117 protein-coding genes and 1 riboswitch (1 of these 118 only partly in view) are annotated in these 111,231 nt (G+C 63.6%); of the genes, 58 read left to right on the top strand and 59 right to left on the bottom strand.

The window, feature by feature from the left end; translation table 11 throughout:
- A protein-coding gene (locus SO139_RS04615) for a branched-chain amino acid ABC transporter substrate-binding protein (RefSeq protein WP_449377200.1) crosses the window boundary here: on the top strand, positions 1-5 show its 3' end. It extends 1,114 nt beyond the left edge of the window; 5 of the gene's 1,119 nt are visible here — the last part of the coding sequence; the start codon falls outside the window, past its left edge; the stop codon is at positions 3-5.
- Between the two features lie 78 nt (positions 6-83).
- Here SO139_RS04615 and SO139_RS04610 read toward each other — a convergent pair whose 3' ends face one another.
- Positions 84-461 (bottom strand): response regulator, encoded by a 378-nt coding sequence (locus SO139_RS04610; RefSeq protein ID WP_449377199.1) that lies wholly within the window; start codon positions 459-461, stop codon positions 84-86.
- 288 nt (positions 462-749) lie between these two features.
- Here SO139_RS04610 and SO139_RS04605 point away from each other — a divergent pair, with 288 nt between their 5' ends.
- Both SO139_RS04605 and SO139_RS04600 read left to right on the top strand, forming a co-directional pair.
- The gene (locus SO139_RS04605) at positions 750-3,530 is read left to right on the top strand and encodes a PAS domain S-box protein (protein WP_498539724.1); all 2,781 of its coding nucleotides are present in this window, start codon (positions 750-752) and stop codon (positions 3,528-3,530) included.
- Positions 3,531-3,592: 62 nt separating this feature from the next.
- Complete coding sequence (locus SO139_RS04600; protein ID WP_498539723.1) at positions 3,593-4,588, top strand: P1 family peptidase; 996 nt, start codon at positions 3,593-3,595, stop codon at positions 4,586-4,588.
- A 146-nt stretch (positions 4,589-4,734) separates the two neighbouring features.
- Here SO139_RS04600 and SO139_RS04595 read toward each other — a convergent pair whose 3' ends face one another.
- Entirely contained in the window at positions 4,735-5,577 is an 843-nt protein-coding gene (locus tag SO139_RS04595; protein WP_449377196.1) for an EF-hand domain-containing protein, read from the bottom strand.
- A 256-nt stretch (positions 5,578-5,833) separates the two neighbouring features.
- Here SO139_RS04595 and rpe point away from each other — a divergent pair, with 256 nt between their 5' ends.
- The 3 genes from rpe to SO139_RS04580 all read left to right on the top strand — a co-directional run bounded on the left by rpe (position 5,834) and on the right by SO139_RS04580 (position 7,225).
- Positions 5,834-6,535: a ribulose-phosphate 3-epimerase gene (rpe, locus tag SO139_RS04590; RefSeq protein WP_449377195.1), complete on the top strand. Its 702-nt coding sequence runs from the start codon at positions 5,834-5,836 to the stop codon at positions 6,533-6,535.
- 148 nt (positions 6,536-6,683) lie between these two features.
- A complete protein-coding gene (locus SO139_RS04585) occupies positions 6,684-6,830 on the top strand; it encodes a hypothetical protein (RefSeq protein ID WP_449377194.1) in 147 nt (48 codons plus the stop codon).
- Between the two features lie 203 nt (positions 6,831-7,033).
- A complete protein-coding gene (locus SO139_RS04580) occupies positions 7,034-7,225 on the top strand; it encodes a hypothetical protein (RefSeq protein ID WP_449377193.1) in 192 nt (63 codons plus the stop codon).
- Between the two features lie 100 nt (positions 7,226-7,325).
- Here the strand turns inward: SO139_RS04580 and SO139_RS04575 are convergent, their stop codons facing one another.
- From SO139_RS04575 to SO139_RS04555, 5 genes are all read right to left on the bottom strand, one after another.
- Entirely contained in the window at positions 7,326-8,765 is a 1,440-nt protein-coding gene (locus tag SO139_RS04575; RefSeq protein ID WP_449377192.1) for a serine/threonine protein kinase, read from the bottom strand.
- Between the two features lie 3 nt (positions 8,766-8,768).
- Entirely contained in the window at positions 8,769-9,509 is a 741-nt protein-coding gene (locus SO139_RS04570) for a metallophosphoesterase family protein (protein WP_449377191.1), read from the bottom strand.
- A gap of 115 nt (positions 9,510-9,624) precedes the next feature.
- Positions 9,625-10,233, bottom strand: coding sequence for a hypothetical protein (locus SO139_RS04565; protein ID WP_498539722.1), 609 nt, complete (start codon positions 10,231-10,233; stop codon positions 9,625-9,627).
- Positions 10,226-10,897, bottom strand: a complete 672-nt coding sequence (locus SO139_RS04560) for a DUF2135 domain-containing protein (RefSeq protein WP_449377189.1) — start codon at positions 10,895-10,897, stop codon at positions 10,226-10,228. The genes SO139_RS04565 and SO139_RS04560 overlap by 8 nt, the downstream gene beginning before the upstream one ends.
- Complete coding sequence (locus tag SO139_RS04555; protein ID WP_498539721.1) at positions 10,894-11,664, bottom strand: MotA/TolQ/ExbB proton channel family protein; 771 nt, start codon at positions 11,662-11,664, stop codon at positions 10,894-10,896. The genes SO139_RS04560 and SO139_RS04555 overlap by 4 nt, the downstream gene beginning before the upstream one ends.
- Before the next feature lie 188 nt (positions 11,665-11,852).
- On the opposite strand from SO139_RS04555, the gene SO139_RS04550 reads away from it, so the two are divergent.
- The 3 genes from SO139_RS04550 to SO139_RS04540 all read left to right on the top strand — a co-directional run bounded on the left by SO139_RS04550 (position 11,853) and on the right by SO139_RS04540 (position 14,289).
- The gene (locus SO139_RS04550; RefSeq protein WP_449377187.1) at positions 11,853-13,229 is read left to right on the top strand and encodes a sensor histidine kinase; all 1,377 of its coding nucleotides are present in this window, start codon (positions 11,853-11,855) and stop codon (positions 13,227-13,229) included.
- A gap of 7 nt (positions 13,230-13,236) precedes the next feature.
- Complete coding sequence (locus SO139_RS04545; RefSeq protein WP_498539720.1) at positions 13,237-13,890, top strand: response regulator; 654 nt, start codon at positions 13,237-13,239, stop codon at positions 13,888-13,890.
- Between the two features lie 93 nt (positions 13,891-13,983).
- A complete protein-coding gene (locus SO139_RS04540) occupies positions 13,984-14,289 on the top strand; it encodes a hypothetical protein (protein WP_498539719.1) in 306 nt (101 codons plus the stop codon).
- 47 nt (positions 14,290-14,336) lie between these two features.
- On the opposite strand, the gene SO139_RS04535 is transcribed toward SO139_RS04540, so the two are convergent.
- Positions 14,337-14,921 (bottom strand): TetR/AcrR family transcriptional regulator, encoded by a 585-nt coding sequence (locus SO139_RS04535; RefSeq protein ID WP_449377184.1) that lies wholly within the window; start codon positions 14,919-14,921, stop codon positions 14,337-14,339.
- A gap of 520 nt (positions 14,922-15,441) precedes the next feature.
- Between SO139_RS04535 and purB the strand changes: the two genes are divergently transcribed.
- Together purB and SO139_RS04525 are read left to right on the top strand one after the other, a co-directional pair.
- Positions 15,442-16,749, top strand: coding sequence for an adenylosuccinate lyase (gene purB / locus SO139_RS04530; RefSeq protein WP_498539718.1), 1,308 nt, complete (start codon positions 15,442-15,444; stop codon positions 16,747-16,749).
- 171 nt (positions 16,750-16,920) lie between these two features.
- Positions 16,921-18,093, top strand: coding sequence for a M20 aminoacylase family protein (locus tag SO139_RS04525; RefSeq protein WP_498539717.1), 1,173 nt, complete (start codon positions 16,921-16,923; stop codon positions 18,091-18,093).
- Positions 18,094-18,107: 14 nt separating this feature from the next.
- Here SO139_RS04525 and SO139_RS04520 read toward each other — a convergent pair whose 3' ends face one another.
- On the bottom strand, positions 18,108-18,605 hold the full coding sequence (locus tag SO139_RS04520) for a YcxB family protein (protein WP_449377181.1): 498 nt from the start codon (positions 18,603-18,605) through the stop codon (positions 18,108-18,110).
- A gap of 175 nt (positions 18,606-18,780) precedes the next feature.
- The gene (locus tag SO139_RS04515; protein WP_498539716.1) at positions 18,781-20,688 is read right to left on the bottom strand and encodes an acyl-CoA synthetase; all 1,908 of its coding nucleotides are present in this window, start codon (positions 20,686-20,688) and stop codon (positions 18,781-18,783) included.
- A 349-nt stretch (positions 20,689-21,037) separates the two neighbouring features.
- Between SO139_RS04515 and SO139_RS04510 the strand changes: the two genes are divergently transcribed.
- Positions 21,038-21,196: a SecDF P1 head subdomain-containing protein gene (locus SO139_RS04510; RefSeq protein WP_449377179.1), complete on the top strand. Its 159-nt coding sequence runs from the start codon at positions 21,038-21,040 to the stop codon at positions 21,194-21,196.
- A 16-nt stretch (positions 21,197-21,212) separates the two neighbouring features.
- Here the strand turns inward: SO139_RS04510 and SO139_RS04505 are convergent, their stop codons facing one another.
- The 6 genes from SO139_RS04505 to SO139_RS04480 all read right to left on the bottom strand — a co-directional run bounded on the left by SO139_RS04505 (position 21,213) and on the right by SO139_RS04480 (position 24,189).
- Positions 21,213-21,512: a hypothetical protein gene (locus SO139_RS04505; protein ID WP_498539715.1), complete on the bottom strand. Its 300-nt coding sequence runs from the start codon at positions 21,510-21,512 to the stop codon at positions 21,213-21,215.
- Positions 21,513-21,529: 17 nt separating this feature from the next.
- On the bottom strand, positions 21,530-21,889 hold the full coding sequence (locus tag SO139_RS04500; protein ID WP_498539714.1) for a curlin: 360 nt from the start codon (positions 21,887-21,889) through the stop codon (positions 21,530-21,532).
- Positions 21,890-22,021: 132 nt separating this feature from the next.
- The gene (locus tag SO139_RS04495) at positions 22,022-22,432 is read right to left on the bottom strand and encodes a curlin (protein WP_498539713.1); all 411 of its coding nucleotides are present in this window, start codon (positions 22,430-22,432) and stop codon (positions 22,022-22,024) included.
- A 45-nt stretch (positions 22,433-22,477) separates the two neighbouring features.
- Positions 22,478-22,870 carry a curlin gene (locus SO139_RS04490; RefSeq protein ID WP_449377175.1) on the bottom strand — a complete coding sequence of 131 codons (393 nt, stop codon included), beginning with the start codon at positions 22,868-22,870 and terminating at the stop codon, positions 22,478-22,480.
- Between the two features lie 123 nt (positions 22,871-22,993).
- Entirely contained in the window at positions 22,994-23,377 is a 384-nt protein-coding gene (locus SO139_RS04485) for a curlin subunit CsgB (RefSeq protein ID WP_449377174.1), read from the bottom strand.
- Positions 23,378-23,487: 110 nt separating this feature from the next.
- Positions 23,488-24,189 (bottom strand): response regulator transcription factor, encoded by a 702-nt coding sequence (locus tag SO139_RS04480; protein WP_498539712.1) that lies wholly within the window; start codon positions 24,187-24,189, stop codon positions 23,488-23,490.
- Between the two features lie 659 nt (positions 24,190-24,848).
- Between SO139_RS04480 and SO139_RS04475 the strand changes: the two genes are divergently transcribed.
- The 4 genes from SO139_RS04475 to SO139_RS04460 are packed head-to-tail and all read left to right on the top strand — an operon-like array spanning position 24,849 to position 28,575.
- Positions 24,849-26,279 carry an efflux RND transporter periplasmic adaptor subunit gene (locus SO139_RS04475; protein ID WP_498539711.1) on the top strand — a complete coding sequence of 477 codons (1,431 nt, stop codon included), beginning with the start codon at positions 24,849-24,851 and terminating at the stop codon, positions 26,277-26,279.
- Positions 26,276-26,998, top strand: a complete 723-nt coding sequence (locus tag SO139_RS04470) for an ABC transporter ATP-binding protein (RefSeq protein WP_498539710.1) — start codon at positions 26,276-26,278, stop codon at positions 26,996-26,998. Before SO139_RS04475 ends, SO139_RS04470 begins: the two co-directional genes overlap by 4 nt.
- The gene (locus SO139_RS04465) at positions 26,995-28,218 is read left to right on the top strand and encodes an ABC transporter permease (protein WP_449377170.1); all 1,224 of its coding nucleotides are present in this window, start codon (positions 26,995-26,997) and stop codon (positions 28,216-28,218) included. The genes SO139_RS04470 and SO139_RS04465 overlap by 4 nt, the downstream gene beginning before the upstream one ends.
- A 51-nt stretch (positions 28,219-28,269) precedes the next feature.
- A complete protein-coding gene (locus SO139_RS04460; protein ID WP_449377169.1) occupies positions 28,270-28,575 on the top strand; it encodes a response regulator transcription factor in 306 nt (101 codons plus the stop codon).
- Between the two features lie 65 nt (positions 28,576-28,640).
- On the opposite strand, the gene atzD is transcribed toward SO139_RS04460, so the two are convergent.
- The 3 genes from atzD to SO139_RS04445 all read right to left on the bottom strand — a co-directional run bounded on the left by atzD (position 28,641) and on the right by SO139_RS04445 (position 30,331).
- Positions 28,641-29,762, bottom strand: coding sequence for a cyanuric acid amidohydrolase (gene atzD, locus SO139_RS04455; protein WP_498539709.1), 1,122 nt, complete (start codon positions 29,760-29,762; stop codon positions 28,641-28,643).
- 203 nt (positions 29,763-29,965) lie between these two features.
- A complete protein-coding gene (locus tag SO139_RS04450) occupies positions 29,966-30,079 on the bottom strand; it encodes a DUF2934 domain-containing protein (protein ID WP_449377248.1) in 114 nt (37 codons plus the stop codon).
- A 36-nt stretch (positions 30,080-30,115) separates the two neighbouring features.
- A complete protein-coding gene (locus tag SO139_RS04445) occupies positions 30,116-30,331 on the bottom strand; it encodes a hypothetical protein (protein ID WP_474798546.1) in 216 nt (71 codons plus the stop codon).
- A gap of 225 nt (positions 30,332-30,556) precedes the next feature.
- Between SO139_RS04445 and SO139_RS04440 the strand changes: the two genes are divergently transcribed.
- From SO139_RS04440 to SO139_RS04430, 3 genes are all read left to right on the top strand, one after another.
- Complete coding sequence (locus tag SO139_RS04440) at positions 30,557-31,363, top strand: Crp/Fnr family transcriptional regulator (protein WP_449377166.1); 807 nt, start codon at positions 30,557-30,559, stop codon at positions 31,361-31,363.
- A gap of 326 nt (positions 31,364-31,689) precedes the next feature.
- The gene (locus SO139_RS04435) at positions 31,690-33,477 is read left to right on the top strand and encodes an adenylate/guanylate cyclase domain-containing protein (protein WP_474798548.1); all 1,788 of its coding nucleotides are present in this window, start codon (positions 31,690-31,692) and stop codon (positions 33,475-33,477) included.
- Positions 33,478-33,500: 23 nt separating this feature from the next.
- Positions 33,501-34,487 carry a phosphatase PAP2 family protein gene (locus tag SO139_RS04430; RefSeq protein WP_498539708.1) on the top strand — a complete coding sequence of 329 codons (987 nt, stop codon included), beginning with the start codon at positions 33,501-33,503 and terminating at the stop codon, positions 34,485-34,487.
- A 40-nt stretch (positions 34,488-34,527) separates the two neighbouring features.
- Here the strand turns inward: SO139_RS04430 and SO139_RS04425 are convergent, their stop codons facing one another.
- Positions 34,528-36,960 (bottom strand): hypothetical protein, encoded by a 2,433-nt coding sequence (locus SO139_RS04425; RefSeq protein WP_498539707.1) that lies wholly within the window; start codon positions 36,958-36,960, stop codon positions 34,528-34,530.
- Positions 36,961-37,282: 322 nt separating this feature from the next.
- Positions 37,283-37,840 carry a cytochrome b gene (locus tag SO139_RS04420; protein WP_449377162.1) on the bottom strand — a complete coding sequence of 186 codons (558 nt, stop codon included), beginning with the start codon at positions 37,838-37,840 and terminating at the stop codon, positions 37,283-37,285.
- A gap of 177 nt (positions 37,841-38,017) precedes the next feature.
- Here SO139_RS04420 and murI point away from each other — a divergent pair, with 177 nt between their 5' ends.
- The 5 genes from murI (at position 38,018) to SO139_RS04395 (ending at position 42,618) form a co-directional block, all read left to right on the top strand.
- Positions 38,018-38,815 carry a glutamate racemase gene (gene murI / locus SO139_RS04415; RefSeq protein WP_449377161.1) on the top strand — a complete coding sequence of 266 codons (798 nt, stop codon included), beginning with the start codon at positions 38,018-38,020 and terminating at the stop codon, positions 38,813-38,815.
- A 58-nt stretch (positions 38,816-38,873) separates the two neighbouring features.
- On the top strand, positions 38,874-39,647 hold the full coding sequence (locus SO139_RS04410; protein ID WP_449377160.1) for an HpcH/HpaI aldolase family protein: 774 nt from the start codon (positions 38,874-38,876) through the stop codon (positions 39,645-39,647).
- 228 nt (positions 39,648-39,875) lie between these two features.
- Positions 39,876-40,655 (top strand): acyltransferase, encoded by a 780-nt coding sequence (locus tag SO139_RS04405; protein WP_449377159.1) that lies wholly within the window; start codon positions 39,876-39,878, stop codon positions 40,653-40,655.
- 191 nt (positions 40,656-40,846) lie between these two features.
- Positions 40,847-41,464: a 30S ribosomal protein S4 gene (rpsD, locus tag SO139_RS04400; protein ID WP_018647416.1), complete on the top strand. Its 618-nt coding sequence runs from the start codon at positions 40,847-40,849 to the stop codon at positions 41,462-41,464.
- Positions 41,465-41,550: 86 nt separating this feature from the next.
- On the top strand, positions 41,551-42,618 hold the full coding sequence (locus tag SO139_RS04395) for a threonine aldolase family protein (RefSeq protein WP_449377158.1): 1,068 nt from the start codon (positions 41,551-41,553) through the stop codon (positions 42,616-42,618).
- On the opposite strand, the gene SO139_RS04390 is transcribed toward SO139_RS04395, so the two are convergent.
- Genes SO139_RS04390 through grxD form a run of 3 tightly spaced genes read right to left on the bottom strand, consistent with a single transcriptional unit; the run spans position 42,619 to position 44,783 of the window.
- Positions 42,619-43,896, bottom strand: a complete 1,278-nt coding sequence (locus SO139_RS04390) for a serine hydrolase domain-containing protein (protein WP_498539706.1) — start codon at positions 43,894-43,896, stop codon at positions 42,619-42,621.
- A gap of 2 nt (positions 43,897-43,898) precedes the next feature.
- The gene (locus SO139_RS04385) at positions 43,899-44,447 is read right to left on the bottom strand and encodes an O-acetyl-ADP-ribose deacetylase (RefSeq protein ID WP_498539705.1); all 549 of its coding nucleotides are present in this window, start codon (positions 44,445-44,447) and stop codon (positions 43,899-43,901) included.
- Between the two features lie 3 nt (positions 44,448-44,450).
- A complete protein-coding gene (gene grxD / locus SO139_RS04380) occupies positions 44,451-44,783 on the bottom strand; it encodes a Grx4 family monothiol glutaredoxin (RefSeq protein ID WP_254105106.1) in 333 nt (110 codons plus the stop codon).
- Positions 44,784-45,078: 295 nt separating this feature from the next.
- On the opposite strand from grxD, the gene egtB reads away from it, so the two are divergent.
- Positions 45,079-46,326 (top strand): ergothioneine biosynthesis protein EgtB, encoded by a 1,248-nt coding sequence (egtB, locus tag SO139_RS04375; protein WP_449377155.1) that lies wholly within the window; start codon positions 45,079-45,081, stop codon positions 46,324-46,326.
- A gap of 135 nt (positions 46,327-46,461) precedes the next feature.
- On the top strand, positions 46,462-47,433 hold the full coding sequence (egtD, locus tag SO139_RS04370; RefSeq protein WP_498539704.1) for an L-histidine N(alpha)-methyltransferase: 972 nt from the start codon (positions 46,462-46,464) through the stop codon (positions 47,431-47,433).
- Positions 47,434-47,609: 176 nt separating this feature from the next.
- Here the strand turns inward: egtD and SO139_RS04365 are convergent, their stop codons facing one another.
- Complete coding sequence (locus SO139_RS04365; RefSeq protein ID WP_449377153.1) at positions 47,610-48,797, bottom strand: low temperature requirement protein A; 1,188 nt, start codon at positions 48,795-48,797, stop codon at positions 47,610-47,612.
- A gap of 33 nt (positions 48,798-48,830) precedes the next feature.
- Positions 48,831-49,067 carry a BolA family protein gene (locus SO139_RS04360; protein WP_027525381.1) on the bottom strand — a complete coding sequence of 79 codons (237 nt, stop codon included), beginning with the start codon at positions 49,065-49,067 and terminating at the stop codon, positions 48,831-48,833.
- Positions 49,068-49,262: 195 nt separating this feature from the next.
- Here SO139_RS04360 and SO139_RS04355 point away from each other — a divergent pair, with 195 nt between their 5' ends.
- A complete protein-coding gene (locus SO139_RS04355; protein ID WP_449377152.1) occupies positions 49,263-49,622 on the top strand; it encodes a DUF427 domain-containing protein in 360 nt (119 codons plus the stop codon).
- Positions 49,623-49,743: 121 nt separating this feature from the next.
- Here SO139_RS04355 and SO139_RS04350 read toward each other — a convergent pair whose 3' ends face one another.
- Positions 49,744-49,917: a DUF1328 domain-containing protein gene (locus SO139_RS04350; RefSeq protein ID WP_449377151.1), complete on the bottom strand. Its 174-nt coding sequence runs from the start codon at positions 49,915-49,917 to the stop codon at positions 49,744-49,746.
- Positions 49,918-50,116: 199 nt separating this feature from the next.
- Between SO139_RS04350 and SO139_RS04345 the strand changes: the two genes are divergently transcribed.
- Positions 50,117-51,304, top strand: coding sequence for an acyltransferase family protein (locus tag SO139_RS04345; protein ID WP_498539703.1), 1,188 nt, complete (start codon positions 50,117-50,119; stop codon positions 51,302-51,304).
- A gap of 119 nt (positions 51,305-51,423) precedes the next feature.
- Here SO139_RS04345 and purL read toward each other — a convergent pair whose 3' ends face one another.
- Positions 51,424-53,637: a phosphoribosylformylglycinamidine synthase subunit PurL gene (purL, locus tag SO139_RS04340; protein WP_498539702.1), complete on the bottom strand. Its 2,214-nt coding sequence runs from the start codon at positions 53,635-53,637 to the stop codon at positions 51,424-51,426.
- Positions 53,638-53,820: 183 nt separating this feature from the next.
- Between purL and SO139_RS04335 the strand changes: the two genes are divergently transcribed.
- Positions 53,821-54,300 carry a PaaI family thioesterase gene (locus SO139_RS04335; RefSeq protein ID WP_449377148.1) on the top strand — a complete coding sequence of 160 codons (480 nt, stop codon included), beginning with the start codon at positions 53,821-53,823 and terminating at the stop codon, positions 54,298-54,300.
- 62 nt (positions 54,301-54,362) lie between these two features.
- Here SO139_RS04335 and purQ read toward each other — a convergent pair whose 3' ends face one another.
- Positions 54,363-55,064: a phosphoribosylformylglycinamidine synthase subunit PurQ gene (gene purQ, locus SO139_RS04330; RefSeq protein WP_449377147.1), complete on the bottom strand. Its 702-nt coding sequence runs from the start codon at positions 55,062-55,064 to the stop codon at positions 54,363-54,365.
- Positions 55,065-55,230: 166 nt separating this feature from the next.
- Between purQ and corA the strand changes: the two genes are divergently transcribed.
- Positions 55,231-56,247: a magnesium/cobalt transporter CorA gene (gene corA, locus SO139_RS04325; RefSeq protein WP_449377146.1), complete on the top strand. Its 1,017-nt coding sequence runs from the start codon at positions 55,231-55,233 to the stop codon at positions 56,245-56,247.
- Between the two features lie 3 nt (positions 56,248-56,250).
- Here the strand turns inward: corA and purS are convergent, their stop codons facing one another.
- Positions 56,251-56,490: a phosphoribosylformylglycinamidine synthase subunit PurS gene (purS, locus tag SO139_RS04320; RefSeq protein ID WP_449377145.1), complete on the bottom strand. Its 240-nt coding sequence runs from the start codon at positions 56,488-56,490 to the stop codon at positions 56,251-56,253.
- Between the two features lie 15 nt (positions 56,491-56,505).
- Positions 56,506-57,273 (bottom strand): phosphoribosylaminoimidazolesuccinocarboxamide synthase, encoded by a 768-nt coding sequence (gene purC / locus SO139_RS04315; RefSeq protein ID WP_008974302.1) that lies wholly within the window; start codon positions 57,271-57,273, stop codon positions 56,506-56,508.
- A 315-nt stretch (positions 57,274-57,588) separates the two neighbouring features.
- On the opposite strand from purC, the gene SO139_RS04310 reads away from it, so the two are divergent.
- Entirely contained in the window at positions 57,589-57,912 is a 324-nt protein-coding gene (locus tag SO139_RS04310) for a DUF1476 domain-containing protein (RefSeq protein WP_449377144.1), read from the top strand.
- A gap of 17 nt (positions 57,913-57,929) precedes the next feature.
- Here SO139_RS04310 and SO139_RS04305 read toward each other — a convergent pair whose 3' ends face one another.
- From SO139_RS04305 to SO139_RS04295, 3 genes are all read right to left on the bottom strand, one after another.
- Positions 57,930-58,316 carry a hypothetical protein gene (locus SO139_RS04305; protein WP_498539701.1) on the bottom strand — a complete coding sequence of 129 codons (387 nt, stop codon included), beginning with the start codon at positions 58,314-58,316 and terminating at the stop codon, positions 57,930-57,932.
- A gap of 115 nt (positions 58,317-58,431) precedes the next feature.
- Positions 58,432-58,920 carry a cyanase gene (gene cynS / locus SO139_RS04300; protein WP_449377142.1) on the bottom strand — a complete coding sequence of 163 codons (489 nt, stop codon included), beginning with the start codon at positions 58,918-58,920 and terminating at the stop codon, positions 58,432-58,434.
- A 186-nt stretch (positions 58,921-59,106) separates the two neighbouring features.
- Complete coding sequence (locus SO139_RS04295; protein ID WP_449377141.1) at positions 59,107-60,312, bottom strand: TrmJ/YjtD family RNA methyltransferase; 1,206 nt, start codon at positions 60,310-60,312, stop codon at positions 59,107-59,109.
- Positions 60,313-60,647: 335 nt separating this feature from the next.
- On the opposite strand from SO139_RS04295, the gene SO139_RS04290 reads away from it, so the two are divergent.
- Both SO139_RS04290 and SO139_RS04285 read left to right on the top strand, forming a co-directional pair.
- On the top strand, positions 60,648-61,862 hold the full coding sequence (locus tag SO139_RS04290) for an NADP-dependent isocitrate dehydrogenase (protein WP_498539700.1): 1,215 nt from the start codon (positions 60,648-60,650) through the stop codon (positions 61,860-61,862).
- Between the two features lie 131 nt (positions 61,863-61,993).
- The gene (locus SO139_RS04285; RefSeq protein ID WP_449377139.1) at positions 61,994-62,494 is read left to right on the top strand and encodes a DUF3455 domain-containing protein; all 501 of its coding nucleotides are present in this window, start codon (positions 61,994-61,996) and stop codon (positions 62,492-62,494) included.
- 4 nt (positions 62,495-62,498) lie between these two features.
- Here SO139_RS04285 and SO139_RS04280 read toward each other — a convergent pair whose 3' ends face one another.
- Entirely contained in the window at positions 62,499-63,725 is a 1,227-nt protein-coding gene (locus SO139_RS04280) for a cyclic nucleotide-gated ion channel (protein ID WP_449377138.1), read from the bottom strand.
- A gap of 5 nt (positions 63,726-63,730) precedes the next feature.
- A complete protein-coding gene (alaS, locus tag SO139_RS04275) occupies positions 63,731-66,409 on the bottom strand; it encodes an alanine--tRNA ligase (RefSeq protein WP_498539699.1) in 2,679 nt (892 codons plus the stop codon).
- 208 nt (positions 66,410-66,617) lie between these two features.
- Positions 66,618-66,706, top strand: a riboswitch (glycine riboswitch).
- A gap of 144 nt (positions 66,707-66,850) precedes the next feature.
- Between alaS and gcvT the strand changes: the two genes are divergently transcribed.
- The 3 genes from gcvT to gcvP all read left to right on the top strand — a co-directional run bounded on the left by gcvT (position 66,851) and on the right by gcvP (position 71,417).
- A complete protein-coding gene (gene gcvT / locus SO139_RS04270) occupies positions 66,851-67,999 on the top strand; it encodes a glycine cleavage system aminomethyltransferase GcvT (protein WP_474798563.1) in 1,149 nt (382 codons plus the stop codon).
- A gap of 9 nt (positions 68,000-68,008) precedes the next feature.
- Positions 68,009-68,377, top strand: a complete 369-nt coding sequence (gene gcvH / locus SO139_RS04265; RefSeq protein WP_449377135.1) for a glycine cleavage system protein GcvH — start codon at positions 68,009-68,011, stop codon at positions 68,375-68,377.
- A gap of 172 nt (positions 68,378-68,549) precedes the next feature.
- Positions 68,550-71,417 (top strand): aminomethyl-transferring glycine dehydrogenase, encoded by a 2,868-nt coding sequence (gcvP, locus tag SO139_RS04260; protein ID WP_498539749.1) that lies wholly within the window; start codon positions 68,550-68,552, stop codon positions 71,415-71,417.
- A 33-nt stretch (positions 71,418-71,450) separates the two neighbouring features.
- On the opposite strand, the gene SO139_RS04255 is transcribed toward gcvP, so the two are convergent.
- The 3 genes from SO139_RS04255 to SO139_RS04245 form a co-directional block, all read right to left on the bottom strand.
- Positions 71,451-71,879: a hypothetical protein gene (locus SO139_RS04255; RefSeq protein WP_449377134.1), complete on the bottom strand. Its 429-nt coding sequence runs from the start codon at positions 71,877-71,879 to the stop codon at positions 71,451-71,453.
- A gap of 49 nt (positions 71,880-71,928) precedes the next feature.
- Positions 71,929-73,017 carry a recombinase RecA gene (gene recA, locus SO139_RS04250; RefSeq protein ID WP_027527840.1) on the bottom strand — a complete coding sequence of 363 codons (1,089 nt, stop codon included), beginning with the start codon at positions 73,015-73,017 and terminating at the stop codon, positions 71,929-71,931.
- A 1,734-nt stretch (positions 73,018-74,751) separates the two neighbouring features.
- A complete protein-coding gene (locus SO139_RS04245; protein ID WP_449377133.1) occupies positions 74,752-74,922 on the bottom strand; it encodes a hypothetical protein in 171 nt (56 codons plus the stop codon).
- A 276-nt stretch (positions 74,923-75,198) separates the two neighbouring features.
- On the opposite strand from SO139_RS04245, the gene SO139_RS04240 reads away from it, so the two are divergent.
- Both SO139_RS04240 and SO139_RS04235 read left to right on the top strand, forming a co-directional pair.
- A complete protein-coding gene (locus SO139_RS04240; protein WP_498539698.1) occupies positions 75,199-75,387 on the top strand; it encodes a hypothetical protein in 189 nt (62 codons plus the stop codon).
- Positions 75,388-75,573: 186 nt separating this feature from the next.
- Positions 75,574-75,807, top strand: a complete 234-nt coding sequence (locus SO139_RS04235) for a DUF6894 family protein (RefSeq protein WP_449377131.1) — start codon at positions 75,574-75,576, stop codon at positions 75,805-75,807.
- A gap of 100 nt (positions 75,808-75,907) precedes the next feature.
- Here the strand turns inward: SO139_RS04235 and SO139_RS04230 are convergent, their stop codons facing one another.
- The 3 genes from SO139_RS04230 to SO139_RS04220 all read right to left on the bottom strand — a co-directional run bounded on the left by SO139_RS04230 (position 75,908) and on the right by SO139_RS04220 (position 76,956).
- On the bottom strand, positions 75,908-76,261 hold the full coding sequence (locus SO139_RS04230) for a hypothetical protein (RefSeq protein ID WP_449377130.1): 354 nt from the start codon (positions 76,259-76,261) through the stop codon (positions 75,908-75,910).
- Between the two features lie 94 nt (positions 76,262-76,355).
- Positions 76,356-76,586, bottom strand: coding sequence for a hypothetical protein (locus SO139_RS04225; protein WP_027526271.1), 231 nt, complete (start codon positions 76,584-76,586; stop codon positions 76,356-76,358).
- A gap of 79 nt (positions 76,587-76,665) precedes the next feature.
- Positions 76,666-76,956 (bottom strand): lysozyme inhibitor LprI family protein, encoded by a 291-nt coding sequence (locus SO139_RS04220; protein WP_449377129.1) that lies wholly within the window; start codon positions 76,954-76,956, stop codon positions 76,666-76,668.
- Between the two features lie 349 nt (positions 76,957-77,305).
- Between SO139_RS04220 and SO139_RS04215 the strand changes: the two genes are divergently transcribed.
- Positions 77,306-77,770, top strand: a complete 465-nt coding sequence (locus SO139_RS04215; protein WP_449377128.1) for a PaaI family thioesterase — start codon at positions 77,306-77,308, stop codon at positions 77,768-77,770.
- A 149-nt stretch (positions 77,771-77,919) separates the two neighbouring features.
- Here SO139_RS04215 and SO139_RS04210 read toward each other — a convergent pair whose 3' ends face one another.
- Positions 77,920-78,213, bottom strand: coding sequence for an HdeA/HdeB family chaperone (locus SO139_RS04210; protein ID WP_449377127.1), 294 nt, complete (start codon positions 78,211-78,213; stop codon positions 77,920-77,922).
- 199 nt (positions 78,214-78,412) lie between these two features.
- Here SO139_RS04210 and SO139_RS04205 point away from each other — a divergent pair, with 199 nt between their 5' ends.
- On the top strand, positions 78,413-78,655 hold the full coding sequence (locus SO139_RS04205) for a PilZ domain-containing protein (RefSeq protein ID WP_449377126.1): 243 nt from the start codon (positions 78,413-78,415) through the stop codon (positions 78,653-78,655).
- A 51-nt stretch (positions 78,656-78,706) separates the two neighbouring features.
- Here the strand turns inward: SO139_RS04205 and SO139_RS04200 are convergent, their stop codons facing one another.
- Both SO139_RS04200 and SO139_RS04195 read right to left on the bottom strand, forming a co-directional pair.
- Positions 78,707-80,692: a pyrroloquinoline quinone-dependent dehydrogenase gene (locus SO139_RS04200; RefSeq protein ID WP_498539748.1), complete on the bottom strand. Its 1,986-nt coding sequence runs from the start codon at positions 80,690-80,692 to the stop codon at positions 78,707-78,709.
- 57 nt (positions 80,693-80,749) lie between these two features.
- Positions 80,750-80,980, bottom strand: a complete 231-nt coding sequence (locus SO139_RS04195) for a hypothetical protein (RefSeq protein WP_449377125.1) — start codon at positions 80,978-80,980, stop codon at positions 80,750-80,752.
- 156 nt (positions 80,981-81,136) lie between these two features.
- On the opposite strand from SO139_RS04195, the gene SO139_RS04190 reads away from it, so the two are divergent.
- From SO139_RS04190 to SO139_RS04175, 4 genes are all read left to right on the top strand, one after another.
- The gene (locus SO139_RS04190) at positions 81,137-81,541 is read left to right on the top strand and encodes a hypothetical protein (protein ID WP_449377124.1); all 405 of its coding nucleotides are present in this window, start codon (positions 81,137-81,139) and stop codon (positions 81,539-81,541) included.
- A gap of 139 nt (positions 81,542-81,680) precedes the next feature.
- The gene (locus SO139_RS04185; protein WP_449377123.1) at positions 81,681-82,007 is read left to right on the top strand and encodes a hypothetical protein; all 327 of its coding nucleotides are present in this window, start codon (positions 81,681-81,683) and stop codon (positions 82,005-82,007) included.
- A gap of 287 nt (positions 82,008-82,294) precedes the next feature.
- Positions 82,295-83,734, top strand: coding sequence for a cytochrome c oxidase accessory protein CcoG (ccoG, locus tag SO139_RS04180; protein WP_449377122.1), 1,440 nt, complete (start codon positions 82,295-82,297; stop codon positions 83,732-83,734).
- A gap of 157 nt (positions 83,735-83,891) precedes the next feature.
- Positions 83,892-85,082: a GNAT family N-acetyltransferase gene (locus tag SO139_RS04175; protein WP_449377121.1), complete on the top strand. Its 1,191-nt coding sequence runs from the start codon at positions 83,892-83,894 to the stop codon at positions 85,080-85,082.
- Positions 85,083-85,087: 5 nt separating this feature from the next.
- Here the strand turns inward: SO139_RS04175 and SO139_RS04170 are convergent, their stop codons facing one another.
- The 3 genes from SO139_RS04170 to SO139_RS04160 form a co-directional block, all read right to left on the bottom strand.
- On the bottom strand, positions 85,088-85,768 hold the full coding sequence (locus tag SO139_RS04170) for a DsbA family oxidoreductase (protein ID WP_449377120.1): 681 nt from the start codon (positions 85,766-85,768) through the stop codon (positions 85,088-85,090).
- A gap of 69 nt (positions 85,769-85,837) precedes the next feature.
- Complete coding sequence (locus SO139_RS04165; protein ID WP_449377119.1) at positions 85,838-86,659, bottom strand: helix-turn-helix domain-containing protein; 822 nt, start codon at positions 86,657-86,659, stop codon at positions 85,838-85,840.
- A gap of 192 nt (positions 86,660-86,851) precedes the next feature.
- Positions 86,852-88,336: a porin gene (locus SO139_RS04160; RefSeq protein WP_449377118.1), complete on the bottom strand. Its 1,485-nt coding sequence runs from the start codon at positions 88,334-88,336 to the stop codon at positions 86,852-86,854.
- A 555-nt stretch (positions 88,337-88,891) separates the two neighbouring features.
- On the opposite strand from SO139_RS04160, the gene SO139_RS04155 reads away from it, so the two are divergent.
- A complete protein-coding gene (locus tag SO139_RS04155; protein WP_449377117.1) occupies positions 88,892-89,371 on the top strand; it encodes a MarR family winged helix-turn-helix transcriptional regulator in 480 nt (159 codons plus the stop codon).
- Positions 89,372-89,462: 91 nt separating this feature from the next.
- Here the strand turns inward: SO139_RS04155 and SO139_RS04150 are convergent, their stop codons facing one another.
- Complete coding sequence (locus tag SO139_RS04150; RefSeq protein ID WP_449377116.1) at positions 89,463-90,512, bottom strand: alpha/beta hydrolase family protein; 1,050 nt, start codon at positions 90,510-90,512, stop codon at positions 89,463-89,465.
- 553 nt (positions 90,513-91,065) lie between these two features.
- Here SO139_RS04150 and SO139_RS04145 point away from each other — a divergent pair.
- The 3 genes from SO139_RS04145 to SO139_RS04135 all read left to right on the top strand — a co-directional run bounded on the left by SO139_RS04145 (position 91,066) and on the right by SO139_RS04135 (position 92,469).
- Positions 91,066-91,296 (top strand): hypothetical protein, encoded by a 231-nt coding sequence (locus tag SO139_RS04145; RefSeq protein WP_449377115.1) that lies wholly within the window; start codon positions 91,066-91,068, stop codon positions 91,294-91,296.
- 34 nt (positions 91,297-91,330) lie between these two features.
- Positions 91,331-91,729: a hypothetical protein gene (locus SO139_RS04140; protein WP_449377114.1), complete on the top strand. Its 399-nt coding sequence runs from the start codon at positions 91,331-91,333 to the stop codon at positions 91,727-91,729.
- Positions 91,730-91,851: 122 nt separating this feature from the next.
- Positions 91,852-92,469 (top strand): class I SAM-dependent methyltransferase, encoded by a 618-nt coding sequence (locus SO139_RS04135; RefSeq protein ID WP_498539697.1) that lies wholly within the window; start codon positions 91,852-91,854, stop codon positions 92,467-92,469.
- Here the strand turns inward: SO139_RS04135 and SO139_RS04130 are convergent.
- On the bottom strand, positions 92,466-93,020 hold the full coding sequence (locus tag SO139_RS04130) for an SET domain-containing protein (RefSeq protein ID WP_449377112.1): 555 nt from the start codon (positions 93,018-93,020) through the stop codon (positions 92,466-92,468). The genes SO139_RS04135 and SO139_RS04130 overlap by 4 nt on opposite strands.
- Before the next feature lie 149 nt (positions 93,021-93,169).
- Here SO139_RS04130 and SO139_RS04125 point away from each other — a divergent pair, with 149 nt between their 5' ends.
- Positions 93,170-93,772: a hypothetical protein gene (locus SO139_RS04125; RefSeq protein ID WP_474802693.1), complete on the top strand. Its 603-nt coding sequence runs from the start codon at positions 93,170-93,172 to the stop codon at positions 93,770-93,772.
- Here the strand turns inward: SO139_RS04125 and SO139_RS04120 are convergent.
- Together SO139_RS04120 and SO139_RS04115 are read right to left on the bottom strand one after the other, a co-directional pair.
- Positions 93,769-94,353 (bottom strand): DUF6321 domain-containing protein, encoded by a 585-nt coding sequence (locus tag SO139_RS04120; RefSeq protein ID WP_449377110.1) that lies wholly within the window; start codon positions 94,351-94,353, stop codon positions 93,769-93,771. The two genes, SO139_RS04125 and SO139_RS04120, sit on opposite strands and share 4 nt — an antisense overlap.
- Before the next feature lie 45 nt (positions 94,354-94,398).
- Complete coding sequence (locus SO139_RS04115) at positions 94,399-95,115, bottom strand: TetR/AcrR family transcriptional regulator (RefSeq protein ID WP_449377109.1); 717 nt, start codon at positions 95,113-95,115, stop codon at positions 94,399-94,401.
- A gap of 106 nt (positions 95,116-95,221) precedes the next feature.
- On the opposite strand from SO139_RS04115, the gene SO139_RS04110 reads away from it, so the two are divergent.
- The 5 genes from SO139_RS04110 (at position 95,222) to SO139_RS04090 (ending at position 98,898) form a co-directional block, all read left to right on the top strand.
- Complete coding sequence (locus tag SO139_RS04110) at positions 95,222-96,619, top strand: carotenoid oxygenase family protein (protein ID WP_449377108.1); 1,398 nt, start codon at positions 95,222-95,224, stop codon at positions 96,617-96,619.
- A gap of 172 nt (positions 96,620-96,791) precedes the next feature.
- On the top strand, positions 96,792-97,274 hold the full coding sequence (locus SO139_RS04105; RefSeq protein WP_449377107.1) for an MAPEG family protein: 483 nt from the start codon (positions 96,792-96,794) through the stop codon (positions 97,272-97,274).
- Between the two features lie 77 nt (positions 97,275-97,351).
- A complete protein-coding gene (locus tag SO139_RS04100; protein WP_449377106.1) occupies positions 97,352-97,924 on the top strand; it encodes a hypothetical protein in 573 nt (190 codons plus the stop codon).
- A gap of 15 nt (positions 97,925-97,939) precedes the next feature.
- Positions 97,940-98,494, top strand: coding sequence for an inner membrane-spanning protein YciB (locus SO139_RS04095; protein ID WP_449377105.1), 555 nt, complete (start codon positions 97,940-97,942; stop codon positions 98,492-98,494).
- Between the two features lie 107 nt (positions 98,495-98,601).
- The gene (locus tag SO139_RS04090) at positions 98,602-98,898 is read left to right on the top strand and encodes a hypothetical protein (protein ID WP_449377104.1); all 297 of its coding nucleotides are present in this window, start codon (positions 98,602-98,604) and stop codon (positions 98,896-98,898) included.
- A gap of 141 nt (positions 98,899-99,039) precedes the next feature.
- Here SO139_RS04090 and SO139_RS04085 read toward each other — a convergent pair whose 3' ends face one another.
- A complete protein-coding gene (locus tag SO139_RS04085) occupies positions 99,040-100,983 on the bottom strand; it encodes a DEAD/DEAH box helicase (protein ID WP_498539696.1) in 1,944 nt (647 codons plus the stop codon).
- Positions 100,984-101,118: 135 nt separating this feature from the next.
- Positions 101,119-102,774 (bottom strand): fumarate hydratase, encoded by a 1,656-nt coding sequence (locus tag SO139_RS04080; RefSeq protein ID WP_498539695.1) that lies wholly within the window; start codon positions 102,772-102,774, stop codon positions 101,119-101,121.
- Positions 102,775-102,892: 118 nt separating this feature from the next.
- Here SO139_RS04080 and SO139_RS04075 point away from each other — a divergent pair, with 118 nt between their 5' ends.
- The 4 genes from SO139_RS04075 (at position 102,893) to SO139_RS04060 (ending at position 105,270) form a co-directional block, all read left to right on the top strand.
- Entirely contained in the window at positions 102,893-103,426 is a 534-nt protein-coding gene (locus SO139_RS04075) for a hypothetical protein (RefSeq protein WP_449377101.1), read from the top strand.
- Positions 103,427-103,518: 92 nt separating this feature from the next.
- Entirely contained in the window at positions 103,519-103,998 is a 480-nt protein-coding gene (locus SO139_RS04070; protein ID WP_449377100.1) for a hypothetical protein, read from the top strand.
- A gap of 343 nt (positions 103,999-104,341) precedes the next feature.
- A complete protein-coding gene (locus tag SO139_RS04065; protein ID WP_449377099.1) occupies positions 104,342-104,515 on the top strand; it encodes a hypothetical protein in 174 nt (57 codons plus the stop codon).
- A gap of 80 nt (positions 104,516-104,595) precedes the next feature.
- Entirely contained in the window at positions 104,596-105,270 is a 675-nt protein-coding gene (locus SO139_RS04060) for a methyltransferase family protein (protein ID WP_449377098.1), read from the top strand.
- A gap of 1 nt (position 105,271) precedes the next feature.
- On the opposite strand, the gene SO139_RS04055 is transcribed toward SO139_RS04060, so the two are convergent.
- The 5 genes from SO139_RS04055 to SO139_RS04035 form a co-directional block, all read right to left on the bottom strand.
- Entirely contained in the window at positions 105,272-105,979 is a 708-nt protein-coding gene (locus SO139_RS04055) for a glutathione S-transferase (protein ID WP_449377097.1), read from the bottom strand.
- A gap of 160 nt (positions 105,980-106,139) precedes the next feature.
- Entirely contained in the window at positions 106,140-106,829 is a 690-nt protein-coding gene (locus SO139_RS04050) for a lectin (protein WP_449377096.1), read from the bottom strand.
- 147 nt (positions 106,830-106,976) lie between these two features.
- On the bottom strand, positions 106,977-107,948 hold the full coding sequence (locus SO139_RS04045; protein ID WP_449377095.1) for a Tim44 domain-containing protein: 972 nt from the start codon (positions 107,946-107,948) through the stop codon (positions 106,977-106,979).
- A gap of 335 nt (positions 107,949-108,283) precedes the next feature.
- Positions 108,284-110,869 carry a cell cycle histidine kinase CckA gene (gene cckA / locus SO139_RS04040; protein ID WP_498539694.1) on the bottom strand — a complete coding sequence of 862 codons (2,586 nt, stop codon included), beginning with the start codon at positions 110,867-110,869 and terminating at the stop codon, positions 108,284-108,286.
- Between the two features lie 155 nt (positions 110,870-111,024).
- Positions 111,025-111,231: EscU/YscU/HrcU family type III secretion system export apparatus switch protein (locus SO139_RS04035; protein WP_498539693.1), on the bottom strand; the 207-nt coding region annotated here is incomplete at its 5' end.

The following is a 111,231-nucleotide window of genomic DNA, read 5'->3' as shown; positions in this document are numbered from 1 at the left end:
CGTAACGAGAGTTCGCAACGCCTCGGCGTTGAGGCCATCCTTCCAAACGCCCCGGCTCGCCGGGGCGTTTTCGCATCCGGCAGTCAGACCGCGGCCTGGAGCTTGCCCGACTGCGCCGTCTTGAGCGCCTGGAGGAGATCATTGGGCCGGAACGGCTTCTGCAGGCAGACGACGTTGGCAAGGCCCGGTGCCTCCTCCATGAAGTCGAGGGCCGTCATGCCGGAGACGGCGACGATCGGGAAGTTTGGGGAGCTCTCGCGGATCGCCGTCATGACCTCGAGGCCGCTGGCGTCGGCCAGGAAAATGTCCACGATCGCCGCATCGAACGCCACTTCGCCAAATGCCTTGAGGCCGGCCGCGCCGCTCTCCGCCTCCACGACCTCGAAACGATTGACCCGGAGCACGATGGATACCATCGCCCGGACCTCCTTCTGGTCGTCGATCACGAGGATCCGGGGCATGGAACAACTCCCGTCGTCACGAAATGGTGTCGGTCAAGAAATCTGCCTCCCGGAACGGGATCCCGCCACAGCGGTAGAGGTATTATTTCCCCAGTCGGTAAAGACCAGCTTACCCGGTCTCGGCTGCTCGTTCTGGGAAAAATTAAGTAAGCTCTAACCTTCGGTTGAGTCGCGTATCTTCCCATCAGAGCGCGTGCCCAGACCCCGCTACCGCGCAGAGCGGTAGCGGGCTAGGATATGCTCCAAGGAGTGTCTGGAAGCGTCAATGGCGGTCCGTAAGAGGTGAACGTGCTGGCACCGAACGACCGAAGCACCTTTCTATCGACCTTGCCGGCCGCTCGGAGCGATCGCACTGCAGCATTGGCGATCGTTGGCGTCTCGTCGATTCTGTTCGCTTTGGCTGTTCCGTTCGCCCGAGTGCCGCTTGCGCGCGTTCCGGCCTTCGTCGCGAGTTACCAGTCCGCGCTTGCGATCATCGACATCGTCACTGCGGTGCTCCTGTTGTCGCAATTTGCGGTCCTGCGGACCCGCGCGCTGTTGATGCTCTCGACCGGCTACCTTTTCACCGCGGCGGCAGCAATTGCCCACGCCCTGACCTTCCCCGAGTTGTTCGCGCCAACAGGACTTTTGGGCGCGGGTCCACAGACCACCGCCTGGCTCTATATGATCTGGCACGGCGGCTTTCCGCTGTTCGTGCTCGCCTATGCCTGGCTGAAGGACGCCGGCGGTGGCGTCAAAATAAGGGGGGCGGTGCGCACTGCGATCCTCTGCAGCATACTGGGACCGGCCGCGGCGGTCATCGCCTTTGTCTGGATCGTCACGGCCAAGCACGACCTGCTGCCGGACCTTTTGCGCGACGGCCACTTTACGCCAACGCAGATCGGTGTGATCTCGTTCGTATGGTCCTTGAGCTCCGCCGCCCTGGTCACGCTGTGGTTTCGGCGGCCGCATTCGGTGATCGACGTCTGGCTCATGGTTGTCATGTGCGCCTGGCTATTCGATATCGCCCTGTCGGGAATCCTCAATGGCGCTCGCTTCGATCTCGGTTTTTACGCGGGGCGGATCTATGGTCTACTAGCCGCGAGCTTCGTGCTCGCGGTGCTGTTGATCGAGAATGTCCGCCTGCAGGCGCAGACCATCGATTTGCTCGGCATGCTGCGACGGCAATCGGCCTCGGAGCGCGACCATCACGGCGAGCGCGAGCGGCTGTTCAGCTCGGTTGTGGAATCCTCCAACGATGCCATCATCACCAAGACGCTCGATGGCACCATCACCGCTTGGAATCGCGCCGCCGAGCGCTTGTTCGGCTTCTCCGCGACGGAAGCCGTCGGCAAACCGATCGACATCATCATGCCGGAGGGCCGCCGGGAGGAGTTGGAGGACATCCTCGCCCGCACCCGAAATGGCGAGGTCATCGAGCAGCACGAAACCGTGCGCGTGCACAAGAGCGGGCAGCCGCTCGACGTCGTGCTCAGCCAGTTCCCGCTGTGGTCGTCGGACGGCAAGATCATCGGCGCCTCCAAGATCGCCCGCGACATCACCGAGCGGAAGCGAACGCAGGCCGCGCTCAATCGCGAGGTCGAGGAGCGCCAGCGCATCTTCGAGACGTCGCAGGACCTGATCCTGGTCACCGACGGTTACGGCAATTTCGTTCAGGTCAGCCCGAGCGTGAAGGATATCCTCGGTTTCAGCCCGGAGGACATGATCGGACACAACGCGACGGAGTTCATCCATCCCGATGATCTCGAGGGAACGCGCGAGGAAATGCGCGCCGCGCGGCGCGGCCTGACCAAGCGCAGCTTCGAGGCGCGCTACCCCCACAGGGACGGGCATGACGTCACGTTGAACTGGATGGGCACCTGGTCCGACCCGGTGAAGCGCCATTTCTTCATCGGACGCGACCTCACCGAAAAGAAAGCGGCCGAGGCCCAGTTCAGGCAGGCGCAGAAGATGGACGCCATCGGCCAGCTCACCGGCGGCGTCGCCCATGATTTCAACAATGTGCTCACGGTCATCACGGGCACGATCGGGATCCTGTCAGACGCCGTCGGCGACCGGCCCGATCTGGCGGCGATCACCAGGCTGATCGATGATGCGGCTGAACGCGGCGCGCAATTGACCAGGCACCTCCTCGCCTTTGCCCGCAAGCAGCCGCTGCAGCCGCGCGAGGTCGATCCCAACGCGCTGGTCGTGGAAGCCGCCAAGCTGCTGCATCCGACGCTCGGCGAGCAGGTCACCATCTCGCCGCAACTGACCGAGGACGCCTGGCCGGCACTGGTCGATCCGAGCCAGCTCACCACCGCGATCCTGAACCTCGCCTTGAACGCGCGCGACGCCATGCCCGACGGCGGCACGCTGGTCCTGGAGACCCGCAACGTCTTCCTCGACGAGGGCTATGCGAGCATGAACGTCGACATCATCGCCGGCAACTACGTGATGATCGCGGTGAGCGACACCGGCACCGGCATTCCGGCTGAGCTGATCGAGCGGGTGTTCGACCCCTTCTTCACGACGAAAGAGGTCGGCAAGGGCACCGGACTTGGGCTGAGCATGGTGTTCGGCTTCGTCAAGCAGTCCGGCGGGCACGTCAAGATCTACAGCGAGGAAGGTCACGGCACGAGCGTGAAGATCTATTTGCCGCGCTCGACCGGCGTGCAGGAGACCCCGCTCGAGGCGATGCGGAACGTTCCGATCGAGGGCGGCGACGAAAAGATCCTGATCGTCGAGGACGACGCGCTGGTACGCCAATATGTCGTGACCCAGATCAGGAGCCTCGGCTACAACGCGCTGGAAGCGGCGAATGCGGCGGAAGCGCTGACGCTCATCGACGGCAATGCCGACATCGACCTGCTCTTCACCGACGTGATCATGCCCGGCGCCATGAACGGCCGCCAGCTCGCCGACGAAGCGGCGAGGCGTCGCCCGGCGCTGAAGACACTGTTCACGTCAGGCTATACCGAAAACGCCATCGTCCATCACGGCCGGCTCGATACCGGCGTGCTGCTGCTCGCAAAACCCTACCGCAAGTCCGAGCTCGCCAGAATGCTCCGCATCGCGCTCGCCAGTTGAGCGCAGCCTCCGCCTACGCTATCGCTGAAGGCACTGCCGCTTGCAGCGCCGGGAGTGCCGCCTTGAAAAACCTCCTCACCGACATCGCCGGTGTCCGCGTCGGGCACGCCCATGACGAAAAGCTCGCCTCGGGCGCGACCGCAATCGTCTTCGACCAGCCGGCGGTGGCGGCGATCGACGTGCGCGGCGGCGGGCCCGGCACGCGCGAGGACGCTCTGCTCGATCTTGCCAACACGGTCGAGCGCGTCGATGCGATCGCGCTGTCGGGCGGCTCCGCCTTCGGGCTCGAGACTGGCGGCGGCGTACAGGCCTGGCTCGCCGAGCAGGGCCGCGGATTCCGGGTCCGCGAGGCGCTGATCCCGATCGTACCGGGCGCGATCCTGTTCGATCTTCTCAATGGCGGCGACAAGGCCTGGGGACGCTTCCCGCCCTACCGCGACCTCGGCTACGCCGCGGCAGCCTCGGCCGGCGTGGACTTCGCGCTCGGCAACGTCGGCGCGGGCCTCGGCGCCACCACGGCGAATTTCAAGGGCGGGCTCGGCTCGGCGTCCGCCGTGACCAGCAACGGCATCAAGGTCGCGGCAATCGCCGCCGTCAACGCAGTCGGCAGCGTCACCGTGGGCGACGGCCCCTGGTTCTGGGCCGCGCCGTTCGAGGTGGGCGGCGAGTTCGGCGGACGCGGCCTGCCGGATAGCTTCACGGATGACATGCTCAAGATGCGCATCAAGGGCGGGCCGGCCGCCAGTGCGCGCGAGAACACGACGATCGGTCTCGTGGTCACCGACGCAACGCTGACCAAGGCGCAAGCCAAGCGCCTCGCCATGATCGGGCAGACCGGCTTTGCCCGTGCGATCTATCCGGTGCATGCACCCACCGACGGCGACGTGCTGTTTGCCGCTGCGACCTGCGAGAAGGCGATCGATCCGATCGTCGACCTCACCGAGGTCGGCATGGTCGCAGCCAACGTCGTGGCGCGCGCGATTGCGCGTGGCGTGTACAGCGCCACGGTGTTGCCGTTCGCCGCTGCGCTACCTTCGTGGAGGGATCGGTTCGGTTAGTCCAACACTCGTCACCGCCCGGGCTCGACCGGGCGGTCCAGTATTCCAGAGACAATGACGCACACGGAGAGGCCGCGGCGTACTGGGTGCCCCGGTCAAGCCGGGGCACGACACCCGAAATTCGGCCGGAGCAGTCCGCTCTCTCGTCAGACGCTCACCGACAGCGACGAGGCCGCGGTGGCCGACAATTGCTGCGCCTCGCGCTGGATCATCTGCTCGATCCAGTTGTAGGACGAGGTCGCCGCGTTCGAGCCGCTGGAGTTGGAGCCGGAGCTCGATGAGCTCGATGCAGCCGGCGTCGTCATCGAGACCTTCGAGCCGTCGGCATAGGTGACGGTGGTCGTGGTCGAGCCGTCGCTATTGGTCACGGACGTCGAGGTCGCCCCGGTCAACGGATCGGAGCCGCCGTCCGAGCCGCTGGAGCTGGCGTCTCCGGAGCCGCTGGAGCTGCCGGCGCTTTCGGCATGGTGGTGACCGTGATGCCCACCCTGCAGCGCCTTCGACATCTCGTCGAGGCTGACGCTGCCGTCGCCATTGGTGTCGAGCTTGGAGAAGACGTCGTCGGCCTGCGCCACATTGGTGCCGCCCGCGCCCAGCGCGTTTTCGAATTCCGATTTGGTGATACTGCCGTCGCCATCAGCATCGATCTGCGAGAACAGATCCTTCAGCGCGTCCTGCGGACTCATCGACGTCGACGATGAGCTCGTTGAGGAGCTCGACGAGGTCGAGCTGGAGGAGCTGCTCGTGCTCACCGACGACTGGCTTTGCGCCGCAATCAGCGCGCTCATCGTCTCAGGCGAGATCTGCGGACAGTTGCCGGAGTTGACCGACGAGCTCGCGCCACTCGTCGTGCTGCTGCCGCTGTCGATCGAGAACGGGTTGGTCGCCCCTTGCGTGGAGCCTGTCTGCTGCGTCGAGGACGTCTTCGAGGACGTCAACGACTGCAACGCGTCGAGCGCACCCGACACGGCACCAAGGGCGAACAACATTCGACAACTCCGGACGATGCGGCAAGCCGCGGCCAATGCTCCAGTCCAGTCAGCAAGCGTCGTGCCAGCGCAAAAACCTCAATCAAATCCGGCTTTGCCGCGCCTTGGGCCGCCAGGGAACACCGGCAATTCGTGCCGGTTACGGCAGAATTTTCCGCCCACAGGAAGCGCTTCCCCCTGCATTGCCCCCCCGCATCGCCCATGTTAGGCGAGGCCCATCGTCACACGGCCCAACACTTTTCGGGAAACTGTGCCCATGACCCAAGCCCTCGCACTCCGCCCCCTGGTGATCGCGCCGTCGATCCTGGCGTCGGATTTTTCCAGGCTCGGCGAAGAGGTGCGCGCGGTCGATGCCGCCGGCGCCGACTGGATGCATCTCGACGTCATGGACGGGCATTTTGTTCCGAACATCTCGTATGGCCCCGACGTCATCATGGCGATGCGTCCGCACACCAAGAAGATCTTCGATGCGCATCTGATGATCGCGCCCTGCGATCCCTACCTGGAGGCCTTCGCCAAGGCCGGCTGCGACCACATCACCGTGCATGCGGAGGCAGGTCCTCACCTGCACCGCTCGCTCCAGGCGATCCGCGCGCTCGGCAAGAAGGCCGGGGTCTCACTCAACCCGGGCACGCCGATCAGCGCGATTGAATACGTCGTCGACCTGATCGATCTCGTGCTGGTGATGTCGGTCAATCCCGGCTTCGGCGGCCAGGCCTTCATTCCCTCCGCGCTCGGCAAGATCCGCGACATCCGCGCGATGACCGCAGGCAGGCCGATCGACATCGAGGTCGATGGCGGCGTCGGGCCCGACGTCGCGGGTGCCCTTGCTGCGGCCGGTGCGAACGCATTCGTCGCCGGCACTGCGGTGTTCCGCGGCGGCACGCAAGAGGCCTATAAGACCAACATCGCCGCGATCCGCGATGCGGCCGCAAACGCGCGCGGTGAAGCGATCTGAACCCGCGCGGACGAAATACCTCGCGGGTTTCTACGGGTGTTGCACCGCGACAAACTTAAGATTGCCTTAAACCCCGTAGTCATCCCAGCTTCCCTGATTCGTACAAATCAATGCACAAGAGCGCTCCCCTTTTCGACGGGAGTACCTCATGACGGCGACCCTGGTCTGGATTGGCGTGGCGTTGTGGCTCGGCTTGAATGCCGTGACTGCGGCGCGCCGCGTCCATGTAGCGCCCCCGGTGAAGGTCGCATCTCGTTCCGCCCGCATCATCCACCTCAATCGCCACCGGGGCTGAACGCCCGTGAAGGTCGCGATCGCGAAACGTCAACCGAAGCGCAGGTGCCGCATCCCGCGGCGCCCGCATCCGGACCTCGATTATTTCTTCGGTCGCTACGAGCGTACAGCGTGCGAAGCCAACGATGACACCGGGTCCGAGATCGTGGACCTGGACCAGTTCGGGTCACCGCGTCAGCACTGATTTTTTTTTGGAATTGCCTGATGAAACCGCTTTGCCCCAACTGCCTGAACGAGATGTCGAAGGCAGCCTCCTCCGGCAATCTGTTCAATTGTGAACCCTGCCGCGAGATCATCCAGTTCTTCGGCGTCGGTCCCGACCGCAGCAACGCCGGCCCGGACTTCTGGCTGCCCGTCCGCCGCAAGCGCGATGGTCACGCTGCCCACGCCCTCTGAACTGCGCACTACCTTTTTGTCTGCGCATGATCTCCGCGTAAACGCATTCCGCGTTTGTCGCGCCGGAAAACCGCTACACACTTTTCCGGATCATGCGCAGCTAGCCCGCGGCTTCGTCCGCCCTCACCTCTTCTGAATCCGCGGCCATCCTCGGCGGCCGCACCACGGTGACGGTGCAGGTTGCTTCGGAGGCGACCTTTGATGAAACGCTGCCGAGCAGCGTGCGCCTGAACGAGCTCTGCCGCGCGCCGATGATGACGTGGTCGACCTGGTTGATCTCGGCGAATTCCAGGATCGCGGCGGCCGGATCGATCGCCTCCAGCACATGAACCGTGAGCCGGCTCTCGTCGAGCTTGAGCGGCGTTGCCCAATGCCTGAGCGCGACCATCCGGTCGATATGCTTGTTGGATCCGTCTTCGTCGAGCGTCCGGTCGATCACGAGACGGTTCAGCTTCAGCACGTTGACGCAGGCGAGCCGCGCCGAGGGTAGCGTAGCCAGGATCCGCTCGGTCGTGACGAGCAGCGCCTCGTTCAATTCGGGCGCGCCCTCGGCGGTGTCGAGCGCGATTGCAAGGATCGGGCTCGAGGCAATCTGCGCCGCCACATCCGATTTCGGCCGCGGCTGCGTCACCTCCTGATTGAAGCGCCGCCGCCAGGCGACCGAGAGCGGATCGCGCTTCAGTCGCTCCGAGCGCGCGGTAAGCCTGACCTTGTCGGGATGGGTGAGATCGAAGGCGAGCTGCGAGGCGGTCGGATAGCGCCGGACCGGCTCGATCTCCAGGCATCGAAGCACGATTTCCTGAAGCCAGGGCGGATAATCGGGACGCAAGTTGCGCGGCGGATGCGGATCGCGCCACAGCCGGCGTCGCATTGCGCGCAGTGTCTCGCCCTCGCCGAAGGGACGCTCGCCCGTAGTGAAGAAATAGAGCAGCACGCCCAGCGAAAACAGATCGCTGCGCGGATCGTCGCGCAGGCCCAACAGCCGCTCCGGTGCCATATACGGCGCGGTGCCGTAGGGTAGCCGGAACTCCTCCTGCAACAAGTCCGGCAGATGGTCGTGATGCGACAGCCCAAAGTCGATCAGCACCGCCTCGCCGCTTGCCCGGAACATGATGCTGCTCGGCTTGATGTCGTGGTGGATCACGTTCTGCCGGTGCAGATCGGCCAGCGCGGTCGCGATCTTTGCGACCAGCACGCGCGCCTCCTCATACGGCAACGGCAGGTCGGGCAGCCGCGGATAGAGCGTGGTGCCGGGAAGCTGCTCGATCACGACATAGGCCTGGCGCGCGAAATCGCCGGTGCCGAAGCAGTGTGGCACGTGCGGGCCGGAGAGCCGCGGCAGGATCATCTGCTCCATCTCGAAGGAGACGATGGCGGCCGGGTCCTCGCCCTCGGACACCCGCGGAACCTTCATCAGAAGCGGCGCGTCGATGCCGGGATGGGTGACCGCCCACAACGTCGCCATGCCGCCGGCATGCACGCATTCACCGACGGTGAAGCCGTCGATCTCAGCTCCGACCTTGACCAGGGATTTTGGCATCGCTCAGCGTCCCTGCGACAACCGGTCGGCCAGCCAATGCGGCAGGCCGTTCTCCCGGATCCGGCTCGCCGCCACCTCGATGTCATAGGGTGCCCGGCAATAGGTGATCTGACAGCTCTCGGTGTCGAACAGCGTAAAGCAGGCAGAGGGATCGGCGTCGCGCGGCTGGCCGACCGAGCCCATCACCGCGAGCCATTGCCGGCCGCGCAGGAGCTGCACGGGAACGTCGGTCTTGGGTACGAAGCTCGTCATCTTCGCGGTCACTGACATCGAATAAAGCGCCGGGCGATGGACGTGGCCGCAGAAAGTGACGTGGCACGGCGTCGCGATCAGGCTTTTTGCGGCGTCCGTCGTCGAGCGGACATAGTGCCATCGCGTCGGGTGCGAGGCTTCCGAATGCACATAGAGGCGGTCGTCATCCTCGACGAACATCGGCAGCTCCGCGAGGAAGCGCCGCTGCGCGGCATCGAGCCGGCCGCGAGTCCATTCGATCGCGATCTGCGCCTCGGCGTTCATGGTCTCGGCCGACGATTGGACCGCCTGGTCGTGATTGCCGCGGACAGCGACGGCGCCGTGAGCCACCAGTTCCATCGCGGTATCGACAACCCATTCCGGATCGGCGCCATAGCCGACGAAATCGCCAAGCAGGATGAAGCGCTCCGCACCGCGCTCGCGCGCCGCCTTCAGGCACACGTCAAAAGCCTGCCGGTTGCCATGGATATCCGAAAAGACGGCCAGTCGCACGCGTCCTCCACCCTCAAACCCTGTTCGTATGCCGATAAAGCCAATTTGAGGGACGTCAACAAGATGCGCCAGCGCACGGCTGTTGACCAGCCGTTGCCGCCCAGGCGGGTGGAGCCTATTGCTCGTCCTTGGGGGGCATTCTGGGCGGCGGCAGCGGAGTGAACACTGCGCCCTGCTCGCTACCTGCCGGCGGAGCCCTGAATTCTCCAGTCGATGAATCGCCACCGGCCGTCTCGATCACGGCCTTGGGCGTCACATATTCCCGGACCATGTCGATGATGGTGCCGTCACCTCCGCCGAAATCCGCGGCGCGCCCGCCCTGCGGGCGTCCTGCCGCGATCTCGTTCTCCGCTCCATGGGTCTTCTCGGCCAGCGTATCATTGTAGGGAACGCGGAATGCCCTCGGGATGCCGCTCGGCCGGTGGTCATCGTCGAGCTCCTCGACCCACAGATAGATCGAGCCGGGGTCACCCTCCAGCGAATGCGGCTCGACGATGCGCGCCGCCAACAGCTTGAATGATACAGGCAGCCGGTCCGTGCTGGCCCAGCCGAGCAGCCCGCGCATGGCGCCGAAGCTGACGAGGTAGAAGACGCTGGTCACAATGACGGCCATGGCCTTCAGCGACCAGTGCAGGCGTCCATAGACCAGGACGACCAGGAGCAGTGCGCCGATCACGGCGTAAGCGACCGAAATCGTGAGTATGACGAGTTGCAGGCTAGTCACGACGCATCCTCACGCCAGTCTTGGGATCGATGTCCGCGCCGTTGCGCCAACTGCTGCGGAAGGTTTCCAGCAGCGATTTCGGCCGCTGGTCGACATTGACCACCTTGCCTTCGGAATCGAGCCGGAACCGCACCGCGGTCTTTTCGTCACCGGTATGGTTGACCGTCAGCTTGTTGTCGAAGATCACCTGGGCGGTCGGGTTGAGCTTCTGCACCTTCACGTTCGCCGAGACCGGCTCGCCGGTGGTCGCCTGGAAATGCGAGACGTTAACAGTGTATTCGCCGGCGACGATGCCGCGCACGGTGACGATCTCCTCGCGGATGGGGGATGCGATCTTCTTGCCGTTGACCACGATGAAGTCGTTGGCCCCGCCGCGGTCGTCGCGGTCGAGGGTGAGAAAGCCGGCCTCGCGATGCCGGTACCAGGCGATGTTGCCGGCGGGATCCTGCACGAACAGGTCGAGATCATCAGGATGATTGTCCGGCCAGTCCAGCGTGATCATGAACTCGGCCTTGGAGTCGATCTTGCCGTCTTTAGCGTCCGGCGAGACGGCGAGAAGCGCGAGGAAGAACAGGAATGCGATCACCTGGAGCGCCTTGAACAGCATCACGCCGAGCGGATCGAACGGCTCCTCGCGCGGATAGAGCCCGAAATCATCCATCATGGCGGCGTTCCCGGACGCTTGCGTTCCAGAGCCGGCGTGACGTAGGTCTCGGTCAACACGACGGCGTCGGAGAACACCCGCTGGGTCGCGGCGTCGAGCATGTAGTATTGGATACGGACCAGGATCGAGCCGACGAGGCCCGCAAGCGTCGTGTACATCGCAACCGCCATGCCGTCGCTCATCAACCCCATCGAGGACCGCATCGCAACCTTGTCGGCCGCGTCCAGTCCAGCAATCGGTGCCAGCATGATGATGAAGCCGATGATGGTGCCGAGCAGGCCGAGCTTCATCAGCGTATCCGAGACGAAGGCGCCGAACCCGTTGGAGCCGCGCAGGCGGTCGGCGAGCGTCCGCAGCAGCAGCGTCTGGTCGACCGGCCGATAGTCCTGCGCCGCGGCCTTCGTCACCAGGCTCTCGATGTGATCCCTGACGAGGCCATGTGGCAGCGATGTGCCGGCGGCATCGAGCGCCTTGCTGCCGTCCTTGGTTGACAGCATCGCACGGCAGCGCCGCGCCGCCGCCCCTTCCCGCGCGATCGCGCGGGTCCGCCAGAAGCAATGACCGCACGTGACGACATAGAGAACCGCGATCACGCTCGAAATGTAGGTGCGGTCGGAGACCACCATCAGATGGATCAGGCCGAAGCGCCACAGCAGCACGACGGCGAAAATCGAGAGGCCCGTGAAGATCAGCCAGAGCAGGAGCGCGCTCCGCTCCGACGGGTCGGCCGCAGGTGGCGCGCTCTTGCCGATGGTGATCGAACTCATGCTGTCTCGCTCCCCGGTCTGTTGGCGACCCGCCCCCGATTAGATCAAAGCCGCCCGGCGCAGTCCAAAGAGCCATGCCCAAATCGGCTTGGGAAATTTTCCCGAGCAGCATCGCCCGATGTCGGCCGCGATTGGCAAGGTGCGACGGCGTTGTTATCGTGACCCTACCAAACGTTGGGGGTGATCGCATGCGCCTCGTGCTTCAGCTCGTCGCCCGTTTGCTTGTCATCGTTGCGCTGTGCCTGACCGCCGCGACGGTCTGGGCGACTTTTGATGCCTATCGCAGCGTCGATCGCGCCACTGCCGCCTCCGCCCAGCGCGTTGCGCAAGCGCTGGAGGCGCTGTACTGGCGCGAGTTCTTGCTGCGCAGCAACAGGATGCGCGAGCATCTCGTACCGGTTCCGGACTGGCGCACGCTCGAGACGATGAAGCTGATTGCGCCGGGCGTCTGCGTGCAGTTCCAGCCCGCGGCCGCATTCGAGAAGCCGCTGTGCGGCCAGAGCCAGGGGATCGGCCGGACCCCGCCGCGCTGGTTCGCATCCCTGGTCCCGACCCTCCTCGGCAGTCATGCCGAGGTGGTGCGGCCGGTGAGCCCGCGCGCGGCCGCTGCCGGTACGGTCGTGGCGACGCCTGATCAGGCTGCGGCAATCTCACTCGCCTGGGAGTACATTCTCAACGTGATCGATGTCGCGCTCTTGATGTCGGCAGCGATTGCGCTGCTGGCCTCGCTCGCGATCGCACATACGCTTGCACCAGCCCGCTCGATCGTGACCGCCTTGCAAAGGATGGCGCGCGGGCAGTACCGCACGTCGCTGCCGCGCTTCCGCTCCATGGAGCTTGCGATGATCGGCAAGGCCGTCGGCGAGCTGGGCGGGCGGCTCGAGGAAGCGACCGAGCAACGCGCGACGCTGACCCGGCGCCTGCTCGAGATCCGCGACGACGAGCGGCGCGCGCTCGCCCGCGAGCTGCATGACGAGTTCGGGCAAAATCTCTCCGCCATCCTCGCCTTCGCCAGCACCATTGAGACTGGGACGGCGAGCGCGAAGGAGACGAATGCAAGCGGCATCGCGCAGGATGCACGCATGATCTCGCAGGCTACGCATCGCATCATGGCATCGCTCCGCGACACTCTGAAACGGCTGCGCAATCCGTTACCGGAGGAGCTGGGGCTCGAGGCGAGCCTCGTCAATCTCGTCGATAGCTGGCGCTCGCAGATCGCAATACAGCCGACGATCCAGCTCGACCTCAAGGGCAACCTTGCGGACGTCAGCGGCACGGCGGCAACCACCGCCTACCGCGTCGCCCAGGAATGCCTGACCAATGCGCTGCGCCACAGCGCGGCGCGTGAGATCAACCTGCGGATCGAGCGGCGCGCCGGCGACGACGACGCGCTGCTGATCCGCGTCGAGGATGACGGGGGCGGCGATGCAGATCGGGTGTCACAGTCGGCCGGCTTCGGGCTGACCGGCATCCGCGAGCGCGTCGCGGCCGCCGGCGGTTCGCTGTCGATCGCGCGCGCCAATCGCGGGCTGAGCGTGGCGGCGACCATTCCGCTGGCCGCATGAGGCTGACATGACGGAGGTGGCGGCAAAGGGTATCTCGGTGCTGCTGGTCGACGATCATCCGATCGTCCGGCAAGGCTATCGCCGCGTCCTGGAAAGCCAGGGCGATCTGCATGTCGTCGCCGAAGCCGACAATGCCGCGGACGCATACGGCGCCTTCAAGACGCATGATCCCGACGTCATCGTGCTCGACATTTCAATGCCCGGCGCGAGCGGCCTTGAAGCCATCCGCAACATCCGCGCGCGCAATCCCCGCGCGCGCATTCTCGTTTTCACCATGCACAACGAAGCCGTGCTGGTGAAAGCTGCCTTTGGCGCCGGCGCATGCGGTTTCGTCACCAAGAGCAGCGAGCCCGCCGCAGTCGTTGCAGCCGTCCGCGCGGTTGCCCGCGGCGAGCGCGCCATGAGCGACGACATCGCCCATGTTCTGGCCGAGGAGAGCCTGTCACCGACTGGCTCGGCGCTCGATCAGCTGGGCGAGCGCGAAATCGAGATTTTGCGTCAGCTCGTCAGCGGCGCTACCACCGAGCAGATCGCGGCGCATCTCAATCTCAGTGTGAAGACCGTGCAGAACTACCATTATCTGATCAAGACCAAGACGGGCGCGCGTACGGATGCGCAGCTCGTGCGGCTTGCGGCGAATTGCGGGCTGATGCGGATCTAGCAGCAATGCTGACGCATGGAGATCGTTGAGCGTCGCTCCAGCGGAACTGAGAGCCCTCAGCTCCGGTTAGTAATGCAGTGGAGGAGTAACGCCATGAGTAAGGCTAATCATAAGAGAAGCGCCCATCCCCCGATCATCACCGTAGGCGAACTTATCGACGAGCTCTGCCGCCTGCCGGATACGGCTGCGGTCGGCTTTCGCTGCCCCATGCTCGAACAAGAGCTTACCTTCTACCGCCTTCGAAAGCGGTCAAGGGACGTCGTCGAAATCGAGATCAATCCGTATCCGGAGAGCCCGCCGGTTGTGCCGTCGGCCGACGCCGCCATCCACCCGCGGAAAAAGGCCCCTCATCCGCTTTTGCTTCGCGACGGCCCGCTCGCCCACAAGGCCAGAGGGTGAGAAGCCACGGCTCTTGTACGTCAGAATGAGAGGGTGAAGGGGCGTCCTTACGCCTTCAACCCGCGCAGCAACAGGGTCAGCGTCGCATCGACGCGGGCTGGCAGATCGGCGTCCTTCCACTCGTCGGCGTGGGCGGGATGGTGATAGCGGCTGGTCGCATCGAAGATTGCGCGCGCGGTGACATTGGTGTCGGCAACGTCGAACAGGCCTTGCTTCACGCCGTCGGACAGGATCGCCGACATCTGCTCGACCAGGCCGTCCTTGTGGCATTTCACCGCCGCGCAGGCTTCACGCGCGAGCGTCAGATAGGTCTGGAACATCTCGGGATCGTCGCACACGCGCTCGCGCTTGGCGGCGAACAACGTCCGCAGCCAGGCCTCGAGCCGCGCCGGCGCGGGCCCCGTATCCTGCGCGATCTTGCGCAGCGGCGCATCCATGCGCTCGAGCCAGCGCTTGGCGACGGCCTCGCGCAGCGAGGCCTTGCTCGGAAAATGGCGATAGACGCTGCCATGGCTCACATCGAGCGCGCGGGCAACGTCGACCACGGTGGCCTTGGCAAGCCCATAGCGCCTGAGCACGTCCTCTGTGACTTCGAGAATGCGCTCCGGCGTCAAGACAACGGCTTCGTTCATGCCAGCACCATGTTCCCGTGAGAGGGGCCATTCACCCGGCGATCAGGCCGCATTCCGAAGCGGCCGTGCCGGTCGTTCGGAAAGCTCTTGCCTTAATGCGGCAGTTTTGCAGCCTGCGCCGCGATCTGGCGCGCCACCAGCACATTGAGCCAGTGCCCAATCTGCCCGGCGATATTGATGATTTCGGTCGTCATTGTCGTAAGTCTCCACTTCGTCCGCGACCCACCCTCTTGGTTACGGCCCATGGGTCCGTTTGTTTCGGACCCGGGCCCCGGGGCGGAGCCGCGGGACGCCCAATCGGAGCGTCCGAACACCGATATACATGTCTCGCTGACAGATTTCAATATCTGTCATTCAGTTTTTCGTGATTGACAGATCCACGAAAACGCCGGGCAAATCCCCCCTTTGAGGAGCCGAGCCGTTTGTTTCGCTCCCCCCGCTCTGCTAAATCGCGGCGTAAAAGACATTTTGGCCGGAGTCCGCGCCCGCGGGCGCGCCCCGCCCCACCTGGAGTCTAGCGATGATCCCCCGTTACACCCGCCCGGAAATGGCCTCGATCTGGGAGCCGCAGACGCGGTTCAAGATCTGGTTCGAGATCGAGGCGCATGCGGCGGATGCGCTCGCCGAGCTCGGCACGATCCCGAAGCAGGCCGCCAAGACGGTCTGGGACAAGGCTCGCAACGCCACCTTCGACGTCGCCCGCATCGACGAGATCGAGCGCGAAACCAAGCACGACGTCATCGCCTTCCTCACCCACCTCGCCGAGATCGTCGGCCCCGAAGCGCGGTTCGTGCACCAGGGGATGACCTCCTCCGACGTGCTCGACACCTGCCTCAACGTCCAGCTCACCCGCGCCGCCGATCTCCTGCTCGCCGATCTCGACAAGGTGCTGGCCGCGTTGAAAAAGCGCGCCTTCGAGCACAAGATGACGCCGACCATCGGCCGCTCCCACGGCATCCATGCCGAGCCAGTGACGTTCGGCCTCAAGCTCGCCTTCGCCTATGCCGAGTTCTCGCGCGCCAAGGAACGCCTGATCGCGGCGCGAAAGGAAGTCGCGACCTGCGCCATCTCGGGCGCCGTCGGCACCTTCGCCCAGATCGATCCGCGCGTCGAAGAGCACGTTGCGAAGGCCATAGGGCTGACGCCGGAGCCGATCTCGACGCAAGTGATCCCGCGCGATCGCCACGCGATGTATTTTGCGACCCTTGGCGTGATCGCCTCCTCCGTGGAGCGTCTCGCGGTGGAAATCCGCCACCTTCAGCGCACCGAAGTGCTGGAAGCCGAGGAGTTCTTCTCGGAAGGCCAGAAGGGTTCCTCCGCGATGCCGCACAAGCGCAACCCGGTGCTGTCGGAAAACCTCACCGGTCTGTCGCGCATGGTGCGCGCCTATGTGACGCCGGCGCTGGAAAACGTCGTGCTCTGGCACGAGCGCGACATCTCGCACTCCTCCGCCGAGCGCATGATGGGCCCTGATGCGACGGTCACGCTCGACTTCGCGCTGGTGCGCCTGGCCGGCCTGGTCGACAAGCTCCTTGTCTATCCCGCCAACATGCAGAAGAACCTCGACCGCCTCGGCGGCCTCGTGCATTCGCAGCGCGTGCTGCTGGCACTGACGCAGAAGGGCGCGAGCCGCGAGGATGCCTACAAGCTCGTGCAGCGCAATGCCATGCCGGTCTGGCGCGGCGAAGGCGACTTTTTGCAGCTGCTAAAGAAGGACGCCGAGGTGAAGAAATATCTCAGTGACGCCGAGATCGAGGAGCAGTTCGACCTCGGCTATCACCTCAAGCACGTCGACACGATCTTCAGGCGCGTGTTCGGGGAGAGCTGAACTCTCCCGTCATTCCGGGGCACGCCACCGGGTCCGGGCAAAGCCCGGCCCGATGACAGGCTCCGCGTGAACCCGGAATCTCGCGCCACAATCTCCAGATTCCGGGTTCGATGCTTCGCATCGCCCCGCAATGACGATATCCTCGGCAACCTAACGAGAAACGGAGCCCCCATGCCCGTCATCAACCGCGTCGCCGCACTCTCCGACGAAATGGCCGCCTGGCGCCATGACTTCCATGAGAACCCGGAGCTGCTCTACGAGGTGCACCGCACCGCCGGCATCGTTGCCGACAAGCTGCGCGCGTTTGGCTGCGACGAGGTGGTGACCGGCATCGGCCGCACCGGCGTGGTCGGCGTGATCCGTGGCCGCAAGAGCGGATCGGGAAGGACGATCGGCCTGCGCGCCGACATGGACGCGCTGCCGATCATGGAAACGTCGGGTGTGCCTTATGCCTCGAAAGTCCCCGGCAAAATGCACGCCTGCGGCCATGACGGGCACACTGCGATGCTGCTGGGTGCGGCAAAGTATCTCGCCGAGACGCGCAATTTCGACGGCACCGCGGTTGTGATCTTCCAGCCCGCGGAAGAAGGTGGCGGCGGCGGCAAGGCGATGGTCGACGATGGCCTGATGACCCGCTGGAGCATCCAGGAGGTCTACGGCATGCACAACATGCCGGGCCTGCCCGAGGGCCATTTCGCAACGACGCCGGGCGCGATGCTCGCCTCCTCCGACAACATCCAGATCACCGTTCACGGCAAGGGCGGCCATGCCGGTGCCGGCCCGCACAAGTCGATCGACAGCGTCCTGATCGGATCGCAGATCGTCAACGCGCTGCAATCGATCGTCGCGCGCAACGTCGACCCGCTGAAATCCGCCGTCGTCTCGATCACGCAATTTCACGCCGGCACGGCGTTCAACATCATCCCGGAGGTCGCCGAGCTCAGCGGCACCGTGCGCACGCTCGATCCCGAAGTGCGCGATCTCGTCGAGCGCCGCATCGGCGAGGTCGCCGACAGCGTGGCGCGCGCCTATGGCGGATCGGCCGAGACAAAATACTCCCGCATGTATCCGGTGACGATGAACCACGCGCGCGAAGCCGGCGTTGCCGCCGAGGTCGCCCGCGAGATTGCCGGTGCCGATCGCGTCAACGAGAAATTCATTCCGATGATGGGCGCCGAGGACTTCTCCTTCATGCTGGAAGCGCGCCCCGGCGCGATGATCCTCGTCGGCATGGGCGACGGCAACGAGTGCCACCATCCTGCTTACGTCTTCAACGACAACATTCTCGGCCACGGCGCGTCCTATTGGGTGCGCCTGATCGAGAAGACGATGCCCGCGGGCTAAACCGCTCCAGCCCGTCACGCAGCTCCGGCCCGCTTGCCGGCAAACTCGACGAAGCTGCGCTCTTCGTCGTCGGAGTGGAAGGCGATGCGGGGGATGAAGACCCCCGCGGCGCGGTCCATCCAGAGAACGATGATGTTTCTGGCGACGCTCACGCCTTCGATCGCCGGCCAGTCCACGCTGAGCACGGTGCCGTTGCCGGCGTCGACGAAGCCCTGCTCGGTTACGGTGATCTCGCGATTGCCGAGAACCCAGCCGGCGTCCTTGACGTGGTGGCGAAGTCCCAGCCGCGACAGCATGCCGATGACCACGAGTGTGCTCAGGATGCCGAACAGCACGGAGGTCGTGTCGACCGATCCCGGCCACAGCGCCGAGGCGGCGATGCCAAGCAGCATCGGCAAGGCGCCGGCCGCAAGGAGCGCGAGTCGCATCCACTTTCCATAAACGCGCCCCTGCGCAAGACGCACGAATTCGGTCCAGTGCGTCAGATCGCGATGGTATTTCAGCGGCGACATCCGTTGATCCCTGAAAGAAACCGTTGCCCGCAAGGCGGGGTGCCAGGACACCATTGCCCGACAAAGGTTTCGTCGCCCGATCTCTTCCCAAGGTTCGGATAGTCGCGTCGATTGTGGAGCTCGTAAGCCCCCGGGACCTCAGCTCATTGAGGCGGCCTTCCTGGCGAGATGAAGCCTACGCGTGCACCACCTCATGCCGTATCACGAACGGGTCAAGCAGCTTGTGGACCTCGCCTGCAACCTCTTCGCGCCTGGCTTCCGGCACATTCGCAATCGTCACCGTCGCAATCGAGCCGTGGCTGCCATGCGCGCCGACCTTCACCCTGCAATCGATGCCCGTCTCCGTGAGCGGGGTGAGCACCTTGGCAAACACGCGCTGGGCCGCGTCCCAGCGCAGTTGCGGCTTGAACACCTTGCCGACGCCGGTGACGGGCATCGGATCGATCGCAATGATCTGCACGGGCACGGCGGCGCGCTCGGGCGTGCGCTCGCGTACCCAGCTCTCCAGCTCGCCCGGCTCGACCTTGACACCGGGCTTCAACTGCACGTAACCGACGGGGAGCTCGCCGGCATAGGCGTCGGGCTGGCCGACCACGGCGGCAAAGCCGACGGCCGGATGCTGGAACATGATCTCCTCGATCGGCGCGGGATCGATGTTGTGGCCGCCGCGGATCACGAGGTCCTTGGCGCGGCCGGTAATCCAGAGATGTCCGTCCGCATCAAGCCGGCCGAGATCGCCGGAATTGACCCAGACCTCGTCGACGAACGCGCCCGTGTTGTGGGCATCATTGAGATAGCCGCCGAACACGCCGGGCCCGGCCATGATCACCACACCGATCTCGTCCACGACGCAGTCGCGCTCGAGCCGTCCCTCGGCGTCGAGCTTGACGATGCGCACGCGAGCGTAAGGCATCGGCAGGCCGACCGAGCCGAGGCGGATGGGGCGGTCCGGATAGGCCATGGTGTGCACGCTCGAGGTCTCGGTCATGCCGTAGACCTCGACCACCGGGAGCTTCAGCTTGTCCTGGATCGCGGAGCCGACCGCGACCGGAATCGCCGAGCCGCCGCCGGCGGCAAATTTCAGGCTCGAAATGTCGGCACCATCAGGCGGCACGCCGAGCGTCGCCGCAAGCACGGTCGGCACGCTCGACAGCGCCTCCGGCTTGAAGCGTTCGACGAGTTGCCAGATGTTCTTCACCGCATTGGGATTGCGCCAGCCGGACGGCGATAGCACCACGAGGCAGCCGCCGCCCGCAAGCGTCGTCAGCACCTGCGTCAGCGATCCCCCGACGTGAAACAGCGGCATGCCGAACAGCAGATTGCCACCCGGCTTCGACTTCAGGAGCAGGTTGAGCCCCCAGGCCTGATAAACCTGGTTAGTGTGGGTGTGGCGCACGAGCTTTGGCGTGCCGGTGGTGCCGCCGGTATGGAAATAGGCGGCGATGTCGCTGCCGGAAATCTCGCGGCCGCTGACGAGCCGGTCCGCTGGCTGCTGCTTGATAAGATCGTTGAAGGCGAAGATGCCGTTCGCGGGATCGCCGCCGCCGCCGACCTGCACGATCGCCTTGAGGCGCTTCAAGGACGGGCGGATCTGCTCGACCTTGTGCCAGATGTCGTTGCCGGGCATCGGTCCGAGCGCGACCAGGATCGTGGTGTTGGCGGCCTCCAGGATCTCCGCGATCTGATGCGGCTCCAGCAGCGGATTGACGGGATTGGCAATGCCGGTGGCCTCCGCGCCGAACAGCGTCACGAAAGCGTCAGGCAGGAGCGGCAGCATGAAGCTGATGACATCGTCTTTGCCCGCGCCCAGCGCGTGAAACATGTTGGCGGCTTGCGTGACGCGCGCGACGAAATCCCGGTGCGAGATGACCAGCGGCGTATCGGCGGGATCGGCATTGGACAGGAACTGGATCGCCGGCGCATCGGGATTCCGGGCCGCCCCGAGCCTGATCGCATCATAGGTGCTTTCGGCCGCGATGCGCTCCGCGTAAGGCACCCGCTCGAGGGCACGGACCTGCTCGTCCGTGGCCAATTCCGGATAGTCCCCGCCGATGATCCGATCGAGCGCGTGAATGCCCGCCATTCCGTCCGTCCTCCCTCATGTCTGGTGCCCGCCTGCCTTGTTTGAGTTTGCTTTCAGGCGGGGCTCGATCCGCCCGCGCGGATCAAGAGCTGACAGAATGATCGATGATTTGGCCGCCGTCCATGCCCTCCGAACGGCCAGCGCCACCGCCAGTTGTCCGATCCGCTGGCCCCTAGAGAGATGCATCTGACCGGTTTTGTTGGGCGGTCGGCATCAATGGGATGGCGGCCTGCGCCTCGGGGCTAGGGGTGATTTGGCGATTGAACCCCCTCAACCGACAGGGGGACCAAGGGACTGGGGTCGTGACTGAGATTTGGTGGCAGGCACCGTCTGCCGGAAGAGAGGACGCATGAGCATCGAAGGCGACGCCCTCGGCGACGCCGCACTGGGCTACGATTCCAGGACTCACGACCCGATCGTGAACGTCCGCTTCAACGCCCGAGGCCAGCGGCGCTTCGCCCATGTCACCGAGGAGAATGTCGGCAAGCCATTTGCCATCATGCTCTAAAGCGACGCCTCGATCTTCATTGCCCGGAGAGACTTCGCAACCATTCACGCAGATTGGGCGGAAGGTCCGCCGGATTCGTGCTCTGGGTCACGACCGTGGTGTTTCCGCCGCTCTTGCGATAGACAGTCGTGCGCCCGGGCTCTTTCTCGACCCGCACTTCGGCCTGCGCGGGATCTCCGCTTTGGGTGATCACCGTCCGGCCGTTGGCGTCGTCCACGATCGTCGTATGACCGTCCCCGTCGTTGCCTGCCGACGCCGGCCCCGTTCCGCCCGACACCATCATCACCACTCCTACTGCAAACAGAACGAGCTTCATGCGCGTGCCTCTTGCGATCACCGCCCGAATTGGAAGATGGCGGCCCAGTTGAAGCGACCGACCTGACTGACGGCGCCGGTGTTCATGTCGCCAACCTGCACGAGCAGCGTATTGGTGACATTGCCCATCTGCATGACGTTCGCCGTGTTGCTCGCGCCAAATTGACCGATCGCGGCGCTCGTCGTTGCGCCGGCCTGCATGACGTTAGCATAGTTGGTCGCACCGGTTTGGATAATCGTTGCACCGACCTGACTCGCACCGCCCAGTTCGATCACCCGCACGAAGTTGAGCTTGCTGCTGTTTTCCTCGACCACCACCGGCGTCTGATCATTGCCGAACCCGAAGACCGTCTCGATGCTGATCTTGTCGTTGGACACACCGGTCTTGATCGTGCCGGCGGACGCTGCGCTACTCGCCGCGACTGTGGCGGCGACCGCGGTCGCCGCCCAAATGTGACTTCGCCATCTCATAAGATCTTTCTCCCGACACGTCCGAACGAGGCTCGGATCTCACGGACTGGTTTGGGTGACGCTCGAGGTGTTGATTCCACCGAACTGGGCAACGACACCAGAATTCATGTTGCCCAGTTGCGAGATCGCGCTGCTGGCAGACTGACCTGACTGTCCGACGAAGGCCAGGTTGTTCGCACCGGCCTGACCGACCGACGCGGAGTTCGTTCCGCCAAATTGCAGGATGCCCGTAGCGTTGTTGGTTCCGTTCTGAGTGACGGTCGCGCTAGTCGTGCCACCAACCATGAATATGCCGGCCAAGTTGGTCTGGCTGCTCTGGTTCAAGACGACAGGCGGCCCGTTGACCGAGACGATCGTCTTGATATCGGCGCTTTGCGCCCTTGCCGGGCCGTTCACTGCGCAACAGGAGACGAGAGCTGCCATCGCAGCGACCAGAAGATGCTTGTTCATCACATGCCTCCACATTTGTGGCCGAGATCTCGGCACGACCTCTCATCACGGAGCTGCCTGCAGGACGGTGGAGCCGTTCAGGATTCCGAGTTGGCCTACGACGGCCGTGTTGTTCAAGCCGATCTGACCGATCAGGCTCGTGTTGGAGCCGCCGAACTGACCGACTGCGGCATTGTTGGTCGCGGTGGGCGTCGTGCCGCCCTGTCCAATCGTCGCCGAATTGACCGAGGTCAGTGATCCCAGCTGTACGCTCGTCGCCTGGTTGTTCGCACCGAATTGCAGCGTGGTCGCGGTATTGTTCACCGGGCCGGTCTGCGTTGTCGACGAGACATTCGTCGTTCCGAACTGCAACACGCTGGCCGTGTTGTCGGCTTTGGCTTCGACAGAGGTCAACGCACCGAGCATGACGACCGTCGCGACTAGATAGTTGATCCGCATGTGACTCCTCCGTCAGTATCAACTGATCGATCCGCTGTTTCATCAACGAGCTGATCGCAATAACTTCGAGCAAGACCTGGGCGCGCCCGCGCTGTGGCGCGCCCAGGGAGGTACGGGGCTGGCTTAGTGCTGCACGATGGTGCTGAGGTTGACGCCGCCAGAGAGCTGCCCAACGGCGGCGAAGTTGTGACCGCCGGAGAACTGGAAGATGCCGCTGGTGTTATTGTGGGTGGCAACTTGTCCGGTGACGGCTGCGTTGGCGGCGCCGATCTGGAGCACGCCGCTGGAGTTGTTGAGCGACCCACCCGGCGTGGCCGTGCCCTGCATGGTGCTCGCACCATTCAGGATGCCGATCTGAACGGTCGTCGAGCTGTCGTTCACGTGACCCTGCTGGTCCACAGAGGAGCCGTTCACGAGACCGACCTGCGCGGTGATCGCGGTATTGTCGGCGCGGGCGCCGGCGGTGAGGGCGAGCAGTGCGGCGGAAGCGAGAATCAACTTGCGCATGGAGTATCCCTTTCGTGCCAAGGTTAGCGGTGAGCGATGTCGTATGCAAAACTCTGCGACATCATGCGGGATACTGTGAACCGTCGATGCGGGGCTTGATAGACTGAGGTTCATGCTAGTCCGGACGGACTAGATGCGACGCGTGCGACTTCCACTCCATTCAATACGACGGTGCCTCGGCGTGCCGTCGCAACGTTCGGCCTGATGCTGTCGACGAGCCTCACCACCTCGATGGGTGAGCGCAGCTGCAGCTTCCGCATCATGCGCGCGCGGTGCACCTTCACCGTCACCTCGCTGACATTCAGCCTGCCCGCGATCTGCTTGGCGACCAGCCCCTCCGCCATCAGCAGCAATATGTCGCGCTCGCGCACCGTCAGCTCCTCGAAGCGCCGTCGGGCCTCGCGCACGACGAGGTCGTGCTCCAGCCGCCTGCGATCGCGCTCGACGCCGAGCCGCACCGCGTCGAGAAACTCCTGCTCACGAAACGGTTTGGGCAGGAATTCCACCGCGCCGCGCTTCATCGCTTCCACAGAGACTCGGACATCAGGATGGCCGCTGATGAATACGATCGGAACCAGGACTCCGGAGTCGGCCAGCGTTCGCTGCAGATCGAGCCCGGTCGGCGAGGTGCCGGGAAAGCGAACGTCGAGCACCAGGCACGACGGACCATCGGAGAGCTGCTCCGCCAGGAATTCGTCGGTCGAGCCGAACAGCTTCACATCAAGTCCGGCATCATGGCAGAGATCTCCAAGCAAGATCCTTATTTGCTCATCGTCGTCGATCACATAAATCGTTGCAGGACTCGTTGCCATGACTCAAAGTCTCCTCGTCCAATAACTTTTGTCGTGAGAACCGATCAGCGCCGGGTTCCCTCGCAGGCAATCAGCAAATCATCCTAGTGCAGCGGCGTGACATTGCTGTGGGCCAGTTCACACTTCCCGCGCTCCTTCCCTTCGATGCGACAGATCGATGACAACGCGCCGCATCTGCAGGCGCCGAAACGTGCGTCGCATTCGACGGCGATTATTGTTTTCGATTTTACGTGAGATCACAGCATCGTCGCTGACACGACGCAGCGCTGCTGATGCGGAAGGCCGAGCTTCCGTGCGACGAATGTGCTGAAGCCGCTGCCGTGTCGCACATGTACCCATGGTGGGTTCTCGTACACGAGCAGAAATCAGTGCGCCCTACCGGCGCAAGCCCCAACCACACTATAGCACATCTTGCAATTAGTGATTGAAAAAGATCGATTCCGAGGTCGTGTCGAATCCCGAAGTATATCCATCATCTCAAAAGTGGCGGATCGGCGCCTCACAACTTGACGTTTGTTTCATGGAGCACACACGTCCAGGGACCTAGAACCGACGACATATTGCTGGACCGTCAAGCGAGAGCGCGGGAATTGCTACCTGTGCGTGAGGGTGCGAATTGTGCCTGACGGTCTTCTTTTTAATGAGGCCGGGGTTTCAATATGCGTTTTGTGCCAATCCTCGCTGTGTTGGGTGGCGCCTCCGCGGTTGCGGCGGCTTTTGCCATCGATCCCGCCGACCTGCGCTCTTCCGCCGGCTGGATCGCAAACGAAGCCGGACGCGCCTATCACTCAACGACGCGGTCCATCCTGCCCACCATACGCGAAACGCCGACCTTCGGCTCCGACGCGCCGATGTTCCGCTACGCCTCGATCCAGCGCGGCAGCATCGAGCAGACGATCACCGTGACCGGCGCGCTTCAACCGGTGAAGACGATCGAGGTGGGCTCGCAACTGTCGGGGCAGATCTCAAAGGTCTACGTCGACTTCAACGACAATGTGCGGAAGGATCAGCCGCTGGCACAGATCGACCCGCGGAGCTTTGCGGCCAAGGTCGACGAGGCCAAGGCGGCGATCGAGATGGCGCGCGCCAATATCGAGCTGGAGCAGGCCAAGCTCGACCGCGGCAAGATCGACCTGGAGAACGCCAAGGGCACGAGGGCGGTCCTGGCGGCCAAGCTCGACAGCGCGCAGGCCGTCAAGGCCTCAGCACAGCGGACACTCCAGCGCAAATTGGCGTTGCAGTCGCAGAACGTGGTGGCGACCACGACGGTCGAGGATGCGCAGACCGATTTCACCGCGCGCCTCGCACAAGAGCGCGAGGCGGAGGTCCTCGTGACGCTGAACGCCTACGCCGTCGAAGGCGCTACCGCCGACGTGCGCCGGATCGAGGCCGAGCTCCAGCAGGCGAGGACGGCGGTGCCGGAGAAGGAGGCCATCCTCCGCGCTGCCGAGGCCGATCTCGACCGCACCATCATCCGCTCTCCGATCGACGGCGTGGTCGTCGGCCGGTTCATCAACGAGGGCCAGACGCTCGCGGTCGGCCTCGAGGCGCGAACCGCCTTTCTGGTCGCGCACCGGCTCGAGGACATGGAGATCCACGCCCAGGTCGATGAGGCGGATATCGGACGCATCGCCGCCGGCCAACGGGCGCACTTCACGGTCGATTCCTATCCCGACCGGCGCTTCGAAGCGATCGTGCGGCAGGTCCGCAAGGCGCCGCAGACGCAGCAGCACGTAGTCACCTATACCGTCGTGCTGTCGACCTCCAACCTCGACGGCGCGCTGCTTCCCGGCATGACCGCGCTCGTCAAGATCGTGGTCGACCGCCAGGACGACGTCCTGAAGATACCGGTCGCCGCGCTTCGCTTCCAGCCGGGCGGCACGCAGCCATCCACTTCCCAAAGCCGGGACGGCGTATGGTTGCGCACGCCATCGGGCTCGCTCAAGCGCATCTCGGTCACGGTCGGCACCGACGGTGCCGAGCAGGTCGCGCTCAAGAGTGGCGACCTGACGGAAGGCAGCCAGGTCGCGGTCGGTCAGGCGATCCGGCCCGCGGGGATGGAACTGCTTGGAATAAGGTTCGGATCATGACCGCTCACCCCGCACTCGTAAGCCTCAGATCGGTCTGCCGCACCTACCGGACCGACGGCATCGCAGTGACCGCGGTGCGCGACGTCAGCTTCGATATAAGGCGCGGCGAAAGTCTTGCCATCATGGGCCCGTCCGGGTCCGGCAAATCGACCCTGATGAACATGATCGGATTGCTCGATCGTCCGAGCGAGGGCGCGATCCTCCTGGAGGGCGGCGACGTCGCCGATCTGCCTGATGACCGCAGGTCCGAGCTGCGCGCGCACTCCATCGGCTTCGTGTTCCAATCCTACAATCTGCTCGCGCGGCACAATGCGGTTGAGAACGTAGCGCTGCCGCTCGTCTATGGCGGCATCCGCCACAAGCAGCGGATGCTGCGCGCCGAAGAGTGCCTCGAGGCGGTCGGCATGCTGCACCGGGCGCGGCATTTTCCGCGACAACTGTCCGGCGGTGAGCAACAGCGCGTAGCAATCGCGCGGGCGCTCGTCGCCTCACCGGCGATCGTACTCGCGGACGAACCGACCGGCGCGCTGGACAGCCGGACCGGCGCCGAGATTCTGGCGCTGTTCGACGCACTCCATGACGGCGGCCAGACCATCGTGGTGATCACCCACGACTCCAGCGTGGCCGCGCGCTGTGAACGAACCATTCGCCTGCATGACGGCGAGGTTGTCGCGGATGAGGTGCGTGATCCAATGCCGAGCAAGGTCTGGGCATCATGACAGCATATCAGGCCCTTCAGACCGCCCTTCACGCGCTGCGCCTGAACCCGCTGCGCAGCATCCTGACCATTCTTGGTATCGTGATCGGCGTGGCCTCGATCGTCACCGTCTTCGCCATTGGCAAGGGCGCGCAGCTTCGCGTCGAGGAGCAGATCCGTTCGATCGGCTCCAACGTGCTGATGATCATGCCGGGCGCTATTCAACAGGGCGCCGTTCGCATGAAGGCCGGCACCAAGCTGACGATGACCGAAGGCGACGTGCAGGCGATCCTCGATCAGATTCCGGAGATCCAGACCGCGGCCGGTTCGGTTGCAGGCACCGCGCAGGTCATCCGGGAAGCCAAGAACTGGAACACCACGATCAACGGCACCACCACTTCGCACTTCATGGTGCGCGACTGGCAATTGTCATCCGGTCGATACTTCTCCGCGGCCGAGGAAGCGAACGCCGCGAAGGTCGTCATTCTCGGCAGTGCCGCCGCCAAAGAGCTGTTCGCGCCGGGCGACGATCCGATCGGCGCTCAAGTCCGAATCATGCAGGTCCCGCTCGAAGTCATCGGCGTGCTCGATCCCAAGGGGCCGTCGCAGGACGATGTCGCCTTCGTGCCATTGACCACCGCCAAGCTGCGCTTTCTCGGCAGCGCGAGCGGTATCAACCGGGACGCCATCGCCTATATCCTCGTCAAGGTCGCCTCCGATACCCAGATGGCGGGCGCGACCAGCGAGATCGAAGGCCTGCTGCGGCAACGGCACAGGATTCCCGCAGGCCAGGCCGACGATTTCAAGGTGCAGGATCCCGCGGCCGCAATGGAGGCGCAACAAGGTGCCATCCGCACCGTGGCGCTGCTGCTGTTCGCGATCGCCTCGGTCTCGCTCCTCGTCGGCGGCATCAGTATCATGAACGTCATGATCGTTTCCGTCACCGAACGCACCCGCGAGATCGGAATTCGTCGCGCGCTCGGCGGCCGGATGCGCGATATTCGTTTGCAATTTCTTTGTGAAGCCCTCGTTCTTTGTCTTCTTGGCGGCGCCATCGGCGTCGTCGGCGGCGTCACGCTGTCGATGACGGTGGCGCGAATAGCCGGCTGGGTCACTGCGATCGACATGCAGTCGATCGGCCTCGCCGTTGGATTTTCAGCCGTGACCGGTGTGATCTTCGGGTTCTATCCCGCCCACATGGCTTCCAAGCTCAGTCCGATCGAAGCGCTCAAGGTGGAGTGAGAAAAATGCCGGGATGGTCACATCAACCTTCATGCCAGGGAGGAATTGGTCATGAATACAAGCGTACCGATCACACCTACACCGCGTGAGCGCGAGCTCATGATGCTGATTGCTCGCGGCATGCAGAACAAGAACATCGCCTACGAGCTCAAGATCTCCGAAAATACGGTTCGCGCGCATATCGGCAACATCATGCGCAAATACCGCCTTCAGAACCGGACCCAGATTGCCATCATCTTCGCGCTTCACGCGGCTTCGCCATCACTGCGCAGCGACCTCGTGAGTGGCTCCGGTCCGACGCTCAATTCGGCTGCCGTGTCGATCCACCTTCGCAGCGTGAACAGCGCCGCGAAGTGAACGAGCTACCTTGGCCGCCGTCCGGCCGAACACCGACCAGCACGGGGATACTCCCTCCGCCCCGCTCAATCGGAATCGTCAGCGACCCGCACGATGGCGGCAACAGGGCCGCCGCCCGGAGGCCCCTGATGCTCGGCCCCGCCGGAGACGTAGACGGCGCCGCTTCCTGCAAGACCGCCGATCAGGCCGCCAACTGCGGCGCGGGCATGCCGTGTCGCGCTGATGTCGGTATCTTCCAGCATCGTGTGGCGAAAGCCGCGGACGCTGCCGTTCGGCGAGGCCTCCGCCTTGGCGAAGATATTGACGAGCTCGCGGCCCGTATCCGTCGTCGATCCCGCCTTTAGCCCCACGCTTGCGAGCGCCCCGATCACGGCAGCGGCATCGATGGCGTCACGCATGACGGCATGGCCGATCTCGAACGGGCTTGCCGAAGACGCGGAGTTGCCGAGCACGATGACGACGTTGTGCATCAATTCGATCCCCGCCGAGGTCGAGGCCACCGACGAAAACAGCTCGAACCGCCGTAGCACGTCCTCGTCGCGGATCCCGTCCTCGATCTCGCCCAGCGCCACCGCGACGCCAAGCGCGGAGGCGCCGCGCGAATAAGCCATCGAGCTGTAGGCACTTGTCGTCACGGTTGTGCTGCCGCGCGCGGAGGCCGCCTCGACGCGCTCGCTGGTCAGCAGCGGGCATTTGATCTGGACGAAATGCACGTCTCTCGGCTCCGTGATACCCGCATCCGCCATGGCTGACACCACCGCTTTGGCCGTTTCCCCGATCTGCGGGTTGCGGCCGAGCTCCTCGGGGAGGAAATCGCGGGTCTGTGCCATGCCGATGCTGAGCCGCTTTCCGGCAAGAGCAGCCGGCCTCGGCGCGATGCTTTGGCGCGTGAAGACGGTGATGTGCGGGCTCAGCACGCCTTCGGTGCCGCCGGACATCACGAAGGCGATGCGCTGCTCGACCTGATGAGGCTCCAGCCCAACATGCGGCGCCAGCGCTGTGCAGAGCGCCGCCACGGCATATTCGCGCGTAAAGTCGTTGACGCCGCCATTGCCCTCGGTCTTGCCCAGGATCGCGAGGATCGCCTTCGGATCGATCTCGCCCTGCCCGATCATTTCCAAAAGGCCTGCAACGTCGCCCGGCCCTTTGGTGGCAATGCGAACGACGCCGACCGATGTTGTGCGCATGCCATCCCCCTCGCGGTGCGGCGATGCAGCAGCCAGCCGCGCAACGAGCATAATGGTCGGGACGGGGATTTCCAGACTGCAAAATTTGCTGTCGCATTCGCCAGGCCGTCATCCAACCGCTGCACAGAATTGCAGCACACGGCGCTGACGACTACTCCAGTCGTAAGACGGCCGCGCAGGCAAGTTGGCAGGCCTCGGTCCGGTCATTTCCTCCGGACCATCGTCGGCCTCGCGCGCTCAGTGCGATGCCAGAACTGGCCGGCGCGGCCCTCCGGCCGCCCGGCTTCTTCCCAGAGATGGTGGTCACGTGCGCGAATCTGCGCGTCGGTCGGGCATCACGAGCTTCCCGGCGGTCAACCGGTCCCCGTGATCTGCCGCTCCAGGCGCCGCGCCGCGCGAAACTCATCCAGATGATGGATATTGGGCGCGAACGCCGCCTCCCTGGACAGGAGATGATAGACGCGCGCGACGGTTCGCTGCTTGCGCTTTGCCGGTCCCGCCGGCAAGGCACGCGCCTTGCGGGTGGCCGCAATCGCGTGCTCACGAAAATAGTCGCAAGAATCGGACATGACGGCTCACCGGACATTGCTTTCGGTGCTAACGGCCTCGAATGGGGTCCGTTCCTCCCCTCCCCGTCAGACCGACTTTTCGGGTCCGACGAGGGGACGATTGCCGAAACCGGCGCGCGGGCTAGAATTGGCCGCTTGCATCGAATCCGCCGGTCACCTTACTCAAACGATCGATTTCGATTGTCCGTATCCTAAAAGCACCGTCGGCTTGAGGCGTGAGGAAATATGATGGCGTCCAGCGCAGATATCTCGTCGATTTTGAACCGCATTCTCGATACGGCCGCGGACAATCTCAGGGTCGCGAAGATCCTGATGCAAATGGGCCTCGATCCCAATAACATCACCTACGACGCCCTGTTCAACCGCCTGCTGGAAATCTTCCTGGCCAACATCACGTTGGCCAATCTGTTCGCCGTCGTCGGCGCGGTCTTCTTCGTCGCGACGCTTCTGATGCAGACCATGGTGCCGCTGCGGGTCGCCAACATGATCGGCTGCGCGTTGTTCGCTATCTACGGCTTGCTGTCGGGCAATACCTCGACCTTTCTGCTGTATCTTCTCTTGGTCCCGATCAACGGCGTTCGCCTCCGCCAGATGCTCAAGCTCGTGAAGAAGGCGCGCCACGCGACGCAGGGCGACATGTCGATGGAATGGCTGAAGCCTTTCATGACCGAGCGCAAATACCGCCATGGCGACACCCTCTTCAAGATCCACGACCCCGCCAACGAGATGTTCCTGACGGTGACCGGAAAGTTTCTGGTCAAGGAGATCAACATCGAGATCCCGCCTGGCCGCCTCATGGGTGAGCTCGGCTTCCTGACGCCGAACAACCAGCGCACCGGAACGGTGGAGTGCATCGAGGACGGCCAGGTGCTGACCATCACCTATGAACGACTGCTCGAGATCTACTTCCAGGACCCGCAATTCGGCTATTACTTCCTGGTCCTCGCCAGCCAGCGCCTGCTCGAAAACATCTCGCGCTTGCAGGAACAGCTCAAGGCGGAGCGAGCGACGACCACGAACCGGATCGCGTGACTCAGGTGAGCGGCGGCAAGGCCGCCGCACCCTACGATTCGCACCTGACGGCACCGGTCCCGATTTGAACCGGTTCGTCTATTGTCTGGCCCGAATAGACGATTGTGGCACGACGCTGCCGGCGCCGATCAAGATGCCAATGACATGGGTAGTGTCATGATGCCTCCTGCGCTCCCTCCGCGGGCAAGCGATTGAACGAGCGGCACGGCCGGCACAGGTCAACCGAGCCGTGCATGCCCACAGCATTTCCCTTCCAACCGCTTTTTGCTACAGTCCTTGAGCCTCGCTACGCGATCGGGGCCTGTATGAAAGTTGTTGCGCCTGTGATGATCAGAGTCGACAACACGTTCAATGAAGACGGCTCGGACAAGGGCCGGCCAAAGAGACGTATCGCTGCCACGGTCTTCATCGACGTTGTCGGCTATTCCCGCCTCATGGGAAGGGACGAGGCCGGTACCCATCGACGATGGATGTCGATGCGAGCCGACGTCATCGAGCCTCGCGTTGCAGAGCATGGTGGGGAGGTCATCAAGAGCACCGGTGACGGCTTGCTTCTTGAATTTGGAAGTCCGGTCAACGCGGTCGGCTTTGCGCTCGACACGCAACGCGATCTGGCCGCAACGTCACTTGACCCCACCGAAGATCTGCAGTTGCGCATGTCCGCAAATTTCGGGGATATCATCGCCGAAAGCGATGACATTTACGGCGACGGGGTCAACATCGCGGCCCGCCTCCAAGAATTCGCCGCCCCCGGCGGCGTTGTCATTTCGGGGACCATCCATGATCAGGTCAAGGAGCAGCTGGAATACCAGGCCGCGGATCTCGGATTCCTGACTCTCAAGAACATCGAGCGGCGCATCCGCGCGTTCAAGATCGCGCATCGAGAATTGCGGGCTCCGACAGTCTCGATTTCCCATGGGCACAAGCCGTCAGTAGCGGTCCTGCCGTTGCACATGCTCGGTCTTGATGCAGAGGATGCTTATCTCGCACAGGGCATCACCCATGACATCGTTGCCTCGCTGGCGGGAATTCGCGAGCTGTTCGTCGTCTCGAGCACGTCCACGCTCGGCTTTACGGATCCGACCGCCGATCCGGCCGCCATCTGCAGCCGACTGGGCGTGAGGTATCTCGTCACGGGCACGCTCAGAAGACACGGCGAGTTGCTGCGAATGCGAGCCCAGCTCATCGATGTCGACACGCGCTCCGTACTGTGGACAAACCAATATGAGTCGTCGATCACCCAGTTGTTCGACGTGCAGGAGACGATTGCGACGGGCATCGCCTACGCTCTGCTTCCGCACATTCATATCTCGGAGCTTAAGCGTGCCGAGCGCAAGGCACCGCAGAGTATGAACGCCTACGACCTTGTTCTCCAGGGCATGTATCGTTTGTATCGTCTCGGTCACGACGAAATGCTTGCGGCACGAATGCTGTTCGAGAAGGCCCTGGAGCATGATCCGGAATATGCGACCGCCTACGCCCTGATGGCCAAGTGGTACATCCTGCACATTGGCGAAGGGCATACCACGGATTTCAAGGCCGATTCCCGCGAGGCCTTGCGCCTCGCGTCACGCGCGCTCGAGTTCGAACCGTCGGACCCGTTGGCACTTGCGATATTCGGGCACGTCCATTCCTTTCTGTTCGGCTCCTACGATCGCGCTCTCGATGCCTTCGATCGCGCCATCGGCGGAACGCCCAATTCGGCGATCGCCTGGTCGCTGAGCGCCTCGACATATTGCTATCTTGGCGATGGACCGCGTGCGGTCGCACGCGCTTCCTACGGAATATCGCTGTCGCCGCTGGACCCGTATGCCTATTTCTATCAATCGGCGCTCACCAACGCGCATTACACCAATGAGACTTTTGACGAGGCCGTGCACTGGGGCACGAAGGTCATGGCGGCAGCCCCGCAATTTGTCGCAAATTTGCGACTTCTTGTGGCGAGCCTTGTCGCAGCGGGGTCGCTCGATCAGGCACGTGAGGTCGGCGCCAGGCTCCTCAACATCGACCCAGCGTTTTCGGTGGAGAAGTTTATTAGTTGGTACCCGATCAAGCAGCCGGAGCGGCGCGCACTGATGGCCGAGCGATTCATCAAGGCCGGATTGCCCCGCTAGCGCGCCTGACGAAGCGCGTCCTGGTGCTTGATCGCTTCCCAGCGACGGTCAACGTATTCGGCAGAACAACCCTGGAGGAGGACGACATGGGAATGGGTATGGGAATGGGCATGGGTATGGGAATGGGTATGGGGATGGGCATGGGTATGGGGATGGGCATGGCGTTCGGCGCCACGCCGCCCGAACTCGGCTTCCGACCCCTGACCCTGCAATTCGACCTTGGGCCTAACGTCGATCCGAGCTTTCCGGAAGATTTGCTGCCCAAAGAAGCCTGGCAGAACAGAGTTGGACCGTGGGACCCGGATGTCCTGTCGTTGCTCTACCTGACCGAGTTCGTCGATGCGACCAACTGGAAGTCTATCGCCCTGCCCGCGGACCTCCTCGGTTGGCAGCCGTCGAACGCGACGACTTTCGAAGCCTTCGTCAAGGCGGAAATTACCCAGCTTCAGCTGCTCATGCAGACCGACCGCGAACGCTACATGGGCGAGATCGTGGCGCAGCATGATAACGCGCCCGGTTACTGGGTGAGCCTGATGGCCGTCAACGGACATCAGCATCTCCTGACCCTGGTGGTCATGAATCTCGCGGTACGGATCGGGCAGATCGTGGCGGCCTATTACAAGAAGCGATACCTGCGCCCGAGGCCATCATACGTCTGCCCGGGCCTCTTGCCGTCGTTCGGTCCGCCCGCGCACGCCTCGTTTCCAAGCGGCCATTCGCTGCAAAGTTGGCTGTTGTCGGGGCTCCTTGCAAAGATAGCGCCCGATTATCAGTATCAGCTCGACTGGCTGGCCGCGCGGGTTGCACTCAACCGCGAGCGAGCGGGCGTGCACTATGCGAGCGACAGCGCTGCAGGCAAATATATTGCCTCCGCGTGCATCGACCTGATCGACAATCATTGCGATGACATCCAGGATCTGATCGGGAAAGCCCGTGACGAATGGAACGCTTCGATCGCGTCGGGAACGAGCGACACGCTGCCTGGTTTCCCTCCTGCTCCGGGACCATGATCGCGTATCGCGGCGAGAACGGCGAGCCTGGCCGAAGTTTCTACTGGATTATCCACTCGCGGTAGCCGAGATTGTTGTCGGCCCGAACAAGATCGGCCAAGTTCACCGGACCGGCAGCGCATGCAAGATTGGACCCGGGATCGATATTGCTGCGGTCACCTGCCGCCGTCGAACGGACGAGCAGACCATTTCGGGAGCCCGACTGCGGTGTCCATGGGAAAGGCCCGAACGTCGCCTCGCCACCAGCGGGCACGCTTCCCGTGATTTCGTTTCCAAGCTGCTGCCACTGGCCCGCGGTCTCCCATGTCGCGACGTCGTCGTCGAGCGCCGTGAAAACCACCACCGAAGTCCCGGCCGCCGGCTGGTCGCCGCGATTGTGAAGCTTGACGTAAACATAATTTGTTTGCCCTGCGCGCGGCGGATCCTGATCGTCCGTCCCGTCATCCGCCGCGTAGCGGATCCAGACAGCGTCTTTGGCGGCCTGCCACTCGTAATGGTACTCATATCCTCCCTCGCGGGGGCTATCGATGTAGATGTCAATCGACGGCGCACTGCCAGGACCGTCGTGTCGCCCCGTCAATGACGCCTGGTACAGACCTTGCTGTTCGAAAGCCCATCGCACGACCTTGTGCAGCATGCCGCCCAGTCGACGCGACCCGTTGTAATCGATGTAGGACGTACCGACGTCGGCATCCATCAAGGCGGTGGCGAATTGACTCGCCTCGCGGGTCGGCTGTGTGCTGACGGGAGCAAGCGAAGCGATCGCACGTATGATGAGATAGGCGATGTAGTTCGCGGCCGCTTTGCGCGCGCCCACATCCGGCTCCAGCTCATCAGCCGCGTTGGGGCGCACCGCGTCACCGCCGACGGCAAGGTACAGGCCGAACAAGGTGCTGGACAGGATCTGCTCGGAATTGTAGCCGGCCGGGTCCCGCGGCGGATAGGTGGGATCGGGTTTCTCATAGAGCGTGCCGCTCCACCCCCATCCGTCGGTAACCTTGCGATCGTGACGTCGCAGCGGCAACTGGACGAAGGGAAACGTCACCCCGCGCCAGGGGGCTCCAAGCTTCGATGCCGGATCAGACATGATCGCGCCGAGCGCATCGCCGGCACTGTGTGCGAAGTCGAATTCGGTCGAGTCGGTCGCGGCCAGGATCAGAACATGGCAGAACTCGTGCCAGACGAAACGCGCGTCGGCGGCAAGTCCCAGTGGGTTCTTCCAGGTGTCCGCAAAATCTGCAAGCCCAAACAACATCCTGACGTCCAACTGCGGCAACAGCGCGTCAGCGCGGAAAGGTGTCACATAGGCGTTGATGCCGCGGCCGTCACGAGCTCCGGGGCCCGACAGCATCTTGGCACGATGTTCGACCGTCAAAGGCAATGCCACCTTCCCAAAATGGTCTTGAAGACTGAAGCCGAACCCCTCGACCAGCCGCATCATCGAGTCGCAATGATAGTAGGCGCTGACTGCAGCAAAATTGTTGGTTCGGGCCGAAAACTCGAAGGGAGGTCTCTGACTCGGAGGGTCGTAGTACTTGCCGAGCGCAGATGGATCGAGCACCGAAACGCGCGGCCCGGTGAGGGCGCGACGTCCGCCGCTCGCGTAATTGAGATCCAGCAATGTGACGGAGTCGCGTTCCGGATCGAGCAGATTGTCGCCGCTGTCATGGCGGGCCTTGAAGTTGCCCTCCTTGCTGTCCGGATCGATCGAGAAAACAGATCCGAGGCACGCCGAGGCGATCGGCGCTTTGCGAACGGCCTGGCCGCTCACGACGTCGACCAGCACGCGATGCCCAATGGAGTCACCACTGCCCACGGGCAGGAAAACCGTGGCACTGGCAGCAAGACCCAAGCTGACGTCGCCCTCGGCGGTTTTCCGTCCATGCCGCTCATAAGCGACGAGCCGTGCATCGATGACCGCGCCGGCCGAGCCATCGAGGCCCAGCGCGGAACCGAACAGCTTGAGAGCCACATCCGGATCCAACGCATCGGCCCATGTCGGCTTCAACTTGCCAATCAGCTTTTCGACACTCTCCACGTCGATCGACAATTCGGCATTTCCGAGTGTCGTCAGGCGCGCGCTCGTGATTTGTGGTTGATCGTCGGGGCCATCATTGACGACGAGACGAATGCTGCTGCCTTGAATATCGACGACAAGGTCAGAATTCTTCACGGGAGTTGTTTGCCGGACCCAGACGATTGTCGTCTCGGGGTGGTCATTCCGGCGCAACTCACGTGGTTCTGCCCAGGCGAATCGCGACTCGCTGGATCGTGAAGTCTCGTCAGCGCCGATCGTATGGCTGAGATAGGCCAAATCTTCCCGACTGAGCGGCAACAACGGTCGTTCACGCTGAGATGCCCACGTCAGATAGTCGAGCGCAGCCTGCTTGGCGGGTTCACCGGGCTCACCCTTCGCGGGTGCCTGCAAGTGGCGAAGCTCCCTGATGACGCCGTGAACGTCCTTTTCGATCACAATATCTGGATCTTGCGGAAATATCATAGCCCACCTCGAGGGACCCTGATCCTCAGCATTCCGGAGACCTGAGCATGCACTCGACCGTTGGTTGAGGCAAGCGCGAACCTGTCAGACCACCGATCAGGACGAAACGCTCTCAAGCCCCAAAGGCAAAGATATTATGTTTTACCGAAATCTTGAATTCCTGCATGAGTCGCGCATGAGCATGCCGTCTCTGCCCCCAAGAGCAAAGCTCGGGTGAAATACGCCACGAGAACGAGGCGTAGGTCCCGGTGATGCGCAGGCGCACGAACAAGGCCGACCGGGCGACTTTGCGCCCCTACCCCGCCTTCGCTTCCTCCGTCAGCATCCGCACCGCGACGCGGTCGCGGCGGATGTAGTGGTGCCAGGCGGAGGCGGCCACGTGAACCACGATCAGAGCCAGCAGCACATAGGCAAAGAGGATGTGGCGGTCTTCATAGGCGCGCGCTGCCTCGCGGTCGGGAGAGGTGAACTGCGGCACGTGAAACAGGCCGAAGAAGCTGGAGTAGACGGGCGCATGCGCGCCGGAATGCGCCCAGCCGAGCATCGCGACCAGGATGACGACGAGATAGAGCGCGGCGTGACTGATGCGCGCCGCGAACTTCTGCCAGGGGCGGCTGTCATCCGGCAGCGCCGGTGTCGGGTTGCCTATGCGCCAGGCCAGGCGAATGACGGTGAGCAGCAGGACCACATAGCCGATGTCGGCGTGGATCGAGCGGTAGAAGAAGCGGTCGGGCCTCGCCGGGACATGGTTGACCCACCAGCCGAAGCCGATCATGCCGATGATCGCGACCGCGAGGATCCAGTGAAACCAGCGGGAGATACTGCCCCAGCCGGCATTGGTGTTTCTGATCATGTCGGCTCCCCGGAATAAATGCGGATGTCCCCAACTGCGGTGCAGCATGGCTGCGATCTGATAGCGGGCGAGCCCAATCGAGGCGATTTGAATCGTTCAAAATTGGGTCGCACCCGCGTCCGCCGCAAAAGCGCCCCAAAAACCGAATGGTAACCATGGCAAGGCTAGGGTAACCGCGTGGCAGACTTCCCAACCATATTGGTGTTCGATTCCGGCCTCGGCGGGCTCACCGTGTTGCGCGAGGTCGTCGCGGCGCGCCCCGATGCGCATTACGTCTATGTCGCCGACGACGCCTTCTTCCCGTACGGCCATCACAGCGAAGATGAGATCATCGCTCGCGTGGTGCCGCTGATGGGCGAGCTGATCGGCACGCACGATCCCGAGCTCGTCGTGATCGCCTGCAACACCGCTTCCACGCTCGTGCTGTCGCATTTGCGCGAGGCCTATTCCGTACCCTTCGTCGGCACGGTGCCGGCGATCAAGCCGGCCTGCGCGCAATCGAAAACCCGGCGCGTCTCCGTGCTCGGCACCAAGGGCACCGTGAAACGGGAATACACCCGCGCCTTGATCCGTGATTTCGCGCAAGGCTGCGAGGTGACGCTGGTCGGTTCGCCCGAGCTCGCCTCGCTCGCGGAAGCTGCGCTCGGAGGCCATGCAATCAGCGACGGCGATATCCTCGCTGAACTGAAACCCTGCTTTGTCGGCGATCCCGACGATGCGACCTCACGCACCGACACGATTGTGCTCGCCTGCACGCATTATCCGCTGCTGCTCGACCGGCTGACGAAACTTGCGCCCTGGCCGGTCGACTGGATCGACCCGGCCCCCGCAATCGCGCGCCGCGTCTCGGACCTGCTCGGTCCGCGCGCCGCGGAGATCGTGCAGACCGGTGCGGAAATGATCTTCACGTCCCGCCGACCGCACGGCCTCGGCCCTTCGCTCACGCCGTTCTTCGGCGGGCGCGTCCCGGCCTGACTTTTCGCGTCGCTGGCACGCTGCTAGGTTGCGCCGCTCTATCCCGCAGGTTCTGGCCATGTCAGCCACATCAACGCCGCTCAACCACCTCCGCCAGCTCTGGCGCGAAGGGCGACCCGCCTTCGGAGCGATCGCGACCATTCCGAGCGTGCAGACCGTACAGATCATGGCGCGCTCGCTCGACTGGATCATCGTCGATCTCGAGCACGGGCCAATCGGGTTGACCGAAGCGCATGCGATGATCGCCGCCACGACCGGCACGCCATGCACGCCGCTGGTGCGCATCGCCGCCAACGAGCCCTGGCTTGCCAAGGCCCCTATGGACATCGGCGCCTTCGGCATCAATTTCCCGATGATCACGAGTCGCGCGGAAGCTGAGAAAGCGGTGCGCAGCGTTCGCTATCCGCCGCGCGGCGATCGTCTCTGGGGCCCCTTCCATGCTCCGTTCCGCTGGGGCCAATCGATGCCCGACTACATGGCTTCAGCCGACGACGAGATGCTCTGCATGATCACCATCGAGCATGTCGAGGCGGTTAATCGCATCGACGAGATTATGGCGACCCCCGGGATCGACATTGCGGTGATCGGTCCTGGCGATCTCGCCACCTCCATCAACAAGCGTGGCCAGATGGAGGACCCGGAACTGCTGGAGCTGATCGCCCGGGCCGAGGCCGGTATTCTCAAAAGCGGCGTGCCGATCGGCGGGGCGGCGCGCACCGCCGAGCAGGCCAACCGCCTGATCGACCGCGGCTACCGCGCCATTGCGCTCGGCTTCGACTGGTCGCTGTTCCAGCGCGGCATCATGGCGGCGTTCGAGGGTATCAAGCGGTAGGTCGTCCTTCGCGCGATTCTCAAGGTCGGTAGCAGGTCACATCAAATTAGCTATTTAAAGCATTGAAATGACATGATTTTACCGAAATTCGCGGGTCTTCTTCTGAGGCTGAGAAGAGCATGGTGCATGAAGCCGCTGGCTCCGCCCCGGCTGGTTCATGCTAGATCAGGGCAGCGGGCGGACCATCGACTCGCCACACCGATTTGAGCCCGCGGAAACCCGAGGACGATGCGCGGTACACCCAGGAAAATCTCGCTGCTGCGGCGCATGGTCTTCGACCTCATGCACGCCTCGATGGGCGTGCCCTTCGTCTCGCTGTCGCGGCCGCTCCAGATCCGCCCCGTGCTCGACGCGCGCGCGAGCGCAAAGGTGCCGGCCGGCTGGGCCGCGATCTTCGTCAAGGCCTTTGCGCTCGTCGCCAGGGATGAACCGATCCTGCGCACGCTCTATGCCAAATGGCCGTGGCCGACCTTCTATGAGCTGCCCAAAAGCGTGGCGATGGTGGCGGTCGCTCGCCTCGTGGACGGCGAGGAATGCGTGGTGGCGCAGCGGATTGCCGGCCCGGACGATCTGCCGCTGGCCGAGATCGACGTCCTGATCCGGCATGCCAAGGAAGCCCCGCTCCAGGACGTGCCGATGGTTCGCAAGATGATGCTGGCGATGCGCCTGCCGCTGCCGCTGCGCCGGCTGGCCTGGCTGATCGGGCTCAATTTCGGCCGCCAGCGCGCCAGCTTTTTTGGCAGCTATTCGGTCACCTCGGTCGCGGCCTATGGCGGGGGCGAGCTCCACGCCATCACGCCAGGGCCGTTCATCCTGAGCTATGGGGTGGCCGAGCCGGACCAGACCATCAATGTCGTCCTTCGCTGGGATCACCGGATTACCGATGCCGCCCCGATCGCGCGGGTCCTGACCCGGCTGGAACAGGTCCTGAACACTGAAATCGCTGCCGAATTGCGTGGCAGCCGCCAGGCCGCCGAACCCAAGCCGATCCGCGCTGTGGCAACGTAAAAGATTGACAGGACGGCCCGATTTCTCCTAAAAGCCGCCTGCTCGCGGGCCGGTTTCGGCCCGCGAAGCGTTTCGCGACCCGTGGCCTTGTCCCTTGAAGCTTTGGGGATGGGGCCTGTCGGTGCCGGGTTTCCCGGTCACACAGGAGGGCGCGTTTCCTCAAACCAACCTAACTCTATCAAGAGGACGCGATGACTAAGCGCAGTGAGGCGAAGTACAAGATCGATCGCCGTATGGGCCAGAACATCTGGGGCCGCCCGAAGAGCCCCGTGAACCGCAGGGAATACGGCCCCGGCCAGCACGGCCAGCGCCGCAAGGGCAAGCTCTCCGACTTCGGCGTGCAGCTCCGCGCCAAGCAGAAGCTCAAGGGTTATTACGCCAACATCTCTGAGCGCCAGTTCCACGGCATCTATGTCGAGGCGAGCCGTCTGAAGGGCGACACCGGTGAGAACCTGATCGGCCTCCTGGAGCGCCGTCTCGACGCGGTCGTGTACCGCGCCAAGTTCGTCTCCACGATCTTCGCAGCACGTCAGTTCATCAACCACGGGCACATCAAGGTGAACGGCCGCAAGGTCAACATCTCGAGCTACCAGCTCAAGGTCGGCGACGTGATCGAGGTCAAGGAAGCTTCCAAGCAGCTGGCCCACGTTCTCGAAGCGAGCCAGCTCCCGGAGCGTGACGTTCCCGACTATCTCGAAGTCGACCACGGCAAGATGACCGCGAAATACGCGCGCATCCCCGGTCTCTCCGACGTGCCGTTCCCGGTGCAGATGGAGCCGCACCTGGTCGTCGAATTCTATTCGCGCTGATAACGAAGTTCGAAAGGCCCCGGCAAAACCGGGGCCTTTTTGCTTAAGAGACCCGGCAAGGGCCGTCCCAATCCAAGAGGCGTCGCATGCTCTATACCCCTCCCCCCGTCGATCCCAAGGCGCCGCCGGTGCGCATCAACCTGCTCTCGGACACGCAGACGCGGCCGACGCCCGCGATGCGCGAGGCGATGGCGCGCGCGGAGGTCGGCGACGAGCAGGTCGGCGACGACCCGACCACCAATGCGCTCTGCGAGCGCGTCGCAGACCTGCTCGGCAAGGAAGCTGCAGTATTCATGCCCTCGGGCACGATGTGCAACGTCACCGCGACGCTGGTGCACTGCCGTCCTGGCGATGAGATCCTCGCGCATGAAACCGCACATATCATCGCGCGCGAAGGCGGCGCACATGCCGCGCTCGGCGGCTTCCAGATCACGCAGCTCCAGGGTCCCGACGGACAGTTCACCCCAGACACCCTCCGCAAGGCGCTGCATCCGCGCACGCGCTACCAGCCGACGCAGAGGGTGGTCAGCGTCGAGCAGACGGCCAATATCGGCGGCGGCACGATCTGGAAGAAAGCGGCGCTCGACGAGATCGTCGCGATCGCCAAGCAGAATGGGCTTGCCACCCACATGGACGGGGCGCGCCTGCTCAACGCTACCGTCGCCGCCGGAATCTCAGCGCGTGACATGGCGGCAGGCTGGGATTCGGCCTGGATCGATTTCTCGAAGGGCCTCGGCGCACCGATCGGCGGCGTGCTGGCCGGCTCGCGCGACTTCATCGACGCGGTCTGGCAGTGGAAGCAGCGCCTCGGCGGCTCGATGCGGCAGTCCGGCGTCTGCGCGGCCGCCTGCATCTATGCGCTAGACCACCACGTCGATCGCCTTGCGGATGACCACGCCAATGCACGCTCGCTGGCGCGTGGGCTGTCGCAGATCGCAGGCATCGAGGTGCAGGAGCCCGAGACCAATCTCGTGTTCTTCAAGCCCGACGGCACCGGCGTCCCCGGCGACAGGATGGTCGGTGCCTTGCGCTCGCGCGGCGTGACGCTTGCGATGATGGATGGCCGTATCCGCGCCTGCACGCATCTCGACGTGACGGCTGCGATGATCGAGGAGACGATCGGCCATGTGCGCGAGATCGTGCGCGGGGCGTGATCAGCGCTCCATCGCCTCGTAGACCAGCCGCTTCAATTCGGTCTGGATCGTCCCGCGCTGCGCCGGCGACTGCATCATGCAGATCACGAACATGTCGTCCGCGGGATCGATGAAGAAGAAGGTGCCGCCGACACCGTCCCAGCGATATTCGCCGGCCGGCAGCGGCGCGTTCGCTTCCGTGCGAACAGCAAATCCCAGGCCAAAACCGCTGTCAGGGCCCGGAAAATAGAATTCGGGATCCTTCCCGATGCCGGTCCCCTCGCCGATCTGGTCCGAGGTCATCAGCGCGACCGTCTCGCGCCTGAGATAGCGCCTTCCGTCGAGCTCGCCGCCATTGAGCAGCATCTGCGCAAAGCGCGCATAGTCGCCGATGGTGCCCACCATGCCCGCACCGCCGGATTCCCAGCGATGCGGTGCGGTCGCCTCCCTAATGCCGGCGACGGGACGGTCGAACCAGTCGCTTGGCAACGGCTCTGCGATCAATTGTCGCTTCGCATCGTCGGCGACGAAAAAAGCGGTATCGCTCATCCCCAGCGGATCGAGCAGCCGCTCCTTCTCGAACTGATAGAGCGACTGACCCGAGACGATCTCGATCACTCGACCCAGCACGTCAGTCGAATGACCGTAGTCCCACAGTGTCGCCGGCTGCTCGGCCAGCGGCAATCGCGCCAGCCGCGCGACGAATTCGGCATTGTCGGGATCGCCGTCAAACAGGCCGGCCTGCGCATAGAGCCTGCGCACGGGATTATCGCCGTAGAAGCCGTAGGTGATACCGGAGGTGTGACGCAGGAGGTCGCGGATGGTGATCGGTCGCGCCGGCGACTCGAGCCGCAAGCGACCGTCCGGCCGCGCGACGCCAATCTTCACGTCGGCGAAGGCCGGAATGTATCTCGCGAGAGCATCGTCGAGGCCAAGCCTGCCGTCGTCGACCAGCATCATCGCCGCGACCGAGGTCACCGGCTTCGACATCGAATAGAGGCGGAAGATGGTATCGCCCGTCATCGGCGCTGCCGTCTTGACGTTGCGCAGACCAGATCTCTCGTAGAGCACGGGCCTGCCGTGCTGCTGGATCAGCAGGATCGCGCCGGGAATCTTGCCGGCCGTAACCTCATTGCGAAGATAGTCGCTGATGCGCGCAAGCTTCTGCGGATCGAGCTCACGTCCGGCGAGCAGGTCTTCCGCCGCTGCAACCGCGGCGAATGCCAACAGGCCAGCGCAGACAAACAGCCAACGCACGAGGGCCAGACGTGCTTCGGCGGAACGACGGCCCAGCCTCATCGTCAGTCGCCGGCGCCGTGCGCGAGCAGCGCCTCACGATGCAAGACAGCACTGGGCTCGGAGAAACAGCAGAAGATGACCTGAGTGACCGAAGGAGTCGTGGCCAGAGCTTCGACCGTGGTCGCAACTGCAATCTGCGCGGCACGGTCCGCCGGGAAACGGTAGACGCCGGTCGAAATCGCCGGGAATGCCACGGAAGCGAGCTCGTGCTTGCGGCAGAGCTCCATCGAACGGCGATAGCAGGAGGCGAGCAGATCGTCTTCGCCGAGGGTGCCGCCATTCCATACCGGACCGACGGTGTGGATCACATGCGCGGCCTTCAGCCGGTAGCCCCGCGTGATCTTGGCATCACCCGTCTTGCAGCCATGGAGCATGCGGCACTCGGCGACAAGGTCCGGGCCGGCGGCCCGGTGGATCGCACCATCGACGCCGCCTCCGCCGAGGAGCGATGTGTTGGCAGCGTTGACGATGGCGTCAACGCCGAGCGTGGTGATGTCGGCGACAATGATCTCGAGCTGCGCGCCACCGATCCGGCGCGTCAGCATCGCCAAGGATCAGGCCGCTGCGTTGACGGCAACGCCCTTGTCGGAGAAGAGCTGCTGCAATTCGCCAGCCTGGAACATCTCGCGTACGATGTCACAGCCGCCGACAAACTCGCCCTTCACATAGAGCTGGGGGATGGTCGGCCAGTTCGAATAGACCTTGATGCCGTTGCGCAACTCGGCGGATTCGAGAACGTTCAGGCCCTTATAGCCGACGCCGAGATGGTCGAGGATCTGCACGACCTGGCCGGAGAAACCGCACTGCGGAAATTGCGGCGTGCCCTTCATGAACAGAACCACGTCGTTCGACTTCACTTCGCTGTCGATGAATTCCTCGATGCTCATATCCATGTCCTTCCGGGGCGGAGCCCTCATCGCTTCGGGCGGCTCAGCCATCTAACCCGATACCTGCCTGTATATGTAGCGCAAACTATTGGACATCCAAAGTAAAATGGCGGCGACGAAGCCCTGCCATGCGACCGGTCCGCCCAATTCGGGGCCGGCGGGGCCATAGCCTGATGGCTCTAATATCATCACCGAGGAGGACTTTTATCCCGTAACGGAGGCCCTATCTAGGACGAACCTGTCTCTTGGAACCGAGCTACGTCTGCAACGTTCTCTTGTCCACCCGGAGAAAATCGTGACGAAACAAGCCTCCGCGACGGCCAGCCCGCTCCCAGCGTCACCTTTCTCCGAATCCGGCAGCTTGGACGAAGCGCTGGTGGATGCCTTTGTGGCGGTCCGTAACGAGACTGAGCGCCGCGCCGCCCCGCTCAGCGCGGAAGACCAGCAGATCCAGTCCATGCCGGATGCGAGCCCCGCGAAATGGCACCGCGCGCATACGACCTGGTTCTTCGAGCAGTTTCTGCTTGGCGAGCACTGTCCGGGTTATAAGCCCTTCCATCCCGACTTCGCATTCCTGTTCAATTCCTATTACGTCAGCGCCGGTCCACGCCACGCTCGGCATCGCCGCGGCGACATCACGCGGCCAAGCGCCGATCAGGTCACCGCCTATCGAACCTACGTCGATGCCGCCGTCGTAAGATTCTTCCGCGAGGCGGACGAGGCCAAGCTTCGCGCCATCAGCCCGCTGGTCGAAGTCGGCCTCAATCATGAGCAGCAACACCAGGAGTTGATGTTCACGGATATCCTGCACGCCTTTGCGCAGAATCCAGTTCTCCCCGCTTACGATCGTGATTGGCGCTTCCCGGCCCCGAACAAGACGGGTGCGGAATGGCTATCCCTGAACGAAGGCATTCACAGCATCGGACATGCCGACGACAGCTTTCATTTCGATAATGAGAAGCCGGCGCATCGCGCGCTGGTGGGTCCCGTCAGGATCGCGCGCAATCTCGTCACCAATGCCGAATGGCTCGCCTTCATACGCGACGGCGGTTACCGAACCGCGCCGCTCTGGCTGATGGACGGCTTTGCCGCGGTCAGCAGCGAGGGCTGGCAGGCGCCGGGCCACTGGCGCGAGATCGACGGTCGCTGGCACATGATGACGCTCGCCGGACTCAAGCCGGTCGATCCCGATGCCCCAGTCTGTCATGTCAGCTATTACGAGGCGGATGCGTTCGCGCGCTGGGCCGGAAAGCACCTGCCGACCGAGATGGAATGGGAGGTCGCGGCCCGCGCCGGCCAGCTCAACGATGCCTTCGGCATCGTCTGGCAATGGACCCGCAGCTCATATTCGCCCTATCCCGGTTACCGCGCCGTGGAAGGCGCGCTCGGCGAGTACAACGGCAAGTTCATGGTCAATCAGCTGGTGCTGCGCGGCTCCTCGCTTGCAACTCCGGGCGGGCACAGCCGTATCACCTATCGCAACTTCTTCTACCCGCACCACCGTTGGCAATTCACGGGATTACGCCTCGCCGACTACGACTAGAGCATGATCCGGAAAAGTGTGAAGCGGTTTTCCGAAGAGATCATGCTCAAACAACGACCTAAAGCGCGATCTCATCGGGCTTTAGTTCTCATCCGACGACAACCGCGCGCCGGACAGCGCGTTCAGGAGAGTATCATGAATGTGCACGCCAGCGCTTTGGCCGAAGCCCATCTTCCTGACGAACAGACCACCGCCTTTGCCCGCGACGCCATCGGAGATCTGTCGCAGCAGCCGAAAAAGCTGTCTCCGAAATATTTCTACGACGCGACCGGTTCGGAGCTGTTCGAGGCGATCACGCGCCTGCCGGAATATTACCCGACGCGCACCGAGCTCTCGATCCTGCGCGAGCGTGGCAGCGAGATCGCGAAAATCATCCCGGAGCATGCGGCGCTGGTCGAGTTCGGCGCCGGCGCGACCACCAAGGTCCGCCTGCTCCTGAAGCATTGCAGGTTCGCCGCCTACGTGCCCGTCGATATCTCCGGCGACTTCCTTCAGGGGCAGGCGAACGGCTTGCGGCGGGATTTCCCCTCGCTCGGCATCCATCCGGTCGCCGCAGACTTCACCACGCCGTTTGAGCTGCCGCCCGCGGTTGCCAACCTGCCGAAGGTCGGCTTCTTTCCCGGCTCGACCATCGGCAACTTCGAGCCGCACGAAGCCCAGGCGTTCTTGAAGAGCGCGCGCCAGATCCTGGGCCAGGGCGCGCTGATGATCATCGGTGCGGACCTCGAAAAGGACGAGCGGGTGCTCCACGACGCCTACAACGACGCCGCCGGTGTCACCGCCCGCTTCAACCTTAATGTGCTCGTGCGCATCAACCGCGAGCTTGGCGGCAATTTCGATCTCTCCGCCTTTACGCATCGCGCGATCTACAATCGCGAGCAGCACCGCATCGAGATGCACCTGATCAGCAGGAAGAGCCAGACCGTGCGCATGCTGGGCACCAGCTTCTCGTTCCGACCGGGCGAGAGCATCCACACCGAGAACAGCTACAAATACAGCATCGAACGGTTTGCAGCGCTCGCGCGCGGCGCCGGCTGGCGGGTGCGGGAGACGTGGACGGACGCCGCCAAGATGTTCTCGGTGCATGCAATGGAGGCCGTGGAGTAGGCTTCTCCAATGAGAGCGCTGGCTCAGGAGTCCCTCAACGACCGCGTCAACATGTCCCACACCGACCAACTTGGTGGTGCGGATATTGTCGATACGCCAGCGCCGGTCCTCGTGAACGAAGCCGTAGGTCACGACAGCCGGCGGTCCCGACCGATAGTCCGATCGGCACCGGCGGTTCAATCAGCCCCTTCGGACTTCGACCCCAACGACACCGACTCCCACACCGCCACCACGATCAGGATCGCCGTCGTCGCGATCGAGAGCCAGAGTGGAGACAATTCGCCGCCGAACCAGCCCAACGCCAGAAGCATGAGAATGCCGACGCCGTGCGAAAGTTGAAGGAAGCCGCGGATGGCGTGCTTGAACAGGATGGTGCCGACCAAGAACACCAGGGGACCACCGACCGTGCTCAATACCGTCCTGAGATCGGAATGTCCGGTCGGATGCTTCAGCACGAGCTCATCAGACACGGCGGTCAGGATGATGCCGGCAATGATTGGCATGTGCAGGTAGGTGTAGGCGAGCCGCGCCAGCCGACCGGACTCGGCGGATTTCGAGATCAGCTCGGAGCCCGCTTCCGCGCCCTTGTGGAAATAGATCCACCACATCGCGATGCTGCCGAGGAGCGCCGCCAGGAAGGCGAAGATGTTCTCCCCGGTCCAGCTCAGTTCGGCAAAGGTCGCGCCGTTGACGACGACCGCTTCACCCAGCGCGATGATGATGAAGCCGGCGCAGCGTTCGGCCATATGGCCGCCCTCGACCGCCCAGGCCTCGACCGACGAAAATCCCAGCTTCGGCACCCAGAAGCGTGCGGCTGGCGAGATGTATTCGAAGACCACGGCCGCGAGCCAGAACCATAGCCGAGTCTCGCCCTCCGCAAACCCACCGGCGATCCACAGCACGGCAGAGACCGAGAGCCAGAGCAGGATGCGGATCGCATTGTGCCGCACCAGGATCCGGTGCGGCGGCGTCACGAACAGCCAGAAGGCCGTCCGCCCAACCTGCATGGCCGCATAGGCAATCGCAAACCACAGCCCCCGCCCCTCGAACGCCGTCGGGATCGAGGTCGAGAGCACGAGGCCGCCCAGCATCATCAGGAAGAGCAGGACGCGGACCGGCGTCAGTTCGGGGTTCAGCCAGTTGGTGACCCAGGCAGTGTAGACCCAGACCCACCACACCGCGAGGAACAGCAGCGTGACCTGGACGGCGCCGAGCGGCGTGAAACGGCCGAGCAGCGTGTGCGAAATCTGCGTGACGGCGTAGACGAAGACGAGATCGAAGAACAGTTCGACATAGGTCACGCGGCCCGGCTGGTCCGGCACGATGACACGAAACATCGCGCCGCGTGAATTGTCCGCAGCCATAGCCTACCCCGCCGCCAAAAGATCAATTCGCCATCAGCTTCCGGGCACGCCGGTCTGCAGGGCCAGCGCGTGAAGCACACCTCCCATCTGGCCGCGCAGCGACTGATAGACAATCTGGTGCTGCTGAACGCGGGACTTTCCACGGAAGGATTCCGAGATCACGGTCGCGGCATAATGGTCGCCGTCACCGGCGAGGTCCCGGATCGTCACCTCGGCATCGGGGATCGCTGCCTTGATCATCGCCTCGATATCGTGGGCGTCCATTGGCATTCTGCTCTCGCTCCTTCTACCGCCTTCGAATTCAGGCCTTCGACTCACTTGCCGGGGTCCCCGGGACCGGCAGGCCCAAACTTAGCGTGAACGGCCTTCTAGGTCACGCTTTCAACGACTATATTCCGCCTTCGAGCGGGATAAAGGCACGACAAAGTGCCGCGCGTGGCCAATCGACCAAAAAGGCGTGATATCATGAAGCTTCCGGGCCCCGACCACCCCATCACCATCACTCACAACCCCAGGCGCGTCCGCGTGACGGCGGGCGACGTCGTTATCGCCGACACCACGAAGGCGCTGACGCTGAAGGAGGCCCGGTATCCGGCCGTCCAATACGTACCGCGGGAGGACGCCAACATGGCCGTGCTCGAACGGACCGACCGCGTCACTCATTGTCCCTACAAGGGCGACGCAAGCTATTTCAGCGTCAAGGCTGACGGCACGACGCTGGACAATGCGATCTGGACCTACGAGACGCCGTTCCCCGCCATGACGGAGATCTCCGGCCATCTCGCCTTCTATCCTGACAAGGTGAAGATCGAGGAAGTGGGGTAATTTTTGGATGCTGTCATTCCGGGGCGGTCCGCAGGACCGAGCCCGGAATCTCGAGATTCTCAGGTGCGCAATTGCGCACCACAGTTCGATGCTTCGCATCGCCCCGGAATGACTTAGGTAGCTACGCCCTGAAGATCGTGAGCCCCAACACCAGGAGCACCAGGAAGATCACGACGAAGACGTAGAACAGGAAGCGCGCGATATCGGCGGAGGCGGCCGAAACGCCGGTGAAGCCGAGCACGCCCGCCACGATCGAGATCAACAGGAAGATCAGCGCCCATTTCAGGATGGTCATCGCCTGCTCCGCGAGGTCCGCGCCGCCAAAGCGGACGGGTAATTAAAGATTTCGTGAACTCTAACGTGCAGGGGATGGACCGGTTCCTCCGCCACTGGTACGGCGGCGAGACGAAGCAGAGTCAGGCTAAACAGAACTTGCTGAATTCCCGTCCCAGCGGCAACATCCGCACCCAGGGAAGGATGCAACCGGGGCGAACATGACAACGATCTCACCTACGGCGACGGCTGGCGCTGAGGTCAGCGCAGCTCCCAAGAGCAAAGCACGAAACCTGTCGCTCGATCGGGCGCGTACGTTCCTGACTCTGGTGGTGCTGCTGCATCATGCCGTCATCCCCTATACCTATTTCGGTCACACCGATCCGACCGAGTGGATCGGGTTCGATCTGATCGTGCTCGCCAATGACTCGTTCTTCATGGCGATGTTCTTTTTCCTGTCAGGCCTGTTCGTATGGCCCGGCCTCGGCCACAAGGCACCGCTGGCCTTCATCCGCGACCGCCTGCTGCGGCTCGGCCTTCCCTTCGCCGTCTGCGCGCTGACGCTGATCCCGCTCGCCTATTACGCGCTGGCATTGCAGGGCGGCTCTGATCTCACCTTCTCGGCGTTCTGGTGGAAGACGGTGACCGTCGGGCCATGGCCAAGCGGTCCAATCTGGTTCGTCTGGGTGCTGCTCGCCTTCGATGTCACGGCGTGCCTGCTCTACCGGGTCTCGTCCACGCTGGTGTTTCCGATCAACCGGATTTCGCAGCAAGGCTTCAAGGAGCCGTGGCGGTTCTGGCTGCTGCTCTGGATCGTCACCGAGATCGCCTACATCCCGATGCTGATCTATTACGGCGTCAATCACTGGTTCGAGTTCGGGCCGTTCTCGGTGCAGGCGAGCCGTGTGCTGCTCTATGCCTCCTATTTCTTCATCGGCGCGGGCGTCGGCTGTGCCGGCATGGCCACCGGCGTGCTGGGCCCGGAGGGCCAGTTACCGAAAAGCCGATGGAGCTGGCTGTTCGTTACACTGCTCCCCTACGCGGGCATGTGGTGCATGATTTTCGTCAAGCGCGAGATCCTGGGCAATCCGCCTCATCTGCCGTGGTGGTATCATGCAATCTACGGCTCGTTCTTCGTGCTGTTCTCGGCCGCAATCCTGCTGACGATCCTCGCCTTCTTCCTGCACTCGAAAGCACCGGGACCGACGTTGCTCGATCGCATGCAGGGCGAAGCCTACGGCATGTTCCTGGTGCACTATCCGATCGTGCTGTGGATCCAGTATTACCTGTTCGACGTCAGCGTGCCGGCGATCGTCAAGGCGACGATTGCGTTCGTGCTCACGGTGATCCTGAGCTGGGCCGCCACCGCAGCGCTACGAAAGATTCCCGGCGCGACGCGGGTGTTGTGAACCCAGCTCTCTCATTTCGTCATTGCGAGCGCGCAGCGAAGCAATCCAGACTGTCTCCGCGGCGCGAGCCTGGATTGCTTCGTCGCTTCGCTCCTCGCAATGACGAGAGACTGTGGGACTTACACCACCTTCGCGCCCATATACTCCGGCAGCCAGCGCTCGAATGCGGTGCGCAGAGTGTCGATCTTGACTGGCGCCTCGCCGACAATTGCGATCGCGTCGCCGCCGGTGGTGCCGATGCGCACGCAGGGCACCTCGCAGCCGCGCATCTTTGCAAGCACGAGGCCGGCCTGCGTCTCAGGCACGGTCACAATGTAGCGCGCCTGGTCCTCGCCAAACCAATAGGCGTGCGGCACGAGCGCGGCTGGCGCAGCCAAAAGACGCGCGCCGATGCCGCTGGCCATCGCCATCTCGGCCAGCGCGATCAAGAGGCCGCCGTCGGAGAGGTCATGTGCCGCCGTCGCAGTGCCCGCATGGATCATGCCGCGTACGACGTCGCCATTGCGCTTCTCGGCAGCGAGATCGACCGGCGGCGGCGCGCCCTCCTCGCGACCGCAGATGTCGCGAAGATAAACCGACTGGCCGAGCCAGCCATGGGTCTCGCCGATCAGGAGGATCGCCTCGCCCTCGGCCTTGAAGGCGAGCGAAGCGGATTTGGTGAAATCATCGAGCACGCCAACGCCGCCGATCGAGGGCGTCGGCAGGATCGCGCGGCCGTTGGTCTCGTTGTAGAGCGAGACGTTGCCGGACACGACCGGGAAATCCAGCGCGCGGCAGGCTTCCGAAATGCCCTTCAGGCAGCCGACGAACTGGCCCATGATCTCGGGTCGCTCCGGATTGCCGAAGTTGAGATTGTCGGTGATCGCGAGCGGCTTGCCGCCGACCGCGGTAATGTTGCGCCAGGCTTCGGCCACCGCCTGCTTGCCACCTTCGAATGGATCAGCCTCGCAATAGCGCGGCGTGACGTCCACCGTCATCGCGAGGCCCTTCGGCCCGTCCTCCACGCGCACGACGGCAGCATCGCCGCCGGGGCGCTGCACCGTATTGCCGAGGATGACGTGGTCGTACTGCTCCCAGACCCAGCGCTTGCTGCACAGCTCGGGCGTGCCGATCAGCTTTTCGAGCGCAGCACCAATGCCCATCGGCGCCGCGACCTCGCGGGCATGCACGACCGGCAGCGCGCTTGAGGCGACATGCGGGCGGTCATAGACCGGCGCCTCGTCGCCGAGCTCCTTGATCGGCAGGTCGGCCATGACATCGCCGCCATGCTTGACCACAAAGCGCTTGCTGGGCGTGGTGTAGCCGACCACGGCGAAATCCAGCCCCCACTTCTTGAAGATCGCCTCGGCCTCTTTCTCCTTCTCGGGCTTGAGCACCATGAGCATGCGCTCCTGGCTCTCCGAGAGCATCATCTCGTAAGCGCTCATGCCGGTCTCGCGCGTCGGCACCGCGTCGAGATCGAGATCGACGCCGAGGTCGCCCTTGGCGCCCATCTCGACTGCCGAGCATGTGAGCCCCGCCGCACCCATGTCCTGGATCGCGATGACACAGCCCTTCTCCATGATCTCGAGGCAGGCCTCGAGCAGCAGCTTCTCGGCGAAGGGATCGCCGACCTGAACGGTGGGGCGCTTCTCCTCGGACTTGTCATCGAACTCGGCCGACGCCATCGAGGCGCCGTGAATGCCGTCGCGGCCCGTCTTGGAGCCGAGATAGACGATCGGCATGTTCACGCCGGAGGCGGCCGCATAGAAGATCTTGTCGGCGTCGGCGAGGCCGACCGCCATGGCGTTGACGAGGATGTTGCCGTCATAGCGGGTGTGGAAGCGCACCTGCCCACCGACCGTCGGCACGCCGAAGGAATTGCCGTAGCCGCCGACACCGGCGACCACGCCGGAGACGAGATGCCGCGTCCTGGGATGCTCGGGTGCGCCAAAGCTCAGCGCGTTCAGGCAGGCAATGGGGCGCGCGCCCATGGTGAAGACGTCGCGCAAGATGCCGCCGACGCCAGTGGTTGCTCCCTGATAGGGCTCGATGTAGCTCGGGTGGTTGTGGCTCTCCATCTTGAAGACAACCGCCTGCCCGTCGCCGATGTCGATCACGCCGGCGTTCTCGCCGGGGCCCTGGATCACCCACGGTGCTTTCGTCGGCAGGCCGCGGAGATGGATGCGCGAGGATTTGTACGAGCAGTGCTCGTTCCACATCGCCGAGAAGATGCCGAGCTCGGTGAAGGTCGGCTCCCGCCCGATCAGCTTCAGGATGCGCTCATACTCATCGGGCTTGAGCCCGTGGGCGGCTACGAGTTCGGGGGTGATCTTCGGTTCGTTCTTGAGCATGGATTCGGCGCTTTCGGCGGGGTCTGGCCGTTCTTAGGAACATCCGGGCCTCGCGAAAAGCCCTTTAAGGCGCATTTTCCCACTGTCCATAGTTTTGCAGAAGGGGCCCGCGGGAACAGGAATTGCACAGCACGGACGGATCGGATTTAAGGGCAAAAACCTCTCATTTGAAGGCCCCATTCCTTGCACGAGCTGACCAAGACGACTTCTTCCCCCCGCCCCGACCTGCACGTCGCGACCGAGGGGGAATTCAAGGGCTGGCAGACCTGGATTCGCGACAGTTTTGAGAACCATATCGGCCCCTTCTGGCACCGCTTCGAGGAGGACGGCCGCGTCCGCTGCGCCTTCCGGGTGGAGAAAAAACACCTCAACGGGTCCCAAAACGTCCACGGCGGATGCTTCATGGCGTTCGCCGATTATTGCCTGTTCGCGATCGGCCGCCATGCGTTGGACGGCCGGGGCGTGACCGTCAATTTTGGCTGCGAATTCCTCGATGCCGGCCACGAGGGCGAGCTGATCGAATGCACCGGCGAGGTCACCCGCGCCGGCGGCTCGCTGATCTTCCTGCGCGGCGAGATGATGGCCGGCGAGCGTCGGCTGTTCACCTTTTCCGGCACGATCAAGCGGGTGAAGCGGAAGGCGACGCCTCCATCGGGCGCGTAGCTCGAAAGCAGCGCCACGTCATCGAACAACCCTCGGTCAGTCGCGATCTCGCGTGACGAGGTTCATGCCGCGAGGTCGAGATGCGCCGCGAGGCCGGCGAACAGGCCACGGCCGTCGGTGCAGCCCATGATGTCTTCGACGTGGTTTTCCGGATGCGGCATCATGCCGAGCACGTTGCCCTTGTCGTTGACGATGCCGGCAATGGAATGCGCTGCGCCGTTGATGTTGTGGGCCTCGTCGACCACGCCTTCGGCCGAGCAGTAGCGGTAGAGCACCCGCCCCTCGCCTTCGAGCCGCTTGATGGTCTCTTCATCCGCCTCGTAATTGCCCTCGCCATGGGCGACCGGCACGCGGATCACCTGGCCGGCATTGTAGCCGCGGGTGAACGGCGTGTCGGAGCGTTCGACGCGCAGATGCACGTCGTGACAGATGAATTTCAGCCGGGCATTGCGCATCAGCACGCCCGGCAACAGGCCGGACTCGCAGAGGATCTGGAAACCGTTGCAGACGCCGAGCACGAGCCCGCCCTTCGCCGCATAGTCGCGCACCGCGTCCATCACCGGCGCGCGCGCGGCGATGGCGCCACAGCGCAGGTAATCGCCATAGGAGAAGCCACCGGGCACCACGACGAGATCGGTCCCAACGGGGAGCGACATCTCAGCGTGCCAGACCATCGCCGGCTCGTGTCCCGAGATCAGCTTCAGCGCACGCGCCATGTCGCGCTCGCGGTTGATTCCGGGAAAGACGAGGATGGCGGCTTTCATGGCTTTGAGTTCCGAAGCGAGGAATGGAATCGGGCTGGCCGGCGGCCAAATCGTGAGGAGACATAACCATTTGACGCGGATTTTACCAGTGCTAGCCTCACCTGACGGCTTTGTGCACAGGCCATAACCCGCCCTTTGGCCAACGATTTTGCCGGGGATTGAAGCCATGAACGTCCCGTCGTCGCCTACATCCCCAGCCGAACCGGTCTCCACCGAGGGCGTCGTTGCTGCCGGCGCCTATGTCGACGGCCGGCGCGTGGCCAACATCGCGATCAGCGAAGCCTCGAGCTGGCGGGCAAAGCCCGGGCACGTCGTCTGGATCGGGTTGCACGAGCCCGACATGGCGCTGCTCGCCGCGGTGCAGAAGCAATTCGATCTGCACGAGCTCGCAATCGAAGATGCCAACAACGCCCATCAGCGGCCGAAGATCGAGCAATATGGCGAAGCCCTGTTCATCGTCGCGCGTACAGCGCAACTGATCGACGGCCGGATAGCCTTCGGCGAGACGCACATCTTCGTTGGCGACGGCTATCTCGTGACGGTACGCCACGGCGCCTCGACGTCCTACACCGCGGTGCGCGCGCGCTGCGAAAGCTGTCCGCGGGCGCTGGCCCGGGGCGAGGACTACATCCTCTATGCCATCCTCGATTTCATCGTCGACAACTACTCCCCCGTGCTCGAAAGCATCCATGAGGAGGTCGAGGAGATCGAGGACCACGTGCTCTCCAACGTGATCACCAAGGCGCAGATCGAGCGGCTCTACATGCTGCGCCGCGATCTGTTGCGGCTGCGCAATGCGATCGGCCCGCTGGTCGAAGTCTGCCGTCGGCTCGAGCATGACGAGCTGTCGATGGTGCGTCAGACCATGCAGCCTCTGTTCCGGGACGTCACCGACCACGTCCGGAATATCCAGGAGCGCATCGATTCCATGCGCGAGGTGCTGGCCTTCGCCTTCGAAGCGAGTCTGCTGGTCGGCCAGGCTCAGGAGACCGTGGTCTCCAAGAGGCTTGCTTCATGGCTCGCGATCATCGCCATCCCAACGGCGGTCGCAGGAATCTACGGCATGAACTTCAAGCACATGCCGGAGTTGGAGTGGGAGTACGGTTATTTTGCCGTACTCGGCCTGATGCTGATTTCGTGCATCGCGCTCTATTGGCGCTTCCGCCGCGTCGGATGGCTGTGAACGCTACACAATCTCGACGCGATAATTCTCGATCACCGTGTTCGCCAAAAGCTTGTCAGCGGCCTCCTTCAGCGCGGCTTCGGCCTTGGCCTTGTCCGCGCTGGCGAGCTCGATGTCGAACACCTTGCCCTGACGGACGCTGGCCACGCCATCGACGCCGAGCGATTTCAGCGCGCCTTCGATGGCTTTGCCCTGCGGATCCAGAATGCCCGTCTTCAGGGTAACGGTGACACGTGCCTTCACGTCGATAATCCCTCTTTAGCTCTTCACCAGCACCGGGCCCGAACCCGCCGGACGCTCGTTCTCCATGAGGATGCCGAGGCGCTTCGCAACTTCGGTATAAGCCTCGAGCAGGCCACCGAGGTCGCGCCGGAAGCGGTCCTTGTCGAGCTTCTCGTTCGACTTGATGTCCCACAGACGGCAGGAGTCCGGTGAGATCTCGTCGGCGACGATGATCCGCATCATCTCGTTCTCGAACAGGCGGCCGCATTCCATCTTGAAGTCGACGAGGCGGATTCCGATACCGAGGAAGAGGCCGGTGAGGAAGTCGTTGACGCGGATGGCGAGCGCCATGATGTCGTCGATCTCCTGCGGCGTCGCCCAGCCGAAGGCGGTGATGTGCTCTTCCGACACCATGGGGTCGTTGAGCTGGTCGTTCTTGTAGTAGAATTCGATGATCGAGCGTGGCAGCTGCGTGCCCTCCTCGATGCCGAGCCGCTGCGAGAGCGAGCCCGCGGCAACGTTCCGCACCACCACCTCGAGTGGCACGATCTCGACCTCGCGGATCAACTGCTCGCGCATGTTGAGACGGCGGATGAAATGGGTCGGCACCCCGATGTCGTTGAGGTGCTGAAACAGGTACTCCGAGATCCGGTTGTTGAGGACGCCCTTGCCCTCGATCACCTGATGCTTCTTCGCATTGAACGCGGTGGCGTCGTCCTTGAAGTGCTGGATCAGGGTCCCGGGCTCGGGGCCTTCGTAAAGAACCTTTGCCTTGCCTTCATAAATACGACGCCGACGGCTCATTGGGATGTACCGTGTTTTGTTAAAATCCATGAATTTGGTGTGCTCCGGTTGACAAGGATTACGACCCACAGCGGAGCTGCCGTGAACGGTCCGGAACCCATAGAAACAGAACAGGAACCAAACCTTAGGCAACCTATCCGATTGGCGGTCCCAGCACAATCGATCCGGCTCTCCCGGCATCAACTTATACCGTCTTGCCTGCGGCTTAACGGCTCATTGGTCTGCCGATTCGTGCCCCTTATCTAGGCATCGGCTGGCGTCACCGCAACGCGGCGTCACGGCCGGATTCAGGTAAGGGAATTGGAACGGAAAAGCATGACCACTTTCGACAAGCGCGAGGAAGGATTTGAGAAGAAATTCGCCCTCGACGAGGAGCAGAGATTCAAGGCCGAGGCCCGCCGCAACCGGATGCTCGGCCTGTGGGCGGCCGAGAAGCTCGGGATTACGGGCGATGCAGCCACGGCCTATGCCAAGGAGGTGGTTGCAGCCGATTTCGAGGAAGCCGGCGACGGTGACGTCCTGCGCAAGGTATTGGGCGATTTCTCAGCCAAAGGCGTCGCCCTCACCGAGCAGGCGATTCGCACCAAGATGAATGAGCTCGCAGCGGTGGCCGCGATTGAGGTGAAGGCGGGGAAATAGGTCCCCGCCTCCGGCAACTATTTCAGCGTGATTTGAAGGCTCATCGAACCACTCACGCTGAAGCCTTCTTGCTGCTGCCCGAACTGTCGGTTGATGTTGCTGTTCACCGTCTCCAGTCGGCAGTCCTTGGCGAGAACCTCGCGGAGGAGATCGCACTCGCGCGCCGCCATTTCATAGACTGTGCGGCGCGCGCGGTCGCGCAGCTTCTGCGCGTCATCGGTATCGCCGCTCGGCCCGGCGACGAAGAAGTTGATCGTGCTCTGCACGCGCACCGAGCCTTCCTGACGTTGGGAGCCACCGGACTGTTCGATGATGACCCGCTGGCCCGGTGACTGGGCAGAAGCGGGAACGATCATAACAAGCAGACCAAGGCCTGCCGAAACAAGGGGCGTACGCAACGTCATGGCGAATTCCTGCAGTTGAAGTGACGAGTTCGTTCTTAACTACCCCCGGTTGCGATAAAGCGAACCTGAGGTGGCAAACATCGACTTGCCGCTTCACCCGGCATTAACCGCCGTATCACCCCTCCTTGAAGCCATACTCCGGCACGTTGCCGCTCGCGCCGTAATATTTGTAAGGCAGGAATTTGCCGCTCATGGTGATCTTGACGCGGTCGCCCTTGGGGTTGGCGACGCGCTCGATCGCCATGTCGAAGTCGATCGCCGACATGATGCCATCGCCGAACTCCTCCTCGATCAGCGCCTTCCACGCCGGGCCGTTGACCATCACCATCTCGTAGAAGCGGTAGATCAAGGGATCGGTCGGCGGCATCGGCGTGCCGGTGCCGCGCATGGGCACCTCGTTGAGCATCGCAGTCTCCGCCTTCGACAGCCCGAACAGCTCGCCGGCGTTCGCCGCCTGCGGCTTGGTGAGCTTCATCTGGCCCATGATCGCGCCGACGATCAACACCTCGGAATAGCCGCCGATCTTCTCGCAGATGTATTTCCAGCTCCAGCCCTTCTCGCGCTTGATGTCGAGCAGTTTTTCGGTGAGGTCGGAACGCTTCATGTCGGGGTCTCCCTTGGCCAATGATTGGGTCGCGTCATTCTGCTCCCTTCCGGGAAGCGGAGACGCAACGTCATTTCGTATCGCGCTGGGTTGCACGAAGCGTGCCAATGGATTGGGCACCGACGCTGTTGGGTGGGCACGCCTCTGCCCTCGCTCTTCGAGCGATGGCCGAGGCTTTGCCAAACCCTACGGATTTTCCGATTTGTCGCGCAGCAGCGCCGCCAAACGCACCAAGTCGGCCTCCAGGTCGCGCTCCACATCCGCAGCCCTGATCTCGATCACCCGATAGTCGCGCTCCTCCAGCCACGCCCGCCGCGCCGCGCGATCGGCAACGATAGTCTCAGTCTCTTTCGGATTGACCAGCTCGATCGCAATGCGGTGCTGAAACGAGACGAAATCCGGGATCTGCCGGCCGACCGGCGTTTGGCGCTTGAACTGGCCGGCGAAGCGGCGGTCTCGGGTCAGGGCCTGCCAGAGCAGGCGCTCGGCATCGGTCGGGTTGCGGCGGAGCAGGCGCGCGAGGCCGCGCACTGTGCTGCCGCTGTCGGGCGCCCCACCCTGGCCGTGTTCGGCCAGCAGCGCGCGCAGCCGCGTTGCCTGCTCGCCGTCGAGCACGCCGCCCTTGGCTGGCCCCTTGCGCCCTTCCGCGATCGCCATCACCACGCCGTGCAGGGTGTGCATGTCCTGCTTGGTCGGCTCCATGCGGGTGAAGATGTTGCGCAAATTGACCAGCATGGTGTCGCGCTTCTCGGCCGGGCGCAGGAATTCGACGCGGTCGAGCTCGCGCACGAGGTTGTCGAAGAAGGCCTGGATCTGGTGTTGCGAGGCGCGCTCCGAGCGCTCCGGCATGCCGTGCGGCAGCGCGCCCTCCGTGGCTCGTTTGAACCATTCGTAGCCGACCAGCAGCACCGCCTGCGCAAGGTTCAGCGAGGCAAAGCCCGGGTTGACCGGGAAGGTGACCACCCGGTTGGCGAGCGCGACCTCCTCGTTGGTCAGCCCCCAGCGCTCGCGGCCAAAGAGGATGCCGGCCCTTCCGCCGGTGGCGATATGGCCGGCGATCTCGGTCGTCGCCGCTTCCGGGCCGACCACCGGCTTGGCCTGGTCATGGGCCCGGGCGGAGGTGGCGAACAACAGGTCGAGATCGGCGACCGCCTGCTCGACGGTATCGAACAGCTCGACCCGCTCCAGGATGTGGTCGGCACCGGCCGCGGCGCGCTGGGCGGCGATGTTGGGCCAGCCATCACGCGGGTTGACGATGCGTAAGCGGCTCAGGGCGAAGTTGCCCATGGCACGGGCTGCCATCCCGATGTTCTCGCCGAGCTGCGGCTCGACCAGGATCACGATGGGACCATCGAGGGCGAGGCCCGTCTTGCTCTTGTCAGTCCCCGACATCTCGTTTTGCTTTCACGCTGGTCCTCAAGGCCTTACGCAGGCGCTCCAAAGAATTGATTCAAGCAGGCCTATCGGGCCGGCTCCGTTACCCCGTCGTTTGCCTGTCCTGACAAAATTCTCAAGGGAAATAACGGGGTTAGAATCGGCTTTTGAATCTTGTCCGAAACTTCAGCTCCGCCCCCGGCCGCGGCGCCGCTGCGGCTCCCCATCTGCGGAAGCTGGATGAGCTAAAAGTGCATAATCCCTTGGCTTTCGCCCGCCGCTTCCCGGTGCTAAGAGGCGGCGGATATTCCCGTGGCGCGCCAAAGCGCCGTTCCCAAGAGGCTTCCCCGATCATGGCAAAAATCAAGGTGTCCAACCCCGTCGTCGAACTCGATGGCGACGAGATGACCCGGATCATCTGGCAGTACATCAAGGACAAGCTGATCAACCCGTTCCTCGATGTGCAGCTCCTCTACTTTGACCTGGGGATGGAGTACCGCGACCAGACCAGCGATCAGGTGACGATCGACGCTGCCGAGGCGATCAAGAAGGTCGGCGTCGGCGTCAAGTGCGCCACCATCACCCCGGACGAAGCCCGGGTGAAGGAGTTCAACCTCAAGCAGATGTGGAAGTCGCCGAACGGCACCATCCGTAACATCCTCGGCGGCGTGATCTTCCGCGAGCCGATCATCTGCAAGAACGTGCCGCGCCTCGTTCCCGGCTGGACCAAGCCGATCATCATCGGCCGCCATGCCTATGGCGACCAGTACCGCGCCACTGACATCAAGTTCCCGGGCAAGGGCACGCTGTCGCTGAAGTTCGTCGGCGAGGACGGCACCGTGATCGAGAAGGAGGTCTTCAAGGCCCCCGGCGCCGGCGTCGCCATGGAGATGTACAATCTCGACGACTCCATCATCGACTTCGCCCGCGCCTCGTTCAACTACGGCCTGATGCGCAACTACCCGGTCTATCTGTCGACCAAGAACACGATTCTGAAGGTCTATGACGGCCGCTTCAAGGACATCTTCCAGGAGGTCTTCGACCGCGAGTTCAAGAAGGAATTCGACGCCAAGGGCCTGACCTACGAGCATCGCCTGATCGACGACATGGTGGCCTCGGCGCTGAAGTGGTCCGGCGGCTATGTCTGGGCCTGTAAGAACTACGACGGCGACGTGCAGTCCGACACGGTCGCGCAGGGCTATGGCTCGCTCGGCCTGATGACCTCGGTCCTGCTCACGCCCGACGGCAAGACGGTCGAAGCCGAAGCCGCCCACGGCACGGTGACCCGCCACTACCGCGAGCACCAGAAGGGCAAGGAGACCTCGACCAACTCGATCGCGTCGATCTTCGCCTGGACCCGTGGCCTCGCCCACCGCGCCAAGCTCGACAACAATCCGGAGCTGGCGAAGTTCGCGACCACGCTCGAGAAGGTCTGCGTCGACACCGTCGAAGACGGCTACATGACCAAGGACCTCGCCCTTCTCGTCGGTGCCGACCAGCGCTGGCTCTCCACCACCGGCTTCCTCGACAAGGTCGCCGAGAACCTCGCGAAGGCGCTGGCGGCGTAAGCCCGCGTCCCACCTCAACCGTCATTGCGAGCGAAGGCGGAAGCAATCCAGACTGTCTCCGCGGAGAGACGCTGGATTGCTTCGTCGCAAGAGCTCCTCGCAATGACGAGACCTTTGTTCGAGGAAGCATCATGCCGACATTCAAGAGTCTTGCCTTTTCTGTCTTCGCGCTGGCCAGCACGTCTGCGTTCGCCGCCGATGCGCTCCCCGACACGATCGCTGCCTCCGGCGAGAGCGTCGTGCTCAGCGTCCACGCCGAGGGCGCGCAGGTCTATGAGTGCAAGACAGGGACCGACGGCAAGCTGGCCTGGGCTTTCCGCGAGCCGATCGCGACGCTGCTGTCCGAGGGCAAGACGATCGGCCGGCACTATGCAGGTCCCAATTGGGAGCACGCCGACGGCAGCGCCGTGGTCGGCAAGGCCATCGGCAACGCACCGGGCGCAACCGCAGGTGATATCCCCTGGCTGAAGCTCGAGGTCGCCTCGCGCCGCGGCAGCGGGGTTCTGACGCCCGTCACCACCGTCCAGCGCATCAACACCCATGGCGGCAAGCTCGAGGGGGCATGCGAGAAGGCCGGCGAGTTCAGAAGCGCGCCCTACTCCGCCGACTACGTCTTCCTGCGCAAGGGCTGATCGCTCAGCGGTCGGTGCCCTCGCGCTCCGCCTGCGCGAGCTCGGTCGCCGCGAGGTCGCCAGCCTCTTCGAGCCGCGCCTTAGCCGTCTTGTGCACATGCGCCGCGAGCGTCGGCATGCGCTCGATCAGGGCGTGGAAATGCTGGGCGTCGAGCACGAGAAGCCGCGTCTTGCGTGTCGCGGTCACCGTGCCGCTGCGCTTGGTCTTGTGCAGCAGCGCGATCTCGCCGAAGAACGTGCCGTCGGCGAGCCGCACATGCTGGTTGGGAAGCTCGATCTCGACCTCACCGGCGGTGATGAAATACATCGACGAGGCGGCGTCGCCGCGCCGGACCAGAATCTCGCCCTGCTCGATCGTGCGGGCGCGAAGCAGCCGCATGATGTCGGCGATCTCCGATGCCGTCAGGGGCGAGAACAGCGGCACGCGCGCGAGCATGCCCCAGGTGACGACGAAGTCGCGCCGTTTCACCTCCTCCGCAAACGCGCTCGATATGATCGCGACCGGCAGCGCGATCATGGCAAAGCCGCTGATGATGGCGAACACGGAGACGAATTTGCCGAGCGCCGTCACGGGCACGACGTCGCCATAGCCGACCGTGCCGAGCGTCACGATCGCCCACCACATCGCCTGAGGGATGGTGCCGAGCTTTTCGGGCTGCACCTCGCGCTCGATGGCGTAGAGCAGTGAGGCGAAGGTGAGCACCACGCCGATCAGGATGACGATGCATCCAATCAGCGCGCGCCGTTCGGCATGGACGGCGGCAAACAGCGAGCGCATCGCCGGCGAATAGCGGATCAACTTGAAGAACGGCAGCACGCCGAGCGCAGCCAGCGTCGCGTGCCGGCCGGTGGCCAGCACGATCGCTGCGGGAAGGAACGCCATGAGATCGATGATGCCGAGCGCGGAGAAGACGTAGGAGAACCGATCGGCAAGCGCCGACCCCTTGCGCTGCGTATGGCCGGCGACCGTCCATAACCGCGCCGCATATTCCAGCGCGAACACGATCACGGAAAGGATGGTGATCGCCGAGAACAGCGGGTCGAATTGCGCGTCCAGTTCCGGCACCGAGGCAAGCGTCATTGCCACGACGTCGAGCACGATGACGGCAATGATCACCTGGATGAAACGCGACCCGGCGGAATAGGCCAGCGGATCGTGCTCCAGGAGTTCGTAGAGGCGATCCCTCAAATTGGGATCGCGAAGCCCACGTCCTCGCGGAACGAGGCGCACGGTGTTTACGCGCCGACCATGGCTTTTTCGATCGCCGAGAGCGCCGCCGCCGCATTGGCGCCGTCGGGCCCGCCAGCCTGCGCCATGTCAGGCCGGCCGCCGCCCCCCTTGCCGCCGAGCGCTTCGGAGGCGACGCGCACCAGATTGACGGCGTTGAAACGCGAAGTCAGGTCGGCGGTGACGCCAACCACGACGCCGGCCTTGCCGTCCTCGGTGACGCCGACGATCGCGACCACGCCGGAGCCGATCTGCTTCTTGCCGTCGTCGGCAAGGCTCTTGAGATCCTTCATCTCGATGCCTTCGACCGCACGCGCCATCAACTTGACGTCGCCGACCTCGCGTACGCCCGCGGCAGCGCCGTTGCCGGACGATGCACCGCCGCCCATCGCAAGCTTCTTGCGGGCGTCGGACAATTCGCGCTCGAGCTTCTTGCGCTCGTCTATCAGCGCGGTGATGCGCGCCGGCACGTCCTCGAGCGAGGTGCGCAGCTCGGCGGCCGCGGTCTTCGCCAGCGCCATGGTGTCGTTGGCATGCTTGCGCGCATGGCGTCCGGTCAGCGCCTCGATGCGGCGGACGCCGGAGGCGACGGCGCTTTCGCTCGTCAGCGTGATCAGGCCGATATCGCCGGTGCGCTTGACATGGGTGCCGCCGCAAAGCTCGACCGACCAGCCGAGTGCGTTGGCGCCATGCTCGCGCGCGGTCTTGCCCATCGAGACGACGCGGACCTCGTCGCCATATTTCTCGCCGAACAGCGCACGCGCACCGGCTTCGCGGGCCTCGTCCACGCCCATGACGCGGGTGGTGACCTCGTCATTCTCCAGCACCACGTCGTTGGCAATGTCCTCGACGCGAGCGAGCTCCTCCGGCGTGATCGGCTTCGGATGCACGAAGTCGAAGCGCAGACGATCGGGCGCGACCAGCGAGCCGCGCTGGGCGATGTGATCGCCGAGCACCTGGCGCAGTGCTTCGTGGATCAGATGCGTCGCGGAGTGATGGGCGCGGATCGAAGAACGGCGCCCGTGATCCACCTCGAGCTGGAGCGCAGTGCCGACCTTCAGCTCGCCGCTCTCCACCGCGCCGACGTGCACGAAGAAATCGCCGAGCTTCTTCTGCGTGTCGGTAACACGGAACTTGAGGCCGCCCTCACCGCTCAGTACGCCGGTGTCGCCGACCTGGCCGCCGGACTCCGCATAGAACGGCGTCTGGTTCAGCACCAGCGCGCCGGTCTCACCAGCCTTGAGGCTGGCAACTTCCTGGCCGTCCTTCACCAATGCAGAAACAACGCCTTCGGCGCTCTCGGTCTCGTAGCCGAGGAATTCGGTGGCCCCGAGCTTTTCGCGCAGCGGGAACCAGATCGCTTCGGAAGCCGCCTCGCCCGAGCCCTTCCAGGACTCGCGCGCCTTGGCCTTCTGCCGCTCCATCGCGTCGGTGAACGCAGCCTGATCGACGCCGATGCCGCGCGACTTGAGCGCGTCCTGCGTAAGATCCAGCGGGAAGCCGTAGGTGTCGTAGAGCGTGAAGGCGACGTCGCCGTCGAACATGTCGCCCTTCTTCAAGGACGCGCTCTTCTCATCGAGAATGGCAAGGCCGCGGACCAGCGTCTTGCGGAAGCGGGTCTCTTCCAGCCGCAGCGTTTCCTCGATCAGCTTTTCGGCGCGCACCAGCTCCGGATAGGCCTGGCCCATCTCACGGACCAGCGCCCAGACGAGGCGATGCATCAGTGGCTCCTTCGCGCCCAGGAGCTGCGCATGGCGCATCGCGCGGCGCATGATCCGGCGCAGCACGTAGCCGCGGCCCTCGTTCGAGGGCAGCACGCCGTCGGAGACGAGGAAGGCCGAGGAGCGCAAATGATCGGCGATCACCCGGAACGAGGCAACGGTCTGCTCATTCGGTCCGCTGCCGAGCGCGGACGCGGTCGCATCGATCAGCTGACGGAAGAGATCGGTCTCAAAAACGCTGTCGACGCCCTGCAGGATGCAGGCCATGCGCTCCAGCCCCATGCCGGTGTCGATCGAGGGGCGCGGCAATGGCTGGCGCTCCTCCTTCGTCACCTGCTCGAACTGCATGAACACGAGATTCCAGAATTCGAGGAAGCGATCGCCATCCTCCTCCGGGCTGCCCGGAGGTCCGCCCCAGATGTGCTCGCCGCGATCGATGAAGATCTCCGAGCACGGGCCGCACGGGCCGGTATCGCCCATCGCCCAGAAATTGTCCGAGGTCGGGATGCGGATGATGCGATCGTCGGAGAAGCCCGCGATCTTCTTCCAGAGACCGGCCGCCTCGTCGTCGGTGTGATAGACGGTGACGAGCAGCTTGTCCTTCTTCAGGCCGAAATCCTTGGTGATCAGATTCCAGGCGAGCTCGATCGCACGCTCCTTGAAGTAGTCGCCGAAGGAGAAGTTGCCGAGCATCTCGAAGAAGGTGAGATGGCGCGCGGTGTAGCCGACATTGTCGAGGTCGTTGTGCTTGCCGCCGGCGCGCACGCATTTCTGCGAGGTGGTGGCGCGCTGGTAGGGGCGCTTCTCGACGCCGGTGAAGACGTTCTTGAACTGCACCATGCCGGCATTGGTGAACATCAGCGTCGGGTCGTTGCGCGGCACCAATTGCGAGGACGGCACGATCTCGTGGCCGTTCTTGGCAAAGAAGTTCAGAAAGGTCGACCTGATCTCGTTGACGCCGCTCATGTTCATCCAATCGGGTGTGGTCCCGCCCAAACCTGAAATTAAGGCTGATATCTGCGGGCGATAGCGCTTTTAGACAAGGTGAGCTGCCCTGTCCAGAAACTGTGCAGAGAGATCAGAGGGTTGCCGCAGGCGCGCAATCCTCGTTGATAGCTGTTGCAGGCGCGTTGACAGGCTTGGCTGGCCCGTGTTCTGTACCTACCTGTATCGTACGGCCACGTCGGGAGAGACCGGCTTTGGTGCCGGCGCCGAAGGAGCAACCGCCCCGGAAACTCTCAGGCAAAAGGACCGCGTGGCTTTGACAGCATCTGGAAAGAGGCGCCGACGGGCATTGAAGCCCGGGTGGCACCCGCCGACGGGATAATACTCTCAGGCACAGCGACAGATGGGGCTTCGACTGGTTTCCGCGGGGAATCCTCCCCGGGAACCGCGAGGGCCCCTGTGATGCTTGCACGCGACGACCAAAACTCCCTCAGACGTACCCCCCTTTACGCCTTGCATGTGTCCCTTGACGGCAAGATGGTGCCATTCGCGGGCTATGAAATGCCCGTGCAGTACCCCGCTGGCGTCCTGAAAGAGCACCTGCATACCCGCGGCTCCGCCGGCCTGTTCGACGTGTCCCATATGGGCCAGATCGCGCTCCGGCCGAAGTCCGGCAAGGTCGAGGATGCTGCCCGTGCGCTGGAACGGCTGGTGCCCCAGGACATCATGGCGCTTGCGCCGGGGCGACAGCGCTATGCCCAGTTCACCAATCCGGACGGCGGCATCCTCGATGATCTGATGGTCGCCAATTTCGGCGATCACCTGTTCCTGGTCGTCAATGCCGCCTGCAAGGCCGACGACGAGGCGCATCTTCGCGCGCACCTCTCCGACGACTGCATCATCGAGTCGCTGAACGACCGCGCGCTGATCGCGCTCCAGGGCCCGAAGGCCGAAGCCGTGCTGGCGAAACTTTGTGCGGAGGCGCCTTCCATGAAATTCATGGACGCGGGCCCGCGCAAGGTCGATGGCATCGGGTGTTTCGTGTCGCGTTCGGGCTATACCGGCGAGGACGGGTTCGAAATCTCGGTTCCAGCAGGCGATGCCGAACGCCTGGCAAAGGCGCTGCTCGCAAATTCCGACGTACTGCCGATTGGCCTCGGCGCCCGTGACAGCCTGCGGCTCGAGGCCGGGCTTTGCCTTTACGGCCACGACATCGACACCACGACCACGCCGGTCGAGGCCGCGCTGGAATGGTCGGTGCAGAAGAGTCGCCGCGCGGGCGGCGCCCGCGCCGGCGGTTTTCCGGGCGCAGAGAAGATCCTCGCCCATTTCGATCAGGGCGCGCCGCGGCGCCGCGTCGGGTTGCGCGCTGAAGGCCGCGCACCGGTGCGCGAGGGCGCGCTGTTGTTTGCGGACGCGACGTCGGCCGAAGCGATCGGCACGGTCACCTCCGGCGGTTTTGGCCCGAGCCTGAATGCACCGGTGGCGATGGGCTATGTGCCCACCGCGAAGAGCGCGCTCGGCGCAAAGCTCTTTGCCGAAGTGCGCGGCCAGCGCCTGCCGCTCACCGTCTCCGCCATGCCATTCATGAAAAACACCTACAAACGCTGAGGACCGAGAATGACCACGACGCTGTACACCTCCGACCATGAATGGCTTGATATCGATGGCGATGTCGCAACCGTCGGCATCACCGATTACGCCCAGCAGCAGCTCGGCGACGTCGTGTTCGTCGAGCTGCCCAAGGTCGGCCGCGCGCTGAAGAAGACGGAAGCTGCGGCCGTGGTCGAGTCCGTGAAGGCCGCGTCCGACGTCTATGCGCCGATCTCGGGCGAAGTGCTCGAGGTCAACCAGGCGATCGTCGATGAGCCGGCGCTGGTCAATTCGGACGCTGCAGGCAAGGCCTGGTTCTTCAAGATCAAGATTGCCGACAAGAGCGAGCTCGGCGGCCTCATGGACGAGGCCGCCTACAAGGCGCACACGGCGTGAGATGAAGCGAGTAGTCACCCCATACTTCGTGTCATCGTCCGCCTTGTGCGCACTGCGCACTGGGGCGGACGATCCAGTACGCCGCGGCCTATCAGCTCTAGCTCGAACGGTTGCGTTTACTGGATGCCCCGCCTTCGCGGGGCATGACAGCAACTCCTAGCGAGGACCCATGATGACCGCGCACCGCAAATCCGACGGCGACACCACCGCCTCTTTCGTTCGCCGCCATATCGGCCCCTCCGCGCGCGATGTCGCGGCGATGCTGGACACCGTCGGCGCGAAAAGCGTGGACACCCTGATGGCGGAGACGCTGCCGGCCTCGATCCGACAGGCAGCTCCCCTCGATCTCGGCAAGCCCTTGAGCGAGACGGAAGCGATCGCGCATATGGGCGAGCTCGCAGCCCAGAACCAGGTCTTCACCTCGCTGATCGGCCACGGCTATTCCGGCACCATTTTGCCGGCGGTGATCCAGCGAAACATCCTCGAAAACCCCGCCTGGTACACGGCCTACACGCCCTATCAGCCCGAGATCAGCCAGGGCCGGCTGGAAGCGCTGTTCAACTTCCAGACCATGATCTGCGACCTCACCGGGCTCGATGTTGCCAACGCCTCGCTGCTCGATGAGGCGACGGCTGCGGCCGAGGCCATGGCGCTCGCGGAGCGGCACACGCAGGTGAAGGCGCAAGCCTTCTTCGTCGACAAGGACGTGCATCCGCAGACGCTCGCGGTGATGCGCACCCGCGCCGAACCCCTGGGCTGGAACCTGATCGTCGGCGATCCCCTCACGGATCTCGACAAGGCGAACGTGCTCGGTGCGCTGCTGCAATATCCGGGCAGCTCGGGCGCGGTGCGCGACCTGCGGTCGGCCATTGCGGCGCTGCGCGCGAAGGGCGCGCTTGCGGTCGTTGCCGCCGATCTGCTGGCGCTGACGCTGCTCGCTTCGCCCGGCGAACTCGGTGCCGACATTGCGATCGGCTCGGCGCAGCGCTTCGGCGTGCCGATGGGATATGGCGGACCGCACGCAGCCTACATGGCGGTGCGCGATGCGCTGAAGCGCTCGCTGCCCGGCCGCATCGTCGGCCTCTCCGTGGACTCGCGCGGCGCGCCCGCCTATCGCCTTGCGCTCCAGACCCGCGAGCAGCATATCCGCCGTGAGAAGGCGACCTCCAACATCTGCACCGCGCAGGTGCTGCTCGCCGTGATCGCCTCGATGTACGCCGTTTACCACGGCCCCGAAGGCCTCTCGCAGATCGCTCGCACTGTCCATCGCCGCACCGCCGTGCTGGCCGCGGGCCTGCGCAAGCTCGGCTTTGCGCCACGCTCCGAAAACTTCTTCGATACGGTCAGCGTAGACGTCGACGCGAAGCGCGACGAGATCGTCGCGCGCGCGACGGCCGAGAATATCAATCTCGGCCTCGGTGATGGTGCCTTGCGCATCGCGCTCGACGAGACCACGACGCCGGCGACCGTTGAGGCGGTCTGGCGTGCGTTCGGCAGCAAGCTTTCTTATGCCGAGATCGACGCGACCACGCGCGAGGTGCTGCCTGACGCATTGAAGCGGACGACGCCCTTCCTCACCCATCCGGTGTTCCATGCGCACCGCTCGGAAACCGAGATGCTGCGCTACATGCGCAAGCTCAGTGACCGCGACCTCGCGCTCGACCGCGCGATGATCCCGCTGGGGTCCTGCACCATGAAGCTGAATGCGACCACCGAGATGACGCCGCTGACCTGGCCGGAGTTCGGCAGCCTGCATCCCTTCGCGCCGCGTGAGCAGGCGGCAGGCTATCACGCGCTGTTCGCGCGGCTGGAAAAATGGCTGTGCGACATCACCGGCTATGACGCGATCTCGCTGCAGCCGAATTCCGGCGCGCAGGGCGAGTATGCCGGGCTTTTGGCCATCCGTGGGTATCATGCCGCGCGCGGCGACGCCCATCGTAAAGTGTGCCTGATCCCCTCCTCCGCCCACGGCACCAATCCGGCCTCGGCCGCGATGGTCGGCATGGAGGTGGTGGTCGTCGCCTGCGAGAAGAACGGCGACGTCGACGTCAACGATCTCCGCGCCAAGGCCGAGAAGCATTCGGACGACCTGGCCGCCATGATGATCACCTATCCCTCGACCCATGGCGTGTTCGAGGAGCATATCCGCGAGATCTGCGACATCGTGCATGGCCATGGCGGCCAGGTCTATCTCGATGGCGCCAACCTCAACGCGCAGGTCGGCCTGTCGCGGCCCGGCGACTACGGCGCCGACGTCAGCCATCTCAATTTGCACAAGACCTTCTGCATCCCGCATGGCGGCGGCGGCCCGGGCATGGGCCCGATCGGCGTGAAGGCGCACCTTGCGCCGTTCCTCCCCGGCCATCCCGCGACCAGCCCGGATACAACGGTAGGCCCGGTCTCCGCTGCGCCGTTCGGCTCGGCCTCGATCCTGACCATCTCCTACATCTACATCCTGATGATGGGCGGCGAAGGCTTGAAGCGCGCGACCGAGATCGCGATCCTCAATGCCAACTATGTCGCGGCGCGTTTGGACGCGCATTTCCCGGTGCTCTACAAGAACGCGAAAGGCCGCGTCGCGCACGAATGCATCATCGACCCGCGACCGCTGAAGACGACCAGCGGCGTCACCGTCGACGACATCGCCAAGCGGCTGATCGACTACGGCTTCCACGCCCCGACCATGAGCTTCCCAGTCCCGGGCACGCTGATGATCGAGCCGACCGAGTCGGAATCGAAGGCCGAGCTCGATCGTTTCTGCGACGCGATGATCGCGATCCGGAAAGAAATCGCCGAGGTCGAGGCCGGCCGCTTCAAGATCGAAGCGTCGCCACTGCGCCATGCGCCGCACACCGTGCACGACATCGCCGATGACAACTGGACCCGCGCCTACACCCGCAGTGAGGGCTGCTTCCCCGACGGAGTCTCGCGCACCGACAAATACTGGTGCCCGGTGGGCCGCGTCGACAACGTCTATGGCGATCGCAACCTCGTGTGCTCCTGCCCGCCGGTGAGCGATTACGCGCAAGCGGCGGAGTGAGGGATTCGTAGGATGGGCTTTGTCCAACCCATCCTAGCCGTCGGGCCAACGCATCAGACTTGCCGATCGCGCCAGAAGGCTCTGACAATGAGCGGTCGCAATTGTGAGCGCCCAAGCCTGGGATTCATCGATTCTGCCCTGCAGATCAGCGAGCGCGCGTACCTGCCAGTGCGCCCTTTCGCGTCCGAGCGGCAAAGATTCGGTCTCGGAAGCAATTCCGACAAAGGGTAAAATATCAGGATCGTCTTCGAGGCGAGCCTTGAAGCGACGCCTCGCAATCGTCCTGGCTCCTTCCACCGGGAACACGCTTCCGGAAAGTATACCTTTCGCCGTCTCAATGATGATTTGGCGAGCAGCAATGACCTCGGACTGATTCCAACTCACGGCGATCCCGGTCTCGACAACTGATCCGGTATCCCTTCTATCACGCAAAAACGAAACGGGCACTGATGACGTCGGCAACTCAACGTCCTCAGCGCCCGCTCCTCGCAAAACTCTATTCGGCTAAGTCCTACTCCTCCGTCGGCTCCTCGCCGTCGGCGTCGCGCTCGGGATTGCCGGCCAAAATCTGCTCGGCGATCAGGCCGGAGTTCTGGCGGATCGCGGTTTCGATCTTGGCGGTGACATCGGGGTTGGCCTTCAAGAACGCCTTGGAGTTCTCGCGGCCCTGGCCGAGGCGCTGGCTGTCATAGGAGAACCAGGCACCGGACTTCTCGACGATGCCGGCCTTGACGCCGAGATCGAGGATCTCGCCCATCTTCGACACGCCCTCGCCGTACATGATGTCGAACTCGACCTGCTTGAAGGGCGGCGCCAGCTTGTTCTTCACCACCTTCACGCGCGTGGTGTTGCCGACGACCTCGTCACGCTCCTTGATCGCGCCGATGCGGCGGATGTCGAGACGGACCGAGGCGTAGAACTTCAGCGCGTTGCCGCCGGTCGTGGTTTCCGGCGAGCCGTACATCACACCGATCTTCATGCGGATCTGGTTGATGAAGATCACCATGGTGTTGGACTTGTTGATGGAGGCCGTCAGCTTGCGCAGCGCCTGGCTCATCAACCGCGCCTGGAGACCGGGCAACGATTCCCCCATCTCGCCTTCGAGCTCGGCCTTCGGCACGAGCGCCGCGACCGAGTCGATCACCATCACGTCCACCGCGCCCGAACGCACCAGCGTGTCGCAGATTTCCAGCGCCTGCTCGCCGGTGTCCGGCTGCGAGATCAGGAGATCGTCGATGTTGACCCCAAGCTTGCGCGCATAGACCGGATCGAGCGCGTGCTCGGCGTCGATGAAGGCGCAGATGCCGCCCTTCTTCTGCGCTTCCGCCACCGTGTGCAGCGCCAGCGTGGTCTTGCCCGAGGATTCCGGCCCGTAGATCTCGACGATGCGCCCCTTGGGCAGGCCGCCGATGCCGAGCGCGATATCGAGCCCGAGCGAGCCGGAAGACACCGCCTCGATGTCCATCGAACGGTCGCTCTTGCCGAGCTTCATCACCGAACCCTTGCCGAACTGGCGCTCGATCTGAGAGAGCGCGGCAGCCAGGGCTTTACTCTTGTCCATGGAAGATCCTTCGACGATACGTAGGGCAGTGGCGGACATCTGGTCGTGCTCCTTATGGCGGGGATTCGCGAGAGGGACAAACGGTTGGCGAAGCGGGCCGGCGATAAAATTACCGTACACTGTTTGTTCCATGTTCGCAATATGTTCTTTTTGAGCTTCAGGTGCTGTCCGTACTTAACCCCCGGTGTCCCAAGTTGAATTTGTGAATGTCAGAATTTGTTCGCAGACTGCCTCAAGGCGTTCATGCCTCGAAACGCCTAGTCTGAATGGGGTAGGCCAATTCGTATAGGGAGCAATTGGTTGCAGTCCATCGGATTGAGGCCGCCAGTCCGCTGGCACGGGCGACGCGGCGGTTTCGGGGTCTCACCAGAATCCATGAAAACAACCCCATGCAAAGTAGCCAGCCCCTTCTGATTCCGGTTGTCGTCGAGGTTGATTTTGACAACGTCCGGAACCGCTTGTGATCAGGGGACGCGCCTTAGGTCATCTTCAAGATTGCCGCTATTGCCTGACTCATGCTCCCAAGGCCGGGACTGAAGCGGCTGGCAAAGGGCACGGCCGCCGCAATATCGCCAACGGTCACCCGCGGCCTTCCTCATCGTCGCCGTCCGCGGTTTTGGCCCATGAGGCGAGCAACGCCGCTTCCTCTCCCCGCGCGTACCGGCCTACAGCACGGCCAACAGAATGAGCCCCACAACCAGCACAACAAACCCCGTCGCCGTCGCAGCGGCGAATGATCGCTCTACGTTATCCATATGCCACCCCTGATCGGCGGGCCACGTTCCCCCATGGCATCGCCGAGCAACGCTGAGTCTCCTCAATTGCTGTGTCGTAATTTCTGCGAGTGGGTGTCGGAATTGGGACGGGATTCGTCCTCGAGATGGCGACACGACCTATCCGCAATCTGGCCTTGAACCGCCAATCGCCCGCTCCCGCCTGTAAGCTCCCTGTAAGCTGCGCGGGGTAACCTTGCTTGGCTACGGTGTTGCAGCCCAGCACCTCAGCCTCCAATAACCTTCTGCCCCGCCCGGCTCTCCCTGGCGGGGCTTTTTTTTCTGTCGCGCAATTCCCGGGATTTGCGCGTAGCCGCAGCGAAAAGGAATCGATCGCAGGGGCGGCGGGGAGGACGACCGGCAGGATCGCGGCGCAGGAGATCAGCCAGGAGGCGAGCCAATGAGGCGCCTTTGCCTTTCGACCCGCAACGAGGCGAAGCAAGGCACGTGCCGCGGCTTCATCTCACCGCGCGACGCGACCCAGGTGCCAGCGGCGGTCCGGCGGCGGATGATTCGCCGCCGCAGCCAGGCGGCTGGTTTGATAGTCCCTCAAAGCGCCAGAAGGTGATCACGCTCGTCTCGCCGCACCGCTCGCAAGTGAGCGTCTCCTCGCCGAGGCTATAGCGCCCGCGCCTGAAGACCGTAGGCGATGCCGGCTGCCTGCAATGCGGACAGACCAGAGAAAAATTTCGCGCACCCCAGCGCAACACGAGATTACGAAGCCAGCCCACGCTATCCTCTTTTACGAGGTCCAGTTTCTTAGAAGGTCAAGTTAGCAACTACCATATAATGAAACCTGGCGTTGCCATGTGCGAACAAACATTGCAAGGTCGTATCGGGATCTGTCCTCACTCGTGTCGGTTTTCCCCGGACCGCGCGGCCTGTCGCAAGGCAGCCGCAACGCGTTGCGCATTCGCCCAACACGTCGTTCGCGGACATGTCGGGCACGGAACCCGTGGTTCTCCGGCCATGAACAAAGTTCCTGCCCGGGAGCACCCCATCAACTCGGATAGTTGCTCCGGCCGCCCTCCCGGTCGTGCATCTGAAGGATGCGGACGAAATCGGCCATGCTCGAACGGTCGTCGCCCTCGCTTGCGTGCAGGTTGTACCCGCTTGTCTCGGGCCGGCCGCGCTGCCAGACCCGCCTGAGGAGCTCGACGATCAGCTTCATGGAATCCGAAGGTGCCGGGTTTGAGCCGAATGGCTCTGGATGAATTTCCTTGCCGAGCCAATGCGCGGTCAGCCGACTGGTTCCTTTCAGCACCGGTGAAATTTGCGCTGCACCATATGTGGAAAGCGGCCTTCACGCGTCTTCGTTTGTTTCGCACCACAGAGGTCAAGGATTTCGTTGCATTATCCACGACTTAGCGGCAAAATTTGACGGACGGCGGAATATTATGACGTCCAACCTGTTACGTTAACCATGGGTGAATCGTGGAGGTCGGCCATGAATCACAGGGGCATCGAGTTCACCGTGGCCAAGACGGCGATACAAGGCGTCTGGCAGTGGCAATTCCGCATCGGTGAGACGATCAAGAGCGGCAAGACCGAGACCAAGATCGATCTCCTTGCCATTCGTCGCGTGCAACTGCGTATCGACCGGGAACTGAAGGCCATCGATCGCAAGACCGCCTGAGCCGGTCGCGAGAACTGTCAGCAAGACTGGGCCGCGCCCCTTTGGGGGCGCCCCCCTGCACATTGCCCGCACGGCTTTGCTGCTCATGACTCCCGTAAAGTTCCGGAGTTGATCTGCCTGCGGTTTGGGATTGCACTGCGCGCCTCGTGGCCTCGGGGCTCGGCCATTACGCGATCGGTGCCAGCCATGCCGCTCTATTTTTTCCGGATCCGGAACGGGCGCTATTCGGGCTCATCGGAGCAGGCCAGCGAATTTCCCGATCGCGATGCAGCTTGGAAGGAAATGACCCATGTCTGCGCCGATATGGCCGCCGGCATCGCCCGCAAACTGCAGGAGAACTCCGAATGGCACATGGAGCTCCTGGACGAGACCAAGCAACCGGTTTTCCGGATTCGTATCGTCGCGGAATCCTTCGATTAGACTACACCAAATCGCGATGAGATTAGGATGGATCGTCATCGCGCTTTAGGCTGTTGTTTGAGCATGATCTTTTCGGAAAACCGCTCAACACTTTTCCGGATCATGCTCTAGCCGTGTCCGGCCGGCCCTCCGGTTTCCCGGCCGTTCCCCTGGCCGCCTCACGCTGGCGCTTCCGCCGCAGATCCCTGGCACGAACGAAGCGCGCCCCGACGCGCTCGCCATTGCGCCACGTCAGGATGCAGATTCGGATCACCTCGCCGCCGGTCGTGAACGACAGGCCGAACACTTTCGGCACCGGCAGCGCACCGACATCGATCGATACGCCGTCGTCGGAGACCTCGACGATCGTGCATTCAATCCATGGCGCATCGGGTGCCGGAATCAGAAATCCGGGCCTGTAGAGATCAACCCGCACATGTCTGCGGGCGCCGAGATCTTTGCGGTGCCGGGCCATCGCTCTCCCCTGGAAGTGGGAGATCCTAAATGGCAAAGCTTTGAACGGGGTTTCCGAAAAAGACTAAAACTTGCGGCAAGCCGGGCCACTCGCTTTAGTCGGCGCTGGGCAGGCGGCGCATCGTGAACTCGATGTCGCCGCCAGGCAGTTCGCGCCAGCTTTCGACCTCACTCATATACCCGGCCTTGGGATAGCGGGCGAAGAAGGCCTGCGCCTTCGCCCTCGCCGCCTCGCGCGGCAATGTGAAGGTCTCTCGCAAATAGCCGTCGCCCGCCTTGCGCCGGCGCGCCATCCGGTCGGCAAGATCCCGCGGACGAAACACCATGCCGCTACTCCTTCAGCCCTACGCCCCCCTCGAATATAGGAGATCGGGGAACGAAGAGGAGTCCGGCCGACCGGGGCGGTCAGTTGGCGGTCGGAGCGGTCTTGGTCTTCTTGGCCGCAGCAGAGGTCTTTGGCGCGGCGGCCTTGGGGGCATCGGCGCGCATCCCACCCCAGGGATCGTTGGCGGCCTTGGCGTCCGGAATCTTCCTCAGCGTCTCCTTGTAACGCTGGTCGCGCTCGGCATCGACCGCCTTCTCTTCGTCGGTCTTGCTCGGCGTATCCTGCATCATATTGATGTGGGGCATCGCATTCTGCGCGTAGGCCGGCCCGGCGAGCACCGCTAGCAGCGCCGCCATACGGAAAACCTTCATCACGTCACTCCATTGATCATCGATGGTCGAACCGGCGCGTCGTCGGCCGTAACGCAGCATGCCGCGCGAACCGCTAGAAACGGTCCGATTTGCAGGATTTTGGCGATTGCAGCCAATCGTCCCAGATCGGGCCGCACTTGGTGCACCCGCCTAGCGCCAGGCCGACCAGGCCCAAGCAAAATACCAAGACAAACCGCCGCAACATCGTCCACCCTGTTCCCAAGCGCGGCATCATAGGGGGCGAAGTCGGGCATTTTCAAGCCAAGGCAGAAGCCCCCGAACGAGGTGACTTTGCCGTGCCATAGCGGGCACAATGGCCGAAACATCGGGCAACAAGGGGAACGGAATCATGCCAGCGCAGCCAACGACCGAATTCGGCATCGAGGAGGCCAGGCGCGTGCTGGGCGACGTGTTCGCGCCATGGGTCCAGGATCTCGGCCTGTCGGTCGAGCGCATCGACCATGAGCCGCCACCGAACGATTCGGATTGGCAGCCAGGCGCGGTGCTGCGCATGGCCTTCTCCGAGCGGCTTTGCCGCAGCGGCGGCGTGGTCTGCGGCCAGGCCCTGATGGCGCTCGCCGACACCTCCATGGTGATCGCCATCCTCGCCGCCAATCGCGGCTACCGTCCGATGACGACCGTCGACCAGACCACGCACTTCATGCGCGCGGTCTCATCGTCGGACGTCCTGGCGGATGCGAAGGTGGTGCGGCTCGGACGCACCATGAGCTTCGGTCGCGTCACGCTCTTGTCCGCCACCGACAACAAGCCGGTGGCGATGGTCTCGAGCGCGTTCGCGATGCTGCCGGGCTAAGCGCGATGGGATTGGGATGAATCCTCACCGCGCTTCAGGTTATTGTTTGAGCATAATCTCCGCGCAAACGCGTTCCGCGTTTTGTCGCGAGGGAAAACCGCTTCGCACTTTGCGCTAACGCGGCTCTTCGGCTCCGGATCGTGCTTTAATTACTTGCCCAGCACTTCGTCGGCCGCGGTGACGATGCTGACCGTCGGGTTGTTGCCGCAATAGGTGCCGAACTTCTTGGCATTGTCGACGAACACGTCTGTGTCGATGATCGCGTTGTCCTCGTCGCCCTTATACCAGCCGTCCATCCAGGTCAGGACGAGCTTGATGGTGTCGTCGCCGCTCTCGAGGAATTGCTTGCAGCTCATGGTCGACAGATCGAGCTTGGTGGCATGGGCGGGTGCCGATGACAGCGCGACGGCGGCAGCGAACAAAATCGAAATCGTGGTCTTCATCAATATCTCCATTGGCGAGTGTCGCCACAATTGATCGGCCTCCTTGCGAGGCTGTGGGCAGCGCGTGCACAACACACGCGCCCGCCGCGCATTGTCGTAAACGAAGTATGAAGCGCCCGGCAAGTACGACGTACATTGAATTTAGTTCGATGTAATTTCTATGCCGTAATTTACGCTCTCTCAGTTTGGATTAACGGATATGATTGAGAAGCGTGCAGCGCAGCGGCATCGGGTTTTCAAGGGTGCGACGATCACCTTTGAATGCCGCGGCGTTGCGTGCACGGTGCGGAATTTGTCGAGCGGAGGCGCTGCAATCGACCTCGACGGCCGCATTTTGCTGCCGCCGTCGTTTACCCTGTCGATCTCCAGCGATCAGTTCGTGCGCAAGTGCCGCACCGTGTGGCGCAACGACAAACGCCTCGGTCTCACCTTCGAACAGTAACGCGCGAGGCTGTGAACCGCGGTTCGCAAAACCCGTCTTTCGCGCCTGGGACTAGACCGTCCTGCGGCGACTCATGCGCCAGCGAAAGCCGGCGATGACGAGCGCGATCATCACGAGCACCAGCACGACGACCGCGGCCCAGAACCGGCCCCCGGGACGATCGAGCGTGCGCGACACCAGCGAGGGCGACTCCCCTTGCCGCGCCAGGCGGAACGCGACCACGCTGTCGCCGATCGACGTGCCGCCTTCCGAATGGCCGCCGGCGCCGATCGCGACATATTGCTCGCCCTTCCAGAGATAGGTCATGGGATTGGCAACGCCGGGCACGGGCAGCCGGCCCTGCCACAGCTCGCGTCCGCTCCTTGCATCGAAGGCGCGCAAGTATGCGTCCATCGCGCCGGTGAAGACGAGACCGCCCGCAGTGATCGCAACGCCGTTGACGAGCGGCGTGCCCCACGCAAACGGCAGGCCGAGTGGCGCGAGATCCTCGGTGGTGCCGACGGTGGTGCGCCAGAGGATCTTGCCGGCCTTGAGGTCGACGGCGACCATCTCGCCCCATGGCGGCTTGACGCAGATCAGCCCCATTGGCGACATCACAACCGACCGCGACATCGCAAACGGCGCGCCCTGCTGCTGACCGAAATCATGGCCAGGCGGCGGATTGAAGCCGGTCGCGTCCGCGCGCGGGATCAGCTTGATGAGATGCGCAACCCGGCTGGTGTTGGCATAGAGGATCTGGTTGACGGGATCGAATGCCGCGCTGCCCCAGTTCACGCCGCCGCCGGTGAAGGGAAACTCCAGCGTGCCCTGTGTCGAGGGCGGCGTGAACAGGCCTTCGTTGCGCGCCGCCGCGAACTGCCCTTTGCAGGCAGAGCCCATGCCGGGGATCAGCGAGAAGGTATCGTCGGCCGAAATGGTCTGCTGCGTCAGCGCCGGGACATGGGTCGGAAACGGCTGCGTCGGCAAGAGTTTTTCGCCTTCGGCCGCGCTTTGCGGAACGCTGCGCTCCTCGACCGGCCATACCGGCTTGCCGCTATCGCGGTCGAGCACGAAGACGAAGCCGTGCTTGGTCGGCTGGATCACGACGTCGCGCTGACCCGCGCCGGTGTCGATGCGCGCGAGCGTTGGCTGCGCCGGCAGATCGTAATCCCAGAGATCGTGATGCACGGTCTGGAACGACCATGCGAGCTCGCCGGTCTCGACGCGCAGGGCGACCACCGAATTGGCATGCTCATTGTTGCCGGGGCGCTTGCCGCCCCAGAAATCCGGTGACGGCGAGGAGGTCGGCAGCACCACCAGTCCGCGCGCATCGTCCACCGACATCGGCGCCCAGACATTGGCGTGACCGGCCTCGATGCCGTCATGCTTCAGAGGCTCAAAGCTCCAACGCGGCTGGCCGCTGCGTGCGTCGAACGCGCGCACCGTGCCCGCCGGCGCATTGACGCGCCGGTTGTCGCCGATCGCAGAGCCAACCACGACGACGCCGTGGCCGACCGCTGGCGGCGAGGTGATCTGGAATTCGCCAGGCCATTCCAGCTTCATGCCGACGTCGATCCTGACCTCGCCCTTGTCGCCGAAACCGGCACAGGGAATTCCGGTCCTCGCATCGAGTGCGATCAGTCGCACATCGTTGGTGCCCATGAAGATGCGGGCGCGGCAGGCGGCGTTCGCCGGCGCCTGCTCGTCCACCCAATAGGTGACGCCGCGGCAGACGAAGCGGTTTGCGGGGCGATAATCGGTGCTGATCTTCGGATCGTAGCGCCACTTCTCGGCGCCCGTGCCGGGATCGAGCGCGATCACCTCGTTGAAGGGCGAGCAGAAGATCAGGCTGTCCTCGACGAACAAGGGCGTCGCCTCGAACTTCGTCCGCTTCATCACCTCGCTCGGACGTGTCACGAGATCGCCGGTGTGATATTCGAAGGCGCGAACGAGATTGCCGACATTGTCAGGCGTGATCTCTTTCAGCGCTGAATATTTTTGACCGCCGGCGTCGCCGCCCCAAAACTCCCAGCCGGAGGCCGGACCCAGCCCAAGCATCAGGACCGTGAACGGGCCGGCCAGATGACGCAGGCGGATCATGCGGTTTGCCCGGCGCTATTTCGGCTTCTTGGCGGGCTCGGTCGGACGCGCCCCACCCCACGGGTCGTATTTCTCCTTGGGATCGGGAATGCGCTCCAGCGCAGCCTTGTAGGCCTTCTCGTCGACCTCGGGAGCCTTCTTCTCGGTCTTGGGACCGTCATTGCCGTGGCGCCGGCCGCCCATCTGGGCCTGCGCAGGCGCGGCAACGAATGCGAGCGCGGTCACCGCGACGACAAGAATCCTCATGCGTCAATCCCTCCCATCTGGCGTCTCAGCGTAGCCTGCATTGCCTTATTGGCAAATCCCAGTCAGTTCTTCGGCCCGCTCAGCAATTGTTGATCGAGGGGGACTTCGATCGGCCGTCTTCATACCCATCTTTCGGGGCGCAGGGGATCTTCTCGGATGTTACGGTTTGTTGCTCATGCGGCATTGCTCGCCGGCGCGCTTGCGCTCGGCGCGTGCGGCTTTGCCGACAGCCGCGCGCCGGTGCCCGAGTTCATGCGCATGAGGGATGCCGAGCAGCCGCCTCCCGAACCGCCACCCGACGTCAGGAAAATCGTTCGCGAGCAGCTCGACGTCGTCTTCATGGCGGCGTCATATCCGCGCGAGGTGCAGGTCGCCCCACCCCATCACGAGGTTCGCGGGCTAGGCTGGACGTCCTGCGTCCGCGCGCAGCTCACGTCGGCGACCGGCACCGGGCTAGGTAGCCAGACCTATGTCGTGACCATCAGCGGCGGCAGGGTCGTCGACCGCCGGCGCGCCGAGGTTGACGACATCTGCGGGTCCGAAACCTACGAGCCGATCTAGGGAACGGTTCGTCTTCCGCGCGAAGAGATCATGTTCCCTGGAAATCAGTCGTGTTCCGGGAAAAACGCGCAAAAGCAACCGGAACGAATGCGCGCGCCCATTCTTGTCACCCCGAGGGCAGTTGCCACGGAGAGGACTGATGAGGACAACGATGATTGCGCTGCTGGCAGGCGTCGGCGCCCTGGCCGCGACGGGAGCCGCGAAGGCTGCCGACATCTACACGACCAGCGAATACACCAATCCCGATCTCGTGCAGCAGGTGCGCCTCGTCTGTGACGATACCGGTCGCTGCTATCGCACCCACGGCGGCGCGCGGGTGATCATCCGCGATCGCGATTCCTACAACTATATGCCGCGCGATCGCTATTACGAGCGTCGCACCTATCGCGACTACGACAGACCGCGTGCGGGCGTCGATATTCGCGCGCCCGGCGTCAGCGTAGGTGTCGGCGAGGATCGCTACTAGTTCCAATACATGAAATCGGAAAGGACCGGACGACGCCGTCGTCCGGTCCTTTTTCGTTTTTGCGTCATTGGTTGATGATGGCGCCGGTCAGGCCTTGCCCTGCGCCACCCGCTCCCAGCACCTCGGCAGGATGCGCGCATTGACTTTGGTCAAGACCCGGCGCGACGACCGGACGATATATTACAGCCTCGCGAGCCCTGAGGTCCGGTCCGTGCTGGAGGCGCTGTACCGCCCGTTCTGCGCTCCAGCATGGGGATCGCTGCCCGCGCGACGACGAGGAGCGCATCATGACCGACGACACCCTCATCGAAGGGCCGCTCTACGAGAGGCGCAGAAAGGTCTATCCGCAGTCGGTTCACGGCAGGTTCCGCCGCATCAAATGGATAATTCTCTGCGTCACGCTCGGCATCTACTACCTGCTCCCGTTCGTGCGCTGGCACCGCGGCCCCGGCCTGCCCAGCCAGGCGGTGCTCGTCGACCTGCCTCATCGCCGCTTCTACTTCTTCTTCATCGAGCTGTGGCCGCAGGAGGTTTACTACTTCACGGGCCTGTTGATCATCGCAGCCATGGCGCTGTTCCTGATGAACGCGGTGGCGGGACGCCTCTGGTGCGGCTATCTGTGCCCGCAGACCGTGTGGACCGACCTGTTCTACGCCATCGAGCGCTGGGTCGAGGGCGACCGGCGCGAGCGCATGCAGGGCGACAAGCGCTACTGGACGTTCGATCACATCCGCAAAGTGGCGCTCAAGCACTTCCTCTGGATCATGATCGCCTGGTGGACCGGCGGCGCCTGGGTGCTTTATTTCGCCGATGCGCCGACGCTGGTGAAAGATCTCGCCACCTTCCAGGCGCCCTTCATCGCCTATCTCTGGATCGGCATTCTCACCGCCACCACGTACGTGTTCGCCGGCCACGCCCGCGAGCAGACCTGCATCTACATGTGCCCGTGGCCGCGGATCCAGGCGGCGCTGACCGACGAATGGGCGCTCAACGTCACCTATCGCCGCGACCGCGGCGAGCCGCGCATGTCGGTGAAGAAGGCTGAAGCCGCGCGCGCTCTCGGCGATGTCGCCGGCGACTGCGTCGATTGCCACCAATGCATCAATGTGTGTCCGACCGGCGTCGACATCCGCAACGGCATCCAGCTCGGCTGCATCCAGTGCGGCCTGTGCATCGACGCCTGCGACAACATCATGAAGGAGATCGGCCGTCCCACCGGGCTGATCGGCTATGATACCGACATCAACATGGAGCGCCGGCACGAAGGCAAGGCACCGATCTATCGCATCGTCCGGCCGCGCACGCTGACCTATGCGGCGGCGATCGCCATCGTCGGCGGCATCATGCTCTATACGCTCGCAACGCGCGGCACGATGGACGTCAACGTGCTGCACGAGCGCAATCCCCTGTTCGTGCAGCTCTCGGACGGCGGGATTCGCAACGACTATACGGTCCGCCTGCTCAACAAGGGCCCGGCGCGATCATTTACGGTTGACGTCTCCGGCCTGCCGGGGGCGGCGATCCGGATCATCGGCATTGACGCGAAGTTGGATGGCAAGCCCGTCGTCGAGGTCGGACAGGACCAGACCCGCGAAGTCAGGATGTCGGTGCAGGTCGATCCCGCCCACCTGCCGCGGGCGGAGGTGGAGATCGAGATCACGATCACGGACAAGGCCAGCGGCGAAAGCGCAAGCGCACGCGACCATTTTGTGCCGGCCGACCAGTGACCATCCGGCGGTCTTGCCTCCGGATGGTCAACGGGACGTTAACGCTACCGCTCGAATTGACGGCTTGCGCCAACGGTATCTTCCAATCTTTGCGCTAAGCATGAGCTGACGCGGTTCGGGTTTCGGCCCGGCCGGCGTGAACGGGGAACGACTAGACGTGGTCGATATCGCGCATCGAGCTGCGATCAAGGGCGCATCGGCAAGCGATGCCACGGCTCCGCGTGCCCGCAACCTCTCCGACACCGTACCGCTCGTCCCCGTTGCGTCAGTTGATTTGGCTCAATGGCAGGCGCTCAGCGCGCAGGCGATCGAACCGAACGGCTATTACCTGCCGCCCTGGACGCTCGCCGTCAGCGCGACGGCCCGCGGCCGCACCGGCGCAATGGCGCTGTGCGCGCTCAACGCATCGGCACACCTGATCGGGCTGATGCCGGTCGTCTCGCTATGGCGCGCCTGGAAAATCCCCCTGCCCGCGCTGGTGAGCGCGCATCCCTACGGCACGCTCTGCAGCCCGCTGCTTGATCGTGACACCGCGAGCGAAGCCGCAGCGCGCCTGCTCGATCAGGCACGCGATGCCGGCGCCCACGCGTTGATCCTGCGCGACGTCGCGCTCGATGGCGCGGCGATGAGATCACTAACTGCAATCTTGACCCGCGACGGTTTGAAGCCGCGCGTGCTGAGCTCGTATATGCGCGCCAGTCTCGATGCGACCCAGGATGGCGATACGCTGCTGCGCGAAGCGCTTGGGGCCAAGAAGCTCAAGGAGCTTCGGCGCCAGCAGCACCGGCTGGAAGAGCATGGTCCGGTCATGTTCGACGTCTCGCGCACGCCTGACGCTGTGAAAGCAGCGCTCGAAACGTTCTTGCAGCTCGAGGCGAGCGGCTGGAAAGCCAGGCGCGGCACCGCGCTGATCCAGCACCCAGGCGATGCCACGTTCATTCGACGCGCCGCGCTCGCGCTCGCCGAAACCGGTCAATGCGAGGTCATCAGCCTGCGCGCTGGAAGAGCGCCGGTTGCCGCCGGCATCGTGCTGCGCCATCAGGATCGCGCCTTCTTCTTCAAGCTCGGCATCGACGAGCGCTTTGCGAAATATTCGCCGGGTGTACAGCTCACGCTCGAGCTGACCCGCCACCTCTGCGCCGATCCTGCGGTCGCGAGCGCCGATTCCACCGCCAGCGCCGATCACCCCATGATCAATCCGATCTGGCGCAGCCGCTTTGCCATTGGCGATATGCTGATTCCGTTGTGGAGGAACGATCCGGTGGTGGCGCTGATCCACGCGACGCTCGTCGCGCGCAATGCCGCGCTGGACACCGCGCGGCAAACGCTTCGGCTGCTCCGCAAGTAGAGTACCTACTCCGCCGCCTGCGCGTTGATCTCCTCCGACACCTGGCGGATGGCGCGGGCGAGCAGGTTCGGGTCCTGCGCGCCAGAGACGGCGTATTTCTGCGCGAAGACATAGGTCGGCACGCCAGAGATGCCCTTCTCGGCGGCGTCCTGCGCCTGGGCCGAGATCAGGGCGACGTCCTCGTCGGTGGCAAGCCGCCGTCGCACGTCGTCACCATTGAGCCCGACATCGGCCGCCGCCTGCACGAGCACGTTCACATCGGTGAGATCGCCGCCGTCACGGAAATAGAGCTCCATCAACCGCTGCTTCATCTCGGGTGCCTTGCCGGAAGCTTCCGCCCAGTGGATCAGGCGGTGGCAGTCGATGGTGTTGGGCTGGCGCTGCACGAGATCAGGCCGATAGGTCAGCCCCTCCTCGCCCGCGGCCGCGACGACCCGACCGGCGATTCCCTTATAGGCCTCGACCGAGCCGAACTTCTTGGTCAGATAGGCCTCGCGGCTGATGCCCTCGCGCGGCACCCAGGGATTGAGGAAGAACGGCCGGAAGTTGAGCTCGACCGGCACGTCCGGCACCAGCGCGAGCGCATTCTCGATTCGGCGCTTGCCGATATAGCACCAGGGGCACACCACGTCGGAGACGATGTCGATCTGAAGCGGCTTGAGCGTGCTCGTATTGGGTGAGCTCATGGCAATCTCCTTCGGGCGGACCTTTGGTTCCGCCGGAAGATAAGCCGAACGAGCCCCCAGGCAAGGGCGCTAGCCCATCTTTGCCGCCATCTGCTTCAGCCGCTCCGCCGTGCGCTCATCCGCCGGAAAGAACGTCTCCAGCGCCAATTCCGACAGCGTGATGTCGACGGGCGTGCCGAACACCATGGTGGTAGAAAAGAAACTTAGTATCTCGCCCTCATGCCGCAGCTTGAAGGGAATCGCGACATTGTCGTGCGAGAGCGGCGCCGAGCGCGCGGGAATCGGATAGCTCTTCAGATCATTGTAGAGCTTGATCAATTCAGGATCGGCGGTCGCCTCGCATTGCCGGTGCAGCCGCTCGAGCAGATGCCCGCACCATTCGGCGAGATTAACGGTGCGCGGCGCCAGCGCCTCGGGATGGAAGGCGAGTCGCAGCACGTTGAAGGGCTGGCCGAGCAGCCGCTGCGGGATGCCATCGAGCAGCGGTGCCACCATGCGATTCGCGGAGACCAGATTCCAGTGCCGGTCATAGGCGAGTGCCGGGTTGGGCTCATGCGCTTTGAGAACGAGGTCGATCGCCTGGCGGGCTGACTTCAAGGCCGGATCCTCCAGCGCACGCTGCGGAAAGGCCGGCGCGTACCCGGCCGAAACCAGGAGCACGTTGCGTTCGCGCAAGGGAACATCGAGCCGCTCGGCAAGCTTCAACACCATCTCGCGCGAGGGCGTGGCGCGGCCGGTCTCGACGAAGCTCAAATGGCGCGCCGAGATCTCCGCTTCGCCCGCGAGATCGAGCTGGCTCATGCGGCGGCGCTGCCGCCATTCGCGCAAGTGATCGCCAATATGGACGGGCTGGGCGCTCTCGGCTCGCGCCGCTGCTGCATGTGCGTTCATGGTCAAAAACGTAGCATGCGGATTTCGGCCCTTCCATTACCTCCGGGGTAATCGAATTTCGCGAGCACATCCCTGGGTCAGACCGCCGTTCGGACCGCTACCTGATTTGCAAGGGCTCACCTGGCGCTTTGTCCAAAAGAAAAACCCCGGCGGTTGCCCGCCGGGGTTCTCTGATCGGTCGAGAGATCGATCTTAGAAGTTGCGCTGGGCGCGGAGGAGCATGCTGACCGAGTTCTGGTCCTTCAGCTCATACACGGCTGCCGGCTTGGCAGCGGAAGTGATGCCCGGGCTGTTGATCGCGCCGGTATACTTCTGGTCCAGATGCGTCCAGTTCACGTCCGCGGTGAACGCCAGGTTCTTGACCGGGGTCCACACGGTGTTGACACCGATAACCGCGAAGTTGAAGTCCGGATTACAGGTCGAACCGGCCACGGCGATCGCAGCGAAGTTGGTGCAGATCAGGGCCTTGCCCGTATCGCCGTACCTCAGCTGGCCATAGCCACCGTAGATGCCGCTCGCCCAGGTCGGGCTCCAGTTGTGGGTGTAGCCACCGCGGAAGCCCCAGGTCTTGACGGTATCGATGCCGGTGCCGGTGCCGAAGACGCCATCAGCAATGCCAGCGAAACCAGTGCTCTGGTAGGCGCCGGCCAGGCCGGTGCCGCTGAACATGAAGAAGCTCTGCGGGAACAGGCTCTGGAAGTTGTAGCGGCTCGCACCATCCGTGTAGACGGCCTGCAGGTTGATGCTGTCGCCGGGTCCGGTCGGGATGTTCTTGATCGACAAGGCACCCTGAACCGCCCAGCCCCACTTGTCAGCCGGGTGACCGGAGACTTCCGTGGTGCCGTAGTAAGCGGAATGGATGTCATGCGCGGCAACCGAGATCTGGGCCAGACCCCAGGCCTGGTCGACACGGATCGCACCGACGATGTCGGGAGAACGCGTGCCACCCCAATCGTTGGCACCGTAGACGCCCGTCACGAACTGAGCGGCGGTACCCGACGAGACGTTCCAGAGGTTCGACTGGCCACCTGCCGCCGTCGTCATATCCTGCAAGGCCACCGAGCCGGTGATGCCCTGACCGAAGTCAGCCGTATAGGCAACCTGGTTCACGCCGGTGACGTTGTTGCTGCCGCCCGGAATGGTATCGGGACCGCCAGCCGGATAGCTCTGCCACGGAGTGTCGAAGATCGAGACCGTGCGGCCGAAGGTGAAGCCGGCGAACTGGATGAACGCATGGTAGAGGCCGAGCGAAGCGGAACCGTCAAAGGTCCCTTGCGCCGACGGGTTGCTGCCGGTCACGGCATTGCTCGTCCAGGTGAAGACCATGTCCGCGTAGGTGCGCACAACGCCGTACTCGGTCGCCGTGCGGGTATCGACGGTGAGGTCCATACGAGCGCGGCTGAACCAGTAGTTGGTCAGACGGTTGTTCGAACCCTGGTTCGCGCCCTGCTGGAAGGAATAGTCGCCCGCGCCAACCGACGTGTCGGCACGAACATAGCCGCCGAACTTGATGCAGGTGTCGGTGCCCGGCATGTAGTAGAAGCCTGCGCCGTACAGCGAGCAGATCTTCACGTATTCGACCGCCTTGGCCTTCACGGGAAGATCGGCTGCCTGTGCTCCGCCAACGGCGATCAGAGCCGCCGCCGAGCCGAGCATAAGGCTCTTCGTCAATTTCATTTGCTTACCTCCAAGTTGGTGTTGGGCGACTTGGACGCGATCCAAAGACGCGACCTCCGGCCCCTCAATTCCCCAAGTCCGCATCCAGGTTCCGGCTGCGGAAACGACTTTGAGGTGCCCCCCTCCGTCGCTAAATTCGATATAGTTTAACAAAACAATCATCTCAATTGATTGTTTTCATCAAGCGATCGTTCGCCGCGACCTGTTGTATGAGCGCAACACCACCGAATCTGTCGGGTTCTTGGGCAATTTCAGCGGGAAAAGGCAACAAAAAACCCTCGGGGGGCATCCCGAGGGTTTCCTTGGAGGTTTAGCGAGTGGTGTATCAGAACCCTTCGTTGAAAGAGTTCGAACTGCTCCTAAACACTCAAGATGATTATTTTAATCAATTGATATTTGCAAGCCTGTTTTTGAGCCGATGCTTGCTGTCATGTGGTGGCAAAAATTGAGCAGATTGCCTCCGTGGATAACGAATATCTGAGAACAAAATCATTAGAGATAACCGTAGAGTAGCCGAAAGGCCCCTGGTGCCTTCAACCTCGCCGGAACTCAAAAATGATCGAGAAAAACCTCGACCGAGCAATCAACGATTTCATTTGGAATGTGGTCGAGATCCACTCTCAATTGGAGGAAATCCATAAGAGCTGGGCCGAACTCCTCGGCATCACGGAACCGCAATGGCTGATTTTGATGGCCATCGAAGAGTTGGATGAGGGACAGGGCGTCGCAGGAATCGAGGTCGCGAACAAGTTGCGGATTCATCCGGCATTCGTCACCAACCAGACGAAGAGTCTCGAGAAGGACGGACTCCTGTCGCGGGCACCTCGTGCGGACGACGCACGTTATGTGTTGATGTCTCTTACCGCCAAGGCAAAAGCTGAAATTGCAAAGCTCGCCAAGAGGAAGCTGGCTCTAAACTCGACAATGTTCAACGAGTTCGACGAGAAATCCTTGGCGGACCTGAACGCCGCGCTGACGAGGATTGCGAAGAATGCGCGGTTGGCGTCGCGATTGCTGGCCATAGATATCTCGTGATCATGGGATCAACGCATTGACCAGCTTTGGAGGGCCAGCTTTGGAGCTGCAGAGCAGGCAGCCTTTCGATGAGCGGCTGCTGCAGGTTAGTTTATTGACTCAAGCTACCGCGTGACCGGAGCTTCTCCCCGAGCCAGTCGAGAACGACGTCGTCCTTTGCAACGAAATTTTCAACCTCGGTGGAGGCTTGAGATATTGCAACGGAACAGTCCAATCCAGCGAGCTTGCAGTCGGCCTGCAGTTCAAGAGCGTTCTGCTGGTCGAACAGCGCTCGGCCGCCGGCAACGATCAAGACCGGGCACCGCATTCGGCGGACCAACTCGAGACTTGACGCTCGCGTGCGATCGCAGGCCGGATCCCAAATTCCCGTCATCCAGCCCACGCTCGCTCGATGTCGGAGCGAGGCCCAAAGGCCGCCGTCGCACACGGCGGCCACTATCCTGCGGTCGCATACGGCGATGCGCGCCGCATAGCCGGCGGCCATTCTCTCGCCGCTGACAGCAATTCGGCCGGCATCAACATCCGCTCGGCATTCCAAATGATTCAGCCAACTCGCCAAGAAGGCTTCGGGCTTAAACAGACGATGTTTTGAAGCATCGTCTCCGCTCACAACGAGAACCGACATATTGCGATCGTTGACTGCAGGCAATAGCCGGCTCGCAATCGATTCGGCCGAAGACTCCTCGTCGCTAATGAAAATGACCGCAGGTGCGGGTCGTTCGCGGCGCGCCGCCGGCAGAAAATACCCCGCAAGAAGCACTCGCTCGAAAAACTCGATCTCTACTCGTTGCACCCGATCAGGCGCACAAGATTCGAGGCTTCTGAAACTCCCCTCGATCCTGTCCGCAAGTACGACACCCGATGAATTCTCCGGACAAGCCAGTTGTCTCGCCACTTCAAACGCAGTCAGGGCGCAAAGCCAGAATTCACTGGCCGTATCCGGCAGGTTGTCCTTGACTGCGAGTTCGGCCGATGCGCGATACTGATCACCAACCGTCATCCAATGTAGAAGCCAATGCTCCTTCTCCTTGGAATCGGAAGTCGAAAATTCCTCGAGAAACGCAGCGGCACGATTTCGTACGCATACGAGGTCATCGCTCGTGTCGCTCAAGGATGCCTGCAGCCGCCAATCGCCGTCCATGCTTCCCCGCGGTGTTCGTTCGACCGCTCTCTCAACGCCCTCTGTCTCATGTTCGCGACCACTCGCCCGCACGAGACATCAGCAATTTCCGCGCCATTATCATGATTGTTTGAGCCGGTCGGATTCTGAGTCAGCATCCGCCAAGTTCTTTTTTGGCTCCGCAGCAAGCATCGCCTTAAATTTATGTCACGAGCAATTCAATTAGATTATGCCGCAATAAGATAAATAGATCGCCGATATCCGTAGAATCGCGGGAATCGCGCAAGAACAGACGCCGTAGCCGGCGAGGACGCAGGCGTAGGCATCGCGCCTCCGGACGCGTAAGTCGCCGGCGGCATGGCAAACGACGATAGGCGCCCTCACCCTCATCGCCATGCCCTCAAGCTAGTAATCTTAAGCGCGAACGCATCCCAATTAGCCTGAGGCGACGAACCACGTCCTGCGCGACAATGTCGCACATAGAGAACTGTCCAGAACAGGCGTCCTTCTTACCCCCGAGGTAATCGAATTGGGCAGGGCCATGGCTCATCTTCTCCAGCAGCAGGAGATGACCATGATCGCGCTGCTTCTCTACCGGACCGTTGCCGACACCCTGCTGCCCTGGGCGGTGAAGTTTGCCACCCGCCTGCTCGCGCGCAGCCTCAACATGCCAGAACCGCTGGTGCACTCGACCGGCGACTTCGTCATCGCACAGGTGCTGGCCTTCGAGCACAGCGTCGGAAAAAGCCTCTGCCCGTTCCGCCTCGCACGCATCATTCGCGCCTTCTGGCGCGGCCTGCGCTGATCTTCACCCCGAAGCCCATAGAAGGAGAACGACCATGATCCATGCATCCAGCTTCCTGCGCCGTGCCCTCTTCGCTGACGCAATCTTCAGCGGCATCTCAGCAGTCGGCCTGACCTTCGACGCGAGCGCCGTCGCCTCGCTCTTCAATCTGCCCGAGGCACTGCTGCGGGAAACCGGCCTGTTCCTGATCGTCTATGCCGCGTTTGTCGGATGGCTCGCTTCGCGCAGCTCAGTGCCGAAAGCCCTCGTCACCCTCGTCGTGGTCGGCAACGCCGCCTGGACGGCTGCGAGCATCGCGCTGCTGTTCTCCGGCGCGGTGTCACCGAACCTCGCCGGCGAACTCATGGTCGTGGCCCAGGCGATCGCGACCGGCGTGTTCGCGGAGTTGCAGTATGTTGGACTGCGCAAGAGTGGCAGCGCGGTCGTGGCCTGACCTCGCTCAAGCTAGTCATTCCGGGCTAGCGCGTCAGCGCCAGACCCGGAATGTCGTGATCCGCATTGCTTCGCTTCGCCCGCGATGCCAACAATCGCTTGGATTCGAGGGATGGCGTATAAATGTCAGAGCCAGTCAGCGGCACGGAAGGCTATGCGCAGGAGACATCTGAACTCTTCGCGCGATATGAGACCATCCCGCCTGCCGATGTGCATCGCGCGGTGCTGCATTTCCTACCCAAGACCCCGTCTCGGGTGGCCGATATCGGCTCCGGCAGCGGACGCGATGCGGCCTGGTTTGCCGAAATGGGCCATCGCGTCGTCGCTGTCGAACCGACTGATGCATTGCGGGTAGGTGCCATTGCGCGGCACTCCCGGCCTGCCATCGAATGGGTGAACGACAGCCTGCCCGATCTCTCGGACTTGCGGAGTCGCAACGAGACCTTCGACCTGGTCATGCTCACCGCGGTCTGGATGCATCTCGACGAAAACCAGCGCGGGCGCGCCATGCCGAACGTTGCGTCCCTGACTGCGACCGGCGGCCTCGTCATCATGAAGCTGCGCCACGGCCCGATACCGCCGGGGCGGCGAATGTTTGAGGTATCTCCTGAGGAGACGATCGAGCTCGCAGGACCTTACGGTCTGCGCTCGGTGCTCAACGTGCGATCGGATTCGGTCCAAGCGGCGAACCGGAGCGCAGGCGTCCGTTGGAGTACGATTGCGCTCGCGAAGGCGCCTTAGGCCCGCGCGCGCCCGTTGGCCTTGCCGTTGGCGTGCTTGCCGTTGAGCTTCTTCTTTTTCGCGCCCGCCTTCTGTGCCTTGCGCTCGGCGCGCGCCTTCACCTTGGCCCGTTCGGCCCGCGCCTCGGCGCGGAGCTTCTTGCGCTTCTTCTCGCAGGAGGCGCACTTGCAGCCGATCGGCTTGAGATAGGCTTTGAAATAGTCGGTGCCGTAGTCGTAGTTGATCTCGTCGCCAGCCTCGATGTTCTTGATGGCGCGGATGAAGACCTTGCGCTTGCGCGGGCGCACGTCGGATTCTGCGTTCGGCCGGCACGAATGGTTGATGTACCGGGCGACGTTCTTGCGCACCGAGCCATCGATGGTCCAGCGGTTGTTGAGCTCGAACAGGTATTTGTTCTCGATGTCGTCATGCTCAGGAATCCGCGAGTCCAGGATCGGTCCGAAATAACGGATGATCCGGGTACCCTTCTTGATCGGTTTGGTGGCGAAGAGGCCAAGTCCGGTCTTGGAGCGGCCGACGCGATAGGGTTTGTTCGACAAGATGGCTGGCATGATCGAAATAAGTGACAACGCGGGACGAGGCGAAGGCGCTCTTCTAGAACGATTCCGCGGCCATGTCAGGTGTCTCGAGGCCCGGTTTGAACCTTCCCCACAATGAACACGTCTGAATGAGGTGAGTTCCGCGGCATGAGGGCTTCGTCATGAAGCATGTCACACTTGGCTGCCTGATTGCGCTGCTCGCCAGCGTCGCGCTTGATCAGGCCGGCGCCCAATCCTTCGGCAGTACCTACACCTCGACCGCGCCCAAGGATTGCCGGCAGATCGGCAAGCCAAGCGCGCTTGACGGCAGCACGACGCGGGTCTGCCCTGGCAAGGCCGGGCTCGTGGTGCTGATCGCCGAGGACGATCTGCGCGAAGTCGTGTCGATCGGCCTCAACCGCGCACTTGCCGCCAAAGAGCCGGCGGCGCAGGTGTGGTTCCAGCCGTTCAACTCCACCGAACACACGGTAGAATGGCGCGCCGAGGGCACAAAACCATTCGCCATCATCCAGCGCTGGCGCATCGCCGACGGCACCGATCTCAACAAGGAAGGACGGCCGAACACCAAGGCGATGCTCGCGGTGACGCGGCTGCCGCCGGGGCCGGTCTGCCATGTCGCCTGTGTCGACGTGAAGGCCAATGCGAACGCCAACGAGCTGGCGCGCCAGGCGGCCGACCAATATGCGCGCGACTTCACCTGCGGCAAGGACGAGGTGAAGGTGATCGGCACCAGCGGCCGCGCGATCGAACTCGCGCGGCGCTAAGCCTTCTTCGCGCGGCGATAGCGAGCCAGCAGGCGCTCGCCCTTGGCCGCGATGCGCCGTGCTGCCGCGACGGTTTCTGGCACTGGCTCGCCCCAGGCATGGGCCGAGAGCGCGTGCCGGGTCGGATGGCCCTTGGCATCCACAAGCGGCGGCAGCTTCTTGCGGCCGTAGAAGCGTACGGCCCAGCTTCCCTTGCGCCGCATGTCCTGCGGCGTCATCTCCGCTTCCGGCTTGTTGACGCCGGGCCGCAAATGCGCGCCTTCCTTGCCTGCGAAGGCCTTGCGGCCCGCGGCCGTCAAACCGCCGCGCGGATCCTTCTCGCGTTCGGCTGAAGCGCGCTTGCGCGTCGTGTGCTTACGCGTCTTTTTGGCCGATGTCTTCGAGGACCTGGGAGACTTCTTCTTGGAGGTCTTCTTTGCTGCCATGCGCATGTTGTCCACGAGGTTGGGATAACGGCGGCCGGCGCGCCGGGCACGGGCCTTCGCCGCCGATTCTTGCGTGGGCGTAAGGTGCTTCGCCGCCTTGCCCGCGCGTTTGCGCGGGTTGGCGCGTTTCCAGGGAGCCCGCGATGTTCTCGTCATGGCGCGTCAACGCACGACGATGGCAAGGGTTGCGGTCCCCTCCGATCAGGACGGCGGCAGCTTCCCCTGCGCCGCCGACTTCAGGATCGCCTCCAGAAGCTGCTCGGCCGTCGTACCCTTCGGCAACCGTCCCAGAATGTCCTCGAGGCGGCCGTCGAGCAGCAGCATGGTGAAGCCGTGCACCATCGACCAGGCACGCGCGATGGCTGCGGCCTGGTCGAGTGTCAGCGTATCGCCGCTGATCCGCTCTTGCCGCATCGCGCCGATGGCGTTGGCGAGCCCCGCGAACGAGGCATGTGCGGCCTCATGCAGCGAGGGCCTGGAATAATCGAGCCGTTCGGTGCGAAACATGATGCCGTACATGCCGGGATGGGCCTGCGCATAGGCGACATAGGCCTTGGGCCGCGCCAGTGCCTGCTCCAGCGGCGTCCTGGCGGCATCGCAGGCCAAAGCCATCGCCGCATTGAATTGGCGGAAGCCGACCGCGGCGAGCTCGCTGACGAGACCGGTGAGATCCCCGAAATGATGGGTCGGCGCGGCATGCGACACGCCCGACTCGCGCGCCACCGCGCGCAGCGTCAGCCCGGCGAGCCCGTCGCGTTCCAGCACTCTTTCCGCAGCCTTCAGCAACGCCTCGCGCAGCGCACCATGATGATAGGGCGTCTCGGCCTTCGCGCTCGCGACCCGGCGCGGCCGCTCCTTCGCGGCGGATGACGGCGATTTTCTGGGGCGAGCGCGGCGGATGGTTTCGGTCTTGGCCATGACTGGCGTTATATGACGTCATTTTGACAGTGTAAAGATTTCGCTTGACCGAAGCTCGAAGTGGCACTAGCGTATCTTTACGATGTAAAGATACGGAGGATACGCCTTGCAGCAGGATGTGTTCAGCCAGGTGCCGGCCAATCGCGCGCCAATCCCGTTCGAAGCCGACGCGCCATTCCCAAAAATTGTCGGCGAGTTACCGCGCGAATTGAACGGGACGCTTTATCGCAACGGCCCTAATCCCCAGTTCGACGCACCCGGCGCGCACTGGTTCGTCGGCGACGGCATGCTGCACGCCTTCCATCTCGAAAACGGCCGCGCGAGCTACCGCAACCGCTGGGTCCGCACCCCGAAATGGCAGGCCGAACACGATGCCGGCCGGGCACTGTTCGGCGGCTTCGGCCGCAAGCTGCCGGACGCGCCTGCGCACCTGACCGACGGCGGCGTCGCCAACACCAACGTCATCTTCCACGCCGGCAAGCTGCTCGCGCTCGAAGAAGGTCATCTGCCGACCGAGATCGAGCCCGGCACGCTCGCCACGCGCGGCTACTGCAACTACCAGGGCCGCGTCGCCGGCCCCTTCACTGCGCATCCGAAGATCGATCCCTCAACCGGAGAAATGGTGTTCTTCGGCTACAATGCGAGCGGCCCGCTCACGCCCACCCTCTCCTACGGCGCGATCGACGCAGGCGGCAAGGCGACGCGCTTTACGCGTTTCGAGGCGCCTTATGCCAGCATGGTGCACGACTTCATCGTCACCGAGAACCACGTGCTGTTTCCGATCCTGCCCATCACCGGCAGCATGGAGCGCGCGATGAAGGGCCGGCCGCCCTACGCCTGGGAGCCGGAGAAAGGCGCCTATGTCGGCGTGATGAAGCGCAGCGGCAAACCTGAGGACATCGTCTGGTTCCGCACTGAAGCCTGCTACGTCTTCCACGTCATGAACGCCTGGGAGGACGGCAACCGCATCGTCGCCGACGTTATGCAGTTCGAGGAGGCGCCGCTGTTTCCGCATCCCGACGGCAGGCCAACCAATCCCGACAAATCATTCGCGCGCCATTGCCGCTGGACCTTCGAGCTCAACGGCAATACCGACCGCTTCCAGCAGACCTATCTCGACGATCTCACCGGCGAATTCCCGCGCATCGATGATCGTCGCGCAGGATTGAAAACCAACCACGGCTGGTACGCCTGCGCCAATCCAAGACTGCCGATGTTCACCGCGCTGTCCGGCATCGTGCATGTCGACGGCGCCGGAAAACGCCTCGGCCATTACTTGCTGCCGGCCGGCGACAGCATCTCCGAACCGGTGTTCGTCGAGCGTGCCAGAGATGCCGCTGAAGGCGATGGCTGGCTGCTCGCCGTGGTCTGGCGCGCCCGCGAGAACCGCAGCGATCTCGCCGTGTTCAGCGCCGCCGATGTCGAGGCAGGCCCCATCGCGCTCGTGCAGCTCGGCCACCGGGTGCCCGACGGTTTTCATGGCAACTGGGTGGGAGCGGCGTAGAGCCCATCCGCTGTCACTTCGGGGCAGAGCCACGGGTCCGCGCGACGCGCGGCCCGATGACAGGCTCCGCGACGTGCCCGGGCGCGCGTGACGCGGCACGATGGATTCCGCGCTCGCGTCAGATGGCGCGCCCCGGAATGACGATCGTTTGTGCTTCAGCAGGGAGCCTCACATGCACATGCCAGCCATCACTGCGTTCTATCTCGCGGTCCTCGCCCTGCTCTACGCCGTCCTCGCGCTTCAGGTGATCTGGCTGCGGCGGAGCAACAAGGCCGCCTTCAGCGATGGCGGCAACACGAGCTTGCGCAGCGCGATCCGCGCCCACGGCAACTTCATGGAATATGTGCCGATCATCACACTGATGGTCGCCATGATTGAAATGTCCGGCGCATCCGCACTGCGCATTCACCTCCTGATGGGCGCACTCTTGGTGTCGCGGCTGCTGCACCCGATCGGCATGTCCGCCACGCCGAACTCGCTGCGGTTTCAGATCGGCCGCGTCGGCGGGATCGTCATCACCATCAGCCTGTTGATCACGTGTGCCTTGACGGTCCTGTCTCGGCTACCCTGGAGCGACCTTGCCGACGAAGCGTCGGCACAAGCCATTGCAACAATTCATTTTTTACAGGTCATTCACGTCATTTTGACACTGTAAAGATTTTGCTTGACCTCGCTCCCGGCCTGACGTATTCATCTTTACAGTGTAAAGATAAGCCCTGATCGAGGCGGCTCATGACAATCTTCCTGATCCTCGCTCCCTACGGCGCCTTTGGCTTTCTGATGTTCCTGACATCGGCAAAGGTCAGCGTGTTCACCGCCTCCGCGATCTGCCTTGCCACCATCGCAATCGACGTTGCGTGCCGCCGCTCGGTGAAGATCCTCGCCGCCGGATCGGCGATCCTGTTCGCCGGCATCGGTATCTATCTCGCGCTGCTCAATCCCTGGCTGAGCACGCTCGCGGTGAAGTTGTCGGTCGATGCCGGCATCTTCGTGATCTCGCTCGGCTCGATGCTGGCTCGCCATCCGTTCACGCTGCAATACGCCCTCGAAGAGGTCCCCGCCGAGACGGCGGCGATGCCAGGCTTCCTGCGCGCCAACTACATCATTACCGCCGCATGGACCGCGGCGGCGCTGTTGATGATGGCCTCCAACGTCGTGCTGCTCTACGTGCCGGGCCTGCCGATCTGGTCGGGCCTCGCAGTGGCGTTTGCCGCCCGTAACAGCGCGATGTATTTCACGAAATGGTATCCCGAGTATCGTAAGATCAAATACGGTACACCCGCCAGCGCACTGCCCTTTTCCTAACCGACAGGACCGACGATGAAGGACGTATTCGCCCGCCTCGCTTCCGATTTCCTCTCGACCATCGTCTTCCTCGTCATCTATCTCGTCACCGACAACATCATCCTCGCGACGTCTGTGGCGGTTGCAGGGGCGATCGCGCAGGTGATCTACGCCCGCTTCAAGGGCAACTCGCTCGGCTACATGACCTACGCATCGCTCGCGCTCGTCATCGTGCTCGGCACTGTCACCATCCTCACCCAGGATCCGCGCTTCGTGCTGGCAAAACCCTCGATCGCGCATTTTGCGATCGGCGCGATCATGCTCAAGCGCGGCTGGATGCTGCGCTATATGCCGGCACGCGTGACCGACGTCATTCCGGAATATGTCACCGCGGCAGGCTATGCCTGGGCCGCGCTGATGTTTGCGCTCGGCGCCGGCACCATCGCAGTCGCCGCGACCGGCGACCTCAAATTGTGGGGCTTCTACGTCTCGGTCGTCGCCATGGGCGCCAAGATCGCGGCATTCGCCATCCAATACGTCATCTTCCGCATCGTCATCACCGGCCGCTTGCGCGCCGCTGCCCGCGCCTGACTGCGGCGAAGAGAGCGTTAGGCAGCCGCTTTGAGTTGGGCTATACGCTCGGCGCTGGACAGACCGCGGATCATCGCGGTTCGCCGGGAGAGGTTAGGGAGACAGGAATGGCCGTCGACGGAAACTGGAATATCGTCTTGAGCACCCCGATGGGCGACCGCAACACGACCCTCACGCTGAAGAGCGCAGGCAGCGCGCTGACGGGCACGCAGGGCGCCGAAGGCGAGTCCGGCGAAATCTTCGACGGAAGCGTCAACGGCGACGATGTCGCCTGGAAGATCTCGATCACCAATCCGATGCCACTGACGCTCGCTTTTTCCGGCACGGTTTCCGGCGACAGCATCTCAGGCGAAGCCAGCATCGGCCCGATGGGCAGCTTTCCCTTCACCGGCACGCGGGCCTAGCCGTCCCCCTCACCCCTGCGTGCTCTCCGGCCTCTTTGTTGCGACGGCTCTGTCCGTCGCAACAACAGCAACGGGGAGCAGTGCAGATGACAAACAACCGGCGTAGCGCGCAAGCGCGCTCGCCCTCTGTTCGGCAACGCCTCAGCCGCGACGGTCCTTCCTTGTCTTCTTTCCACGAGCACCCTTCGCAGGCCATGCACTTGCCTGGTGCGGTTGGCCGGCGTGGCCGGGCTTGCTCCGGCGTTTCTTCTTGCCGAATTCAGCCTCGCTGCCGAATTTCGATCCGCCCTCGGCGCGTGGCTTGCGCGTTGCCGGGTTACGGGAATCGTCGCGGCGACGAGCGCTGTGTTCGATGTCGTCGGTCTCGCGCCGGGGCGCGTGCGTGCGCTTGTCCGAGGACACCTGGCCTTGAGGAGCATCTGCCATCGGCTCGATGCGTATGCTGTCTTCCTTGTCGGGACGCCGGATCTTGACGGCGAAGGATTCCGCGACCCGCTGGGAAATCTCGAACTCGGTGGTAGTGTCCATGATCCGGATGGCGCCGATGTCGCGCTTGTCGATGCCGCCGCGACGGCAGATCATCGGCAAGAGCCAGCGCGCCTCCGCATTCTTTCTTCGTCCGATGGCGGCGCGAAACCATACGCTGGCCTCCGCCATGCCGTGCCGCGACGATGATTTTCCCGTCTTCGACCGGGACGCGGCAGGACGGTCATCGCCGCGCGAGATTCTCGCGTTTTCTCGACCGCGCCCGTCGCGCGGCCGGCCGCTAGCCTCACCGGGATCGAGAATGTCTTCGGGCGCAGGAAGCCGCGCGCGGTAAAGACGCGCAAGCGCCGCAGCGATATCCTCAGGCGACCGCTCGGCAAGCAAGACCCGCGCCAGCATCAGGTCGTCGGAAGTCGCCTCCTCGGTGAACACGGCATCCTTCAGCATGCGTTCGTGATCAAGCTTGCGGATATCATCCGCCTGCGGCGCCGTGCCCCAGACGGCGTCCGTGCCCGACAGATTCAGCAGCAGTTCCGCACGCCGTCTTCGTGCGGGCGGCACCAGCAGGACGCTGACACCCTTCCGGCCCGCACGGCCGGTGCGGCCCGAGCGATGCTGCAGGACCTCCGCATCGTTCGGCAGATCCGCGTGAATGACGAGGTCGAGGCTCGGCAGGTCGATGCCGCGCGCCGCCACGTCGGTCGCCACGCAGACGCGGGAACGTCCATCCCGCAACGCCTGCAGAGCCTGGGTTCGCTCGTTCTGCGTCAACTCGCCGGAGAGCGCGACCACGGAAAAACCGCGCTCGAGCAGCGCCGCCTGCAAATGCCTGACGGCGTCTCTGGTGTTGCAAAACACAAGTGCGCTCGGCGACTCCCAGAAACGCAAGACGTTGACGACCGCGTGCTCGACATCACCAGGAGCGATCCGGATGGCGCGGTACTCGATATCGGCGTGACCGCCTTGGTCGCCGGCGACCTCGATCCGAAACGCCCGTTGCTGATACTGCTTTGCCAGCGCAACGATGCCGCGTGGAAAGGTCGCCGAGAACAACAACGTGCGGCGCGTATCCGGCGTCGTCTCCAGGATGAATTCCATATCCTCGCGAAAACCGAGATTGAGCATCTCGTCGGCCTCGTCGAGAACGACGGTCTTCAATTCCGAGATGTCGAGATGGCCGCGCCGCAAATGATCACTCAATCGGCCGGGCGTCCCGACCACTATGTGAGCGCCGGCGGCAAGCTCGCGCTGTTCGCGGCGCGGATCCATACCGCCAACGCAGGAGACGACGCGCCCATCCGCATGTTCATAGAGCCATGCGAGCTCACGCTGAACCTGCAAGGCGAGCTCACGCGTAGGCGCGACGATCAAGGCAAGCGGTGCGGCAGCCCGCTCGAAGCGCTCCAGGCTGCCGAGCAGATTGCTTGCGATGGCGAGCCCGTAAGCGATGGTCTTGCCCGAGCCGGTCTGCGCCGAAACGAGCAGGTCGCGGTCAACAGCTTCGTCCGCAAGCACGGCGATCTGAACAGGGGTCGGCCGGTCGTAGTTGCGCTCGGCGAGAGCGCGAGCGAGCGGCGGACTTGTGGTCGGGAATGACACGAGATGAATAGCCTTGGTTGGTTCGGGCAGAAATGGTCTGGCCGAACGAATCGAAGCCGCGCGTCCGGCCGACGGCGCGGCCGCACGCGTGGCGACTTGATCAGGATTCCTTGTGAACTCTTACGCGGATGCGCACTAGCCGAGGTTCAACTCCTTGAAGAAGTCGTTGCCCTTGTCGTCGATGATGATGAACGCCGGGAAATCGACCACTTCGATGCGCCAGATCGCCTCCATGCCGAGTTCGGGATATTCGAGCACCTCGACCTTCTTGATGCAGTGCTCGGCAAGGTTCGCCGCCGCACCGCCGATCGAGCCGAGATAGAAGCCGCCATACTTCTTGCAGGCCTCGCGCACGGCCGGCGCGCGGTTGCCTTTGGCGACCATCACCATCGAGCCACCGGCAGCCTGGAACTGGTCGACGAAGGAATCCATCCGGCCCGCCGTGGTCGGACCGAACGCGCCAGAGGCGTAGCCCTCGGGCGTTTTCGCGGGGCCGGCGTAATAGACCGGATGGTTCTTGAAGTAATCCGGCAACGGCTCGCCCTTTTCCAGCCGCTCGCGCAACTTGGCGTGCGCGGAGTCGCGCGCGACGATCATGGTGCCGGTCATCGAGACCCGCGTCTTGATCGGATATTTCGCGAACGTCGCCAGGATATCCTTCATGGGCTGGTTGAGGTCGATCTTCACGACCTCGCCGCCGAGCGTCTGTTCGACCTGCGGCAGATACTGCGCGGGATTGTGCTCGAGCTCCTCGAGATAGACGCCGTCCTTGGTGATCTTGCCTAGCACCTGGCGGTCGGCCGAGCACGACACGCCAAGCCCGATCGGGAGCGAGGCGCCGTGGCGCGGCATGCGGATCACGCGCACGTCGTGACAGAAATACTTGCCGCCGAACTGCGCGCCGACGCCGAGCGACTGCGTCATCTTGTGGATTTCCTGCTCCATCTCGACGTCGCGGAAGGCGTTGCCATCAGGCGAGCCGTGGGTCGGCAGCGCATCGAGATAGCGCGCGGAGGCGAGCTTCACCGTCTTCATGCAGAGCTCGGCGGAGGTGCCGCCGATCACGATCGCGAGGTGGTAGGGCGGGCACGCGGCCGTGCCCAGCGTCAGCACCTTCTCCTTGAGGAAGGCGAGCAGCCGGTCCTTGGTGAGGACCGAGGGCGTTGCCTGGAACAGGAAACTCTTGTTGGCGCTGCCGCCGCCCTTCGCCATGAACATGAATTTGTAGGCGTCGTCGCCCTCGGCGTAGATCTCGCACTGCGCCGGCATGTTGTTGGCGGTGTTCTTCTCCTCGTACATCGACAGCGGCGCGACCTGCGAGTAGCGAAGGTTGCGGCGGAGGTACGCGTCGCGCGCGCCTTCCGACAGCGCCGCCTCGTCCTCGCCGTCGGTGATGACGTTGCAGCCCTTCTTGCCCATGATGATCGCGGTGCCGGTGTCCTGGCACATCGGCAGCACGCCGCCGGCCGCGATATTTGCGTTCTTCAGGAAGTCGAGCGCGACGAACTTATCGTTCGGGCTGGCCTCGCGGTCTTCCAGGATCGCGCGGAGCTGCTTCAAATGCCCCGGCCGCAGATAGTGGTTGATCTCGCCGAAAGCCGCCTCCGACAGAGCCCGCAGCGCCTCGCGCGACACCACCAGCATGTCCTTGCCCAGGACCTTCTCGACCCGCACGCCTTCACTCGAAACCTTCTTGTAGGGCGTCTCGTCCTTGCCCAGCGGAAACAGCGGGGTGTGCTTGTAGGGCGGAACGGGCTGGGACTGGTCGGGAAAGGCAGTGGGAGCGTTCATGGTCTGGTCTCGGGTTAGATCGGCTGGGCACGACGAAGGCGCCAAGGTTTGAACCCTTCTAAGCCCTTTTCCTACAAAGGGAAGGTTCTCGGACGCCCTCCAGCAATCGAAATGACGAATGCCTGCCCCTGCGATCACACCTGACACCGTGCCGGTCCCGACCCTGCCGACACGCCGCCCGTTCGGTCTTTTGCTGGTCCTTCTCGCCGTCGCGGTGCTGGAGGCTTTTGACGGGCTATCCAACGTCTCGACGCTGTTTGGCGACATGTCGGAGATCCCGGGCCCGGGTCTCGGCGGTTTCCTGATCAAGGCGCACATCGCCACGCATCCCGTGCTGGCGCTAATGGCGCTCGCCTGCGCGGCCATGGGACGGCTGCGTGGCGCAATTCTCGCGCTTGCCGCCATCATCGTGACGACCTGGCTGCACGACATGCCTTCGGTGGTGCTGCACGGCTTCGATTTCGCCGGCATCAGCGCCTTCCAGACCCCGGCCCAGTTCATCGCCTTCCCGCTGATGGCCGCCTGCGCCATCGCCTGCGCGCTCCGCAATCAGCGCCTTGCTCTCGCCACGCTGCTCGTCAGCGCACCGACGCTGTTCAACATGTTGATGTTGGTTGCCTTTGCGGTGGGCGTGGCGATCTACGGGTTCTGAAGAACCGGAGCCTTGGGCCCGCACAACCGCCAACGCGACCCTTGCGCTTCGCGCGCTGCGACGCTTTTATAGCGCCGAAGGGGCTTTTCATCATGATTTTCAAATTCGACGTTCGCGGCGCGATTCTGGCCGCCGCCGCAATCACCGGCCTTGTCGCTCTCGCCTCGCCTGCGCGTGCGGACCAGTGCGACGATATTGCGAAACAGCTCGGCAGTGGCATTGACGGGCTGAAGGTCAACTTCAAGGCGGCCAACATCATCTATCTCACCCACCCGGCGGCGAAGGAATTGTCGCTCGGCTGTCGCGCGCAGGGGCAGACCTATTCCAACGAGCTCTATGCCAAGGGCGATCGTCGGCCGACGCCGCAGTTCTATGATCTGATCGCCTCGGCGGCGGCGATCATCTTCACGCTGCCGAAGGACGACACCGCGACCGGTGCGTCGCGCTGCCTGAAGCGCATGGGCATCTTGCGCGGCGACAAGGTATCGATGCGCTACAAGCGGCTGAACATGGAGTGCACGCGCACCAAAAGCGAAGCCGCGATCGCGATCACGCGGCCGAAGGACGAATAGACGGGGCGCTTCGCGCTGGTGACCGCGGGCGCGATGAATACCTGTCGCGAAGCCGCCTGTCACATACTCCGCCATTGCCGAGAGCAGCGAATCAATCCAGACTATCTCCGGCGGAAAGATCTGGATTGCTTCCTGTCATCGCGCCGCGCTACGCGCGAACGTCGGCTCGCAATGACGTGGAGAGAGCGGTGCTCTTGCTGAGGCACTCTCAATTGCGGTGACAAAAGCCACCGTCCTCAGCCTTCCGCTCCCAAAAATCCCTCGCATTTTAACGATCTGCTTCACGGAAGCTTCGGCTCCCGCGGGTCATGTTCGCGTGTTTCAATCTGTGAGGATTTGCGTGATGAGTGTTTCCAGCGTTGCGCCGCCGTCGATCGCGATCGTGGTGCCGAACTACGACACGACCAAGCAACAGGACGACCAGACCAAGACCAACGATTCCGATTCCAGTTATCAGCCGCCGCCGGCTCCGCCGCTGCCGCCGGGCCAGGGCACGCGGATCGATCAGTACGCCTGACCCCGGCTCTCGATCCCTTCAGGCCGCATCTTTGCCAGATAGCGGCGATAGCATCATGTGCGAATTGCAGGGAAACGCGCATGATCGCAAGACTGCTCTTGCAGAACTCGATCGTCGTCATCGCGATGGGCGCGCTGCTGTTTGCCGGCGCCGGCACGCTCGATTGGCCGGGTGCATGGGTGATGCTGATCACCTCCGCCCTGCTCGGCCCGCTCTGCGGCTGGTGGCTATACCGGCTCGACCCGGCGCTGCTCGCCGAACGTCTTGGACCCGTCATCCAGAAGGATCAGCCGGCCGCCGACAAGGCCTTCATGGCCGTATTCATCGTGGTCATGTTGATCTGGCTGGTCGCGATGGGGCTGGAACGGCGCTATCGCGTCTCCGAAATGCCGCTTGCCTTGCAGGTGCTCGGCTTCGCGCTGTACCTCGCCTCAACCGCCTTCACGCTATGGGTGTTTCGCGAGAACTCGTTCGCCGCACCCGTGGTGAAGCTGCAAACGAAGCGCGCGCAGCACGTGGTTTCGACCGGACCCTACGCCTATGTGCGACATCCCATGTACAGCGGCATGGTGCTGTTCTTCCTTGGCGTGCCGCTGCTGGTCGGCTCATGGTGGGGCGTCGCGATGGCGCCGCTGTTCCTCGTCTTGTTTGCGATCCGCATCCGCATCGAGGAGCGCACCTTGACCGAGGGCCTGCCGGGCTATGCCGACTATGCGCTGCGCGTGCGCCCTCGGCTGCTGCCGGGCGTCTGGTAGCTTACGCGTCGAGTTCCCTGTAGCGGCGGAAGATGCCCTGCTCGTTGAAGGCTATCCGGCGCTCGCTGGCGAGATAGGCCTTGATGTTCGGCCGCACCGCGACGCGCTCGCGCAGAGCGACGAGGCCGGGGATCTCCTCCTCGAAGGCGCGCATGCGCTTTGGAAACGCGTAGCGCAGGCCGTCGACGATCTGGAACAGCGAGAGATCGACATAGGTCAGTCTGCGGCCGGTGACGTAGACGCCGCCATTGGCATCGAGCAGCTCCTCGAAATAGCCGAGATATTTCGGCACGCGCTCCTTCCAGAACCCGGCCGTACGCTTCTTCGCAGCCGGCCGCGCGTCCTCGTAGTAGAGCGACGGCCCGAGCGGATGATGGGTGTCGTGAATCTCCAGCACGAAGTCGGCGATCGTGAGCTGGAGCTGATGAACCCACAATTTGCCGGCCTCGGTCTTTGGCGCGAGGCCATGGCGGCCGCCCAAATAAAGCAGGATGTTGGCGGTCTGGCCGATGACGAGCTTGCCGGCTTTGAGGAACGGCGGCGCAAAGGGCGGCATGCCGCTATGCGCCTTCATCATCTTCATCATCGCAGCAGTGCCGCGAGGGCCCCGCGCGACGTCGACATAGGCCGCTTTCGCCTCCTCCAGCGCCAGCCGCACATATTCGCCGCGGCCCTGGATCTCGGGCCAGTAATAGAGCTCGTATTTCATGAGGAGGTCCCGTGACAATTCCGATGCGAACGTAGCACGCGACCCAAACTCCGTCATTCCGGGTCGGTTCGAAAGGACCGAACCCGGAATCTCGAGATCCCACAATGCGCAATTGCGCATTCGGGTTCGATGCTTCGCATCGCTCCGGAATGACCTTCGGTCAGTTCACCGCGAAGCAGTAGAGCAGCCCGTCGCCGCCGGTGCTCTTCAGGTCGGCCTGCGAACAGCCGCCTTCCGGTCCTCGCGAGGGATGCGAGCTGTTCCAGGATTTCGAGGGCTCGTCGTCGCGCAGGCCACGGCGGTCGAGATGGCCAACCATCGCGGCACCTTGCGTGCTCGACGTCCAGTTCTTGCAGGTGCGATCGTCTGCACCGGCGAACGCGGTGCCGTCGGGTTGCGATCCCGTGAGGACATCATGCCGGTTCGGCTGGTCACCAACACCATTGATCCCCTCGCCTTTCTCGCTCAGCGCGGTCTGCTTGGTGAGATTATTGGCGGGGCTGTGCAGATCAGCAACGTCCTTGGCGATCACGACGCCCTTCGCATTCTGCCACGGCCCCTTGCCGATGCGGTCACGCGCGTTGACCGCCGGCTTGCCGTCGGCAGCCTGTGTCGAGAGATACGCGTGCCAGGTCTTGGTGCTGGCGCCGGCGGCCTGCGCGAGCTTCTGGCATTGCGCGTCGGCGCCATCGAGGCCGCCGAGATCAGCGCCCTTGCCGGGACCGCTGGAGGTGACGAAGAAGGTTATGTCGGCCGATTGCGCCAGCGCAGACGGCGCCGCAAGCAAGGTTGCCGCAGCCACGGCAAACGCGAGGCTGGGGAATGTCGTCGGTCTCACGAAACGGGTCATCGCTTCCTCCAGTTATGATTGTATTTTGGCCGCCGCCTGACTTGAACCCGAGGCGTGCCGCATTATTCCGCCGCCCCGACGTGAAGCACCCAAACAAAAAAGGCGCCGTGCCGCGGCACGACGCCCTTGTTCCTCATTGGCTGGCGATCAGTTGGTCTGCTGGATTGCCGACAGTTCCCAGTTGCTGCCGGGCCGGCGCGCGAAGGTCCAGACCTCAGTGACTTCGCTCGGCTGCTCGCTGCCGGCGACGATCGCGCCGGTGTTGCGATCGACCGTCTTGTCAGTCAGCGCGAAGCGCATTGCGACGGTGGCATAGTCGGTCACGTCCTCGCGCCATGCTTCCGACAGGTCGCCCTGCAGCAGTCTCACGTTGGAGACCTTGTTGACGACGTTGCGGGCGCGGTTCTCAGCCAGATCCTTCTCGAAATAGGCGACCATCTCCGGCGTCGCGAGCGTATGCAGTTTGGCGACATCCTCGTTCGACCATGCGGTCTGGATATCCCCGAGCAGGCGCTCGAAGGCCTCATAGTCGGCCGGCTGGATCTCGAGCGGCGCGTTATTGGCGCCGAGCCCGAAACCAAGTCCACTGCGATAGCTCGGCTGCGGTCCGCTGCCCGCGCCGGCGCCGGCATAGGCCGCCTGCGACGCGTGACGACGCTGCCACCAGGACATCGCCATCCGCACCAGGAACACCACCAGCACGATCTGGATGATCAGGCCGAGGATCGACGACAGGCCGCCCAGCCCACCGAACAGGCCGCCGCCGAACAACAGGCCGAACAGGCCGGCGCCGATGAAGCCGGCGGCGAGCCCGCGCAGCATGCTGCCGCCCGGGCGGTTGAACATGCCGCCGCCCATCGGCGCGGTCGAGTTCGCGCCCGGCTGACTATAGGTGCGGTTGAAGGGTGTGGCCGTGCCCGGGGCGGTCGAGGTCGACGGCGGCGCGGAGAAGGTCCGCGAACCGCGCGAGCCCGACGAGAAGCCGCCACCGACGCGGGCATCGGCGGAGGTGATCGCGAGCGCGGTCGGCAGCGCCAGCGCCAGCACGACGGCCATCGTCTTCACGAGACGCCGGCTACGTAACGAGAAATTCATGTGCGTTTCCCAAATCCCCGGCATGGGGAAGTGCCATTAAGATGGTCAGTGGAACCGAAAAGTGAAGCCGGTTTCGAAACCTTCGGCTGCGGCCCTCAGTCGCGGGGCGGTGCGGAATTACCTGTCATTTGCGAGCAGGCACCAATGCCAATCTTAATTTCGGAAACGGCGGCTTTTGGAAGCACCTTGCCTCCCTGAGGTCGTCCTGGCGAAAGCCAGGACCCATTACCCCAGGGTTTGGTCAGGCGGACGGTACTCGCCCCGGAGTTCTATCGATAGATCACGCGGTATGGGTCCTGGCGTTCGCCAGGACGACGGGGGGGATTGCGGTCCGTCTGTCCCAACCTGACGGGACGCCCTCACACAGCCTTCATCGTCTCCTTCACGGCGGCGACGAGCTGGCTCAGCGTGAACGGTTTTGGCAGGAAGTCGAACTGCTGGCCTTCGGGCAGGCTCTTCTCGAAGGCATCCTCGGCATAGCCGGAGACGAAGATGAACTTGATGTCGGGGTTCTTCTCCCGCATCGCCTTCAGCAGCGTCGGACCATCCATCTCCGGCATCACGACGTCGGAGACGACGAGATCGATCGCGCCGCTCTGCTCGTCCAGCACCTCCATGGCCTCGACGCCGTTCTCGGCCTCGACCACCGTGTAGCCGCGCGAGCGCAGGCCGCGCGCGTTGAGTGCGCGCAGGCCCTCCTCGTCCTCGACGAGCAGGATGGTGCCCTGCCCCGTGAGATCGGTGCGCGGCTTTGCTTCCGCCGCGGGCGCTTCCTTGGCCGCGCCGTTCGTCTGGGCGACGGCGGCCGTTCCGGTCACCGGCGTCTCGACCTGCGCTTCGGGTTCGACATGATGCCGCGGCAGGAAAATGTGGAACGAAGTGCCCTTGCCCGGCTCGGAATCCACGTAGATGAAGCCGCCGGTCTGCTTGACGATGCCGTAGACCGTCGACAGCCCGAGGCCAGTGCCCTTGCCGACCTCCTTGGTCGAGAAGAACGGCTCAAAGATCTTGTCACGGATGTCGGCGGGGATGCCGGTGCCGGTGTCGGCGACCTCAATCCGCACATAGTCCGCCGCCGGCATGCCCTTATAGGCGAGCTTGCCCGCTTCGTCCGTGGCGACGTTGGCGGTGCGGATGATCAGCTTGCCGCCGTCGGGCATCGCATCGCGCGCGTTCACGGCGAGATTGACGATGACCTGTTCGAACTGGGAGACGTCGACCTTGACCGGCCAGAGGTCGCGGCCGTGGACGAGATCGAGCTTCACCTTCTCGCCGATCAATCGGCGGAGCAGCATGGTGAGATCGGAGAGCGCATCGCCGAGATCGAGCACCTGCGGCCGCAGCGTCTGCCGGCGGGAGAACGCGAGCAGCTGCCGCACCAGGGTCGCAGCCCGCGTAGCGTTCTGCTTGATCTGCATGATGTCCTGGAACGACGGATCGGTCGGCTTGTGCGCGTTCAACAGGAAGTCGTTCGCCATCATGATGGCGGACAGCACGTTGTTGAAGTCGTGGGCGATGCCGCCGGCGAGCTGGCCGACCGTCTCCATCTTCTGCGACTGGTTGATCTGGTTCTCCAGCGCACGCCGCTCGGTGGTCTCGAGCATGTGCACGATCGCGGCCTCGGCGTCGTTCTCGCCCTCGTCGACCGGAGTAACGAAGAACTGCCCCCAGCGCTCCTTCGTTCCCTCCAGCGCCACCTCGACCGGCGCGATGTCGCCCTTCCCTTCGGCGGCTTGGTTGATTGCCGCGATCAGCAGGTTCCGGTCGCGCGAATTGATCGCGCGGAAGATCGATCTGCTGGCGCTGTCGAGGCCGAGGCCCTGCGCCAGCTTGGCGTAACGCGCATTCGCCCGCACCACATTGCCGCCGCGATCAACGGTGGCGATCGCCATCGGCGTGTGGTCGAAGAAGCGCATGAAGCGCACCTCGGCGGCGCGGTCGGGATCGCTGCGCTCGTCGCGGGCACGGCTGATCACGAGGGTGCGCGACGGGCCCGGCGTGCCGTCGGCTCCGAAGGCCAGCTTGTGATAGAGCCGCACCGGCATGGTCCTGCCGGTGCGCATGCGCAGGTCGATGTCGAAGACTTCCGTCTTCACTTCGCCCGGCACCGCCACGATGGAGGTCAGCAGTGAGGCGCCATCGCCGGAGACGATGTCGGTGAGTTTGAGGCCGCCCGAGCCGATCTCGGCGAGATCATAGTCGAGCCAGTTGGCGAGCGTCGCGTTGACGTAAGCGAGCTCACCGGCCGGATTGACCGAGAAGAAGCCGCACGGCGCATGATCGAGATATTCGATCGCGTGCTGGAGCTCCTGGAACACGTCCTCCTGGCGCTCGCGGTCGCGGGTGATGTCGGCGATCGACCACACCGCATATCTGGCCTCGCGCTTGCCCGTGCCGAGCGGGCGCACCCGCATCCGCAGCCAGCGCCCCTGGCTGCCGTCATGGCCGGAGATGCGCACCTCCTCCTGCTGCCGCTTGCCTTCGCGCGCGGCCTTCAGCAGGCGAAACACGGCCTCCGACACATCTGGATTGCCGATGAAGACCCGCTCGACGGGCCGCACGTCCTGCGGGCCGGAGGCGCCGGTCATGGTCAGGTAGGCCGCATTGGAATAGACGACATGGCCGCGCGGATCGGTCACCGCGAGCCCGTCAAAGGCATGATCGGAGATGCGGGCAATGATGGGATCGTCGAGATTGCGGTCGGCGAAACGAACGATGCCGGCGGCAAAGGCGAACAGGTTGAACAGACCGACCATCGCCAGCACGGCGAGGATACCGAGGATATAGGGCTGCGCCTGCGTCCGGCCGAGTGTCATGAGCCCGACGGCGACCGCCACGAGCGTCGCCGCTACGAGGAACACCAGCGCGATGCTGCCCGAGCGTTGCGGCGGCTCATGCACCGCAACAGACTCGCGTGGCAGGTTGTGGTCGGTCTCAGCGGTCATCCCAGGTCATCGCAGCCTGTCGACAGGAAAAGAACGCGCGAACCGCGCGCAACGGACCCTCCCTGCCTGAATCGGACCCGCAGGCGCAAGGGCGGCAGGGGCGAAACGTACGCTGATTCCCAGTTTACGGCCATTTCCGGTACTTTTCGGGTGCTCTATTTCCGTCCGGCGCCGAATCCACGCTTCAGCCGCATGACGTAGCCGATGACCTCGGCAACAGCATGGTAGTGCTCGACCGGGATTTCCTGGTCGATCTCAACGGTGGCATAGAGCGCGCGCGCCAGCGGCACGTTCTCGACGATCGGAATGTCGTGCTGGCGGGCGACCTCCCTGATCTTGAAGGCGAGATTGTCGACGCCCTT

The sequence above is a fragment of the Bradyrhizobium sp. UFLA05-89 genome, assembly GCF_059803475.1.
Note: the sequence above shows the minus strand (reverse complement) of the source record. Positions and strands in the feature narration are given on the sequence as shown.

Bases quoted from the DNA above. Each gene is read 5' to 3' on its own strand.
- SO139_RS04125 (WP_474802693.1), top strand. From the start codon at position 93,170: ATGAAGCATGTCACACTTGGCTGCCTGATTGCGCTGCTCGCCAGCGTC.
- SO139_RS04520 (WP_449377181.1), bottom strand. From the start codon at position 18,605: ATGTCGCCGCTGAAATACCATCGCGATCTGACGCACTGGACCGAATTC.
- SO139_RS04065 (WP_449377099.1), top strand. From the start codon at position 104,342: ATGAGTGTTTCCAGCGTTGCGCCGCCGTCGATCGCGATCGTGGTGCCG.
- SO139_RS04190 (WP_449377124.1), top strand. From the start codon at position 81,137: ATGTTACGGTTTGTTGCTCATGCGGCATTGCTCGCCGGCGCGCTTGCG.
- SO139_RS04245 (WP_449377133.1), bottom strand. From the start codon at position 74,922: ATGAAGCTGATCGTCGAGCTCCTCAGGCGGGTCTGGCAGCGCGGCCGG.
- SO139_RS04390 (WP_498539706.1), bottom strand. From the start codon at position 43,896: ATGAGGCTGGGCCGTCGTTCCGCCGAAGCACGTCTGGCCCTCGTGCGT.
- SO139_RS04170 (WP_449377120.1), bottom strand. From the start codon at position 85,768: ATGAGCTCACCCAATACGAGCACGCTCAAGCCGCTTCAGATCGACATC.
- atzD (WP_498539709.1), bottom strand. From the start codon at position 29,762: ATGCGCACAACATCGGTCGGCGTCGTTCGCATTGCCACCAAAGGGCCG.
- egtD (WP_498539704.1), top strand. From the start codon at position 46,462: ATGAATGTGCACGCCAGCGCTTTGGCCGAAGCCCATCTTCCTGACGAA.
- SO139_RS04120 (WP_449377110.1), bottom strand. From the start codon at position 94,353: ATGACGAGAACATCGCGGGCTCCCTGGAAACGCGCCAACCCGCGCAAA.
- cynS (WP_449377142.1), bottom strand. From the start codon at position 58,920: ATGAAGCGTTCCGACCTCACCGAAAAACTGCTCGACATCAAGCGCGAG.
- SO139_RS04105 (WP_449377107.1), top strand. From the start codon at position 96,792: ATGCACATGCCAGCCATCACTGCGTTCTATCTCGCGGTCCTCGCCCTG.
- SO139_RS04535 (WP_449377184.1), bottom strand. From the start codon at position 14,921: ATGAACGAAGCCGTTGTCTTGACGCCGGAGCGCATTCTCGAAGTCACA.
- SO139_RS04595 (WP_449377196.1), bottom strand. From the start codon at position 5,577: ATGTTGTTCGCCCTTGGTGCCGTGTCGGGTGCGCTCGACGCGTTGCAG.
- SO139_RS04060 (WP_449377098.1), top strand. From the start codon at position 104,596: ATGATCGCAAGACTGCTCTTGCAGAACTCGATCGTCGTCATCGCGATG.
- SO139_RS04070 (WP_449377100.1), top strand. From the start codon at position 103,519: ATGATTTTCAAATTCGACGTTCGCGGCGCGATTCTGGCCGCCGCCGCA.
- SO139_RS04345 (WP_498539703.1), top strand. From the start codon at position 50,117: ATGACAACGATCTCACCTACGGCGACGGCTGGCGCTGAGGTCAGCGCA.
- SO139_RS04050 (WP_449377096.1), bottom strand. From the start codon at position 106,829: ATGACCCGTTTCGTGAGACCGACGACATTCCCCAGCCTCGCGTTTGCC.
- purQ (WP_449377147.1), bottom strand. From the start codon at position 55,064: ATGAAAGCCGCCATCCTCGTCTTTCCCGGAATCAACCGCGAGCGCGAC.
- SO139_RS04395 (WP_449377158.1), top strand. From the start codon at position 41,551: ATGCTCTATACCCCTCCCCCCGTCGATCCCAAGGCGCCGCCGGTGCGC.
- SO139_RS04290 (WP_498539700.1), top strand. From the start codon at position 60,648: ATGGCAAAAATCAAGGTGTCCAACCCCGTCGTCGAACTCGATGGCGAC.
- SO139_RS04155 (WP_449377117.1), top strand. From the start codon at position 88,892: ATGATCGAGAAAAACCTCGACCGAGCAATCAACGATTTCATTTGGAAT.
- SO139_RS04525 (WP_498539717.1), top strand. From the start codon at position 16,921: ATGCCCGTCATCAACCGCGTCGCCGCACTCTCCGACGAAATGGCCGCC.
- SO139_RS04215 (WP_449377128.1), top strand. From the start codon at position 77,306: ATGCCAGCGCAGCCAACGACCGAATTCGGCATCGAGGAGGCCAGGCGC.
- SO139_RS04195 (WP_449377125.1), bottom strand. From the start codon at position 80,980: ATGAGGATTCTTGTCGTCGCGGTGACCGCGCTCGCATTCGTTGCCGCG.
- SO139_RS04510 (WP_449377179.1), top strand. From the start codon at position 21,038: ATGAGCATCGAAGGCGACGCCCTCGGCGACGCCGCACTGGGCTACGAT.
- SO139_RS04090 (WP_449377104.1), top strand. From the start codon at position 98,602: ATGGCCGTCGACGGAAACTGGAATATCGTCTTGAGCACCCCGATGGGC.
- SO139_RS04405 (WP_449377159.1), top strand. From the start codon at position 39,876: ATGCGCGGTACACCCAGGAAAATCTCGCTGCTGCGGCGCATGGTCTTC.
- SO139_RS04295 (WP_449377141.1), bottom strand. From the start codon at position 60,312: ATGTCGGGGACTGACAAGAGCAAGACGGGCCTCGCCCTCGATGGTCCC.
- SO139_RS04115 (WP_449377109.1), bottom strand. From the start codon at position 95,115: ATGGCCAAGACCGAAACCATCCGCCGCGCTCGCCCCAGAAAATCGCCG.
- SO139_RS04240 (WP_498539698.1), top strand. From the start codon at position 75,199: ATGAATCACAGGGGCATCGAGTTCACCGTGGCCAAGACGGCGATACAA.
- SO139_RS04435 (WP_474798548.1), top strand. From the start codon at position 31,690: ATGATCAGAGTCGACAACACGTTCAATGAAGACGGCTCGGACAAGGGC.
- SO139_RS04285 (WP_449377139.1), top strand. From the start codon at position 61,994: ATGCCGACATTCAAGAGTCTTGCCTTTTCTGTCTTCGCGCTGGCCAGC.
- SO139_RS04460 (WP_449377169.1), top strand. From the start codon at position 28,270: ATGAATACAAGCGTACCGATCACACCTACACCGCGTGAGCGCGAGCTC.
- SO139_RS04585 (WP_449377194.1), top strand. From the start codon at position 6,684: ATGACGGCGACCCTGGTCTGGATTGGCGTGGCGTTGTGGCTCGGCTTG.
- SO139_RS04365 (WP_449377153.1), bottom strand. From the start codon at position 48,797: ATGGCTGCGGACAATTCACGCGGCGCGATGTTTCGTGTCATCGTGCCG.
- SO139_RS04130 (WP_449377112.1), bottom strand. From the start codon at position 93,020: ATGCCAGCCATCTTGTCGAACAAACCCTATCGCGTCGGCCGCTCCAAG.
- SO139_RS04490 (WP_449377175.1), bottom strand. From the start codon at position 22,870: ATGCGGATCAACTATCTAGTCGCGACGGTCGTCATGCTCGGTGCGTTG.
- SO139_RS04135 (WP_498539697.1), top strand. From the start codon at position 91,852: ATGTCAGAGCCAGTCAGCGGCACGGAAGGCTATGCGCAGGAGACATCT.
- SO139_RS04555 (WP_498539721.1), bottom strand. From the start codon at position 11,664: ATGAGTTCGATCACCATCGGCAAGAGCGCGCCACCTGCGGCCGACCCG.
- SO139_RS04230 (WP_449377130.1), bottom strand. From the start codon at position 76,261: ATGGCCCGGCACCGCAAAGATCTCGGCGCCCGCAGACATGTGCGGGTT.
- SO139_RS04045 (WP_449377095.1), bottom strand. From the start codon at position 107,948: ATGCCGGGGATTTGGGAAACGCACATGAATTTCTCGTTACGTAGCCGG.
- SO139_RS04055 (WP_449377097.1), bottom strand. From the start codon at position 105,979: ATGAAATACGAGCTCTATTACTGGCCCGAGATCCAGGGCCGCGGCGAA.
- SO139_RS04545 (WP_498539720.1), top strand. From the start codon at position 13,237: ATGACGGAGGTGGCGGCAAAGGGTATCTCGGTGCTGCTGGTCGACGAT.
- SO139_RS04540 (WP_498539719.1), top strand. From the start codon at position 13,984: ATGAGTAAGGCTAATCATAAGAGAAGCGCCCATCCCCCGATCATCACC.
- purL (WP_498539702.1), bottom strand. From the start codon at position 53,637: ATGCTCAAGAACGAACCGAAGATCACCCCCGAACTCGTAGCCGCCCAC.
- SO139_RS04305 (WP_498539701.1), bottom strand. From the start codon at position 58,316: ATGACGTTGCGTACGCCCCTTGTTTCGGCAGGCCTTGGTCTGCTTGTT.
- ccoG (WP_449377122.1), top strand. From the start codon at position 82,295: ATGACCGACGACACCCTCATCGAAGGGCCGCTCTACGAGAGGCGCAGA.
- SO139_RS04475 (WP_498539711.1), top strand. From the start codon at position 24,849: ATGCGTTTTGTGCCAATCCTCGCTGTGTTGGGTGGCGCCTCCGCGGTT.
- SO139_RS04220 (WP_449377129.1), bottom strand. From the start codon at position 76,956: ATGAAGGTTTTCCGTATGGCGGCGCTGCTAGCGGTGCTCGCCGGGCCG.
- SO139_RS04225 (WP_027526271.1), bottom strand. From the start codon at position 76,586: ATGGTGTTTCGTCCGCGGGATCTTGCCGACCGGATGGCGCGCCGGCGC.
- cckA (WP_498539694.1), bottom strand. From the start codon at position 110,869: ATGACCGCTGAGACCGACCACAACCTGCCACGCGAGTCTGTTGCGGTG.
- SO139_RS04495 (WP_498539713.1), bottom strand. From the start codon at position 22,432: ATGAACAAGCATCTTCTGGTCGCTGCGATGGCAGCTCTCGTCTCCTGT.
- SO139_RS04360 (WP_027525381.1), bottom strand. From the start codon at position 49,067: ATGCCAATGGACGCCCACGATATCGAGGCGATGATCAAGGCAGCGATC.
- purC (WP_008974302.1), bottom strand. From the start codon at position 57,273: ATGAGCCGTCGGCGTCGTATTTATGAAGGCAAGGCAAAGGTTCTTTAC.
- SO139_RS04580 (WP_449377193.1), top strand. From the start codon at position 7,034: ATGAAACCGCTTTGCCCCAACTGCCTGAACGAGATGTCGAAGGCAGCC.
- SO139_RS04610 (WP_449377199.1), bottom strand. From the start codon at position 461: ATGCCCCGGATCCTCGTGATCGACGACCAGAAGGAGGTCCGGGCGATG.
- SO139_RS04205 (WP_449377126.1), top strand. From the start codon at position 78,413: ATGATTGAGAAGCGTGCAGCGCAGCGGCATCGGGTTTTCAAGGGTGCG.
- alaS (WP_498539699.1), bottom strand. From the start codon at position 66,409: ATGAGCGGCGTCAACGAGATCAGGTCGACCTTTCTGAACTTCTTTGCC.
- gcvP (WP_498539749.1), top strand. From the start codon at position 68,550: ATGACCGCGCACCGCAAATCCGACGGCGACACCACCGCCTCTTTCGTT.
- SO139_RS04575 (WP_449377192.1), bottom strand. From the start codon at position 8,765: ATGCCAAAATCCCTGGTCAAGGTCGGAGCTGAGATCGACGGCTTCACC.
- SO139_RS04465 (WP_449377170.1), top strand. From the start codon at position 26,995: ATGACAGCATATCAGGCCCTTCAGACCGCCCTTCACGCGCTGCGCCTG.
- SO139_RS04145 (WP_449377115.1), top strand. From the start codon at position 91,066: ATGATCGCGCTGCTTCTCTACCGGACCGTTGCCGACACCCTGCTGCCC.
- SO139_RS04095 (WP_449377105.1), top strand. From the start codon at position 97,940: ATGAAGGACGTATTCGCCCGCCTCGCTTCCGATTTCCTCTCGACCATC.
- SO139_RS04310 (WP_449377144.1), top strand. From the start codon at position 57,589: ATGACCACTTTCGACAAGCGCGAGGAAGGATTTGAGAAGAAATTCGCC.
- SO139_RS04160 (WP_449377118.1), bottom strand. From the start codon at position 88,336: ATGAAATTGACGAAGAGCCTTATGCTCGGCTCGGCGGCGGCTCTGATC.
- SO139_RS04200 (WP_498539748.1), bottom strand. From the start codon at position 80,692: ATGCTTGGGCTGGGTCCGGCCTCCGGCTGGGAGTTTTGGGGCGGCGAC.
- SO139_RS04350 (WP_449377151.1), bottom strand. From the start codon at position 49,917: ATGACCATCCTGAAATGGGCGCTGATCTTCCTGTTGATCTCGATCGTG.
- gcvH (WP_449377135.1), top strand. From the start codon at position 68,009: ATGACCACGACGCTGTACACCTCCGACCATGAATGGCTTGATATCGAT.
- SO139_RS04235 (WP_449377131.1), top strand. From the start codon at position 75,574: ATGCCGCTCTATTTTTTCCGGATCCGGAACGGGCGCTATTCGGGCTCA.
- SO139_RS04210 (WP_449377127.1), bottom strand. From the start codon at position 78,213: ATGAAGACCACGATTTCGATTTTGTTCGCTGCCGCCGTCGCGCTGTCA.
- SO139_RS04150 (WP_449377116.1), bottom strand. From the start codon at position 90,512: ATGGACGGCGATTGGCGGCTGCAGGCATCCTTGAGCGACACGAGCGAT.
- SO139_RS04485 (WP_449377174.1), bottom strand. From the start codon at position 23,377: ATGCGCAAGTTGATTCTCGCTTCCGCCGCACTGCTCGCCCTCACCGCC.
- SO139_RS04410 (WP_449377160.1), top strand. From the start codon at position 38,874: ATGTCAGCCACATCAACGCCGCTCAACCACCTCCGCCAGCTCTGGCGC.
- SO139_RS04480 (WP_498539712.1), bottom strand. From the start codon at position 24,189: ATGGCAACGAGTCCTGCAACGATTTATGTGATCGACGACGATGAGCAA.
- SO139_RS04445 (WP_474798546.1), bottom strand. From the start codon at position 30,331: ATGTCCGATTCTTGCGACTATTTTCGTGAGCACGCGATTGCGGCCACC.
- purB (WP_498539718.1), top strand. From the start codon at position 15,442: ATGATCCCCCGTTACACCCGCCCGGAAATGGCCTCGATCTGGGAGCCG.
- SO139_RS04185 (WP_449377123.1), top strand. From the start codon at position 81,681: ATGAGGACAACGATGATTGCGCTGCTGGCAGGCGTCGGCGCCCTGGCC.
- gcvT (WP_474798563.1), top strand. From the start codon at position 66,851: ATGCTTGCACGCGACGACCAAAACTCCCTCAGACGTACCCCCCTTTAC.
- recA (WP_027527840.1), bottom strand. From the start codon at position 73,017: ATGTCCGCCACTGCCCTACGTATCGTCGAAGGATCTTCCATGGACAAG.
- SO139_RS04165 (WP_449377119.1), bottom strand. From the start codon at position 86,659: ATGAACGCACATGCAGCAGCGGCGCGAGCCGAGAGCGCCCAGCCCGTC.
- corA (WP_449377146.1), top strand. From the start codon at position 55,231: ATGAACGTCCCGTCGTCGCCTACATCCCCAGCCGAACCGGTCTCCACC.
- SO139_RS04505 (WP_498539715.1), bottom strand. From the start codon at position 21,512: ATGAAGCTCGTTCTGTTTGCAGTAGGAGTGGTGATGATGGTGTCGGGC.
- SO139_RS04440 (WP_449377166.1), top strand. From the start codon at position 30,557: ATGATGGCGTCCAGCGCAGATATCTCGTCGATTTTGAACCGCATTCTC.
- SO139_RS04515 (WP_498539716.1), bottom strand. From the start codon at position 20,688: ATGGCGGGCATTCACGCGCTCGATCGGATCATCGGCGGGGACTATCCG.
- rpsD (WP_018647416.1), top strand. From the start codon at position 40,847: ATGACTAAGCGCAGTGAGGCGAAGTACAAGATCGATCGCCGTATGGGC.
- SO139_RS04080 (WP_498539695.1), bottom strand. From the start codon at position 102,774: ATGAACGCTCCCACTGCCTTTCCCGACCAGTCCCAGCCCGTTCCGCCC.
- SO139_RS04355 (WP_449377152.1), top strand. From the start codon at position 49,263: ATGAAGCTTCCGGGCCCCGACCACCCCATCACCATCACTCACAACCCC.
- SO139_RS04550 (WP_449377187.1), top strand. From the start codon at position 11,853: ATGCGCCTCGTGCTTCAGCTCGTCGCCCGTTTGCTTGTCATCGTTGCG.
- SO139_RS04140 (WP_449377114.1), top strand. From the start codon at position 91,331: ATGATCCATGCATCCAGCTTCCTGCGCCGTGCCCTCTTCGCTGACGCA.
- SO139_RS04560 (WP_449377189.1), bottom strand. From the start codon at position 10,897: ATGATGGATGATTTCGGGCTCTATCCGCGCGAGGAGCCGTTCGATCCG.
- SO139_RS04420 (WP_449377162.1), bottom strand. From the start codon at position 37,840: ATGATCAGAAACACCAATGCCGGCTGGGGCAGTATCTCCCGCTGGTTT.
- grxD (WP_254105106.1), bottom strand. From the start codon at position 44,783: ATGAGCATCGAGGAATTCATCGACAGCGAAGTGAAGTCGAACGACGTG.
- rpe (WP_449377195.1), top strand. From the start codon at position 5,834: ATGACCCAAGCCCTCGCACTCCGCCCCCTGGTGATCGCGCCGTCGATC.
- SO139_RS04470 (WP_498539710.1), top strand. From the start codon at position 26,276: ATGACCGCTCACCCCGCACTCGTAAGCCTCAGATCGGTCTGCCGCACC.
- SO139_RS04075 (WP_449377101.1), top strand. From the start codon at position 102,893: ATGCCTGCCCCTGCGATCACACCTGACACCGTGCCGGTCCCGACCCTG.
- SO139_RS04100 (WP_449377106.1), top strand. From the start codon at position 97,352: ATGACAATCTTCCTGATCCTCGCTCCCTACGGCGCCTTTGGCTTTCTG.